The 115,343-nt window shown below is 38.8% G+C and carries 93 protein-coding genes (1 of these 93 cut by a window edge); 72 read left to right on the top strand and 21 right to left on the bottom strand.

Annotated features, from left to right (window positions below; all coding sequences use genetic code 11):
- Positions 1 to 146: 146 nt before the first annotated feature.
- The 4 genes from N0B48_RS07615 to N0B48_RS07630 all read left to right on the top strand — a co-directional run bounded on the left by N0B48_RS07615 (position 147) and on the right by N0B48_RS07630 (position 5,672).
- Positions 147 to 848: a hypothetical protein gene (locus tag N0B48_RS07615; protein ID WP_259837967.1), complete on the top strand. Its 702-nt coding sequence runs from the start codon at positions 147 to 149 to the stop codon at positions 846 to 848.
- Positions 849 to 1,193: 345 nt separating this feature from the next.
- Positions 1,194 to 2,084 (top strand): urea transporter, encoded by an 891-nt coding sequence (locus N0B48_RS07620; RefSeq protein WP_259837968.1) that lies wholly within the window; start codon positions 1,194 to 1,196, stop codon positions 2,082 to 2,084.
- Positions 2,085 to 2,274: 190 nt separating this feature from the next.
- The gene (locus tag N0B48_RS07625; RefSeq protein ID WP_259837969.1) at positions 2,275 to 4,521 is read left to right on the top strand and encodes a TonB-dependent receptor; all 2,247 of its coding nucleotides are present in this window, start codon (positions 2,275 to 2,277) and stop codon (positions 4,519 to 4,521) included.
- Positions 4,522 to 4,790: 269 nt separating this feature from the next.
- The gene (locus tag N0B48_RS07630) at positions 4,791 to 5,672 is read left to right on the top strand and encodes a helix-turn-helix domain-containing protein (protein ID WP_259837971.1); all 882 of its coding nucleotides are present in this window, start codon (positions 4,791 to 4,793) and stop codon (positions 5,670 to 5,672) included.
- Positions 5,673 to 6,164: 492 nt separating this feature from the next.
- Here N0B48_RS07630 and N0B48_RS07635 read toward each other — a convergent pair whose 3' ends face one another.
- The 3 genes from N0B48_RS07635 to N0B48_RS07645 are packed head-to-tail and all read right to left on the bottom strand — an operon-like array spanning position 6,165 to position 7,906.
- A complete protein-coding gene (locus N0B48_RS07635; RefSeq protein ID WP_259837972.1) occupies positions 6,165 to 7,271 on the bottom strand; it encodes a DNA topoisomerase IB in 1,107 nt (368 codons plus the stop codon).
- A gap of 9 nt (positions 7,272 to 7,280) precedes the next feature.
- Positions 7,281 to 7,448 carry a phosphatidate cytidylyltransferase gene (locus N0B48_RS07640; RefSeq protein ID WP_259837973.1) on the bottom strand — a complete coding sequence of 56 codons (168 nt, stop codon included), beginning with the start codon at positions 7,446 to 7,448 and terminating at the stop codon, positions 7,281 to 7,283.
- 20 nt (positions 7,449 to 7,468) lie between these two features.
- Entirely contained in the window at positions 7,469 to 7,906 is a 438-nt protein-coding gene (locus tag N0B48_RS07645; RefSeq protein WP_259837974.1) for a DUF6526 family protein, read from the bottom strand.
- Between the two features lie 669 nt (positions 7,907 to 8,575).
- On the opposite strand from N0B48_RS07645, the gene N0B48_RS07650 reads away from it, so the two are divergent.
- From N0B48_RS07650 to N0B48_RS07700, 11 genes are all read left to right on the top strand, one after another.
- Positions 8,576 to 10,345, top strand: coding sequence for an aminopeptidase P family protein (locus N0B48_RS07650; protein WP_259837975.1), 1,770 nt, complete (start codon positions 8,576 to 8,578; stop codon positions 10,343 to 10,345).
- 841 nt (positions 10,346 to 11,186) lie between these two features.
- Positions 11,187 to 11,753 (top strand): Crp/Fnr family transcriptional regulator, encoded by a 567-nt coding sequence (locus N0B48_RS07655; RefSeq protein WP_259837976.1) that lies wholly within the window; start codon positions 11,187 to 11,189, stop codon positions 11,751 to 11,753.
- Between the two features lie 403 nt (positions 11,754 to 12,156).
- Entirely contained in the window at positions 12,157 to 13,179 is a 1,023-nt protein-coding gene (locus N0B48_RS07660; protein ID WP_259837982.1) for a saccharopine dehydrogenase family protein, read from the top strand.
- On the top strand, positions 13,176 to 13,754 hold the full coding sequence (locus N0B48_RS07665) for an NAD(P)H-dependent oxidoreductase (protein ID WP_259837983.1): 579 nt from the start codon (positions 13,176 to 13,178) through the stop codon (positions 13,752 to 13,754). The genes N0B48_RS07660 and N0B48_RS07665 overlap by 4 nt, the downstream gene beginning before the upstream one ends.
- A gap of 341 nt (positions 13,755 to 14,095) precedes the next feature.
- Positions 14,096 to 15,481, top strand: a complete 1,386-nt coding sequence (mnmE, locus tag N0B48_RS07670) for a tRNA uridine-5-carboxymethylaminomethyl(34) synthesis GTPase MnmE (protein ID WP_259837985.1) — start codon at positions 14,096 to 14,098, stop codon at positions 15,479 to 15,481.
- A gap of 251 nt (positions 15,482 to 15,732) precedes the next feature.
- Positions 15,733 to 16,317 carry a helix-turn-helix domain-containing protein gene (locus tag N0B48_RS07675; RefSeq protein ID WP_259837987.1) on the top strand — a complete coding sequence of 195 codons (585 nt, stop codon included), beginning with the start codon at positions 15,733 to 15,735 and terminating at the stop codon, positions 16,315 to 16,317.
- A gap of 8 nt (positions 16,318 to 16,325) precedes the next feature.
- On the top strand, positions 16,326 to 17,468 hold the full coding sequence (locus N0B48_RS07680) for a site-specific integrase (RefSeq protein ID WP_259837989.1): 1,143 nt from the start codon (positions 16,326 to 16,328) through the stop codon (positions 17,466 to 17,468).
- Between the two features lie 90 nt (positions 17,469 to 17,558).
- On the top strand, positions 17,559 to 17,900 hold the full coding sequence (locus N0B48_RS07685; protein ID WP_259837991.1) for a helix-turn-helix domain-containing protein: 342 nt from the start codon (positions 17,559 to 17,561) through the stop codon (positions 17,898 to 17,900).
- Between the two features lie 625 nt (positions 17,901 to 18,525).
- Positions 18,526 to 19,020: a MarR family winged helix-turn-helix transcriptional regulator gene (locus N0B48_RS07690; protein ID WP_259837993.1), complete on the top strand. Its 495-nt coding sequence runs from the start codon at positions 18,526 to 18,528 to the stop codon at positions 19,018 to 19,020.
- Entirely contained in the window at positions 19,017 to 19,817 is an 801-nt protein-coding gene (dapB, locus tag N0B48_RS07695; RefSeq protein ID WP_259837995.1) for a 4-hydroxy-tetrahydrodipicolinate reductase, read from the top strand. Before N0B48_RS07690 ends, dapB begins: the two co-directional genes overlap by 4 nt.
- 186 nt (positions 19,818 to 20,003) lie before the next feature.
- Positions 20,004 to 20,360, top strand: a complete 357-nt coding sequence (locus N0B48_RS07700; RefSeq protein WP_259837997.1) for a response regulator — start codon at positions 20,004 to 20,006, stop codon at positions 20,358 to 20,360.
- Between the two features lie 177 nt (positions 20,361 to 20,537).
- Here the strand turns inward: N0B48_RS07700 and N0B48_RS07705 are convergent, their stop codons facing one another.
- Positions 20,538 to 21,020 (bottom strand): hypothetical protein, encoded by a 483-nt coding sequence (locus N0B48_RS07705; protein ID WP_259838002.1) that lies wholly within the window; start codon positions 21,018 to 21,020, stop codon positions 20,538 to 20,540.
- 120 nt (positions 21,021 to 21,140) lie between these two features.
- Positions 21,141 to 22,079 (bottom strand): hypothetical protein, encoded by a 939-nt coding sequence (locus N0B48_RS07710; RefSeq protein ID WP_259838004.1) that lies wholly within the window; start codon positions 22,077 to 22,079, stop codon positions 21,141 to 21,143.
- 599 nt (positions 22,080 to 22,678) lie between these two features.
- Here N0B48_RS07710 and N0B48_RS07715 point away from each other — a divergent pair.
- The 6 genes from N0B48_RS07715 to N0B48_RS07740 all read left to right on the top strand — a co-directional run bounded on the left by N0B48_RS07715 (position 22,679) and on the right by N0B48_RS07740 (position 30,099).
- Positions 22,679 to 23,485 (top strand): hypothetical protein, encoded by an 807-nt coding sequence (locus tag N0B48_RS07715; protein ID WP_259838005.1) that lies wholly within the window; start codon positions 22,679 to 22,681, stop codon positions 23,483 to 23,485.
- Positions 23,486 to 23,940: 455 nt separating this feature from the next.
- Positions 23,941 to 24,774 (top strand): RteC domain-containing protein, encoded by an 834-nt coding sequence (locus tag N0B48_RS07720; RefSeq protein ID WP_259838007.1) that lies wholly within the window; start codon positions 23,941 to 23,943, stop codon positions 24,772 to 24,774.
- Positions 24,775 to 25,200: 426 nt separating this feature from the next.
- Positions 25,201 to 25,515 carry a helix-turn-helix domain-containing protein gene (locus tag N0B48_RS07725; RefSeq protein WP_259838679.1) on the top strand — a complete coding sequence of 105 codons (315 nt, stop codon included), beginning with the start codon at positions 25,201 to 25,203 and terminating at the stop codon, positions 25,513 to 25,515.
- 75 nt (positions 25,516 to 25,590) lie between these two features.
- Positions 25,591 to 27,099, top strand: a complete 1,509-nt coding sequence (locus tag N0B48_RS07730; protein ID WP_259838008.1) for a DUF3945 domain-containing protein — start codon at positions 25,591 to 25,593, stop codon at positions 27,097 to 27,099.
- A gap of 97 nt (positions 27,100 to 27,196) precedes the next feature.
- Complete coding sequence (locus tag N0B48_RS07735; RefSeq protein WP_259838009.1) at positions 27,197 to 29,284, top strand: type IA DNA topoisomerase; 2,088 nt, start codon at positions 27,197 to 27,199, stop codon at positions 29,282 to 29,284.
- On the top strand, positions 29,284 to 30,099 hold the full coding sequence (locus N0B48_RS07740; RefSeq protein WP_259838011.1) for a DNA adenine methylase: 816 nt from the start codon (positions 29,284 to 29,286) through the stop codon (positions 30,097 to 30,099). Before N0B48_RS07735 ends, N0B48_RS07740 begins: the two co-directional genes overlap by 1 nt.
- 60 nt (positions 30,100 to 30,159) lie before the next feature.
- On the opposite strand, the gene N0B48_RS07745 is transcribed toward N0B48_RS07740, so the two are convergent.
- Positions 30,160 to 30,336, bottom strand: a complete 177-nt coding sequence (locus N0B48_RS07745; RefSeq protein ID WP_259838012.1) for a BF3379 family histone-like protein — start codon at positions 30,334 to 30,336, stop codon at positions 30,160 to 30,162.
- Between the two features lie 153 nt (positions 30,337 to 30,489).
- Here N0B48_RS07745 and N0B48_RS07750 point away from each other — a divergent pair, with 153 nt between their 5' ends.
- The 3 genes from N0B48_RS07750 to N0B48_RS07760 all read left to right on the top strand — a co-directional run bounded on the left by N0B48_RS07750 (position 30,490) and on the right by N0B48_RS07760 (position 36,958).
- Positions 30,490 to 30,927 (top strand): DUF1896 domain-containing protein, encoded by a 438-nt coding sequence (locus N0B48_RS07750; RefSeq protein WP_259838014.1) that lies wholly within the window; start codon positions 30,490 to 30,492, stop codon positions 30,925 to 30,927.
- The gene (locus N0B48_RS07755; RefSeq protein WP_259838016.1) at positions 30,914 to 36,301 is read left to right on the top strand and encodes a helicase-like domain-containing protein; all 5,388 of its coding nucleotides are present in this window, start codon (positions 30,914 to 30,916) and stop codon (positions 36,299 to 36,301) included. Before N0B48_RS07750 ends, N0B48_RS07755 begins: the two co-directional genes overlap by 14 nt.
- 393 nt (positions 36,302 to 36,694) lie before the next feature.
- Entirely contained in the window at positions 36,695 to 36,958 is a 264-nt protein-coding gene (locus N0B48_RS07760; RefSeq protein ID WP_259838018.1) for a helix-turn-helix domain-containing protein, read from the top strand.
- Between the two features lie 91 nt (positions 36,959 to 37,049).
- Here the strand turns inward: N0B48_RS07760 and N0B48_RS07765 are convergent, their stop codons facing one another.
- The 4 genes from N0B48_RS07765 to mobC form a co-directional block, all read right to left on the bottom strand.
- Positions 37,050 to 37,739: a TetR/AcrR family transcriptional regulator gene (locus N0B48_RS07765; protein ID WP_259838020.1), complete on the bottom strand. Its 690-nt coding sequence runs from the start codon at positions 37,737 to 37,739 to the stop codon at positions 37,050 to 37,052.
- Positions 37,740 to 38,568: 829 nt separating this feature from the next.
- Positions 38,569 to 39,447: a PorP/SprF family type IX secretion system membrane protein gene (locus tag N0B48_RS07770; protein WP_259838022.1), complete on the bottom strand. Its 879-nt coding sequence runs from the start codon at positions 39,445 to 39,447 to the stop codon at positions 38,569 to 38,571.
- A 93-nt stretch (positions 39,448 to 39,540) separates the two neighbouring features.
- Complete coding sequence (locus N0B48_RS07775) at positions 39,541 to 45,450, bottom strand: gliding motility-associated C-terminal domain-containing protein (RefSeq protein WP_259838024.1); 5,910 nt, start codon at positions 45,448 to 45,450, stop codon at positions 39,541 to 39,543.
- 66 nt (positions 45,451 to 45,516) lie between these two features.
- Positions 45,517 to 47,517 carry a conjugal transfer protein MobC gene (gene mobC / locus N0B48_RS07780; protein WP_259838026.1) on the bottom strand — a complete coding sequence of 667 codons (2,001 nt, stop codon included), beginning with the start codon at positions 47,515 to 47,517 and terminating at the stop codon, positions 45,517 to 45,519.
- A 599-nt stretch (positions 47,518 to 48,116) separates the two neighbouring features.
- Here mobC and N0B48_RS07785 point away from each other — a divergent pair.
- From N0B48_RS07785 to N0B48_RS07805, 5 genes are read left to right on the top strand one after another with little or no spacing between them, the layout of a single operon-like run.
- On the top strand, positions 48,117 to 50,159 hold the full coding sequence (locus N0B48_RS07785; RefSeq protein ID WP_259838028.1) for a type VI secretion system Vgr family protein: 2,043 nt from the start codon (positions 48,117 to 48,119) through the stop codon (positions 50,157 to 50,159).
- Positions 50,160 to 50,170: 11 nt separating this feature from the next.
- The gene (locus tag N0B48_RS07790; protein ID WP_259838029.1) at positions 50,171 to 50,998 is read left to right on the top strand and encodes a hypothetical protein; all 828 of its coding nucleotides are present in this window, start codon (positions 50,171 to 50,173) and stop codon (positions 50,996 to 50,998) included.
- On the top strand, positions 50,991 to 52,370 hold the full coding sequence (locus N0B48_RS07795; protein WP_259838031.1) for a hypothetical protein: 1,380 nt from the start codon (positions 50,991 to 50,993) through the stop codon (positions 52,368 to 52,370). The genes N0B48_RS07790 and N0B48_RS07795 overlap by 8 nt, the downstream gene beginning before the upstream one ends.
- A gap of 4 nt (positions 52,371 to 52,374) precedes the next feature.
- Positions 52,375 to 53,274 carry a hypothetical protein gene (locus N0B48_RS07800; RefSeq protein ID WP_259838033.1) on the top strand — a complete coding sequence of 300 codons (900 nt, stop codon included), beginning with the start codon at positions 52,375 to 52,377 and terminating at the stop codon, positions 53,272 to 53,274.
- A gap of 22 nt (positions 53,275 to 53,296) precedes the next feature.
- The gene (locus N0B48_RS07805) at positions 53,297 to 54,211 is read left to right on the top strand and encodes a hypothetical protein (protein ID WP_259838035.1); all 915 of its coding nucleotides are present in this window, start codon (positions 53,297 to 53,299) and stop codon (positions 54,209 to 54,211) included.
- A gap of 134 nt (positions 54,212 to 54,345) precedes the next feature.
- On the opposite strand, the gene mobB is transcribed toward N0B48_RS07805, so the two are convergent.
- Entirely contained in the window at positions 54,346 to 55,629 is a 1,284-nt protein-coding gene (gene mobB, locus N0B48_RS07810) for a conjugal transfer protein MobB (RefSeq protein ID WP_259838036.1), read from the bottom strand.
- 1 nt (position 55,630) lies between these two features.
- Positions 55,631 to 56,068, bottom strand: coding sequence for a conjugal transfer protein MobA (mobA, locus tag N0B48_RS07815; protein ID WP_259838681.1), 438 nt, complete (start codon positions 56,066 to 56,068; stop codon positions 55,631 to 55,633).
- A 790-nt stretch (positions 56,069 to 56,858) separates the two neighbouring features.
- Between mobA and N0B48_RS07820 the strand changes: the two genes are divergently transcribed.
- The 4 genes from N0B48_RS07820 to N0B48_RS07835 are packed head-to-tail and all read left to right on the top strand — an operon-like array spanning position 56,859 to position 59,344.
- Positions 56,859 to 57,626 carry a ParA family protein gene (locus N0B48_RS07820; protein ID WP_259838037.1) on the top strand — a complete coding sequence of 256 codons (768 nt, stop codon included), beginning with the start codon at positions 56,859 to 56,861 and terminating at the stop codon, positions 57,624 to 57,626.
- Between the two features lie 5 nt (positions 57,627 to 57,631).
- The gene (locus tag N0B48_RS07825) at positions 57,632 to 58,048 is read left to right on the top strand and encodes a DUF3408 domain-containing protein (RefSeq protein ID WP_259838039.1); all 417 of its coding nucleotides are present in this window, start codon (positions 57,632 to 57,634) and stop codon (positions 58,046 to 58,048) included.
- A gap of 2 nt (positions 58,049 to 58,050) precedes the next feature.
- Entirely contained in the window at positions 58,051 to 58,683 is a 633-nt protein-coding gene (locus N0B48_RS07830; protein ID WP_259838041.1) for a conjugal transfer protein TraD, read from the top strand.
- A 34-nt stretch (positions 58,684 to 58,717) separates the two neighbouring features.
- Entirely contained in the window at positions 58,718 to 59,344 is a 627-nt protein-coding gene (locus tag N0B48_RS07835) for a hypothetical protein (protein ID WP_259838043.1), read from the top strand.
- Between the two features lie 171 nt (positions 59,345 to 59,515).
- Here the strand turns inward: N0B48_RS07835 and N0B48_RS07840 are convergent, their stop codons facing one another.
- A complete protein-coding gene (locus N0B48_RS07840) occupies positions 59,516 to 60,340 on the bottom strand; it encodes a hypothetical protein (RefSeq protein ID WP_259838046.1) in 825 nt (274 codons plus the stop codon).
- Between the two features lie 525 nt (positions 60,341 to 60,865).
- On the opposite strand from N0B48_RS07840, the gene N0B48_RS07845 reads away from it, so the two are divergent.
- From N0B48_RS07845 to N0B48_RS07995, 31 genes are all read left to right on the top strand, one after another.
- Positions 60,866 to 61,630, top strand: coding sequence for a hypothetical protein (locus N0B48_RS07845; protein WP_259838048.1), 765 nt, complete (start codon positions 60,866 to 60,868; stop codon positions 61,628 to 61,630).
- Positions 61,631 to 61,862: 232 nt separating this feature from the next.
- The gene (locus tag N0B48_RS07850) at positions 61,863 to 62,168 is read left to right on the top strand and encodes a DUF4134 domain-containing protein (RefSeq protein WP_442867480.1); all 306 of its coding nucleotides are present in this window, start codon (positions 61,863 to 61,865) and stop codon (positions 62,166 to 62,168) included.
- An 11-nt stretch (positions 62,169 to 62,179) separates the two neighbouring features.
- Positions 62,180 to 62,512 (top strand): DUF4133 domain-containing protein, encoded by a 333-nt coding sequence (locus tag N0B48_RS07855; protein WP_259838049.1) that lies wholly within the window; start codon positions 62,180 to 62,182, stop codon positions 62,510 to 62,512.
- Positions 62,509 to 65,007, top strand: a complete 2,499-nt coding sequence (locus tag N0B48_RS07860) for a TraG family conjugative transposon ATPase (RefSeq protein WP_259838051.1) — start codon at positions 62,509 to 62,511, stop codon at positions 65,005 to 65,007. Before N0B48_RS07855 ends, N0B48_RS07860 begins: the two co-directional genes overlap by 4 nt.
- A 69-nt stretch (positions 65,008 to 65,076) precedes the next feature.
- Positions 65,077 to 65,706 (top strand): DUF4141 domain-containing protein, encoded by a 630-nt coding sequence (locus tag N0B48_RS07865; RefSeq protein ID WP_259838052.1) that lies wholly within the window; start codon positions 65,077 to 65,079, stop codon positions 65,704 to 65,706.
- A gap of 52 nt (positions 65,707 to 65,758) precedes the next feature.
- Positions 65,759 to 66,760, top strand: a complete 1,002-nt coding sequence (gene traJ, locus N0B48_RS07870) for a conjugative transposon protein TraJ (protein ID WP_259838054.1) — start codon at positions 65,759 to 65,761, stop codon at positions 66,758 to 66,760.
- Positions 66,761 to 66,795: 35 nt separating this feature from the next.
- A complete protein-coding gene (gene traK / locus N0B48_RS07875) occupies positions 66,796 to 67,419 on the top strand; it encodes a conjugative transposon protein TraK (protein ID WP_259838056.1) in 624 nt (207 codons plus the stop codon).
- Between the two features lie 12 nt (positions 67,420 to 67,431).
- Positions 67,432 to 67,725, top strand: a complete 294-nt coding sequence (locus N0B48_RS07880) for a nitrogen regulatory IIA protein (protein ID WP_259838057.1) — start codon at positions 67,432 to 67,434, stop codon at positions 67,723 to 67,725.
- Entirely contained in the window at positions 67,712 to 69,052 is a 1,341-nt protein-coding gene (gene traM / locus N0B48_RS07885) for a conjugative transposon protein TraM (RefSeq protein ID WP_259838059.1), read from the top strand. Before N0B48_RS07880 ends, traM begins: the two co-directional genes overlap by 14 nt.
- Positions 69,053 to 69,076: 24 nt before the next feature.
- Entirely contained in the window at positions 69,077 to 70,000 is a 924-nt protein-coding gene (gene traN, locus N0B48_RS07890; RefSeq protein ID WP_259838060.1) for a conjugative transposon protein TraN, read from the top strand.
- A 44-nt stretch (positions 70,001 to 70,044) separates the two neighbouring features.
- Positions 70,045 to 70,581: a conjugal transfer protein TraO gene (locus N0B48_RS07895; RefSeq protein WP_259838061.1), complete on the top strand. Its 537-nt coding sequence runs from the start codon at positions 70,045 to 70,047 to the stop codon at positions 70,579 to 70,581.
- Positions 70,582 to 70,598: 17 nt separating this feature from the next.
- Positions 70,599 to 71,054, top strand: a complete 456-nt coding sequence (locus tag N0B48_RS07900) for a DUF3872 domain-containing protein (protein WP_259838063.1) — start codon at positions 70,599 to 70,601, stop codon at positions 71,052 to 71,054.
- A 352-nt stretch (positions 71,055 to 71,406) separates the two neighbouring features.
- Positions 71,407 to 72,978: a T9SS type A sorting domain-containing protein gene (locus N0B48_RS07905; RefSeq protein ID WP_259838065.1), complete on the top strand. Its 1,572-nt coding sequence runs from the start codon at positions 71,407 to 71,409 to the stop codon at positions 72,976 to 72,978.
- A gap of 8 nt (positions 72,979 to 72,986) precedes the next feature.
- Positions 72,987 to 76,304 (top strand): hypothetical protein, encoded by a 3,318-nt coding sequence (locus tag N0B48_RS07910; protein ID WP_259838067.1) that lies wholly within the window; start codon positions 72,987 to 72,989, stop codon positions 76,302 to 76,304.
- A gap of 11 nt (positions 76,305 to 76,315) precedes the next feature.
- On the top strand, positions 76,316 to 79,669 hold the full coding sequence (locus N0B48_RS07915) for a DUF6443 domain-containing protein (RefSeq protein ID WP_259838070.1): 3,354 nt from the start codon (positions 76,316 to 76,318) through the stop codon (positions 79,667 to 79,669).
- Positions 79,670 to 79,675: 6 nt separating this feature from the next.
- Entirely contained in the window at positions 79,676 to 80,518 is an 843-nt protein-coding gene (locus N0B48_RS07920; protein ID WP_259838071.1) for a leucine-rich repeat domain-containing protein, read from the top strand.
- Between the two features lie 293 nt (positions 80,519 to 80,811).
- Positions 80,812 to 81,600, top strand: coding sequence for an RHS repeat domain-containing protein (locus tag N0B48_RS07925; protein ID WP_259838684.1), 789 nt, complete (start codon positions 80,812 to 80,814; stop codon positions 81,598 to 81,600).
- Positions 81,601 to 81,626: 26 nt separating this feature from the next.
- Positions 81,627 to 82,403 (top strand): DUF2314 domain-containing protein, encoded by a 777-nt coding sequence (locus N0B48_RS07930; RefSeq protein WP_259838074.1) that lies wholly within the window; start codon positions 81,627 to 81,629, stop codon positions 82,401 to 82,403.
- A 198-nt stretch (positions 82,404 to 82,601) separates the two neighbouring features.
- A complete protein-coding gene (locus N0B48_RS07935; protein ID WP_259838076.1) occupies positions 82,602 to 83,039 on the top strand; it encodes a DUF7832 domain-containing protein in 438 nt (145 codons plus the stop codon).
- Between the two features lie 66 nt (positions 83,040 to 83,105).
- Positions 83,106 to 83,759: a hypothetical protein gene (locus tag N0B48_RS07940; protein ID WP_259838078.1), complete on the top strand. Its 654-nt coding sequence runs from the start codon at positions 83,106 to 83,108 to the stop codon at positions 83,757 to 83,759.
- 41 nt (positions 83,760 to 83,800) lie between these two features.
- Complete coding sequence (locus N0B48_RS07945; RefSeq protein WP_259838080.1) at positions 83,801 to 84,304, top strand: SMI1/KNR4 family protein; 504 nt, start codon at positions 83,801 to 83,803, stop codon at positions 84,302 to 84,304.
- Positions 84,305 to 84,335: 31 nt separating this feature from the next.
- Positions 84,336 to 84,722 (top strand): DUF2750 domain-containing protein, encoded by a 387-nt coding sequence (locus N0B48_RS07950; RefSeq protein ID WP_259838083.1) that lies wholly within the window; start codon positions 84,336 to 84,338, stop codon positions 84,720 to 84,722.
- A complete protein-coding gene (locus tag N0B48_RS07955; RefSeq protein ID WP_259838084.1) occupies positions 84,715 to 85,098 on the top strand; it encodes a DUF2750 domain-containing protein in 384 nt (127 codons plus the stop codon). The genes N0B48_RS07950 and N0B48_RS07955 overlap by 8 nt, the downstream gene beginning before the upstream one ends.
- A 63-nt stretch (positions 85,099 to 85,161) precedes the next feature.
- Complete coding sequence (locus N0B48_RS07960; RefSeq protein WP_259838085.1) at positions 85,162 to 85,752, top strand: suppressor of fused domain protein; 591 nt, start codon at positions 85,162 to 85,164, stop codon at positions 85,750 to 85,752.
- A gap of 171 nt (positions 85,753 to 85,923) precedes the next feature.
- Entirely contained in the window at positions 85,924 to 86,556 is a 633-nt protein-coding gene (locus tag N0B48_RS07965) for an immunity protein Imm33 domain-containing protein (RefSeq protein WP_259838086.1), read from the top strand.
- Positions 86,557 to 86,611: 55 nt separating this feature from the next.
- Positions 86,612 to 86,956 (top strand): hypothetical protein, encoded by a 345-nt coding sequence (locus tag N0B48_RS07970; RefSeq protein ID WP_259838087.1) that lies wholly within the window; start codon positions 86,612 to 86,614, stop codon positions 86,954 to 86,956.
- Between the two features lie 68 nt (positions 86,957 to 87,024).
- Positions 87,025 to 87,345: a hypothetical protein gene (locus N0B48_RS07975; protein WP_259838088.1), complete on the top strand. Its 321-nt coding sequence runs from the start codon at positions 87,025 to 87,027 to the stop codon at positions 87,343 to 87,345.
- A 268-nt stretch (positions 87,346 to 87,613) separates the two neighbouring features.
- Positions 87,614 to 88,372, top strand: a complete 759-nt coding sequence (locus N0B48_RS07980) for a DUF6882 domain-containing protein (RefSeq protein ID WP_259838089.1) — start codon at positions 87,614 to 87,616, stop codon at positions 88,370 to 88,372.
- A 184-nt stretch (positions 88,373 to 88,556) separates the two neighbouring features.
- Positions 88,557 to 89,339: a helix-turn-helix domain-containing protein gene (locus tag N0B48_RS07985; protein ID WP_259838090.1), complete on the top strand. Its 783-nt coding sequence runs from the start codon at positions 88,557 to 88,559 to the stop codon at positions 89,337 to 89,339.
- A 158-nt stretch (positions 89,340 to 89,497) separates the two neighbouring features.
- Positions 89,498 to 91,000, top strand: coding sequence for a MauE/DoxX family redox-associated membrane protein (locus tag N0B48_RS07990; protein ID WP_259838092.1), 1,503 nt, complete (start codon positions 89,498 to 89,500; stop codon positions 90,998 to 91,000).
- A 35-nt stretch (positions 91,001 to 91,035) separates the two neighbouring features.
- The gene (locus tag N0B48_RS07995) at positions 91,036 to 91,293 is read left to right on the top strand and encodes a DUF6520 family protein (protein WP_259838094.1); all 258 of its coding nucleotides are present in this window, start codon (positions 91,036 to 91,038) and stop codon (positions 91,291 to 91,293) included.
- 37 nt (positions 91,294 to 91,330) lie between these two features.
- Here N0B48_RS07995 and N0B48_RS08000 read toward each other — a convergent pair whose 3' ends face one another.
- The 6 genes from N0B48_RS08000 to N0B48_RS08025 form a co-directional block, all read right to left on the bottom strand.
- Positions 91,331 to 93,817, bottom strand: coding sequence for an alpha/beta hydrolase family protein (locus N0B48_RS08000; protein ID WP_259838096.1), 2,487 nt, complete (start codon positions 93,815 to 93,817; stop codon positions 91,331 to 91,333).
- A 2-nt stretch (positions 93,818 to 93,819) separates the two neighbouring features.
- Entirely contained in the window at positions 93,820 to 95,193 is a 1,374-nt protein-coding gene (locus N0B48_RS08005; RefSeq protein WP_259838098.1) for a RagB/SusD family nutrient uptake outer membrane protein, read from the bottom strand.
- An 11-nt stretch (positions 95,194 to 95,204) separates the two neighbouring features.
- The gene (locus N0B48_RS08010) at positions 95,205 to 98,300 is read right to left on the bottom strand and encodes a SusC/RagA family TonB-linked outer membrane protein (RefSeq protein WP_259838100.1); all 3,096 of its coding nucleotides are present in this window, start codon (positions 98,298 to 98,300) and stop codon (positions 95,205 to 95,207) included.
- A gap of 136 nt (positions 98,301 to 98,436) precedes the next feature.
- Positions 98,437 to 99,291: a FecR family protein gene (locus tag N0B48_RS08015; protein ID WP_259838103.1), complete on the bottom strand. Its 855-nt coding sequence runs from the start codon at positions 99,289 to 99,291 to the stop codon at positions 98,437 to 98,439.
- Between the two features lie 91 nt (positions 99,292 to 99,382).
- Entirely contained in the window at positions 99,383 to 99,913 is a 531-nt protein-coding gene (locus N0B48_RS08020; RefSeq protein ID WP_259838105.1) for a sigma-70 family RNA polymerase sigma factor, read from the bottom strand.
- 69 nt (positions 99,914 to 99,982) lie between these two features.
- Entirely contained in the window at positions 99,983 to 100,747 is a 765-nt protein-coding gene (locus N0B48_RS08025) for a LexA family transcriptional regulator (RefSeq protein ID WP_259838107.1), read from the bottom strand.
- A 76-nt stretch (positions 100,748 to 100,823) separates the two neighbouring features.
- Here N0B48_RS08025 and dinB point away from each other — a divergent pair, with 76 nt between their 5' ends.
- The 8 genes from dinB to N0B48_RS08065 all read left to right on the top strand — a co-directional run bounded on the left by dinB (position 100,824) and on the right by N0B48_RS08065 (position 114,008).
- Positions 100,824 to 101,966: a DNA polymerase IV gene (dinB, locus tag N0B48_RS08030; protein ID WP_259838109.1), complete on the top strand. Its 1,143-nt coding sequence runs from the start codon at positions 100,824 to 100,826 to the stop codon at positions 101,964 to 101,966.
- 22 nt (positions 101,967 to 101,988) lie between these two features.
- Positions 101,989 to 105,042, top strand: coding sequence for a DNA polymerase III subunit alpha (locus tag N0B48_RS08035; protein ID WP_259838110.1), 3,054 nt, complete (start codon positions 101,989 to 101,991; stop codon positions 105,040 to 105,042).
- Between the two features lie 325 nt (positions 105,043 to 105,367).
- A complete protein-coding gene (locus tag N0B48_RS08040; RefSeq protein ID WP_259838111.1) occupies positions 105,368 to 105,772 on the top strand; it encodes a hypothetical protein in 405 nt (134 codons plus the stop codon).
- Positions 105,773 to 105,870: 98 nt separating this feature from the next.
- Positions 105,871 to 106,467 (top strand): RNA polymerase sigma factor, encoded by a 597-nt coding sequence (locus tag N0B48_RS08045; RefSeq protein WP_259838112.1) that lies wholly within the window; start codon positions 105,871 to 105,873, stop codon positions 106,465 to 106,467.
- A 63-nt stretch (positions 106,468 to 106,530) separates the two neighbouring features.
- Positions 106,531 to 107,760 (top strand): FecR family protein, encoded by a 1,230-nt coding sequence (locus tag N0B48_RS08050; RefSeq protein WP_259838113.1) that lies wholly within the window; start codon positions 106,531 to 106,533, stop codon positions 107,758 to 107,760.
- A 227-nt stretch (positions 107,761 to 107,987) separates the two neighbouring features.
- Positions 107,988 to 111,332, top strand: coding sequence for a TonB-dependent receptor (locus N0B48_RS08055; protein ID WP_259838115.1), 3,345 nt, complete (start codon positions 107,988 to 107,990; stop codon positions 111,330 to 111,332).
- Between the two features lie 5 nt (positions 111,333 to 111,337).
- A complete protein-coding gene (locus N0B48_RS08060; protein ID WP_259838116.1) occupies positions 111,338 to 112,708 on the top strand; it encodes a RagB/SusD family nutrient uptake outer membrane protein in 1,371 nt (456 codons plus the stop codon).
- A 1-nt stretch (position 112,709) separates the two neighbouring features.
- Positions 112,710 to 114,008 carry a TlpA family protein disulfide reductase gene (locus N0B48_RS08065; protein WP_259838117.1) on the top strand — a complete coding sequence of 433 codons (1,299 nt, stop codon included), beginning with the start codon at positions 112,710 to 112,712 and terminating at the stop codon, positions 114,006 to 114,008.
- A gap of 33 nt (positions 114,009 to 114,041) precedes the next feature.
- On the opposite strand, the gene N0B48_RS08070 is transcribed toward N0B48_RS08065, so the two are convergent.
- The gene (locus N0B48_RS08070) at positions 114,042 to 114,332 is read right to left on the bottom strand and encodes a hypothetical protein (protein WP_259838118.1); all 291 of its coding nucleotides are present in this window, start codon (positions 114,330 to 114,332) and stop codon (positions 114,042 to 114,044) included.
- Between the two features lie 443 nt (positions 114,333 to 114,775).
- Positions 114,776 to 115,343, bottom strand: partial view of a LytTR family DNA-binding domain-containing protein gene (locus tag N0B48_RS08075; RefSeq protein WP_259838120.1) — the 3' portion only. The gene runs 296 nt beyond the window's last position; the window shows 568 of its 864 coding nt (coding positions 297–864); the start codon falls outside the window, past its right edge; the stop codon is at positions 114,776 to 114,778.

Here is a 115,343-nt window from a genome sequence, read left to right on the forward strand (position 1 = left end):
ATTGAAGAGGATCAATTACGAGATTTCAATTAAATCAAAAGACCACATTATTCAATAGGATCGGGCTTTAGCCCGATCAAAAAAATAAGAAACCAAACAGCGGCTTTAGCCAAAACCTAAATAACTGGAAAAAACAAAAACAAAAAATGGACACTACAGTTTGGGCACTTCTCATAAGCGCCATCTCAATAAGTTTTATTCACACCGCCTCAGGTCCGGATCATTATCTGCCCTTCATCGTCATCTCAAAATCTAAGAAATGGAGCGGAATGAAAACCGCAATTCTAACTGTAGTCTGCGGATTCGGACATGTTTTTAGCTCCCTGATCTTAGGCTTCATCGGGGTGTTTCTGGGGTGGCAGCTGAATAAAATCTCATGGTTTCAGGATCTTAGAGGAAATTTTTCAGGATGGGCTTTGCTGATCTTTGGTGGAATTTATTTGATCTATGGATTGATTCAGGCCATCAGAAATAAGCCTCACAAGCATTTCGATGTGATGGGAGACGATGTCTATGTTTATGAGCACAACCATACGGAGATGGTAATGCCACAGAAAAGAATTAAAGTGACACCATTGGTGCTTTTTATGATCTTTGTAATGGGCCCGAGTGAACCTTTAATTCCTTTATTATTCTATTCCGGAGTCAAGCATTCCATGTCCGAGATAGTTGTCTTGGTCATATCATTTACACTGACCACAGTTTTGACAATGTTGGGAATGGTGCTTCTGGGACGCTATGGCTATTCCACCTTATTCAATACAGAAAAACTGGAAAGATATATGGGAGTAGTGAGCGGAGCTGTAGTCACAGTCTGCGGAATCGGAATGGTGTTTTTGGGATGGTGACGAGTTCCGGGGTGCGGGTTCCGGGTTCCGAGTTTCGGGGTTGGAGAGTGAATGAGTTGCTGGTTGGAGAGCAGAAAAGTTATGAGTTATGAGTTTCGGTGAGAGTTATAAGATGTAAGTTTAGAAGCTATGGACAGAGAAATAGTAGACAGAGGACAAATATTGGTGGCTGAGGCTCTCGAAGCTACCAGCAGCACGTCTGAAATCTGGTATATAATATCTAGCATTCACCACTCTTGCGAAGCAAAATTCACCATTCACATTCTTAATCCCAGTTGAAAGTCTGAAATCTGATGTCTAGTGTCTGAAGTCTAAAATCTAGCATCTAAAAACGAATATAAAACTATGAACGAATTTTTCAAAAAACTACCTTTTATCGACCAGGTTTTAAAAGGAATCGGGCAGATCATGCTTCAGGAGAACAGATGGACAGGTCTCCTGTTTCTCATCGGTATTTTTATAGGAAGCTGGCAGGGCGGCGTAGCGGTTTTGCTGTCAACGGCAGCCGGAACCTTTACCGCTATGAAATTAAAGTATGATCCGGCTGAGATCAATGCGGGACTCTATGGATTTAGTGCTGCACTGGTGGGAGTCGCACTCTCCTTTGTCTTTCAGACGACTCTTGTGATTTGGATTCTTATCCTGTTGGGAGGGGCTTTGGCGGCGGTAATCCAGCATTTTTTTATTCAGAAAAAGATTCCGGTATTTACATTTCCGTTTATCATTATTACCTGGGTTGCAGTGTTTGTACTACATCATTTTACGCAGATTCCGGCTTCAGAAATGATCTCAGCTCCTGCTGGTCCTGCAGATTATGATGATTTTCTCACCTGTACCAATGCCTTTGGAGAAGTGATATTTCAGGGTGGCGTCTTTTCAGGGATTATTTTCTTTGTAGCGGTATTTATCAGTTCACCGGCTGCTGCATTGTATGGATTGGCAGGTGCCGTTTTGGGAGCTTATCTGTCTCATATGAACGGAGAACCGATTGATAAAATTCACATGGGACTTTTCGGATTCAATGCAGTGCTTTCTGCTATCGTTTTTTCGGGCTTTAAAAAGATAGACGGGCTTTGGGTACTGCTTGCAGTCATCATTACCGTAGCCATCGACGATCTATTGGTAGACCACAATACATTGAGTGAAGTAGGTGGAGTCCTCACTTTTCCCTTCGTTGCAGGAACATGGACCACCCTTTTAATTCAGAAATTATTTAAAACAAAGAAAATTGAATAAGAGAGTTTAAGAGTCGGAGGGTTTTAGCGTTTTAGAGTGGGAGCGTTTTAGAGTAAAAAACTGGAGTAAAAAAAAATAATAAATATGTCACAATATCTATCCCATTCTCCGATTCATCTTAAAATCCAAAATCCAAAATCCAAAATCTGATGTCTATCATCTTGACTCTCAATAAAAAAAATCAATAAAAATGAAGATAACAAAAATAGCAGCCGTATTTCTGGCATTGGCTTTTAACGGAAAAATATCAGCTCAGGAAACAGAAAAAAAACTGGCTATAAAAGATGCAGATGACCAATTTCCCATCGCGAATGTTCTGGTAAAATACAATCATGGAAACAGTCATACCCATTCGGGAACGGACGGAAGCTTTTCGATTCCTGCTGCCAGTCTTCCCGATACATTGGTGATCAGCCGTCAGGGATATGATGAGGTAAAATGGGTCGTGACCAATGATGAAGACAAAAACAAAGTTATTTTTTTACAGCATAAACCGTATCAGATCTCTGAGGTAGCGATCAATCACAGTTCGTTTTTATCAGCCATTACAAAGGTTGATTTAAATAAATTCCCGGTGAATTCTGCGCAGGATCTGTTGAGAAAAGTTCCCGGATTATTCATTGCACAGCATGCAGGCGGTGGAAAGGCAGAACAGCTTTTCCTGAGAGGATTTGATGCGGACCACGGCACGGATGTCAGCGTGAATGTAGACGGAATGCCTGTCAATATCGTGTCCCATGCTCACGGGCAGGGATATTCGGATCTGCATTTTGTGATTCCTGAAACCGTGAACAATATTGATTTTGGAAAAGGAGCGTATTACATGGACCGCGGAGATTTTAATACGGCAGGCTATGTTGATTTTCAAACCTACAATGGATTAAAAAACAGCATGGTCAAGCTGGAAGGCGGCTCATTCAATTCAAAGAGAGTTCTCGGAATGTTCAATATTCTGCATGATGACACAGGAAGGAAAAATGCCTATATAGCAGCAGAATACAATTATACGGACGGACCTTTTGACGTAAAACAGAATTTCAACAGGGTCAATATTTTCGGGAAATACAATCAGTGGATTACGGATAAAGATTATTTCAACATCCAGTTCTCCACCTTTAATTCTTCATGGAATGCATCAGGACAGATCCCGGAACGTGCCGTAGACGAAGGAATCATTGGCCGATGGGGAAGTATTGATCCTACAGAAGGCGGAAAAACATCCAGAACCAATCTTCAGATGAATTTTAAGCATATCATTTCTGATTCGGAACAGATTGATGCGATGGCATTTTATTCAAAGTATAATTTTAATCTGTATTCTGATTTTACTTTTTATTTAAAAGATCAAGACCATGGTGATGAGATTCAGCAGACAGACGGTAGAAATATTTATGGTGCTGAAGTGAAATACACAAAAAGCTTCACATTGGGCAACAGTTCACTGAACTGGATCTCCGGAATAGGGCTCAGAAATGATGATATCAATACATTACAGCTTAATCACGTCTATCACAGAGATCTCCTATTGGACAGAAAAGCAGATGTAAATGGAACGGAAACCAATCTTCATGCCTATTCCGGATTAATCTGGAAAACTGGAAAATGGACCATTAATCCTGCTTTAAGAGTAGATCATTTTATATTTAATATGCACAATCTGCTGGAACCTGAACAGCTTCCATCCGGACAGTCGAAAGAAGCAACAAGAATAAGCCCAAAACTTAATTTTTCCTATGCCCAAAACGACAATATCATGTGGTTCCTGAAAACCGGAATGGGCTTCCACTCCAATGACCTGAGAGTAGTCGTTCCGAATCCTGATCAGAAAACGCTTCCGTATTCCATCGGCGGAGATTTCGGGGTGAGACTGCATCCGTTCAAATCACTGATCATTACACCTGCTTTATGGTATATGTATCTGCAGCAGGAATTTGTGTATGTCGGAGATGATGCGGTAGTGGAACCATCCAGAAAATCAAGACGTTTCGGAGCGGATCTGGGAGTACGTTTCCAGCCGCTTGAAAATTTTTATCTTAATGCTGATATCAACTATTCCCATGCGAGATTCATCGAAGAAGAAAAAGGAAAAGATTACGTTCCACTGGCTCCGGTTGTAACGAGTACAGGCTCCGTCAACTGGGATTTTCTTCATGGTTTCTCATTGGGACTTCAGTACCGATACCTAGGTTGCAGACCGGCAGTAGAAGACAACAGCATCAAAACAAAAGCCTATTTTGTCAACGATCTGATGCTTTCCTACAACCGACAGAAATGGGGCGCCAATATTCAGGTGAACAATCTTTTCAATGTCAATTGGAACGAAGCCCAGTTTGCTACGGAAACCCAGCTAAAAGGCGAAGCAGAACCAATAACAGATCTTACCTATACGCCCGGAAGTCCTTTTGGGGTGAGAGTGGGAGTGTATTATAAGTTTTAATTTAAAAAGCATAATGTATGGTATACAAAGTAAAGGTAAATGGGGTGTCGCTAATAATATTTAACGACCAGGTATTCCTGGATGGCTTCCTATATATTCAATAGAAGCGGGCTTTAGCCTGCTTTACAAGATATACGAATTGAAGAGGGCTTTAGCCAAATTATTTTTTGCAATATTAAATCAGTATTATATGATTGATTAATATTACTTACCTTAATTTTACATTTTACTTTGTACATCCTACTTTTTATAAAAAAATCCAATCTACCATGGAAGTACTATCCAATTTTCAGTATAAAAAGCTCTTTCTTCCGGAAATTACGGAGAAAATATTGGCCAATAATGCAGACATACAGCTTTACCGCCTCGAAAATTATCTTAAAGGAATTCTGATGCCGGTGATCCCGTACCGTACGACTTTTAATTTCATCATTTTCGTGACCAACGGGCATATCAGGCAGTATCTGGAAAATAAAGAATACTGTGCTGAAAAAGGAGGCGTGATCTTCATTAAACAGGGAACCATCACTGCAACAGTAGAACTTTCGGATGATATTGAAGGATTTTTTCTGGCCTATGAAAACAATATCCTGTCTGAACAGGAACTGCCAAAACACAAAAGCAGTATTTTCTTTATGACTCCTTTCCTGAATCTGGACAGTCTGACCTACGGAACCATTACCCAGCTGCTTCCCATTCTCGAACAGGAACTTTGGCTGAACAATCTGAATATTAATGAAGTAGTAGTCACCATGCTGCACTTGATTCTCGTGAAAATGCTGAGTACAGATTCCAACAGTCACCACAAATCAGCCACACGCCCGATGGAATTGTCACTTCAGTTCCGGGATCTTCTGTTTAAATATCATGTGGTGGAAAAACGCGTGGCTTTTTATGCCGACAAACTTTCAGTGACAGAAAGCTATCTGAATAAATGTGTCAAAAACGTCACTCAAAAATCTCCGAAACAGTGGATCAATGAGATCGATATTAATTACAGCAAAGCACTGCTTCATTCGAGTAAAGACATTGCAGAAATAGCTTACGAACTGAATTTCCATACCGCATCACATTTCACCCAGCTTTTCAAAAAAATTGCTGGAATTACGCCTAAGGATTATCGGACGCAGTTTTTGAATAAGAGGGTTTGAGTCGGAGAGTTTTAGGGTTTCGGGGTACGGGTTCCGTGATTCGGGTTTTAGAGTCAAAAGGTTTTAAAGTTTCAGGATACGAGAATTTCGTGATGCGGGTATGATAGTTAAAATAATGCTGAAAAATTTATAGGATAAGATTGAAAAAATGCAGATTGGAATTACTTTTTTTCCTGGTGATAAGGCTCAACATCTTGATATACTGATAAATATTCCTGGATGGCTTCCTATATATTCAATAGGGGTGGGCTTCAGCCCGCTTACAAGATGTACGGATTGCCAAAGGCTTTAGCCAAAACTTAGATACCACGATTTCCTTTAATTCTTTTTAAAACGACTTCAATATATTTAAAAGCAATTGTTAAATACCTACTGCTCAATAGTAACTTCCATCTTCCTTGTAAATACGACAGATGAATTGAAGGAGATAGATTGATATGCAGGGCTTTCAGCAACTTCCATCTTCACACTCCCATCTTCCATTCCAAATCCCTACATTTTCTCGTTTTCCAGAATTTTCAGCACCAGTTTTTCCTCCTGGGTAAGACTGGCTTTTCCATCATTTTCTTCAATGTGTTCCAGCTCATCCAAGTATTTTTTGATGGTATTATTTTCGTAAAGATTGATTACTAAGGGATGAACATAGTATTTCCGGCAGACCGTACTGGTATTTCCGAGATGTTCGGCGACGATCTCCAACGCTTCTTTTACCTTCTTTTTGTATTGGGAATCATTTTCCGCATACCCGATTTCCTTAAAAGCGATCAGAGCACTTACGGTTCCCGACCAGGTTCTGAAATCTTTGGCGGTAAAATCTTCCCCACTTATTTCCTTGATATAGTCATTCACCATTCCCGAGTCGATAGAATGGCGGTTTCCTTCATCATCAAAATATTGAAAAAGTTCCCTTCCCGGAATATCTTTACACTTCTGGACAAGCCTTGAAAGTCTTTTACTTTTAAGATCGATACTGTGCATGATGCCTTTTTTTCCTTTAAAAGAGAAAGTCATTTTCTGCCCGTTAATTTTTACATGCTTATCTTTCAAAGTAGTTAAACCAAAGGAGCCATACAGCTTTTCATAAGCACTATTACCGATACGGATATTGGTTCGCTGCATCAGACTTACGATGAGCGCCAGTATTTTTCTTTTCTCAAAATTCCTTAAAGCAAGATCCTGCTCCACATGAAGCCGTATATCGGGCAATGCATACCCGAATTGAAGCATTCTGTAAAACTTGGTGTGATTTCTTAAAGCACTCCACAACGGATGATAACGGTATTGTTTTCTTTGTTTTACATCAAAGCCTGTCGCCTGAAGATGCCCGTTGTCCAAAGCGCAGATCCAGACGTTTTCCCAGGCAGGAGGGATGACGAGTTTGTTGATCCTGGTGATTTCCTCTTTGTCTTTCAGTTTTTCACCGTCTTTGTAATACGAATACTTTTTTCCTGTTTTTTTGCGCGTGATCCCGGCCGTTTCCGCATCGGTGGTATATACAAGATGTACCGCCTTTGCGGAGGCTTCGGGATCCTTCATGATTTTGACAATCTTTGAAGGCTTCAGGTGGGAAATAATCTCCAGATCCGTATTCTTCTCCATAAAAAATGGTTAAGAGTTTTTACCCCTCGAAAAAATCAGAAAAAGGATGACTACAACTGCAACGACCAGGATAATTCCCCACCACATTCCAGCTTTGAAAATAGTTTCTATTGCTTCACAACTTGTCAGTGTAAACAATGTTAAAAGCATTACACTGTATAAGGTCAACTTTTTCATGATATAATATTTTAGTGTTATTAGACTCTTTGGTGGTCGGCTCTCCAGTTTTTGATGGACCGCTTGATCTCATCTCCTGAAATATTTTCTTGAAGAGCTCTGTTGAGAAGTTCTTTAAACTCATCATCGTAAGCAAATCTCAATGCAGCGATCTGACTGAATTTTAACTGATCTGTCATTTCATCGGATCTCTTTCCGAAAATTTCAAAATACCGCTGCTTAAATTCCAGCATTACCATACGGTTTTGAAGTCCCAGCGCATAATGCTGCCTGGTCATAAAAGCCAGATAGAAAAGCAGAAAAAATACAATGGAAAATAATATCCAGGTCAGTTGATTTTCGGGATTATCCCAAATCTTATACATTCCAACAATTTCCAGTACAATCAATATCGGAAGATAAATGAAGTGATGGGGTGGATAAAATTTCTTGTGATTTTTATAATTCTGCTCGCTCATACGATGAATAGTAGCAATAATCTTTCCAAAACTTTATATCTTTATTAATATTGATGTTTTTGTGGTACGTAAATGTGTATTTTAATCAATATTGCTAATTATTTTTGGGTAATCATAAAGGTTAAAAGCTTTTGTTAGGTAGGATAAGTCAATGTAAATCACAAAAAATAGATAAGAAAATACCCAATTAGTGATCATTCGTGTTAAATATTAGTATCATTTGTGTTTAAAAAATATTTGTTAGGTTTTCGCAAAGACGCTAAGTTTTCTTGCCAGCTTTATATTGAAAGGCGCTAGGATTTTATCTCCGATAAAATTGATCACACCGTCATTGCGAGGAGCGAAGCGACGAAGCAATCTCACTAATTCCCCTAGCTGAAAATCTTCGATTTTCTCGCGCCTTAAAAACTATTTATAATTAAAAACCTTGCGCTTTTGCTAAGAACCAGCAAACAAAATTTACATCCCAAACCTATAAGGTTTAACAACGCACAGTAAATTATATGGCTTAAAATTTAAACCGCAGCTTTCGAAAAATATTCTCAATCATTAAATAAAAACATCTCTATCCAAAGAAAAAAATAACAAATCATTAACGAAAATAGGCCGCGTATTTCATTTCTAAACCTCAATTTTTTCGTAACTTTCGGTGTTTAAAAAAGAAAAAGAATGACTTCAAAGGAAAAAGTTGTTGCACTTCGTGAAGAAATGCAGAAAAATAATGTTGATGCATTTATAGTATATTCTGCAGACCCGCATATGAGTGAGTATCTGCCCGGAGAATGGCAAGAGAGAGTATGGCTTTCCGGATTTTTGGGCTCTGCCGGTTTTGTGGTAATTACCAAAGATAAAGCTGGACTTTGGACAGACGGAAGATACTTTACACAAGCTGCTCTAGAACTGGATGGATCCGGAATTGATCTTTTTAAAGATGGAATAGAAGGAACTCCCAACTATATCGATTGGATCATTTCTGAAATTCCAGCGAGTGGAAAAGTGGCGGTTAATGCTGTTGCAACTTCAAATGCCAATTGGGAACTGCTTTCTCAAAAACTGCAGTCAAAAAATATAAGTTTAGCGGATCTTCCGTTATTAAAGGAAATCTGGAAAGACAGAGGAACACCTTCGAAAAATCCAATTTTTGTACATCCTGTGGAGAGAGCCGGGAAATCGGTGACTGATAAACTGGGAGCTATTCGTCAGAAAATGGAAGACCAGGAAGCGACTGTACATGTTATTTCAAGTTTGGACGATGTAGCCTGGACCTCGAATTTAAGAGGAAGTGATGTAGAAAGCAATCCTGTATTTTTAGGATACATTGTCATCACTAAAAATGATGCCGTATTATTCACGGATCTTGAAAAACTGGAAGTGCCCGCAAGAAAACAAATGGATGATTCCTTTGTGAAAATGATGCCTTACGAAGAGTTTTACAACTATCTGAGCGCATTCAAAAATGAAAAGATATTGGTTTCTCCGAATAGCAACCAAATGATCTATGAAACGCTAAAAGCTGACAACCAGTTTATAAAAGCGCCGGTTCCGGGTAATCTGATGAAAGCTCAGAAAAATGAAACCGAGCTGGAAGGATTTAGAACGGTTATGGTAAGAGATGGTATAGCAATGGTGAAATTCCTTTACTGGCTTACTCATACTGCCGGAAAAGAAGCCATGAACGAATATTCCATCGGTAAAAAATTGGGCGGTTTCCGTGCAGAAGGTGAAAACTTTGTGGGGGAAAGCTTTGGAAGCATCGTAGGTTATAAAGATAATGGTGCTATTATGCATTATTCAGCAAAAAGTGAAGGAAGTAAAGACGTTACGAATGATGCAACCATCCTGGTAGATTCAGGAGGGCAGTATCTGGAAGGAACAACTGATATTACAAGAACTTTAGCTTTAGGAACGTTTTCTGATGAATTCAAAAGAAATTCTACTTTGGTACTTCAGGGGCTGATCCGTTTATCGATGGTGAAATTCCCGAAAGGAACAAAAGGAGTTCATTTGGATGCGATTGCAAGACTGCCGTTGTGGATGGAAGGAAAAGATTTCAACCACGGAACGGGTCACGGAGTTGGAAGTTTTATGAATGTTCACGAAGGTCCGCAGAGTATCAGAAAAGACCTGAACGCTCAGGATCTTCTTCCGGGAATGGTATGTTCCAATGAACCGGGATATTATCTTGAAGGAAAATACGGAATCCGTCACGAAAACCTGATTGCTGTAAAAGAAGCAGAAAAAACGATTCATGGAACATTCTATGAATTTGAAACCCTGACTTTCTGCCCGTTCTTTAAAGATACCATTGTAAAAGAAATCCTTTCAGAGGAAGAAATTGCATGGTTGAACAGCTATCATAAAACTTGTGAGGAAAAAATAGGCCCTTATCTTGAAGGAGAAGTTAAAGAATGGTTCCTTGAATTGGTGAGCCCGCTTTAATAAAGTGAATGGTGGAAAGGTCAATTGTGAATAGTTAATTGTCAATTTTGATAGGACTAAGAGATTGAGCGTTACCCTTTAACCATCGGATTTAAACTTTGAACATTAATAATTGTTAGATAAATTCTTGAAGCCCTGCGGATTCCTCTGCGGGGCTTTTTCATGAATACAACCGTATTTTCACGGATGTAATTTTAGGGATTCCCCTGACAGAAAGCCATACAGCGTGATCTATCTTTGCATCATTAACAAGACATCATTCATAACTTCATATACACTTAGTAAATTCAAAGCAGATAAAACCATTTCATCCTGAAGTGGTTTTATTTTTTTAGTAAAAACCAGATCAATAAGAATAAAACGCTCACTTAATCGAATAAATTACGTTGATTCTGATGAAGGGGATTATAGGCTCAGTTTCAAAAATTGGATGCTAGGTAAAAAGAAACATTATAAACATTAAGAAATTAAGATCTTAAAAGATAGGGTACTTAAAGAACTTAAAAAAATCAATTTATTGATTTCTTCATTCATAGATAAGCACACTGCTTAAATCCTTAATGTTTAAATTAAGAAATAAACTAAATTTTATTGAGGTTAAGAATATTAAGTTTTTGCTTCGCATTAAGATGTACAAATTAAAAAATTATTTGATTTTTTCTTAACTCACCTTACATTCTTCATTGATCTTAATGTTTCAAAAAGCATGAATTAGATCTGCATTATCAGAGAAATCTACGAGAGCACACCAACACTACTTTTGCGGATCATCTCCGATTTGTTTAATTTCGTTAAAACTTTAGAAAACCAGACCGGATTCTAAGTTCTAATTTTGAAAACCATGGTAGAAGATTTTTTCCGAAGCTTTAATCTATTCTCAGAAGTTGAGATCAAAGATTTCTTACAACTTTTTGAAACCAGAAAAGTGTATAAAAATGACTTTTTTGTACAGGAAGGCGAAAAATGTAAAGAAATAGCATTTATAGTATCGGGAATTTTCCGTTCCTATTATATATCAAACGAAGGAAAAGATATGACCTACTGCTTCCGGTTTCCCAATCAGTTGATGGCGGGCTATTCGTCATTTATTTCAGACTGTCCGAGCAGAGAAAATATGCAGGCCATTACCGATGCCGATCTGATGGTTTTAAAAAAAGATGCCGTAGATGATCTGGTAAAAGATGATCTTAACTGGACAAAATTTCTAAAGATGATCGCCGAACAGGAATATCTGGAACTTGAGAAAAGATTTTTCCAACTCCAGAGAGACACTGCTGCACAGCGGTATGAAGCTCTGTTAGGAAATCAACCGGATTACGTTCAGAAAATCCCGCTGCAGTATTTGGCTTCTTATCTGGGCATTACCCAAAGACATCTTAGCCGGATCAGAAAAGAAGTTACGATCTAAACCAAAATATATTTTCTAAATAAAGGATTTGAGAGAGTTATGGACTATTAGTATTAGTTTCGGGGTGAATTTTGGTTTCTAGTTGCTGGTTTATTAGTTGCTGGTTGGTAGTAGCTACTAAATTATCGTCTGATGTCTGAAATATGACATCTAAAAATCTTGTTTCTTGACTTTTATTTTCCAATCTCCATTCACCAGTCACTTGCGAAGCAAAATTCACGATTGACATTCTTAATCTCTTTGAAAGTCTGATGTCTGATGTCTGAAATCTGATATCTAAAAAAATGTCTTAACCCAAACTCACATTAAATAAAAACCGGAAAAGGTTTAATTCATGGGTCCCGTTTTAGACATTTGTCCTACACAATCATGAAGCGACTCTATACTTTTGTAAAAAAAATAAATGGAGCACAATATTCTGGTTATTGGAGGAAATGGTCTGGTAGGTAAAACCATTATCCGCATTTTGAAATCGAGAAACCCGGAGGTACCTGTTTTCGTGGGTGGGAGAAAAGGAGGGAAAACGGAGCATGATCTTAGGATCGACGTAACTGATCCCCGTACTTTTCAAGTAATTTCTGATAAAAAAATAAGTCTGATTATTCTTTCGGTGAATGATCAGTCGGATCATATTCTCAAGTTCGCTATTGCTAACGGAATCGATTATTTAGACATTACAAAACCTACTCCCGATCTGGTCAAAGCTTATGATCTGGCTAAAGAAAGTACCATAAAAAGCAGAATTGTATTCAGTTCCGGATGGATGGGAGGTATCGTTAACGGTTTGGTGAAAACGCTTGCTGAGACTGCAGATATTCAGGAAGTGAAACTTTTTGTCTATTATTCAGTAAAGGATCTTGCAGGAGAAAGTTCGGCACATTTTATGGCTGAAAACGTGGCAAAACCTTTTATCCGCTATGAGAGCAACCGTCGGGTTCCGATCAAACATTTTTTAGATTCCGAAAACTTTAATTTTTCTTTTGGAATCGGGAAAAGGGAAGCCTATAATTTTGATGTACCGGATCTGTATATTTTAAATCAGATTGAAAAAGTTCCCACCGTCAGTGTGAAAATGACATACAATTCAAAGTTTATAACTTGGCTTTTAGGAGCATTTCAAAAAATAAGACTTTTCAATATTCTGTCATTAAAGGAAAGAAAAATGATTTTCGGATCGAGTGGAAATGGGGATCAGTCTGTATTTGAGATTTTGGTAAAAACAGCGAACGGGAATAAAAAATTAAGCCTTCAGAGTACAAAAGGGCAAGCGGAATTAACGGCTCTTTCTGCTGTACTGCACACGGAAGAATTATTGAAAAATTTCCATGATAATAAGATTTACTTCAGTCACCAGTTGCACCAACCTCTGTCACTGCTTGAGAAATTAAAGTCTTATGAAACCATCAATATACAATCCGAATTATGAAAAAAATAGCCATCATCAACGGACATCCCAATAAAGATTCCTTCAATTTCGGAATTGCAGAAGCTTATCAAGAAGGAGCTTTAAAGGCGGGAGCAGAAGTGAAAGCGATAACAATTGCCGAATTAAATTTTGATCCCATTCTTCATTTTGGATATCAGAAAAGGATGGAGCTGGAGCCGGATCTTCTGAAAGCCTGGGAAATAATCCAGTGGGCAGATCATCTGGTATGGATTCATCCCGTTTGGTGGGGTGGTTTGCCTGCACTAATGAAAGGTTTTCTGGACCGGCTTTTTCTTCCGGGATTTGCCTATCAATACAGAGAAAATTCGGTTTGGTGGGACAAGCTTTTAAAAGGAAAAACGGCACATATTATTACGACATTGGACCAGCCGGGATGGTATTATTGGCTGTTTTACGGAAGACCGAGTGTCAATCAATTGAAAAAATCGACGCTCGAATTCTGTGGGGTGAAGCCTGTAAAAGTGACTTATATTGGGGTTATAAGAAATTCTACTGAAGTGCAGCGGGCTCAATGGATTCTAAAAGTGAAAGAGTTGGGGAAACGGCTTACATAAACCGTCATTGCGAGGAACGAAGTGACGAAGCAATCTCATTTAAAATGTGAGTTTGGTTTCGCGCAGATCTTGCTGATTAAGCAGATTTTAAACGCGAATGGCACAAATGTTTTACACGAATGGGCACTAATCTGAGGTGGCTTTAATAATGACCTGGGATTAAATTTTTATCGAAGATAAAAATCTTTGCGCCTTAAGAAAGCAATATACTACTGAACTTTGCGCCATTGCGATATTCCAACGAAAATCCAAAAAACTCCAAAAAACTCCAATTAAAGCAATAGACAATCTGTATAAAAGACTCCTTCAGAAATTAGCCTGAAAAATCGTAAATTTGCCCCATGAATAACGATACGATTTGCGCACTGGCTACGGCCAATGGAGTAGGAGCTTTAGGCATTATCAGAGTTTCAGGGAACGATGCTTTACCGGTAGTCCAGAAAAGTTTTCCGGGCAAGAAACTGGAAAAGCAGCAGTCTCATACCATTCATTACGGCTATTTTATGGATGGGGAGGAAGCTATTGATGAGGTGATGCTTTCTATTTTCCTGGCTCCGAAAAGTTTTACGACAGAAAATTCTGTAGAGATTGCTTTTCACGGCTCGCCGCACATCGGAAAACGTATTCTGGAAACCCTGATCAACAACGGGGCAAGAATGGCAAAAGCCGGGGAATTTACCCTTCGTGCATTCATCAACGGAAGAATCGATCTTTCGCAGGCAGAAGCCATTGCCGATGTGATTGCGTCTGAAAATGAGGCTTCCCGAAAAGTAGCTATCAATCAGCTGAAAGGAGGAATTACGAATGAAATATCGATATTGAGAACAGATCTGCTGAATTTTGTTTCTCTGATCGAACTTGAACTTGATTTTGCCGAGGAAGATGTAGAATTTGCTGACCGGTCAGCGCTTAATGGACTCTTAGATAAAATTGAAGTGAAACTGGACTCTCTTATCGAAAGTTTCCAATACGGAAATGCTATTAAAAACGGAACTGCGGTGGCCATCATCGGAAAACCCAATGCAGGAAAATCTACCTTGCTGAACGCCCTGTTGAAAGAGGAGAGAGCCATTGTGAGCAATATTGCCGGAACCACCAGAGATACGATAGAGGAAATTCTGCATATTAAAGGTCATGCATTCCGTCTTATTGATACGGCTGGACTTCGTGAAACGGTGGATGAAATTGAAGCCATCGGGGTAAAAAAAGCCAAAGAAAAAGTGGAGAACGCGAATATTCTGGTATACCTCGCAGATGCGGCTACAGAAGACTACTCCGAAGATATTGAAATGATCAGATCTTTACAGAGAGACGATCTGAAACTGATCATTTGTGCCACGAAAATTGACGAAGTACTGCCTCCAAAATATGAAGCGGTAGAAGATTTTTTCAGAACTGCCATCAGCCAGGACTTTGATTTTATCAGAATTTCGGCGGTAGAAAACCAAAATATTCAGGATCTTAAAAACGAACTGTCTTCGTACGTTGAGCAGTTAAAATCTCAGGAAAATAACGTTGTCATCACGAATCAAAGACACTTTGAAGCTCTTCGTAAGTCTCTGGATGCCACCCATAAAGTGAAAGAAGCTATTTCTTTCCAGATCTCTACAGAACTGTTGGCTTATGAACTGAGAAATGCTTTAGAACATCTTGGTGAAATATCCGGTGAAGTGACTAATGATGAGGTGCTGGGGAATATATTTTCGAAGTTTTGTATCGGAAAGTAAAATCACATAATAAAACATAATAAATACAGGTAAATGGTTGATTTGCAGCAAAGTATCGAAAATTGAATTTTCGATACTTTGCTTTTGTTTACTTATTTTTTGATCTTTTTTGTTCCCTATTTGTTCCTCATTTCGTATATTTGTCCATACCGAGTTTTAGTGGGAGAAATTAATGCGCTTAAAGACACTTAAAGATGCTTAAATATATTTAAAAACTCTTAATAACGGGGAATTTATTAAAATTTGAAAAGATGAGCTCTAATATCAGTATTACTAGGATCTGTCAACATTGTGGCAAATCTTTCGAAGCAAAAACCACCGTTACAAAAAATTGTAGTGATGATTGCGCCAAGAGAGCCTATAAATTAAAGGCAAAGCAGGACAAAATTCGAGCAAGTAATGTTGAAACTCAAAAAATACGAGATAAGCCATTGGATGATATTCGTTCCAAGGATTATCTGACGGTTAGGGAAGTTGCATTACTACTGGCTTGCGCACCCAGAACTGTTTATGTAATGATTGAATCTGGGCGGTTACGAGCTGTAAATCTTTCCGAAAGAAAAATACGAATCCATAAAAAAGATGTAGAAGGTATTTTTGAAAATCCCATATTTACTGTTATACCTAAAGTCGAAAAGAAGGATAAAAAAGTAGTGTTGAAAGTTGAAGATTGTTACAGTGTTGGCCAAATTGAAGAGAATTATGAAATAGCTAATAAGACATTATACGAACTTCTGAAGAGAAACAATGTCGAAAAAATTCAAGTGGGAAAATATGTGTATGTATCTAAAGAGATAATACATAATCTGCTTGGTAACTACAAAAAAATCAAATAGTTCAAGCCATGGGAAAAGTAACTATAAGAAAAAAACCAATCAGTAAAGGGCGGCAAACTCTGTACTTAGATTTCTATCCACCTGTCCAGAATCCAGATACAGGTAAGCAGCAACGGAGGTATTATTTAAAAATTTACATATATAGTAAACCTAAAACTGAACTTGAAAAGGAACATAACCGGGAGACACTTAGTCTTGCGGAGCATGTCAGGTCAAAAAGGCAATTAGATGTGCAAAATAAAAGATTTGATTTCTTATCTGATGCTAAGCGGAATGGTAATTTCTTAGACTTTTTTCAGGAGTTAGCAGACAAGAGGTCGGGTACTAATTCCTACAACTGGAAGATGTCAGTAGCCTACTTTATCGCTTTTGCTGGAGAGGTGTTCCCATTTGCTTATTTAAATGAAACCTTTTGTGAAGGCTACTCAGCTTATCTATTATCTTCTCCTAGTGTTGGAAGGGCAAAGAGAAAGATAAAAACCAATACAGCTGTCAGCTACTTTGCGAAATTTAAAACAACGCTAAAAGAAGCTTATAAGAAGGGTTATTTGCCAAAGGATTTGGGACGGATAGTGGATGGTATTACTCCTATTGATACACATCGTGAATTTCTTTTTATGGATGAGCTTCAGAATATGGCTGATGCTGAATGTGAGTCGAAAGTCGTAAAAAGAGCAGGTTTGTTTTCTGCTCTAACCGGTTTTCGTTTCTCAGATATTCAAACATTATTGTGGAGTGAAATACGTGGCGCGAAGGGGAATTATATTATCTTATATGCACAAGAAAAAACTGCTGCTGCGGAATATTTTCCAGTATCTGATCAGGCAGTTGCTTTATTGGGAGTTCCAGGAAGTCCCAATGAGAGAGTTTTTAAGGATTTAGATTATAATCAAGTGGATACTTTGTTACCTGGGTGGTTAATTAACGCAGGAATAAACAGACATTTTACCTTTCACGGATTTAGACATACATTTGCTACGTTACAGATAGCATCTGGAACCTCTATATATACAGTTTCAAAGCTACTGGGGCATAAAAGTGTAAAGACAACTGAGATATATGCAAGAATTGTTGATAGCCTTAAAAAGGAAGCAACAGAGCGGATCAGATTAAATTCACTTACATTGGATGCTATGATTAAAAAAGAGTAGCTGAAGTGCCAACTAAAGCCATATACTTCTAGTAAGAGCCATTTTTTGATATGTAAGAAGAATCCCATTACTATTGAAAAAAGAATAAAAATGGGAAATTACACATTTGAACAGCTACCTGCTGTTCTCGGAAGAATAGAGGCAAAGTTGGATTTAATTGAAAGAGTATTATTGGAAAGTAACACCCCTGTTTTTTTTAGACGAGATGTTTTAACAATTAAGGAAGCTTCAGTACATCTAAATCTAGCGGTTTCTACATTATATAGCAAGGTTAGCCGAAAGGAGATTCCTGTATGCAAAAAAGGGAAAAAGCTGTACTTCTCACAGAATGATTTATCAGAGTGGATTAAGTCAGGAAAGAAGAAAACCAATGAAGAGATTGGAAGGGAAGCAAGTGATATAAGTAAAAAATCTATTAAAAAATACTTTTAGGTAGGTACAGAGTTTATAAAGGAAGCGCTCGATAGATCGAGCGCGCAGATTCATTTCGGATGCAAAGAGCATTTCTTGATAGGAATAGTTACGTGAATAAAAATATCTGTCCTAAGGTTTTGAAAATTTCTCCAGTCGGTCGTGTGAGCATAACAGGATTATCCTCGAACACCTTTATAACTGATTTAATACAATTGGAATGTTTAACTGCTTGATATAATGTTATTGTAGATTAGGTAAGATAAAGTTTTGTATTTCTACTATAAAAGACGAGAAACATAGAGGGTAACCTGTCCTTGAGTATTTAAATAAATAGTTTCGATTGAATCTAATGCAGAAGATATACCTGTAAAGGCATTTTTTATCATTAAAATATTCAGGTAGGTTTTTGAAGAATCTAAGCTGAAGCTCTTGTGCGTATATAAGTTTCTTCAATAAAAGAATTCCTCTAATTTCTTTTTTTTGATCTGTCAATATCCACTCAAAAAAAATAAAAAATAATGTATCTAAGTGAACATCAGGATCATTTTACCTACGTTGATACATTCAAAGGCTAAGAATATAATAATAAGTGCGTAACCGGTTACGTATTTTTTATTATATTTGCAAAATGATTTACGAGAATATGAAGAGTAAAGATTTTTTAAAAGAAGTAAAACTTGCGGGACTGACAAGTCGTTTAAAGAGATTAAGTGATAATATCCTTTATAGCACAAAGGATTTTTATAAATCAGTTGATGCGGATATAGAACCAAATTGGCATCTGATTTTTCTTTTGTTGAAGGAATCAGATTCTCTTACTATTATTGATATATCAGAGCGTTTGCAATTATCGCATCCTGCGGTAGTGAAAATTATTAAGAAAATGAAAGCCGCAGGGTATGTAAAAACAAATCCGCATTCCCAGGATTCCAGAAAACAAATATTGACATTAACCCCAAAAGCTATACAATCCCTTCCCAAATTTGAAAAATATTGGGATGCATGTGTATTGACAATGCTAGAGCTCTTGGAGGGGAACTCAACTTTTTTGGACTCATTGGGTAAAATCGAAGAAAAAATAAATGAAAGTAGTTATAAAGAAAGAACATTGAATAATTTAAAAAACAAAATAAAATGATAAAAGTATTTATTGCCGGAGCTACCGGTTGGGCAGGATCAGCATTAAGCAAAGGAGTTTCTGAAAATAAAGATATGTCACTTGTGGGAGCTCTTTCAAGAAAACACAGTGGAGAAAATCTTGCAGAAATTCTTGGAATTGAAGATGTTAATATTCCCATATTCGATGATATCGAAACGGCACTTGACAAAACTGAATTTGATGTGTTGGTAGATTATACCAGACCTGAAGTTGGTAAAAAGAACATCATTGCATCATTGAAGAGAGGTAAAAAAGTTGTGGTGGGAACTTCTGGTTTGACAAATGAAGACCTAAAGGAGATTGAAGACGTTGCCAATGCTAATAATACCTCTGTACTTGCTGTTGGTAATTTTGCCATAACAGTTGTACTCCTTCAGAAGTTTTCGGAAATGGCAGCTCAATATATTCCTAATTTTGAAATTATGGACTATACACACGAAGACAAGATAGACAGCCCAAGTGGGACAGCAAGAGAATTGGCATATCGTCTTTCTAAGGTTAAGAAACCCAATGTCCATATTTCACCAGATGAACTCGTTGGAGATAAATCTAGTAGGGGAGCCACTGTGGATGATGTACAGGTACATTCAGTAAGATTACCAGGTTTTGTAATTTCAATTGAGTCCATATTTGGACTAAAAGATGAAAAACTTACGATACGCCATGATTCTGGTGCTGGTGCTGAACCCTACCTCAAAGGAGCTTTGTTAGCAATAGAAAAAGTTGGATCTTTTAAAGGGTTGAGACGTGGTCTGGATTCAGTAATGGATTTTTAGTAATAAAAGAAAAATGATACGATATATTTTACTAGTTCTTGTTGGATCTATAAGTTTTGGTGCACGTATTTTTATGGTCATGGAGATGGTTAATAAGTCTTTTTTTCATACGACTACAACTTAATAAGCATAAATTAGCCTCTAGTACGCAATCATTCTTTTTCATACATTTACACAAAATAATTTATGAAAAAGAAGGTTGTCCTTATTCAGGATAATGAAGATATTCTGGATATAATGGATCAGGTATTAAAGGAGGAAGGTTTCGATGTCACCTCATCATTAACAACCGAGCCCGTTAAAAAACTTGACATGATTGAACCTGATATAGTTATTGTAGATGACAACATCAAAGGACAAAAGAAGGGATCAGAGGTTATTGGAGAATTAAAATCTGATCCTTTAACTGAAGATGTATCTGCTGTATTAACTTCAACATCTCCTGACGTGTCTAAGCACGCTAAGGAATGCAAAGCAGATGACTTTATCCAGAAACCATTTGATATCGATCATATGATAGATGTAGTCAAAAAAAATTCCTAGTCTATTTTTCCATATTTATCACAATTCGATTCCTAATTATTAATGAAATACCAGTCATAATTTACATGCGGATCCAAGGGAGGAATGATCTTTTGTACTGAAATGAAATCACTAATTGTTTAAAATTGTCAAAGCTGCTGTTAGCTGTCATATTTATAATTTACAACTGATAGATTTTTATCGTAAAGAGTCAATCGCTACAACAGCATCTGCCTTGAATGTTTGTCTAATACGCATTTGTTCTTCTTTTTCCAGTACGTGCTTAAATGCATTTTGTTTTAAAAACGCTATTGTATGCGTATGATATTCTGCTAGGAATTCAGTTATAGATAGTACATCGCTGTAATAGTCTTGACTTTCAAAGTTAAACTGACAGCTGCTTTCATAAGAAAGAAATATTTCGCCGCCGCCGATTTCATATTCAACCTGAATGGTAAATTTATCAGGGTTATCGGAAGATAGTATTGATTCCCTGGGGATTTCATTATCTATACTGTAAAGAATATCAAATGTAATGATGAGAGTGTTTACAGACTCAACGATCATACTTGTAAAACTAAAGCCAGACTCATAGCTGCCATTTGTAAGACTTTTACCGAAATGCTCTTCATTGACTGTATATTCAGTCAATGTAATAGGCTGTACGTTAAATATTTTCATTAGAAGGTGATTTGTTAATTGGCCATTGGTCAGTTTATAAAATTCAGTTCGGCTTGAGCTCGCTAAATCATGATTTTTTCTCTGGATTTGTTTACAACATAACATTTATTATTTTAAAGTTTAGGGAAGATATGCTGACATAACTCTAGTTGTTGGTGGCACTGGCCTTTGAGTGACTTTACTAACTGGGCTTTGACCAGGTCTGGTCACAGTATGCCTCACTATTTTTGTGGCATTCCAGGTCAATGTAATAGTTGGGAAACCATATGGGCTATGTTCATAAGACTTGTTTGTTAGCGTTGTGTACCAGGTATCTTCTGTTCCATCTGGCAAATAAGTTGTCGAGGAACCGTTTACAACTGTCATAGACATGTCGACAGATTCAACAATTGCCATAGGCGCACCGGATCCCAAGTATGCTGAGCAATGGAGCAATGCTGAACACGTTATTTTGGCGGGATTTTTACTTGAGATGCCTGCAATGTCTAATTCTGATTCGGTTTCTATTATGTCGTTAACAGTAAGATTCTGATTCCATGAAGTAGGGGTGCCAACCCCACCTGGATCACCCGTGCCTCCGCCACCACCAGGTAAGTAAGGATCATCAAGGTCTCCACAGTCGGAAGTTATGAGGTTGGGTACATCTGGCTTCACGGGGGTCCAGGTCATATTATAAAAACTAGCGAACGTCCTAGCTTCATTATCAAAATTATAAGCAGCCGCTCTCGCTTCTACCTGCGTTGCAAATGTTCTATTCACAAGCAAATCTGCCATATTTTGAAGTTGAGTTACTACCATATTGTAGTCTGGGTTCAAACTAGAACCCTCGGCTAGCCCCCCAATGGCGGCTACTGAATATTTACAAGACGGCTTTGCAGTGAGGCTAGTGGCTGACTCTTTTAATAACCGTGTATTCTGTTTTACAGCTTTTGATGTTATTTTTATAGTTTGCTGCTCATTCTCTTCTTTTGTACAAGAGTTTAAAATAAATAAGATTGACAGCACAATGCCAATTTTAAAAGCAATTGTTTTCAGTAGATAAGTTTGTTTTATTTTCACTGGTATAATTTTTTTTTGTTTGATACAAGAGCTCGATGTAGTTATTACATCCTATTTAATATGGTCATTCATTTTTCTTGAAAATTACTCAACAAGAAGTGCGATCACTAAAATTTCCTATCAGGTTTACTATATCTAAAGTATTTAAAATTCAAACACAAGTCACCTGTTTTGGAATAATAATTTCCTCGCTATGATAATATTGAAAAAAGAACGTCATTTTGTTAAATGATAAATGAAGTAGTATTCGAATATTATAAACACAAAAAATTACCACTCGAAAATTAGCGTTCTTTTGTATGGATTTTTCGCTTTGTTATTATTTATCGAATAATAAATGTAGTTTTAAGTTATTCCTAATTTGAATTCTATGCTTACCAATAAAAAATATAAGTCTGATAAAGTAGTACTTCCTTTACTTGTTGTTTTACTAGTGGTACTTTTTTTTATCCCTAAGCTTTATACTGTTTATTCATTAATAATATTTGTTACAATTCTTTTTGGGATTATTATTTTTCGCTATCTCAAAGAAAACAACCGAAAGTGGGCCTTGTACAATGTACTTGCCTTAGTAATAGCTTACTTAATTATCGCTGTATATGAAAACCTGGCACATTAAATCACACAACATTCTATTGTCTGGAGACGGAGAAAATACAAATTCCCTTCAATTCAACGGTTTATGGATAAAGTTTGAGGAGGAGGGGCAAACCCTGAAAGTTCAGGCGCATAAATGTAGCTTTACAGATACCGTTACTGCCAGGGGAGGACAAGGGAAAATTAGAATGGGTGAAACAGTGCGTTCGGATCGTAGAATAGATAAGGTTGGAGGTGTGCTGAAAGTCTCCTCTAACGGCGCAAGTAAACACGAGAGCTTACTTACTCTAGGACGTGTGCAAGGTCTATTTCCTCGGGGGGTAAGTAATTTCAATAATTTAATTTATAATATAAGATCATACAACAAAGCTCATTTTGAAGACGGCGAAAACTATTACAATACTCGAAACAGCTACGGAAGATCCGATTTAGACAGTATTTTTACATTAGGATCTACAGGACCATTATTAGGAAGTACTTTGTCCGCGGCTACGGAATCTTTAAAGATATTTGGTATCCTTGGAACAATAAATGATATTGCCAGCCTAAAATTTGACGTTTCATTTAGCAGTCTCTATGAAAATCTGGTCAGCCAATCTTCAAAAAAACCGGTACTTATCATTGATTTTGATAAAGAAAACGATAGTTTAAAGGACTCTGCTGGGAATGTCGTAAGAGCATTTAGTAAAAATATCATCGAAAGGCGCGATGAGAGCATAACTGAAGATAGCATTCTATCCTCGATGTGGCATAGCGTTTCGGATTATCTGGATGGCTATGTTAAACGAGCTAAAAGTAACATGAGATAATTGCTGCTAGAAATTGAATCTGCCGGTAATAACTTTGAAAAATATCATATACAAAAATAAAGATTTGGTAGGTTGAACTTTATGCCTGATTAACTTCATTGGCTCCGATGACTGATCAGTTTCCACTTGCCACCCAAGGTTCTCACTCTATTGTATTGCATTCATGTCAGTTCCTTTTCCTGATTCTAAATGGTGAATGTGAAACTAAAAAATCCCTCCAAATAACATATAGATGTTAAGATCAAAAATTATCAATTATTTCTCTCTTTTACTATAAAATAATAGCAGAAGTACTCGATAGAAATCCCACTTTTATTACATCTGAGATGTATAAAATTCGTTAAAACTGTGTAAATATTTCTCACAGTAGAGAAATATATAATTAAAAGTATTAAGTTGAGTTAACTAAATCGCCCTCTAGGGGAATATTAATATTCACTTAAAAACCTTTAACCATGGTACAACGAATTTATAGGGATGCTCTATTAAGCATTTCTCAACATGAGCAGAGAGTCAGCCTTGAATCCTCACACATTATTGATGAATCCTACCGCATGACGATTTTTCTCCGGGAACTGCTCTCTCAGATGAAAGATTATGTATTAGCTCACGGATTCTTAAGTAAACATGAAGAGATCGAATTTTTCAGAAAGATTAAACCTCAGATTCTGGGTAAGCTTATCTTTTACAACAAATTGTATAGGATAGAATCATCATGTCCTTTTTCTGGTGGAAAAATGTATCAGAAATATTATTCTGCTGAATTGCAAAGCCTGAAACAGGAGTACACTGAACAAATCTGTAATTCTGATTTTTTCCGATATTACAGATCTGGTCGAACTGATCTTGATCATGAATACTTTGAACTTGGAAAAATCAATTTCAATGGGGGGCTGAATAGCTATGTATTTGAAGTTGATCCCCATTTCTCTACCTATTATGACTACAAGGTTTCGCGTATTATTGCTAATGAACTGCTATACTCTTATCTGCTCTCTAAAATCAGTACTGATGGTTCGGAAGCTCAGGTAAGTGATAAGGATTTTTATTGGACAGATTCCAAGAATGCACTTATTGAACTTATTTATGCCTTATGTGCATCAGAGTGTATTTCTGGAGGAAAAATTGGCATCCGCAAGATGAGTATTGTATTCCAGGTGCTTTTCCGGATACAGCTGGGTGATATCCATCATGCCTTCCACCGGATGAAAGACCGCGCAGGAAGCAGAACCTCTTATCTGGATCATCTTAAAACTTCCTTGGAAGAATATATGGATAAGGACTTATAAATGATTTTCCATATCATTATCATTTTCCCTCTTACAGTTGTATGTGGGAATAATCTCGGCTTTATGTGACAAAGCCTGTTTTCTCTTTTTTCGCCCATGCCTGCCAATTGGCAAAATCGTCCCTTTTTAAATGAATGCCCCCGTAAAATACGTAAGTTTCATATTATTAGGGTGTTGTTGAATTCAATAAAATTTAAAAAACCCTTGTTTTCCATTGGTGGCACTTGGCGGATATTTCCCTGCAGGCTGCTGATTTTTGTACATAACTACTAACCAAAATCTGTACAATGAAAATCACTATGACTAATGAGCCGTTACGGGAGTCTTTGACAAATTCTCGTAACTATAGAATGGTAACGGCGGTGCCCTGTAGCTTACTCAATGGAAAAGATCTGGCAATTGAAGAACCCATTTATACTTAAGATTATGGAAATTGATAAAATGGAATTTAACTTCTGGATGAAAAGGATCATGGAGCGCTTTGATGTGCTCAGTGATCAGATTGGAGTAAAAAATAATCAACAGTTTTCTATTGACGGTGAGGAACTTTTGGATAGCCAGGAGGTTCTGCAGAAGCTTAAAATCAGTCCCCGTTCTTTGCAAAGATATCGCTCGTCGGGTCAATTACCCTATTCAACCATTAGCGGTAAACTCTATTACAAGCTTTCTGATGTCAATCAATTTATACGAGGAAGTTTCTCTAATTCTTTAGAGAAATTAGCGTCCAGGGGCGCCAAATAATGCCTGTGAAGGACAATGATGGGTGTCTCATTTGTGGGGTTTATAATTTTAAAAACAAATCGTAAAGCCAACATCATGAGTGAAGTAGAAACCCAACAACAGCAAACTCCCGATCAGCTCTCGGATATTTTATTGGTTCTGAATAAGATAACAATGAAACTCGAAGCTGTCAAAGGGATAGGGGGGGATGGGGAACTTGAAACCGTTCCCCCGAATAAAAAAAATCAAAGCCAGTTTATGAAAGTGGATAAGCATGGCGATATCTTCTCCAACTTTTTCTCCAATTTCATCAACCAGCTTAAAAACCCCACTAAGTTTTCATTTTTTAAAGTTCCTGAAGCCACGGCTGTCAAGACCGCTTTTGAAATTCAAAAAGCGGTTAATAAACCCTCACCAGAAGGTGAGGCGGTTAAATCAAAATATGAAGTGACGGCCGATCAGCCTGCTAAGCAGCAAAAACCCGAAGATCAGAAAGATGAATCCCAAAAAGAATCACAAAATCAAACACCTATGGAAAATACACAAACCGCAGCCACGGCTCCCGCTGCTACTCCCCAAGGCGGCGAATACCGCTATAAAGTGGAAGACATTGATTGGGAGACGATGTCCAATCTTGGACTCAGTCAGGATAAGTTAGAAAAAATGAAGATTCTTGACCCTTTATTGAAAGGTTATAAGACCAATGAACTGGTCCCCATCAGTTTAAACTTGGGAACTGCAATCACCAGGCTGGATGCAAGATTATCGCTTCAGCAAAACAATGAAGGAAAAGTTGTCATGGCTATCCATGGGATTCGAAAAGAACCCAATTTAAAGTATGAATTTTTTGGGCATGAGTTTACAAAGGAAGATAAGGATAATCTGCTTAAAACGGGAAATATGGGTCGGGTGGTAAATCTGACGCATTCAAAAACCGATGAACAGATTCCCTCCATCATCAGTGTAGACAGGCTAACCAATGAGCTTATAGCACTTCGAGTAGATAAGATCAAAATACCAGATGAAATTAAAGGGGTAAAGCTGGATGAACACCAAAAGCAGACACTTATAGAAGGTAAAGCTCTTCATATCGAGGGTATGGTCTCGAAAAAAGGAGAATCGTTTAATGCTGATGTCCAGTTCAATGCAGACAAGAGGTATGTAGAATTTCTTTTTGACAGAACAAATTCCAACAAAATTTCTAAAAATGAGCAACAAGGAGTAGCACAGGAAGCTCCAACCATCTTTAGAGGTAAAGAGCTTGATCCGGAGCAGTACCAAAAATTCAAAGAAGGGCAGACTATTTATATCAGTGATTTGATTGATAAGAAAGGCGAGAAATACCAGGGGTATATCACGTTTGATAAGGAAACCGGTAAAACGGGTTTTTCATTCAATAATCCGGATAAGCTAAAGGAGAAAATCCAACCGACTGAAACTCATAAAACGCAGACGGCAGTTAATTCAGAAGGAAAAACCAACGAGTCTACTAAGAATAGCAAGGAACCTTTGAAATCTGGCCAGACGAACCCTGACACGAAAAAGCAGCAAAAGGAGCAGGAAATCCCAAAACCACCTGCCAAGTCAAGGCGCAGAAGAATATAGTTAAAATCATTTACCCTTAGTCAATGCCTACTCAGTAGGCATTTTTTGTAAGCAAAAAATATAATTCAAAGAATTACAAACCAAAATATTTACTCATATGAAAGCAGTAATAGCAGAAAAGCCGAGTGTAGCGAGAGAGATTGCAGCACTTTTAGGAGCTACAGAAAAAAAAGAAGGATTTTTCACAGGAAATGGCTACCAGGTGACCTGGGCATTGGGTCATTTGATTGCGTTAGGAATGCCTGAAGATTATGGAATTAAGGGATTTCAAAGAGATAGTCTACCCATACTTCCGGATCCTTTTGTGCTAACGGTGAGGAAAGTTAAAAAAGATAAAGCTTATGTTACCGATACAGGTGCCTTAAAACAGCTAAAGATTATAGAACAGGTTATAGGTCGTTGTGAAAGTATTATTGTTGCGACAGATGCCGGTAGGGAGGGTGAATTAATTTTCCGTTATATCTATGACTACCTTCAATGTAAAAAGCCTTTTGAGCGTTTATGGATCAGTTCCCTAACAGAAAAGGCAATCCGACAAGGATTTGACAACCTGAAGCCAGGTGGTGATTTTGATGGACTGTATGAGGCTGCAAAGGGAAGAAGCCGAGCCGACTGGCTGATGGGGATTAATGCTTCACAGGCACTCAGTATTGCTGCCGGAGCTGGGATCTATTCCCTGGGAAGAGTACAGACCCCAACACTGGCTCTTATTTGTAAACGATACCAGGACAACAAGAACTTTAATGTAAAATACTACTGGCAAATTGAGCTGGAGCATCGAAAAGATTTTCTGGATTTTAAGAGTCTTTCGAAGACCAAGTGGGATGATAAGAAAAAGGCGGAGGAATTAGTAAGATCCATTCAGCGTAGTGGTCGTGCGGCGGTGAGTTCTGTGGAAAGTAAAACTATTTCGGAGCAGCCACCTTTATTATTTGATTTAACAGGCTTGCAGAAAGAGGCCAATAAAAAGCTTAATCTATCTGCTGATCAGACCCTGAATATTGCTCAAAGTCTCTATGAAAACAAATTTATTACGTATCCCCGTACTGGAAGCAAATATATTCCTGAAGATGTATGGCCTGAGATTCCGAAACTGATCAGGGCTTTGGGGGACTCTGAATCATACAAACAGGCAGTTTCAAAATTGAAATGGGGGCATTTCAATAAGCGTATCGTTAACGATTTGAAAGTTACAGATCATCATGGCCTGCTGATCACGGATAAGATTCCTTCGGCACTTGTTGCAAAGGAGAAGACCGTTTATGATATGATTGCCTTTCGTTTATTGGAATCTCTTTCCGGAGTTTGCTCCAAAGAGATCACGGAAGTTGAATTAAATGCTCTTCATTGCGATTTTACTATAAAAGGCGTTAAAGTTCTGGAACCGGGTTGGCGTTCCATCATGGGGAGCTTTTCGGAAGATAACGCCGAAGCGGTGCAGGATTTTCCTAATCTGAAGGTTGGTGACGAACTAAAGATTAAAAATACAGTGGTGCTGGAAAAGAAAACAGCCCCACCTGTTTTATATACGGAGGCAGGATTATTGTCAGCAATGGAAACAGCGGGAAAAGAAATAGAAAATGAAGTTGAGCGTAAAATCCTGCAAAATGTTGGCATTGGAACTCCTGCGACGAGGGCTTCTATTATTGAAATATTATTTAGCAGGGATTATATCAAAAGGGAAAAAAAATCAATTATCCCCACTGCAAAAGGGTTGCAGGTCTATGAACTCGTAAAAGATAAAAAGATCGCCGACGCTGCCATGACCGCTGAGTGGGAGCTGGCTTTGCAAAAGATTGAGAACGGGCAGGCAGATGTAGGAATTTTCCAAAAGGAAATGGAAGCATACTCATGTTCTATTACGCGGGAATTGCTGGATATGATTGTTGCCAGAGAAAACCTGCCAAAACTGATGTGCCCAAAATGCAAAAGCCATTCGCTGCTGATCCGGGATAAGATCGTTAAATGTCCTGATGAAGAATGTAAGTGGGTACAGTTTCGTGTAATAAGTGGAGTCCAGATCAGTATCATTGACATTGAAAAGCTTATTAACAAGGGTAAAACTTCCCTCATCAAAGGCATGAAAAGTAAAGCTGGGAAAAAGTTTGATGCCTATGTCATAATGAACAATAAAGCAGAAACTTCTTTTGAATTTGAGAATACTCAACCAAGAAAAAAGAAATAATGGGCATCAAGACACCATTGACGTACTATGGCGGGAAACAATCTCTTGTTCCTATTCTTCTTCCCTTGATTCCCAGCCATGAAACTTATGTAGAGCCTTTTGTTGGAGGTGGCGCGTTATTTTGGACAAAGGAGCCTTCCAATGTAGAGATAATCAACGATAATAACCGAGAACTGATCAATTTCTATGATATCGTTCAAAATGAGTTTATTGATCTTGAAAAAATGATACGCATCAGCCTTCACAGCAGATCCTTGTATAATGATGCAACGGTCATTTATAATAATCCACATCTATTTAGTCGTATTAAACGTGCATGGGCGGTGTGGATACTGGCTTCGCAATCATTCAGCAGCAAGTTTAATGGTGGCTGGGGATACGAGAAATCAAAAAAAGGGATAACTACTACGATCTATAAAAAGAGAGATGGTTTTACGGACGACTATGCCATAAGACTTCAAACTGTTCAAATAGAATGTACAGATGCACTACGAGTGATCCGAAGCCGTGATCATGGTGGAGCATTTCATTATTGTGATCCTCCCTATTTCAATTCCCACTGTGGACATTACAACGGGTACAATGAAGATGATTTCAGGGCACTTTTAGAGACATTAGAAACGGTGCATGGAAAGTTCTTATTAAGCAGCTATCCAAGTGATCTGCTGACTTGGTATACTAAGAAGAATAGTTGGTACACTAAACACCTGGAAAAAAAAGTGAGTGTTCCAGCAGGATTGGGTGTGACAGGCAAAAGAAAAATTGAGGTCCTTACCGGCAATTACAATCTGAATGACCTGAACTTTGAGCAGTAGAAATATGCACTTTTGCTCGATCATATAAAATAACTCCTGAATAAATTCAGGAGTTTGTTTTTACTTTTTAGTTTCTTCCACAGAGACTTTTCTGAAATCCTTAAACAGCTTACTTAATTCTAGTGCCGATTTACGGGCTCTTGTGCCTGCTGCTTTGTTTCCTTTTTCTACTTGCAGGTTAGCTTCAGTTGTAAATGCTTCAAATTCTGCGTTGATTTTTTCAATCAGTTCTTTCATAGGTTTTTGTATAAAATTAGATTGCAAACATAAACTTTATTTACTAATTACATGTAGAGAAGTGCCAAATAGGGCCACTTAAAGCCTGTAGGTTCCAATACTAAAATCCTATTGTCCTGCTGGACTATTTTCAGAATCCTAAAAAATTATGATATGAATTTAGCCTCAAAAGACCTCTCTTACTTCGAGTTAAGGTTACAGGAATTACTCAATACAAGCTTTCCGGAATTATCGGGAAATAAAACATTTGTTAATCATCGTTCCAGACTTGCCGCAAAAGCCTATGAAGGAGCATTCCTGGCGGGAAACCGCATTGCGGTATGTAGCGAGATCGCTGAATATATTTTATTTGAGAATCTGCACTTCTCTAAATTCGACACTATATTCAGGGTGGTATGTACTGAGTTCGATACCATCATGGCAGAACAGGCATTGCGTCCTTTTGCCCTAATGATGTTACCAGTCTGTAAAGACGTCTTTGAGAATTACCTTCTCACTGATGATTTTGCAGACCGCCCTGAGTTTGACCTGCTGTATAACGAACTAACGGGCACTATTCAAATCTGGATTGAAGAGAATGGGCTTCAATAAGCGCAGGCATCTAGAACAGAATATTGAGGCTTTACGAATCGCATTTACTTTAGAACAGGAAAAACGCCGGGCTACAGAAGCTGAGAGAATGCTATTGATGCTGTATAGTGGATTTGGTGGTCTTAAATTTGTGCTCAATCCTGCTGCTAACCCTATTGATATTAAACGATGGGCCGAATCCGAAAAAGATCTTTTCCTGTTGACTCAGCAGCTCCATCAGCTTCTTCGAGTACATGCTGGTGACGAAAAGCAGTATAACAGGTTTGTAGACAGCATCAGAAATTCTGTGCTTACTGCATTTTACACTCCGCCATTGATCACAGAAACTATTGTGGATGCTTTGAAGGAAAGAGGTATTACCATAGATCGATTTTTGGAACCATCAGCTGGGGCGGGGGCGTTCATAGAAGCTTTTAAAAATGAGCATATCGAAGTAACAGCCTACGAAAAGGAAGTCTTAACGGGTAAGATTTTACAGCATCTCCACCCAGAGAGCAATATCAGAATTTCAGGTTTTGAAGAGATTCCTGATCGTGAAAAAGAAAGTTATGATGTTATTGCCAGTAATATTCCTTTTGGTGACAACTCTGTTTTTGATCTTTCCTATTCAAGAGGGCAGGACGAGGCAAGAAAACAGGCTGCTCGAAGTATTCATAATTATTTTTTTCTGAAAGGAACTAATATGCTCCGTGAAGGAGGTATTCTTGCCTTTATTACATCACAAGGAGTGCTCAATAGTGCAGCAAATGAACCGATTCGCAGGGCACTGATGCAGGATTGTCATTTGATTTCTGCGGTACGGCTTCCTAATAACCTTTTTACGGATCATGCCGGAACTCAGGTTGGAAGCGATCTGATCATCCTTCAAAAAAATAAACTCAAAAAAGACTTAACCCAAGGGGAAGAGCTTTTCTGTAAGAGTGAATTAACCGTTTACAAAACACCTGGTAATGCATTATTCCGCAATAGTGCAAGGATTGTGCATACCAGAGAGACACTGGCTAAGGATCTTTATGGGAGACCTGCATTGGTTTACACTCAGTTTGGAGGCGTCGAGGGTATTGCTGAGGAACTGCATAGAATGCTTTCCGAAGATTTTACAAATCGTTTAAATGTCGGCTTGTATAATGGAGAACGAAGTATGGAAGCTGTAATCCAGGTTCGTGTTACTCCAACACTTGTACTCCCATTTGCAGAAACCATATCTGCGAAGCAAGAATCGAGGGAACTAATTGCTTTGGCGAGTAATACTGCTGTCAAAGAAGTACAGATGAGCCTATTTGATCTGTTAGAAAATGAGATGCAAACAACGGTAATTCCTGCTGCTGCTAAAAATTCCAAAGCCAAAAAGAAAGCCATCCGAAAACAAAAACCGAACAATAGCCAACAAGGAAATTTATTTAGTGCTTCAATCAGGCCTCTTAATATTCCTCCTGTGAGCATCAGTCCTACGGCCTATGATCATAAACAGATTAAAAGCGAGTCACAGGCCACGATTCGTGATCTATTCTCGAATGATGAGGGAAAGGAGAATACTTCCATAATGAGCAGTATTCCTGAACCGGCTGTGTATACGGGAGTTATCCGGTCTTTCCATAGAAATGACTGCTTAGTCACAGATCATGGCTCTGTCGGTTATCTGAAAGGTGTTAATAGCGGCAATAATCAGGCTGTATTCCATCCTTTAACATTACCCACCAGTCAGAAAGAAAGAGTTAAGGCTTATATATCGATAAGGAATACTTACATCGATCTGTATGAAAAAGAAGCTAAGCAGCAATCTGAACATAAGCAGGAAAGAGAAACTCTAAATAGGCTGTACGAAGCTTTTGTAAAAAGATATGGCCACCTAAACTCGGCTGAAAACATCAAGCTCATCAAGACTGACTCTGCGGGAAAGGAAATACCTTATTTGGAACGTGTGGTGGGTAGTGCCGTTCACAAAGCTGATATATTCCATCATCCGGTCAGCTTTTCCACCACTACTCTGGCAACCAATAATCCCGATGAAGCGCTGGCGGCCTGCCTAAACCGGTATGGGAGCGTTAATTTATCGTATATGTCGCAGATCAGCGATATGTCGCCCGACGATCTAAAAGCCTCTTTAGAGGGACGTATCTTCTACAATCCATTGGATGGGGAGTATGAAATTTCTGAAAGATGGATTTCTGGAAATGTAGTGGAGAAAGCCGCTGAGCTGGAAAGCTATCTGCAAACTTATCCTGATGACCCCGCAGCTAAGGAAAGCCTTGCAGCTCTACAAGCAGCAAAACCCCGACCGATTGAATTTGAAGAACTGGATTTTAACCTGGGCGAGCGTTGGATATCTACCGGAATTTACCAGCGTTTCGCTTCCCATATATTTGATACAGAGGTTAAAATCTATTATTCCGAAAACATCGACGACTTTTCTATTAGCTGTGGTCAAAAGAATGCACATATACGAGATAAATATGCCGTTAAATCCGAAAGTCGGACCTATGATGGTATAGCGCTGCTGAAAAATGCACTAGTCAACACCACACCGGAAATTACAAAAAAAATAACAGTGGGTGATCAGGAACTTACGGTTCGGGATATGGAAGCGATTCAATTGGCCAATACCAGGATTGATGAGATCAGAAAGGAATTTACCGACTGGCTGCACGAGCAGAATGAAGAGTTCAAAAAACGGCTGACCTTGACATACAATAATACATTTAACTGTTTTGTACGTCCACAATACAATGGAAGCCATCAGGACTTCCCTGGCCTGGATCGGAAAGCCCTGGGTATTGCAGATCTGTATCCAAGCCAGAAAGATGCGGTCTGGATGATCAAGCTAAACGGCGGTGCCATCTGCGATCACGAGGTAGGTGCAGGAAAAACGCTCATTATGTGTACCGCTGCTCAGGAGATGAAGCGGCTGGGATTGGCTCATAAACCAATGATAATTGGACTCAAGGCTAATGTGCACGAAATAGCAGAAACCTACCGCACTGCGTATCCCTATGCCAAGATCCTTTATCCCGGAAAAGAAGACTTTACACCCCAAAAGAGATTACGGATTTTTGGGGATATCAAGAACAACGATTGGGATTGTATTATCCTTACGCATGACCAGTTCGGCATGATCCCACAATCACCGGAACTGCAAAAGGAGATTTTAGAGACGGAATTGGAGAGTGTGGAGGAAAACCTAAAAACACTCCAAGCTCAGGGTAATGAGATATCGCGGGCTATGCTCAAAGGGGTACTCGTGAGAAAACAAAATCTGGAAGTAAAGCTTAAAACGCTGGAACATGATATTGAACACCGTAAGGATGATGTGGTTGACTTTAAGATGATGGGTATTGACCATTTATTGGTGGATGAGAGCCATCGCTTCAAGAATCTGATGTTTAACACCCGTCATGATCGGGTTGCGGGACTGGGCAATATGCAGGGAAGCCAGAAGGCACTCAATCTTCTTTTTGCGATCAGAACCATTCAGGAAAGAACTGGTAAGGATCTGGGAGCTACTTTTCTCTCAGGCACTACGATTAGTAATTCTTTAACGGAGCTGTACCTGCTTTTCAAATACCTTCGTCCAAAGGCATTGGAAAAACAAGGCATTAATTGTTTTGATGCTTGGGCAGCGATTTATGCCAGGAAAACCACCGATTATGAGTTTTCGGTAGCTAATAATATTGTACAGAAAGAACGTTTCCGATATTTCATTAAGGTACCTGAACTGGCTCAGTTCTATTCTGAAATTACCGACTACCGTACCGCAAAGGATATCGGTATCGATCGTCCGGAAAAAAATGAAATCTTATATAATATTCCACCAACACCTGAGCAGGTTGACTTTATCAAAAAGCTGATGGAGTTTGCGAAAACAGGAAATGCAATTCTATTAGGAAGAGCTCCATTATCCCCAAGCGAAGAGAAAGCAAAAATGCTTATTGCTACGGATTATGCCCGTAAGATGTCTTTGGACATGAGAATGATCAGTTCACAGTATCTGGATCATCCCGACAATAAAGCTTCCCACTGCGCGGCAAATGTAGCCAAGTATTATAAAAAATTTAATGCCCAGAAGGGAACTCAGTTTGTGTTCTCAGATCTGGGTACCTATAAACCGGGAGTATGGAACGTGTATTCGGATATCAAGAGAAAGCTTGTCGAAGATCACGGTATTCCTTCTCATGAAATCCGGTTTATTCAGGAAGCTAAGACTGATAAGCAGCGAAGGGAATTCATTCAGTGGATGAATACAGGAAAGATCCGGGTACTGTTTGGATCAACGGATATGCTCGGGACTGGTGTTAATGCACAGAAAAGAGCGGTTGCTGTCCACCACTTGGATACGCCGTGGCGACCGAGTGATCTTGCGCAAAGGGATGGACGGGCGATTAGAAAAGGCAATGAAATTGCCAAATTCTTTGCTAAAAATGTTGTTGATGTCATTATTTATGCGGTAGAAAAATCCCTGGACAGCTATAAATTCAATTTGCTGTATAACAAACAGTTATTTATTGACCAGCTTAAAAACAATAATCTGGGCAAGCGAACCATAGATGAGGGCAGTATGGATGAGAAGTCAGGGATGAATTTTTCAGAATATGTAGCGATTCTTTCAGGAAATAGCGAACTGTTAGAAAAGGCAAAATTGGAGAAGCAGATTACAGGACTGGAAAGTGAACGCCAGGCATTCAACCGCTCCAAATTTGTTTCCAAGTATAAGCTTGATGACAGCTGCAAAACTATATCAGAGTCTAAGTCCCGCCTCGAAAGGTTTAGAATGGATTGGGACAATCTGCAAAAACGTATCCAAAAAAATCAAGATGGTTCGGTATTGAACCCGGTTCGGCTCGCAGGTCTGCCGCTGGATGCTGATATAAAACTGATTGGAGCTAGATTAGGTGAACTATCGGGTAAATCCCGTACGCAGGGGCTATATGAAGAGATAGGCACTTTGTATGGATTTTCGCTACTGGTAAAAACTGAAGTCTGTGAAAAAGAAGGAGCAGCGACTAAACTCAACCGTTTTTTTGTAATGGGTGAAAGCAATATTAAGTATACGTACAACAATGGGAACATGGCCTTGGATCCTAAGCTGGCAGCGATGAATTTTTTAAATGCTCTGGAAAAAATTCCAGGATTAATTCAGGAGCAGCAGCAAAAAGTTGAGACTCTGGAAAAAGACTTAGTAGTACTTAATGATGTCGTAGGGAGCGTATGGTCAAAAGAGAACAGGCTTTCAGACCTCAAAACGCAGCTCGCTGCAGTGGAAAGGAAAATACAGATCTCAATTACTTGTGAAGAAGAGCAGGGAGTAGCGGTAGTGAATGAAACTGTTCAAGCCCCCGGAATATCAGAGATCCCAAAACCAAGATTAAGGTCTATGTGATGGCTATCTTGATAAAAAAAAGCGGACTCCCGTACCTCACGAAGCCCGCCCGCACATAGTTGTCTATGAGCTCTCCCCCTATAATAGGGTAATTAACGCTCTCAATCCAAATATATGTATAATTCTCACACCTGTATGTAATTATGAAAAAATATGTTTTGCCTGTTTTAGAAGATTTCGTCAGTCCGCATCAATTTTTTGAGAAAAGTCAAAACTTTGTTACCGGGTGTTTATTTTTTTGATAGGACCGTTAATGTATACCAAGATAACTCCGCTACTCATGATTCCATGAATGGTTTATGATTTCCTTTCAATATATGCTTATTTCAAACACATGCATGATAATCACACACCTGTGTGTAATATAGAGTTTGTTTTTTCTATCCATTTGCAATGATGGAAAGTGTGCTAAGTCCAATAGAACAATATGTTGTTGATTACGTCATTAGGCTGAGAATAAAAAATAACCTTACTCAGGCTGACATTGGTGTGATTATTAATACAAAGGGCAGCTTTGTTTCTAATGTTGAAAACATAACGAACAGGGCAAAATACAATCTTGATCACATCAATGCACTTGCTGATCATTTTGATGTGGCACCCAGAGACTTCTTACCGAAAAAAGCTTTTGCAGTAATAGACGATCAAAAGGACTGATAACGGGCAGGTCTTATAAATATTCCTTTCACCGATTAAAAATAAGTTGGGATTAGTAGTATGCTGCAGAATCTGGATCTACTCTGGTTCCTTACTTGTTAATCTTAGCGAGAGAATATGCTGCTTCAATAGTATCTTGAATGGCTTTGGATATACGTTCTTTCCCTTTGACATCATTAATATCAATTCCACAAAAAGTACTGCCATAAGAATTTGCATGAAGAGATAAGCAATAGATACCGGCTAGCTGCAGAGCTAATAAAGCACGAATGTCAATCTTCGAGTTTTCAAAATCTTTATCTAAGATGGTGAGTACTGCTTCACCTATCTCTTCTCTTTGATCTGAAATTTTCCTTAATAATTTATTTTTTTCTCCAAGTCCCCAATGCATGATTTTCTGTAGCGCCTTATCCTTGAGCAGGGTATCAAATTGAGCTTGCAGCAAGGCATTCATTTCAGAGCTTCCTAAATTGTCTGGATCTTGAACTAGACCTTCGATCATTTTTTTTGCTCCAGATTTCCAGAAGTCTTTTTCGCTGATATAAGTTTCAATCAAATTATCCAAACTTCCGAAATAGGTATAGATCAATTTCCTATTTAGTCCAGCTTCTTTAGCAATATTTATGACTGTAAGTCCGGGATAGCTATATTTTTGCAACACCTTACCGACAGCAGCAATCAGCCGCTTCATAGTGCGGGCTTTCTCCCGAAGAGGTCCTGATGTTATTTTTCTCGATTTTGGTTCCTGATTTTTGGATTCCGTTTTCTTAATTTTTGCCATTGCTAAATAATATTGAGGCTTTTGCAATTTGTCAAATTTTAAGGACAAAATCAAAGAATTTCCGAGCATTTGCTATAATGCGCTTTGCGTCAGCATTATTATAAAATCCTCTTAAGATTTACAATGACAAATTACTTAATAATGCAGATGACGAAAAATGTATGAAGCTGAGAAAAGACGCAGTTGATGGTGTAGGTTTTCGGTACTATCTTTATAGTAAATTGGAATGTAGGGATGTTTATTCCCTGTAAAGAATTGAAATAATTAATCAACTTTTAATATAGCACTTAAGTTTATGAAAAGTTAGATTTAAATAAAATGGAAAATGTTGTAGGTAAGCTTTTAGTAACAAAAGAAGTCTTTTTAGGTGACAATCTTAGTACTGCTGCTCATCTTTTAATAAGTATTATACAATATAGAACATTGATCAAGTGTAATTTGTCGTTGGAGTCATATGAAAACTGAAATAAGTCCTGCATTTACAATTATTACCAATATCGTAGCTTTAACATGCTTATATATTGAGACTGAGTTCCATTTCCTTGGCATGAGGAAATTTTCCTTATGGTTTCTACCTTTGCTCATGAATATCAGTCTACTCAGACCTTATATCTTTAAAAAAGTAAAACATAAGGATGGTAGTTCCTGAAATTCGGAACAATAATTTTTAGTAAATAACTAAAAAATTAATAGGGTTGAACTCGCAACATAACAAGCATTGATTTTTCTAGTGTAAAAGTTCTTCAGGCTCAGGGATATGTTCTGGGGAAAGTAAAGGCCGCCCCTTAAAAGGCGGTCTTTCGTTGCATTAAGGGGAGGGACATATCAACTATCTGAAGTGATAGTGTAAAGCTATTTCAAACTCACCGTTACCATATTTTCCCAGATCAGAGGTGTCTGTGGTGTAAAGACACAGTATCCGAAGCTGATTCTGGTAAAATGTACCAACTCCAAAAGTTGCAGCATTGGTACTATGATAGAGGCAGCTTAACATCAATTTATCTTTGTAAAATTTAACTTGCACACCTACATCCACTATTTCTTTATAATTTTCTACTCCCCGATACACTGCTTTTGATTCAATGGTAAGCTCTTGGGTAAAGAATCTATAGCTTACCGATCCCATGTACAAGGGGCGGTCAATTACATTTTGTCGTAAATCTTTGTTCAGCAGTTGTTTTACATTGGACATACCTGCCTGAAGGGTTAGTCGCTGATTTCTATAAGAGATCCCAAAATCTCCTTCGATATATAGTGGACGGGCGTTAAAATGATGCAGGTTTTGATCGCCTGGGTCGCCAACTACTTTATTAAAGTCAATCCATTCATTCATGATACTACTGGAGATTCCGAAATCCAGAAAACTACCTTGATCATTGAGAGGCAAGTGATAGGCGTAGGTTCCTTTTAGGCTGGTTCGGCGAATAACCCCCGCACTTTCGCTGTAAAAATTAAGTCCCAGTCCCACTTTTTTATCGGGTATTCCATAAGTGGCAGTGAGCGCCTGCATAAATGGAGCTCCATCAATACTTGTCCATTGCACTTTGTAGGCGCCACCAATTATCCATCCTTTTTCTATTCCGGCCATCGCAGGGTTAGCCAGATACTCATTTTGAAAATAAGAGCTACCCATCGGATTTAACTGCCCGTAGCTTTTGCCAGCGAGTAATAATGCTATTGTTATGATGATATATTGAATCGTTTTCATGCGTAGTTTGATTAAGTTATATATAATTGAGAATGATATTCGTATAGTACAGTGTCATTGATTTTTTTAATATTTTCAGACGGATCTGAGGGCTTATTGATGCTCCCGGATAATAGAAACTGTTCCCTTGATCGGGCGTACATTATTTCCAGGTTCTATGATATAGATATAGGCGTCTTCATGGAGAAGCTTTCCTTCAATTGTCCCATCCCAATCATTGGAATAGCCGCTTTTGCTATAGAGCAGTCGTCCGGCTCTGTCAAAAATCCGTACGCTGTTATTGGGATAGTATTCTATATTCTTAATGATCCAGGTATCATTTTTACCATCATTACCAGGTGTAATGACATTATTGGGAATAGGGAGTTTCTTATCGATGACCGTGATGGTGAACTCTGTAAGTGAAGTACATCCATTAGTATTGGTCGCAATGACTTTGTAGGTCGTTGTTTGCTGTGGTGTGATTTTTATGGACTCCGTATTGTGTCCGCTTTGAATGCTGGGTCCCACCCATGCGTAGCTAATGCCACCTGAAGCTGTTAGAGTAATTGTCTGTCCCTTTAAGAGCTCTGTTCCCAGACTGCTGCTTATGCTAACTTTAGGCAGGGGATTGACTATTAGCGTTGTGGATACTGTTTTCTGTATTGATCCATCTTGATAGGTATAGATGATCTCATACATACCAGGGATGCTTTCTGAAAGAACAATAGTACCTGCTATTCTGTCGATACTGAGTCCCGCAGGAATTGAAGCATACGAACCATTTTTAGGACCTGTTTGTATACAATGTATAACGCCTACAGCGCAGTAATCACTCAAAGGGTAGGCAATGGCCGCCGGTGTTGGATTAATTTTTATTGCGGTAGTTGTACTGCCTGTGCATCCACCGCCAGAAAATGTATAGGTAATCGTGTAAGACTGATCAGGAGTACTGCTGGAAAGATCTATAGTTCCTGTGATGGGATCAATAATGAGTCCTAAAGGAAAAGAAGAAAAAGTTCCTCCGCTAGTACCGGTTTGTATAGCATCAATTTTTCCTGAAGCTGTAAATTTTGTGGAGCCATAGCTAATGCTTGCTGTTGGAGGTAATGGCAGTGGATCTATAGCAATCAATAGGATATCGCTTATGCAGCCTGCATTATTTTTTGCAGTAATGGTATGCTGGCCAGTGGAAAGCTCATAATAAAGAATCGAGGAGTATGGGCTGCCATCTACACTATAGATTACATCTGGCACTGCGGTAATGGTTAGAGTCCCATTAGCCACAAGACAGGTTGGTTGGGTGAGCTTAATGTGAGCCGCAAGATCAGTAACCGGATCTATGGTAAGGACTATGTCATCAGTTACTTCACAGTTAGGACCGTATACGACTTTGATACGGTAAGTACCACCCGTTGTGACGGTCTGTTTAATTCCGGCGCCAATGACTTTTCCAGTTGTCACATTGGTCCACTCGATCGTAGAATTATCGTTGGGCATCAGTGCTGTACCATCTAAAGTAAAAGGAAGATGAGCGGCGCAAATTTTTATATCCGGGCCTAAAGCTCCAATTCCTTCTCCGGCACTAGGTTGAAAGTTAATATGAGTAGTATTACCACCATTGGTACTCTGTGCTAGAATGGTTAATGGGAGACAGGAAGCATTAATGTCTTTTAGGGATATGTAATTATAGGTTGTATTACCTCCCTGTAAACAGACGTTAGCCTGTGTACCTGGGGTAGTAGACTGCACCTGTACCGTAGAACAGTTATTACCACTCATTTGAAGTTGATTACCAATCGTAACGGTCTTGCCTGCCTGAATTTGGTAGATAGAATTTTTTGAAGAAAAAGTGAGCTTATCTACAGAAATGCTTCCATAAAGACGGTTAGTTGAGTTCTCACCGGCATCAAAAGTGATGGCATGGTATGAGGCTCCGTCCTTGCCTTTAAAATTAGTAGCAGCCTGGATTAATTTAATGTGGCTGGTTCCTGCATCTAAATGAGAGCCGGTATAGCTCCAGCCTTCACCGTCATACGTTAAATAGATCTTGGAGGCACCAAGTTGTAAAGAGAGTGGATGATCTTCAGTTTCAATTCCGGTAAAAGATAGGGCTTTTAGGGTTTTTCCGTTGGTATTTAATGTCCCACGGGTAAACCGAATCTTGGCATTGGTGGTAAAATCATCTATGAGGGTATATGTACCAGTCCCTGAAAACTGAACATCAAATTGAGCACCTACAACAGCGCCATTAGTCGTAATGGTGCTTTCTTCCTCTGAAAGGAATTGTACAGCTCCATAATGAGTTAAGGAAGACTGCAATGTCATAGAACCATAACAGGCTAGTGCCATGCTAATGGTGGGTTTACCATGAACACCGTTCCAGGTCATGTTGTGAAATTCTGCAATTCCGATACCGTTAATAACAGGACTTTCTCCAGAATGCTCATTAAAGAAAACATTGTCAAAACGGGAGGGAAGACACCCGCCAGAGAAGGTGCCATCAGCATTAGTTGTCCAATGGGAAGGATCACTCCAGCTTCCGCTTCCGCCGATCCAATATAGATTCTTAGTTTCTGGGAGAGAAAAATCCCATCCTGAATTATTTCCCTGATCAATTCCTTTAGCAGAGTAATGGGCTCCACCCATGACCTCAATACCGCTCATTCTTACGTGACTCAGTGAGATATCTGAAGTAGATTTAACAGTGGCCCTTAGTGTAGGATCAATGCTATTGAACTCCCATATTTTGCACGAAGAATGGCTGATGAGCCGATTAACAGTTTGCGTGGAACCAGACATTAAGTGAGCATCTTTATTGGTGCCGAGAGTCAGAATATTGAATCGATGAGACCCATCGATGCGTGATTCTCCTGCAAAGCTGACGTTATTAAAGGTGTTTCCGCTGACGGCGTCATACCCTGCGATTTTTCCGGCCAATGCCTCATTTAGAAAATTCAGATCACTATAAACGAGCCCTGCTCGTGATCTAAATTCATTATTACTCACGCCACCTCCTGAAGAATTGGAACCCGACATGGTACCATTCATGTTGATGGTACTTGTGCCGGCGTTAAGGATTTTGATAGAAGCTCCATCCCAATATCCAGCGATATTAATTACCGATGATCCTAAACTTAGGATAGCAGCAAATCCATCAGAAATAGTTTCTGAGCAGTAATTCTCGGCATTCACAGGGTGATTATTGGTGTCAAAAGTTCCGCTTGTGACTCCAAAATTTCTGACGTTGAAAACGTCAGTTAACATCCATGTTCCTTTTGTGCTGTTAAAAAAGACACCTTTGGTTGTTGCATTTGCCGCTGTATAACCCATCACAACGTTATTGGTTGTGATGGTGTTCCCTGCATTTGCTGAAATGAAGTTGGTTCGCTCCACATCATAGTGCATCCCAGCTTGTAAAATAAGTGATCCGCTAATATCTAGCGGATTTGATTGAAGCGCTTTTATTTTGGGCTTACTTCCCTTTACGTCTTCCCAGGTCATATTATTGCAATTGGCGGGAACATCAATATTTACAGTGTAATTTGTCCCAGAAAACTTGTTAAAGAAAACATGATCCATAGCGGTCGGTAGGCAGGGGTTAGTTGAATCTGGGGTTCCATCTGCACGACTTGTCCAATGGTCCAGGTCACTCCAATTCCCGTTTCCTCCAATCCAGTAGAAATTGCGGGATGTATGCGGAATAGTGGTTACATTGAGATTATTACCACCATCAAGGCCACCTGTGACCTTTAAAGGTGATCCGATGGCATTGATGTCACTTATCTTGGCATTCATAAGGGTTGTAGGATGAAGGAGATTCAATCTGGCTCTTGTGCCTGGTGAGTTAGAACCCAATTCCAGAAGACCGCTACAGGTAGGACCATCAACTGTGAAGTTGGAGACCTTTATCTCCATATTGGTGCCCAAAATGTATTTCTTGGAAGCGGCAAGGCTTAGATGGGTGATGGCGAGTGGGGTGGGATGACCACCCGCATTAATAAAGCCACTACTGGCAAAGGTTAGTTTATTAAAGGTGCAGGGAGTGGCCAGGCTGTATAAGGTTGAAGATAGTGAAGATGTACCTGTGGTACTGGTAAAGGTTAGATTGTGATAGGTAAGTCCGGAATTATAGTAGAAATAAGCATTGTTTGATGCCATATTGATCTGACTACTTCCGGCATCAAGGTGAATAGGTGATCCACCGAAATTAATATATCCCCAATCACCGTTAACTGTGATTACGGAATTTCCCAGAGTTAGGGTCCGGACACCGAGTCCGGACGTTGTTGAACCGAAATTCTTTACGATAACAGCTTGACTATTTGTATTTAAGTGACCATTTCTAAAGACTATATCATTTTCCGGGCTTGAAAACGTATCCTTAAAAGTCCACTGCCCACCTGTTAAAAAGTAGGTGTCCCCTTGAATTTTGACTTCATTTGATGTGAGGGTATTTCCGGTATCTATGCTCATATAATGAGTCGTAGCAATCTGATAAATCAAGCCTTTTTGCCATGTGCAAGAACCAAAAATACCAAGCATATTTTTTGGAGTAGCTGTTTTAAAGACGGGGCTGCCCGGGACATCATTCCAGGAAATATTCTTACACTCGGCATCGGAAGAATTAATGATAACAGGATTCTCGGAAGATATTTTACCCGAAAAGCGATTGAAAAACACATTGTCATAGCGCGTAGGTTGGCAGCCCCCTGAAGGCGTACCATCATTATGGGTTGTCCAGTGCGTCGGATCATTCCAGTTACCACCACCACCGATCCAATAAAAATCTTTAGGACGACTCACAAAAACCCATCCTGAATTTTGTCCACCATCAACCCCATTATTGACAGAAAATAATTCGGAGCCTACCGCTTTAAGGTAGTTGAGTCTAACATTTTGTAGATTCAGTGGATGGCTACTTTTTATTGTCGCCTGGGTATTTCCAAATCCACTTAAGGTCCATAGCGGTTCACAATTGGCTGTAGGATTTTGGATTGTTCCAATCTGCTGTGTCCCGTATATATAATACGTTCTGGACCTACCTAGCTTTAGGGTGTCTATAGTACAGTTGGATGCTATAAGTCCTGAGCCTGCAAAGGAGAGCTTTTTGAATGTGCTGTTTCCTCCTGCAACCTGGTACCAGGCGGAAGGGGAAGGATTGAGTGGGTTTACGGTACTCGTAAAATTGACATGGTTGTAGGCATGTCCATTCTTTCCCATAAAAGACACTCCATATCCATCATCTGCACTTTTGCTAAGATTAATTTGGGAGTTTCCTGTAATGAGGGTATTTCCGGTATACTTCCATGATGGGGACTGGCTGTTTGACTGCGAATTTCTTCCGGTTAGGGTGAAAATGGACGAACCCAGGTTTAATGATCGAGGCTCTACTGGTGGTGCTGGTACGGTGCCACAGCAACCACCTTCATCAAAGAAGCTCGTGGTGATAACGCTTGATCCAAAATCCAGTGATCCTCTTAAAAAATACATTCTCCCGTTACTTTTCAGACTACCACTGATCAGGTATGATCCGGAACCGAGAAAGTATATGGCTGCATAACCACTTACTCCCGAATTAAAATCTACCGTGTCGGAGTCACGAGATTTGAGATACATAGTATTGTTTAGAATAGTTCCCGTCTGAAAATCGGCACTTCCATAGATATTGAGGATATGACCTTCAAATATGAGGGCCTCCGAAACGCCTGTAACCGTAAAATCGTGACATGAAGATTCCTGGTTGATGTTTACTGTCTTACTGCCCGGCGTAAATCCTGAGTTAAGGTCAAAGATGACATGGTCTCCTGACTGGGGAATACTCGGGGATAGTTGACCTCCTGAATTTCCTGAGCTCAGGGACCAATGATTGATATCGCTCCACTTGCCGCTGCCTCCGATCCAGTAAAGATCAGCTCCCTTTGTAACTACCGAAGATAACAGGAGAATAAAAATAAAAGCAGGTATTTTCATGGAAATACCTGCTGGTGACAATTGCTTGTCTTTGATACATTGAAGTAGCATAAGATTGAAATTAATAATGGTGAAAAAATGAAATATGAATTTGATTGGGGGTGGGTTAAAATTTTTTTATTCCTGAGTAAGGAGGTGTTGGAGGTCTGGATCATTTGCGATGCGTTCAAGTTCATCGGTTACAATTTTTAAGATATCGGTTTTGATCTGCCGATAGTTGGCTTCAATTTCCTGTTTCATGTTGTCCTGACCATTTTCGTCTACGAATGATGCGATCTGAGGAATCTTTTGATAGGCTTTGGTTTCCTGAGCTACTTTCTCATTGTCAACCACGATCTCAGCATGGAAAATCTTTTGATTGATGCGTTCCTCAAAATTGTCGGATACAGCGCCAACAAATATGCCCTGGGTAAGTGTTGATATTTTAGAAGCCGGAATGAGACTGTCCAGTTGGGTTGAAATTGAAGTCGATTTGTCGGTTCTGTTGATGCTCAGGCTTTGGCGCTTTTGAAGGACTTTTCCAAAACGTTCCGAAAGGCTTTTGGCTGTTTCTCCAACGACCTGTCCGCTGAAAATATTTCCTACGGTGTTTTGAATGACTTTACTTTCCTTATCGCCGTAATCACGGGTCAGCTGCGAATAATCCTGAAAACCCAGACAGACGGCAACCTTATTACTACGGGCGGTAGCAATTAAGTTATCCAGTCCCCTGAAATAGATGGTCGGAAGCTCATCGATAATGACCGAACTTTTAAGTTGCCCCTTTTTATTGATGAGTTTTACAATTCTGGAATTATATAAACCCAGTGCTGCTGAATAAATATTCTGGCGGTCCGGATTATTACCTACACATAGGATCTTGGGTTCTTTTGGGTTATTGATATCGAGTGAAAAGTCATCACCTGTCATTACCCAATAGAGTTGTGGTGAGATCATTCGTGATAAAGGAATCTTGGCAGAGGCGATTTGTCCCTGTAGCTGATCCTGCGCACCGCCTTGCCAGGCATCCATGAAAGGGGAGAGGTAATTTTCCAGATCCGGGTAGGTGGTCAAAATGGTAAAAACCTCAGAATATTTTTTATTCAAAAGTTCAATAGCATGAGGGAATGTGCAGTACTTTCCGTTATCATAAATTTTTAGAAACCAAATGATGGCAGCCAGTAATATAATTGGTGATTCCACGAAAAAATCTCCTTGCTTCTGGATCCAGCTGCGATTTAGGTTAAGCATGATCGTGTACGCCGATTCGTAAGCATCTGATATATCCGTCATAAAATCAGGATTGATGGGATTGCAACGGTGACTTCTTCTTGGATCATCAAAATTGATGACATAGAATTTTGGTTTTACCGTGTATTTATCGGTGTGTTTGAGCAGGTGATTATAGGCAATGGTAGAAAGATCATCGAACTTGAAATCATAGATGTACATGGAAAAACCCTTCTCGATCTGCTGTTTGATGTAGTTGTTCACTATAGCATAGGATTTCCCGGAACCTGGGGTTCCCAGTACGATGGTTGCCCTAAATGGGTTGACAATGTTGATCCATCCGTCGTGCTGCTTTTTATTATACCAGAATTTTGTGGGTAGGTTAATGGAGTATTCATTTTCCATGAGCCTCAACTCCTGCATGAAACTTTCATTTTCCGTATTGAAAACATCATCCATTAGGTTGTTTTTGAGTAGTCGGCTCATCCATACCCCTGCCATGAGTAAGGAAATATATCCCAAGCTCATGGTCAGCAGGTAAAAGAAAGTTCCAGGTTTTAAGGGAAGTTGGAGTAATGGGGTATTGAGAAAAAATAATACAAAGCCTACTCCGAGCGCAGTGTAGATCTTAGTCCAGGTAATTTTTTCATTCTTTACGCCTTTGGTTCCCAGGCAGCTTAAAGCGAGAAGGACCAGAGTGAAAATCTTCGTATATAAAGGATGTGAAAACAGTCCTGCCGTTCGATCAAAATTACTGAGTATTTTATTAATAATTTCCAGTGTCCAGCCTTGCTGCTGAAAGAAACCGTAACAGAACCAATAACAGTGCATGAGTACCAAAAGGATACTTACAGCGCGCATAAACTCCATGATCTTTGCCAGACCTCTTAAATCATCTTCTCCTTGCATTTTGTAGATTTTAAATGTTAGAAAAGTGAATCTAAAGGCGCTGTCGAGAGGTTATTGTGATGTGGCATTCATTGGCACTGGAAGGTATTAATTGGCGCTATCAAGTTGCGAATGAAAGAGCGAACTCGAATAGATTACTTTCTGATTGTAGCTCACGACATTGCTTAGTGGCAACTATAAGTAGATATATATATGTGCTAATAGGGTGGGATAGTACATATCTACATTATCCATGAGCGAATAATCGTACAAGTGTGGTTTTACAGCGGACTTTTTTACAAGCATTATTCACCTGTCGTAGAATTACTACAATTTTGAAAAAAGGCATTCCAATGTTTGGTCATGAACTTTTATAGTAATAAATTGTATCGCCAAGTCAGTGAATATGAATCAATTAAAACCGATATCGAACCTGCTGTCTAAAGTGTAAATCACATGTTTTAGAGATATTTTATTATAATATTCTCTACGAATAGTGTTAGGTCGAATTTTTATGTAAATAATTTTGACCTCATCAAATAGTTTACAATAGTCTAATCAAGAATCCTTGCCCAAAGGAGTATTAAGTTTATTAAACACAACCGAAAAAAATTATTATCATGTTTCAAAAAGACAAGGATTTTTCCAAAAGCGGAAAGTATTCAGATAAGAATGATGACCCGAACCAAATCAAAGAAAACAGTAATATTCAAGATATAACTGGGTTAGCGTCACAGGCTAACAATGTAGTAAGTACAGGGAAACAATTATTTAATCAGCCTCTATTACCGAATGAAGTGGAAATTTCAAAAGAAAAGATATGGACTGAGCAACCAACCTCAAAAATTTATAATGCTAAGGCAATTCCAGAAAATGTGATCGCAGGAATAAACAGGGTTGTAAAACTCGATATTCATGTGGAAGGTAAGCAGATAAAGCATTTCAAACATTTCAAGCTTAGTCAAAGTGCTTCCAAGCACCATGAATTTGAACTGATTTTGGCTCATGATACTTTAGGAAGCCCTGAGAACCATAATTTGGAAGAAGCACAAAGTTTTCTGGGAAAAAGAATTACTGTTGTCTTCAAGTATAAGGATGTTGATGCCAGTCCCGAACGTAATTTTGTGGGTGTTATTACAGAAGTAGGATTTAGTCAGGAAAAAGGAAATCTGGGTAATCTCGTATTATCAGGTTTCAGTCCAACTATTTTATTAGATGCTGCACCCCATATTCAAAGCTTTGGAGGAGCGCAGTCTATCAGTTTGAACAGTATCGCAACAGAAGTAATAAAAGAAGGATTGGGACAGGGCAAGTTTGATTTTAGAGTTGACGCAAGATATGGTAGTGTATCCTATAGTTGTCAATATGAAGAAACACATTATAATTACTTAGCCAGAATAGCTGAAGCTTTTGGTGAGCAGTTCTTTTATGACGGTGAAGTATTGCATTTTGGGCAATTGCCACCGCAGGAGAAGCCGGTAATACTAACCTATGGAAGCAATTTAACTGACATTCGCATCAAAATGAAGGCGCAGCATATTAATCCAACTTTCTATGGGTATAATAGTAGTAAAAATGAAAAGTTAAAGGGGATTAAATCAAAAATTAGCCATACTTCTGACATTGCCAAACGTGCTTATGAAATTTCAGAACGAACTTTTCAGACCCCATCATTAAGAGTAGCTCCAATAAAAGCAACCTCTTTTATGGATATTGACGCATCACAGAAAGGTGCTGCTGGAAGCAATGCCTCTGAGGTCTTTGTTACCTCAGGAAATACGACCGTCCCTTTTTTGTATCCGGGATGCATAGTAGATGTCGAGATGCGTAAGACAGACAGTAACGAAACATCGTTTTTTACGAAATTAATGTTAATTGAAGTGACTCATGAAGTAGATGCACGTGGATACTATGATGCTTCTTTCAATGCAATAGCTTCAGATACAGGATTTATACCACGCCCCGAATTTACTATTCCTGTTGCCGAACCGCAGTTTGGAAAAGTAACATCCAATACAGATCCGCTTAATCAGGGACGTGTGCAGGTTCAGTTTGATTGGCAAGGTGGTAAGGATACCACAGAATTTATCCGGGTCATGTCACCCGATGCAGGAAGCAGTGATAAGGTGGGTAAAAACCGTGGATTCATGTCTATTCCTGAAGTCGGAGATCAGGTCATTGTCAATTTTGTACATCTTCATCCTGATAGACCATTTGTTATGGGCGGGATGTACCATGGCGGAATTGGTGCAGGAGGGGGCGAAGGAAATAATATCAAAAGTCTGAGCAGTCGTAGTGGAAACAAACTAGAGTTGAACGATGGAGAAGGGTCAGTTTTTCTAACTGATCAAGGGGGTGCAAATATGAAGTTTGATGGTGCAGGTAATGCAAATACTAATGCCAATAAGAATAAGTCGGTCACTGTTGGCGAAAAGAATACTGTGACTGTTGGAGATACACATAAAACTGATGTCGGAAAAGGTCAAAGTGTGCTGACTATGGGAAAAGATGGTGTAATTGATCTGAGCTCCCTGGATAAATTAACACTTAAGGTTGGTGATAACAGCATCGAAATTTCTACTGCTGGTATAAAGGTAAATGGAGCAAAAATAGAAATTACCGGAGAAGGTTCTTGGAGTGGTGGTAACGTTTTTATTAATTAAGAGATCTGTAAATGGAACATACTTTTAAATCACATGCTACAAGAAAATATCTGGTAAAAATTACGAGCAGCATGAATCTCAATGGTTTTACAAGCGATAATGAGGTTGAAATAAGATGGATGCTTAGTTTAAAAGAAATTGGAGCGCAGCATTACACTTTTGAGCTAATTACCCTTGATCACGCAATGGTCAAGGCAGATAATACGGGATATATAGAAATACACAAAGTCGTTACCCAAATGCAGAAAGCGCTCAACGATATTAAATTTACAGTTGATAAACAAGGTAATCTTCTTCGTGTTGATAATTTGGAACAGATAAAAACCCGCTGGGAAACAGTCAAGTCCGAAGTAATAGAATATAATAGAAGCAATACATCACTAGTTGAATTATTTAAAATACAGGATGAAGCTTTTGAGAAAAAGGGCGGTGTTGAAGCAATGGTTAGAGCAACGGAATTTTTTGATATATATTTAAATAGCCTTTATGGCAGGGATTTATTTAGCAGAGTAAAAAAGTCAATTCCTAACCTATTTAGATCGGGTGTTATTCCATTCGTTCTCAAATACGACAGCAATAAGAATCAGGAAAATGGAAATGTGTATAATATACAGATAGAGGGTTATCCTAATATTTTGGTTGAAAACCATGTCAAGGACCTTTATGGAGGATTCCCTATTACTGATTTTAAGGTATTGAAGCCAGTTTACACGTATAATGCCAATTATAACATTGATATAGTAACGGGCTTTATTCAAGATGGGGAAATAAGTTTTACTGAGACTATCAATGAGAAGTTTGGTGGTGAAGTTCATTATAAAATACAACAATATGAGTGAAACAGGAGAAAGCGGATATGTTGCTTTGACCAGTGATATGTATTTTACATGCTCCTCCGGTCTTGCTCCCGCAAAAATGTATCCAACACAACAGAATCACGGGACAAAAGATAAATTCTACTACTTGGTAAAAGATGACACTGCAACACAACAAATGGGGGATTTTTGTTGTCGTTGGACCTTGGTACTAGCTGCGGCAATTGCTGCCGCTGGTATTGTAACTGGGGGAGCCGCTTTAGTGGTACTGGCTGCCTTAGCTGTTGCTGCTAGTGCTGCATTATGCGGCGGATTAGCTGCCCCTTTCCGAAAATGGGTAGGATATTCTACTTTGAACGCTTATGGTCGTAGGGATGCATACTCCCTTACTTCAAAATGTCAGATGACCTGCCCCATTGGCGGGACGATTACATACGCTGAGGGGATCACAAGCACATGGCAGGCTATGATCTATACGGCACGTAATACAGGATGGGCTTGTTTAGAAGGTGCAATGTTGGGAAAACTGGGGTCAGCAGGTTTTGGTGCTTTTGCTGGTACTGCAACACCTACGATGTCCACTGCCCTGATCAATTTTGCATTCCTAAATGTATCTGCCAGGGGACTTGCCGCGGCGGATCAGGTTGTTTTTGAGGGGGTATTACGCAATGGGAAAGACTTAAATGAAACAGGAGATGAAGCGATAAGTGGTTTGACCATATTTGAGCAACCTTTCATCCAGATTTGGAAGAAGGCAACGGGAGAAGATCCTCAACATTTAAACTGGCAAGACTTTTACTATGCTGGATTGTCACTTGTTGGAAGTCGGGCAATGTATGAAAGTGCCAGGACAAATCCGAATATTGCTGCAGGGATTTACAAACAAGGGGCTCAATTAGGTAATGCTTTAAAAAATGGTAAACTTTTTGAGCGTGTTACTTTAGAGGGAAGATTTAGACTACAATCAATTAATGATAATCCTGTCTGGCGAGCATTATGGGAACAAGCTAAAGAAAATAAAAGGAATACTGGTCAGGACAATGCATTTACCAAGTATGAGAGAAATATGAGTAATAATAGGGAAATGTCAAATGCTGAATTAAGAAGTGCCTTCCAAACAGTAGAGCGGGAGTTTAAAAAATTGGCATCTTCACAAGGAGTAGAGTTACCTGAGGGACCTATTCACCATAATAATTGGCCCCTACAAAGATATCCAGACCATGCGACTGATCCTAAAAATCTATATCCGACTGGAAGTACTGATCAGCATTTAAATCAAATACATCCAGCCACAACACAAGGACCTCACCCAACTAGAGATCCTGTAAGTCCAAAGCATGAGAAACCTTTGTACGATTATAATCCTAGACCGATTGATGATAACGATTTAGATTAAAAACATGGAAGAGTTATTAAACGAATTGAACTTGAGCAATGAACTTAAGTTATTATATAAAGGTAGTATTCCGATTATTGACGAATATAGTATGTTTAAGTTTTATATTGATGAAAAGAAGACAGATTCTTTTCCCCATCCACCTTTTCTTATTCCTTTTTCGTATAGTTATGATGCAGATCATTACCACATGGGAATTGTTAAACATTGGTTCACAAAAAGAACAATTAGTTATGGAGATATGACAGATGGATGTTCATTTCAAACTACCGAAATCGCAAGAAGTGAAAAGCAATTATTTTCGAGATTATTATTTGATGAGTTTGTGAATAATGAGGATTGTATAGTTACAGAAAGGCTTCAAAAATGTGTTGAACTAATGGGATTAAAAGATTTTGACTTTGCTGAATTTGAAAATCTAAATATGAGTTATGCTGAGAATGCTGAATGTAAGATAGATTTACTTCTCGAAGATTCTCCTTTATCCTGTATAGCTGAGAGATCAAAATATAACGGTGATTTTCCATCCAATGATAGGATAATCATTCCTTCGAAAATACAGACTTCATGTTATTTTGAAATTTTTCATAAGGAGTGGATTGGTTATAATGCAGAAAAAAAAGGTTTCTCTCTTTTCCGAAAAGAACCTAAATATAAACCATTAGAAGATATACCTGAATGGCTCTTGCCAGACTTTAGCAAAAAGGAACTGTTTGAGAAGTATATGGAAAAGGAAGAATTTGATAAAGCATGGCTTACAATAAATGGCCCTGGCTTTACCCCTTCGGAAGTAGGCGACAGATTACAGAGGCTAAAGGAAGTGACAAATGAAAAAGCATATCATTTGTGGGTAGACTTCTGGTGTGAAAAATATGGACATCACGAGAGTTTTATTTTCATATAATAAATATGGGAAAATAGAACGGATGAAAGAAATACTTGAACTATTAGGTGTAGATAAAAGAGTCCAGGATATAAGTCTGGGGAATATTCACCTTTTCAGAGAATATAGTGGGTGGGAATCTTATGGTTCGGATGAAGTGAATTCAAAAAGGAACCATCCACATCCACCACTTTTTATTCCAATAATTATAGATTATGATGCCACTCCGATATCGTTTGGTATTACAAAACATTGGTTTACGGATAGAGAAATGTGTTACAGCTATATGGATTTTGCAGCACAGTTTGAAAATGCAGAAATAGCAAGAACATCAGATCAATTAATTGACCGCTTGATTTTCGAGTATTTTGTAGATGTAATAGAAGGCGATGAGATTGATGTTAATTCAAAATTAACTGTATTGAAGAAATTAGCAGCGGAATATAGTTTTGAAGATATAAAAAGAATATCACGTTTAAATTCAACTGAGCAGGTACAAATCCTTGCTTCTTTTAAAGAAAAAGAACCTTTGTGGTTATACAGCAACTCTAATATCAATGAATATACAGGATCTTTCCCTTCCACTGTAGATCTTATTAATGTAAATGGTCTTTCTTCAGGGGCTTATTTTGAAATATCACATAAAGAATGGATCGGATATTTTTCCGAAAAAAAAGGTTTTTCCTTCTTCCGCAAGCAGCAAAAATATAAGCCATTGGAAAATATACCTCAATGGCTAAGGCCCAATAGTGATAAGAGCGAATTATTTGAGGAGTATATGGGAAAAAGGGAGTTTAACAAAGCCTGGCTTATAATTAACGGTCCGGGTTTTAATCCTATTGAGGTCGGAGAAAGATTACAACGTCTAAAAAAAGTTTCGCAAGACAAGGCATACCATTTATGGGCCGATTTGTGGTGTGCAAAATATGGGCGTATGGACAGTTTTATTTTCATTTAATATTTACAAATATTAGTAAAGTCTGAGAACAAATATTAAATGATTAAACCTCAATGGCCGGCTCATATTATTTTATAAAGGTGATTTAGATTATTGATCTATTTGTATTGAGAGTAAGGCTTTATTAGTGGTGATTAATCTTTTTTGCGTTTTCTTTTTTTCTTCATTTGATTTTCAAAAGCAAGTTCTTCATAATCTTCGCCTAAAACTTGTGGCAGTAATCCTCCAAAACCTTCAATGAAGACTGACTCATTTTTATTGTCACCAAGAAAATCAAATAAACTATGTTGCATTTGCTCTTGATTTACATCCGGGGATATGAAAGGTGTATGACCTGTTTTTTTCGATTCTGTTGTACTGATCTCAGGTTTTTGATCACGGGTCCACCAGTCATTAAAAATATTTGCTGAAAACTTCTTACCTAATCTTGACCCATTCCATACTGTTTTGGAGTTGTGGTCGATAAAGGTGATCCCGTATAGTCGTCCTTCAGAATTTCGTCGTATTACAGTATTAATCCCCTGCTGCTGCAATTGCTTTTTAAAACTGATCTCATCAGTTGCGGTATGCATGGCAACCTCAATGGAATTTTCCCATAGTACCTTTGCAGGTTCCTGTTTAAATGATTCCTTAGATGTCAGAAAATGCTCCTGAAGCATTTTATAACCTGCATTTTTTCCGAACAAAGATGCTTTAAAAGGATTACCGATCTTTTCACCATTTTCATTGAGGGCAGAGTAAATGAGCCCTTGTTTCTGAACTCCATGCAGTTCTCCTTTGACTTCTTCAGCAGTAATATTGAAGAGAGATAAGAGCGCGTTATATTCACCCAGGCTTTGAAATCTATAATAGGTTGGAAGATACCGGACCACCGAGGCAATCTGACTTTTGATATCACCTTTCTTATAATCTACAGGGCGGAATATATTATCTTTTTGAGAATTTTCCTTTTCTATTGTTGGAATCAGCCCATATTTCTGTTCTAAGGCTCTGGTAATATTTACTGAACGTCTTTTATCAAACGTGTCGGATATCTTTCTGCCTTCTTCATCCACACAGACGGATACAATATGTATATGGGTTCTACTGGTATCGGTATGTTTGAATACGACAAAGGGCTGATTTCCGTAGCCCATTTGCTCCATATAATCCTGGGCAATAGCCTGAAATTTCTCATCACTGACGTTATCTTTTGGATTGGGATTGAGAGAAATATGCAATATGGGCTTCTCTGTTTTGTTATTGGCCAGTAGATAAGGCTCAAAAGAGCGGGCTAACTGAGCTACAGAATAACTTCCATCAGGCGTTTCCACCATCTTGTGAGTGTATAAAATTTGTCCATTTTCCTTATCTACTTTCAACTGATTATAGGCAAGGGCACCAAATAAATTCTCACCTCTTCCAATATTTGCGATCATTTTATTCTTCTTTTTTTAGATGTTTTGTCTCAAATTCCTGAGTCAAACGAATCATTTCCTGGCATAGTTTTGCCATTTCTGCGGTCTGTTTTTCCAGTTTGAAGAGATAAGCAGATGCTTTTTTCTCCGAAAAATTCCGATATAAAAGCTTTACGATTTGATTATAATTAACTCCAACAGCCCGAAATTGACCATATAAAGTGGTGAGCCGCATATAATAATCCATGGCTGATTTGTCAATTTTTACCGTTTTAATGGTTCTCTGAAAGAGACATGCGGTAATAAAATGAGCCATTATTTTCATGCCTGACTGCTCAAAAAGAGAAAGAAACCGGGCATTTTCTTCAGCATTGAGGCTGATAGAATATCTAAAGACGGCTGGATCCTTTTTAGGGTTACGCCCGGCTTTTTTGGGTGGGTGCTTATTATTTTCTTCCATACTAATCCATATTAAATTTTTCATAAAACTTCGACTTTGGAGAAGTTTTTCCGCTCCCGGCCAGGGCAAGGGTTTTGAGCTGCGGAATTCATTTCAAGCAGCTCAGAACACACCTTGCTGTGTTCCGGTGAACACTAAAATCCGTCCTTCGGAGCGGATTATTGATAGCGGGGAAAACAGCTTCAAGCTGTTCCACATAATCCTTGATTTACCAGAAAACTTATCCATACAATTCATTTTGAAATCTTTTTGACAAAGTTCGGGAGGAGTAAAGAAAGGTTTGCAATGGAAATAAGCGCCAAATGAAGCCAATGAATGTCAATGAGTGCCAGCTTACCGAAAGGTGGTACCGATCTGCATTTATTTGTTTAAGCAAACGGATACAGTTGCGTGAACAAGTAAATATTTCGAGATGCCTGTAGCTGCGTTGGGACAGCGACTTGTACCGATGGAAACACATGGCAATATAGAATGGTATGAAACTCTGATCAAATTGATATAGGTACTTGTAGAGATTCACCAATCCTTACAGACAGACTGAAAGGTGCAATCAGGTATATGCATAAAACACTGTGGACACATAGATGCACAAAGCGTTCAACATTAATAAGTATTTGCAGCTGTAAAAAAAGTGTAAGCTACGGATATACAGCAATCGATGTTGATTTATTCCTGGCTACACCATTGGAAGTAAATATGAAAGCATTTAGCTGTACGTGCAAATATGGACATAAGAAAGTACGGAAGTGCATACATGAAACTATAGTAATCCTTAAAAATAATAATACATATGGACACAACACACAAACCTCTATTTATTGCTTTTGCCTCTCAAAAAGGAGGGGTTGGTAAAAGCACTTTTTCTGCACTTGCGGCCAGTATTCTGCATTATCGATTAGGCTATCAGGTGGCAGTATTTGACTGTGACTTTCCACAATACAGTCTAAAAAAAATGCGGGACAGGGATTTAAAAATTATTATGGAAAATGAAGCCTTTAAGCGGATGGCTCAAAAACAGTTTATGACCCTTAATAAAAAGGCATATCAGATCATCAATTGCAAGGTGGAAACTGCCCTGAATGAAGCAGAACGATTCATGGAGTCCTTAATAGTTCCTCCTGACGTGGTTTTCTTTGATCTTCCGGGGACGGTGAACACGCCTGGAATACTGAAAACCCTGATGGGAATGCACTATATTTTTTCACCCATTACTGCTGACCGGGTGGTCGTGGAAAGTACGCTGAGCTTTACTCAGGCACTAAACGATATCATTATGAAAAATGAAGAATGCAGCATCAAAAGTATCCAACTCTTCTGGAATCAGGTGGACAGACGTGAGAAATCCCCGCTCTATGATTTTTACAGCAATTTTATTGAAAGTCTGGGATTCTCCTTAATGAAAAGTCAAGTTAAAGACAGTAAAAGATTCAGAAAAGAAGGCGAAGCGAATGAAAGCAGTCCATTCCGGTCAACTTTACTTCCTGCAGATCAACGGCTCATGAAAGCCTGTCACCTGGATATGTTTATCGAGGAATTTTTGAAAACTATCAAATTATAATGAGTATGGAAGACAGAGATAAAAAGAAAGATATCCCTGAACTCAATGAAGAGTTCATCATGAATGAAATGCAGCGTGGTGTCCGCAAAGAAGGGATGCTGCCAGTCGAACCTGAGCCTCATCAGGAGAAAGAGAGCAAGCCGGCTGCACCGATAGCAAAAGAAAAAAGCAGAACAAAAAAAATAAACGAGTTACCCTATGAAGATATCTTCTTTAGGAGTCCTGATACCAGCGCCCGTCATGGAAAATCGGTGTACATCAGTCCGGAATTTCATGAACGGCTTTCACGTATCGTGCAGGTGATTGGTGAAGATAAGCTGACAATTTATGCTTATTTGAATAATGTACTGGCTTATCATTTTCAAGAATTTGGAGAGGATATAACAAAGAGCTTTAATGATAAATACAAACCTATTTTATAGCTATGGAAACACTTATTTTAATATTCCTTCTGCTGGTCATTGTTCTACTGCTACAGGATAAGATTGTCATCAAAAAAGCTTCTAAAAATGATAACAGCAAAGCAAAACCTTTAATCAGGCTACCCGATATCATGGGCGTACCAAAGCCATCAGTAAGACTTTCGCAGCCAAATACTGCCACTGAGCGCCAAACTAAAAAGCAGGAAGTAGATTCCGATAATTTTGACCATGAGATCGAAAAGAAAGATTTTGATCAACAAATTCCGCAGGAAGAGCTGGATGAAGTTTTTGGTGAATTACCTGATCTGAGAGAAGAGGAAGAAGAATGGAGCGGGTATGGAGTTTCTGATGTTGGAGTCGGTTTTGCCACAGGGGTTACCTTTGAAGAACTGGGTACCGTGGAGATGGTGCTTCGAGAAGAGATTTCGGAGCCTTCTTTACAAAAACAAGCGGTAGCCATCGTTCACAAAATACAGGGAACCGAACTTTTCAGCCTATTGGAAAACTCCATGGAAGGGGCTTCAAGAAAAATAGCCGAGCTATTGGACAGGAGTCTTTCCTTAGAAATGGATTCTGGTTCTTCCATTATGCGGAATGATAAGTCTGATGATTTTGATATAGAAGCCTTTATATAAAAGGCTTCTTATTTCATTTTAAAAAGTGTAGCGCATGAAAATAGAACTTAAAAACATTCACTTTAGCGAGCAGCTCAGTGAAGAGACTAATGCATTCTCAGCCAATGTGTATATAGAAGGCATAAAAGTGGGAGAGGCGTCCAACCGGGGACGTGGTAGTTCCACTGTATGTCGGGCTGATAATGAGAGGGGTGGAAAACTAATTGCTGAGGCCGAGGTATATTGCAGTTCACTTCCCTCGGAGAAATTTAGTTTAGGAGGTGGGCAGCACGAATTGAAGATCGATCTAGGACAATATTTGGATAACCTATTGGATAAATATCTTCAGGAAAAAGAAAACCAAAAATTCCAAAAGAAACTTGAAAAAGCTGTGGAAAGAGGTATTGTGGCAGGCATTCCGGGAAAGTCATTTGACGTGTGGGAGTTTACACAGCCTATAGGAATATTACTTCAGCACCCGAAAGGATCTTATATGATTAAAAGGGCTATTGGGGAAAATATTCTTCCGGAATTAACGGGAGGGAAAATAATTATGAATACCAATATTCCTCAAAAACTGTTAGAAGAAGCCGGATTGAAAAAGAATCAATATTCTGAGGTATCTTCCAGTGAAGCTTTGAATAAGAAAAATAAGCTACGACGAAAAGGTCCCAGGCTGTAAGTTGAGATATCTTGGTAAGAATTACAAAAGCTAAGTCGCGATACAAGTCTATCCGCAGCCTATCTTCTGACGAAGGTTTCAATTACAGTGATACCGAACATGTTTTTATTAAAATCCCACATTGCAGTAAAACCATCATATTGGTGGTTTTTGCATTTAATGCGTTGGGTACTAATTTCGAGTATGGCCATTTTTAAGCTTACTTAATCTATTCTTCTGATTCATAAGATATATAGTCTTTCTCAGAATAGGATCAAGTTTATACAGATCATGCTCATCATTAATCTGTGATATTTTTTCATTGGAAAAATATACTTTAAGAGAATTTTTAATACCCTTCACTGGAGAGGATTTAAGTTCGTCATATCTACCAACAAGATATTTAACAAATTCTTTTTTAATATAGGTGGTATCTTTTGCTGTATCCAATCCAATGAAATCAAAATTCAAATTTGATTCATAATATTTAAAGAGCAGTTCTAACTCTTGTAGTTTTGGTAGATAACGGTTGAGTGTCATTTCCCGCTTAAATAAATCTCTGTTTAAAACGTATTTGTGCACTGAAACCTTCACCTGACCGACTTCGAGAAACTTTGCCAGGCAAAGACGATGTTGCCCGCTCGTGGTAAAATAATGATCTCCGTATTGCTTCACAACTTTAGGGTCGTTATCCTTGTGGATATGGGCCAACACCTCTGCTTTGGTTTTAAAGTTATCAATCACCCTATCTAAACGTCTCAAATAATGGATCATTTCGATCCATTCCATTCTCCATTCTTTTGACTTATATGCAGGGCAATTATAACCCCATGCGTATTCCAATCCACAAATCTTGCTTGGAGAAATATATTCGCTGACGATTTCCTTTCTTGTGAAAAAGTCTGAATGTATGATATGACATGGATGCAATACCGGATCATGATGGAAAAGCTGCTTATTAAAATCGGGATGAATTGATTCCAGCCAATTTTCCCTTTCTGTGGTGTTATATTTCAAAATTACTTATTTGATTTGATGATGAATTTAGGAAAAAAATCGATACAGAAACTTACGAACAGTAGGCAAATATAAATCGATTACAATATCCTTTGAAATATTATGTAAGTATTTTGAATCCAAATCTGTAGAATATATATTCAAGAAAAGCTTAGTAAGGTGGATTGCTGTATAACAGTAATTAGATATGGACTAAAAATGAATATAATATTTTAATATTATATGGTTTAGTGAATACTTTTCATTGTAGGGAGTTGTTCGTGTGCTATAAAACGAATCTAGTTTGTGTTGTTTTCCTTATAATGCCACTAAGTGCCAAATTGTTCCTAAGAGAGCCATCTCATTCCCAAGGCTTTATTTCGCAGATACATTTGTTTCCAAGCCTGCATACCGTAGGAGTTACAAAACCAAATAAACCGGTTTTATCGTAAAATGCAGAGTAGAGTTCCTGCTTCTGCCGATTGTCAGTGTAGGATATATTTGATAAAGGAAACGGTAAAACCGGTGATAAAAAGCAAAAATAATATGGAACGAGATTTACCAATCATTAATCTGGAAGGAATAGACTTTATTGTTGATGTAAGCAAATTCGAACTTCGAGAGAAAGAAGATCCGGGTAATATCATAACCCTGGAGGATATGCGTGATGTGGGCGATGGATATGTTTTTGATCAATGGGAGATCCCGGAGTTTGTCAAGATGGACCCCGAGGGGATGGCCACTAAATACAAAATAGACGATATCACGGGTAAAACTGATTTTGATTTGATGGTAGACCAGGAAGCTTTTGATAAGCGGGTTAATCAGGGAATACTTCCCATACTTGATATTTCCGGACATCCATTTTATGTTGACCTTCGGATGGATATGCTGCGACCGCATGACGATTTCCTGTCCAAAGGAATTGTCTTTGATGAGATTGATAACTACTTCTCAGAAGAAGTGAATGCTTATATTATTCCCTACAATCCCAAGACGCACGAGTTTCAGGAATTGGATTATGAAAATATTACCGGGTTTCCCAAAGATCTGATCGCGGTGCAGTTTCCTTTTCAAAAAGAGCTTGACCCTGTAGGCTGGAACAGAGCCGGGGGCTGGGATATTAAAGATGATTTAAAACTCGTTGGCGTGAAAAGTCATTTTGAGGCCAAAACTGTTCCCTGGGAGAAAACCTGGCTTCCCTATGTTATCAAAGACAATCTTAAAAGGCAAAAACAAGAAGAAAAGAAAAAGCCGACAGTAAAACCGGTGCAGCCCAAGGACCAAAATAGGAAAGGAAGAAAAATGTAAAGCCGGACCCATTTTAAGGAATGGGAGAGTGTAATGACCAAGATATATTAAGGTGTCGAATCTGCAGAGATTTGATGCCTTTTTTTATATCCCTAGACCCAAGATTTACGCCACTAAAAGCCAAACAATTCCACAGAGCGCCAATCTATAAATCCGGCTCTATTGCCCCGATAGATTTGTTTCCAAGCCTGCAAAAAGCAGGAAATCACTAACCAATTAATGTGTTTTAATCATGGAAAAACAAAGAAAAAAGCTTCTGCTTACGGGCATGGTATTGCTGGGAGTTTCGGGGGTCTATGCCCAGGGAAATGGTACCGCCGGTATCAATGAAGCCACCCAGATGGTGACCTCTTATTTTGATCCTGCCACCAAGCTGATCTACGCGATCGGGGCGGTCGTGGGGCTTATAGGCGGGGTCAAGGTATACAACAAGTTCAGCAGCGGCGATCCCGATACCTCAAAGACCGCAGCCAGTTGGTTTGGGGCGTGTATCTTTTTGATTGTAGCGGCTACGATCCTTCGTTCATTCTTCCTTTAACCCTAAGCCTTATGAACAATTACAATATCAATAAAGGCATTGGGCGCAGTGTGGAGTTTAAGGGCCTAAAGGCGCAGTACCTCTTCATTTTCGTGGGCGGGCTGCTGGGCACTCTCGTTCTGGTGATGATTCTCTATATGGCAGGGCTGAATTCATACCTCTGCCTATTCATAGGTGGTGGTGCGGCTTCGTTGATCGTATGGCAAACTTTTAAGCTCAACAAAAAATACGGCGAGCATGGCCTCATGAAAGTGGGCGCTGTAAAAAGCCATCCTAAATACATCATCTGTCGCAAAAGAATCCATCGCTATCTGAAAACTACTCCTAAAACCACTGCCGTATGAGAAACATAAGCAAAGCCAGTACGCTGGAAAGTAAGTTTCCACTTTTGGCAGTAGAGGAGAACTGCATCATTTCTAAGGAAGCCGATATTACCGCCTGCTTTAGGGTGCATCTTCCGGAACTATTCACTGTGGCTGCCCCTGAGTATGAAGCGATCCATTCAGCGTGGCATAAGGCCGTAAAAACATTGCCTGACTATACCGTAATCCACAAGCAGGATTGGTATATCAAGGAAAACTATGCTCCCGACATCAATAAAGAAGGATTAAGTTTCCTGGCAAAATCCTACCAGCAGCATTTCAATGAGCGTCCGTTTTTGAATCATTACTGCTATGTGTTCATTACCAAAACCTCGAAAGAAAGAATGCGGATGCAGAGCAACTTTTCATCCCTCTGCAAAGGGGTACTCGTTCCCAAGGAGATCAGGGATAAGGAAGCGGTTTCGCGGTTTATGGAATCGGTCAGCCAGTTTGAAAGGATCGTTAATGATTCTGGATTGGTCAAATTGGAGCGCCTGAGTGAAGAAGATATTATCGGATCAGAAGGTAAACAGGGATTACTGGAACAGTACTTTACCCTGTCAAGACAAGCGGGAACAGCCCTTCAAGATATTGCTCTGGGAGCCGAAGAAATGAGAATTGGCAACAACAGATTGTGCCTGCATACATTATCTGATACTGATGATCTGCCGGGCAGCGTTTCTACGGATCTCCGATATGAGAAGCTTTCTACGGACAGAAGCGACTGTCGTTTATCGTTTGCTGCACCGGTAGGTTTGCTGCTCAATTGCAATCATATCTACAATCAGTATCTATTTCTGGATAACAGTGAAGACAATCTGAAGAAATTTGAAAAGTCTGCCAGAAATATGCATTCCCTTGGAAGATACAGCCGAAGTAACCAGATCAATAAAGAATGGATAGAAAAGTATTTGAATGAAGCCCATTCCTTTGGTCTTTCCTCCATAAGAGCCCATTTTAATGTGATGGCATGGTCTGATGATGCGCACGAGCTGAAGCAGCTGAAAAATGATACCGGCAGTGCCCTGGCACTCATGGAATGCAAACCCAGGCATAATACGACGGATGTGGGGACCCTATTTTGGGCTGGAATCCCAGGTAATGCAGGGGACTTTCCGAGTGAAGAGAGTTTTTATACGTTTATCGAACCGGCACTCTGTTTCTTCACAGAAGAAACCAATTATCAAAATTCACTCTCCCCATTCGGGATTAAAATGGCAGACCGATTGACCGGAAACCCTATTCATCTGGATATTTCAGATCTGCCCATGAAAAAGGGCATCATTACCAATCGGAACAAATTTATTTTGGGTCCATCCGGAAGTGGAAAATCTTTTTTCACCAATCACATGGTTAGACAGTATTACGAGCAGGGTGCCCATGTATTGCTGGTAGATACCGGAAACTCTTATCAGGGGTTGTGCGAGCTGATCAAAGGAAAAACAAAAGGAGAGGATGGGGTTTACTTCACGTATACTGAAGATAATCCGATAGCCTTTAATCCTTTCTATACCGACGATGGAGTATTCGACATTGAAAAAAGGGAAAGTATTAAAACCTTGATACTCACCCTCTGGAAAAGGGATGATGAACCTCCGACCCGAGCTGAGGAAGTTGCCCTGTCTAATGCTGTAAGCGGGTACATTGAAAAAATCAAAAGACAAGATGAATATCCGTCTTTTAATGGCTTCTATGAGTATGTAAAAGGGGGCTATCGCAAGATTCTGGAAGAAAAACAGGTTCGGGAGAAAGATTTTGATATTGCCAATTTCCTCAATGTTCTTGAACCTTATTACAAAGACGGTGAATATGATTATCTGCTCAACTCCGATAAACAGCTGGATCTGCTCAGTAAACGCTTTATTGTCTTCGAAATTGATGCCATAAAGGACCACAAAATTTTATTTCCGGTGGTTACCATCATCATTATGGAGGTTTTTATCAATAAAATGCGCAGGCTCAAAGGGATCCGAAAGCTCATACTCATTGAAGAAGCGTGGAAGGCGATAGCTAAAGAGGGTATGGCAGAATACTTACGCTATCTTTTCAAAACTGTTCGTAAATTTTTTGGTGAAGCCATCGTCGTGACCCAGGAGGTTGATGACATTATTAGATCACCGATTGTCAAGGAAAGTATCATCAATAATTCCGACTGTAAAATCCTGCTGGACCAACGCAAGTACATGAATAAGTTCGATGATATCCAGGCTATGCTGGGATTGACCGATAAAGAAAAAGCACAGGTCCTTTCTATTAATATGAATAACGATCCCTCACGATTTTATAAAGAAGTATGGATAGGACTGGGGGGAACCCACTCTGCCGTATACGCCACAGAGGTGTCCGCGCAAGAATATCTCGCCTACACAACGGAAGAAACCGAAAAGCTCGAAGTGATGCAGCTCGCTCAGGAGCTCCATGGTAATGTGGAGCTGGCCATTAAAAGGATCGCTGCCGACAAAAAGGAAAACCCATAATACTTCGGGGAAACTCCTGAAAATTCACTGATTTAACAACGAATTCATAACCAATTAAAATCCAAAACAATGAAAAAATTCATGGTATTGGTGAGTACAGCTTTATTACTGGCTTTCTCACCGACAAAAGCGCAATGGGTTGTTACTGACCCTACCAATCTGGCACAAGGTATTGTCAACTCTGCCCAGCAGATCGTACAAACTTCCAGTACGGTGAGCAATACCCTAAAAAGCTTTCAGGAAGTAAAGAAAGTCTATGATCAGGGCAAGGAATATTACGACAAGCTCAAAGCTGTCAATAATCTGGTTAAAGACGCCCGGAAGGTGCAGCAAACCGTACTGATGGTAGGTGATATCTCAGAATTGTATGTGAACAGTTTTGGGAAAATGATGAATGATCCTAATTTTTCTGCTCAGGAACTGACGGCTATTGCCTTTGGGTACTCCAAGCTTCTCAGTGAAAGTGGAGACCTCTTGAAAGATCTCAAACAGATCATCAATACTTCGACATTGTCCCTGAACGATAAGGAGCGCATGGAAATTATTGACAGGGTGTACAAAGAAGTCAGTGACTATCATAAACTCGTTCGCTATTACACCAATAAAAATATTTCAGTAAGCTATCTGAGGGCTAAAAAGAAGAATGATGCGCAGCGTGTCCTTCAACTCTACGGAACGGCGAATCAGAAATATTGGTAGATCCCTTTATCCATCAACTCTTTAATAAATACATCCTTTAAACCTTATCATTATGGACTTTAACAATCTTCATGAGATCCTGCGCTCGTTATACGACGAGATGCTTCCACTGTCCGCCACTATGGCGGCAGTGGCCAAAGGCGTGGCCGGATTGGGCGCCTTGTTTTACGTCGCTCTGAAGGTGTGGCAGGCATTAAGCCGCGCTGAGCCTATCGATATGTTTCCTCTGCTCAGACCCTTTGCCCTGGGGATCTGCATTATGTTTTTTCCTACCATCGTCCTTGGAACCATCAATGGGGTATTGAGCCCTGTGGTTAAAGGAACCCACGGCATGCTCGAAAATCAGGTGCTTGATCTCAATAAATTACAGGCACAAAAAGACCAGCTGGAACGCGAAGCGATGCTTCGAAATCCTGAGCAGGCCTATCTGATCTCAGATGAGGAGTTTGATAAAAAACTCGACGAGCTGGGCTGGTCGCCTTCCGATCTGGGAACGATGGCCGGAATGTATATGGAAAGGCAGAGTTATGAATTTGAGCAGACGATAAAAAACTGGCTGCGGGATCTCTTAGAAATTCTGTTTCAGGCGGCCGCACTGGTGATTGACACCATCCGAACCTTCTTTCTGATCGTTCTGTCTATTCTGGGACCTATTGCTTTTGCTATATCGGTATGGGACGGTTTCCAATCCACGTTAACGCAGTGGATCTCGCGGTATGTCAGTGTTTACCTATGGCTTCCCGTTGCTGATATCTTCAGCGCTATGCTCGCTAAGCTGCAATCTTTGATGCTTGAAAAAGATATTCAAAGCTTATCGGATCCCAATTTCATTCCTGATGGATCAAGTACGATGTACACCATCTTTATGATCATCGGGATAGTGGGATATTTCACCGTTCCAACCGTAACAGGTTGGGTGATTCAAGCCGGTGGCGCTGGTAATTTCATGCGTAATGTTACCCAAACCGCTCAAAAAGCAGGAAATATTGCCGGAGCGGGCGCTGGCGCTGCAGCTGGAAATATCGGGGGTCAGCTTTTGAAAAATAAATCATAACGATCTGAACTCATTAGGTCATAAATAGTAAAACAATGGAATTTAAAACCCTCAGAAATATTGAAAACAGTTTCAGGCAGATCAGGCTCTATGCGATCGTATTTGCCGTACTGTGTATCTCAGTGGTAGGCTATGCTATCTGGCAGTCTTACCAATTTGCAGAAGAGCAAAGACAAAAAATCTACGTGCTTGATAATGGCAAATCACTTATGCTGGCACTGTCTCAGGATGCTGCCATCAACCGACCGGTAGAAGCCCGGGAACATGTTCGGCGTTTTCATGAGCTCTTCTTTACCCTGGCACCTGATAAGAATGCCATTGAAAGTAATATGAAAAGAGCGTTCAATCTTGCCGATAAAAGTGCCTTCAATTATTACAAAGACCTCTCGGAAAAAGGCTATTATAACCGGATTATCTCGGGCAATATCCAGCAGCGTATTGAAGTGGACAGTGTGCAGTGCAATTTTGATACCTATCCATATTCTGTTAAAACCTTTGCCCGGCAGTTTATTATCCGTTCCAGTAATCTGACAGAAAGGAGCCTGGTGACTTCCTGTTACCTCCTTAATTCTGTCCGCTCAGATACGAACCCACAGGGATTTAATATTGAAAAGTTCAGCGTGCTTGAGAATAAAGATCTGCAGGTTATAGACCGATAAAAAACAAGTGCCATGAAAAAGCTAAGAATATTTCTTCATACCTGTGAGACCAGGTTGGAGCAGCGCTGGCAGAAGCTCTCTGCCAGAAGGCAAAGGAAATTTGTGATCCTGTTTTTTGCGGGATACCTGCTGGTGACAGGATGTGTCGTCTTAAAGGTTTGGTACGATGCTAAAACCGAGGCTTTAAAGCCAAGACCAATCAGGGAGCAGATTCGCAATCCGATTCTGGAGGATAAAAATCCAGAATTAGAATTAAAAGATTCATCATCAACTCAACAAAAAAAAGAAGGTTATGAAAGAAAATGAAAACAATAAAACAACCGTAAAGCTTACTGAGGTGGGCCAAAAAGCAGTCCCTGATGAAGAAACGCCTTCGTCAGATAAAATGCAAAAACTCAAGAAACCGCTTATTTTCGTTTTAATGGGGTTTGTATTTATCGGATGTATGTATCTCATATTTGCACCCTCCTCAGATCCGAAAGAACAGAAACAGGCCGGACTTAATGAAGTCGTTCCACAGGCCACAGAGGCAGGAATGCAGGCTGATAAGGGAAAAGCGTATGAGTCTGATCTGCTGGAACAGAAGGAACTCGAAAAAAAGCGGTCACTCAGCGCTTTATCGGACTATTGGAATACGGATAGTGCCGGGTCTGAGGCTAGGACTTCAACTTCAGGAAATCCTGTAATTCACAAAGGGAGCTCTTCTTCCAACAGCCAGCATGAAGCACTTAGCAGTTACCGGGGCATCCAAAGCACACTGGGGAATTTTTATGAGGACAGAGGGCAAAATTCTCAGCTTCAAAATGAGGTGCAGTCCCTAAAAGCTCAGTTAGCGCAAAAAGAAACAGCTCCTTCCAATCCTGTAGAAAATCAACTGGCACTGATGGAGAAATCTTATCAGATGGCAGCCAAATATTTTCCGACAACCGGTAAAGCTTCTGGAACAGTGGAAAAGGCAGAGCAAAATAGAGGTAAAGGTGCAGGCGATACCACTAAGCAACCCAAACAAAAAGTTTCTTTTGCTGGTTTGTATCCAACGCATAAAAATATAGTGTCCTCATTGTACAGGGAACCTTCAGATTCCGCCTTTCTTGCAGAGCTCGCCCAAGTAAAAAACAGAAACTTTTATACTGCGGGAACGCTCAATGAATCATCTCAGTCCGCTAATAGCATTCGGGCCTGTATTCATGAAACGCAGAGTGTAACGAGTGAGAATACGGTTCGTATCAGACTCTTAGATGGAGTCCGGCTTTCAAAGCTCGTCATCCCAAAAGGAACTGTACTCACCGCTATTGCAAAGTTTCAGGGAATCAGGCTTCAGCTTTTGATACAATCTATAGAGTTTGAAGGAAATATCATTCCTGTAGAGATAGCAGCCTATGACGCAGATGGACAGATGGGACTGGCGGTTCCGTATTCTCCTGAGAGAAGCGCCCTTACGGAGATGGCTGCCAATATGGGCAATACCGGAGGAACGAGCATCTCTCTGAGTTCTTCTGCTGGGCAACAGATCACTTCGGATTTAAGTAAAAGCCTTGTGCAGGGTATTTCCGGGTACTTCTCAAAAAAGATACGAATGCCTATGATCACTCTTAAAGCCGGACATAAGGTCTTTCTGGTTGCCAAAAAATAATGTTTAATCCAAACCCTCAAAATTATGAATCAACTCATTAAAAAACTGCTTGTGATAACGTTTCTAATAAGCTTTGCCTTACAACTCAGCGCCCAGAAACAGGATAGCCTACAACCGAGTGATACACTGAAAATAGAATCGAGGCTTAAGATAGGAAAAATAGAACCCTATTGGCTCACGGTAACCTATGATAAGACCACCCATATCATCTTCCCCTCTAAAATTAGATACGTAGATATGGGAAGTGAAAATCTGGCCGCTGGAAAAGCAGATGAAGCTGAAAATGTACTTCGTATCAAAGCAGCAGTGCGGAATTTTGAAGCCGAAACTAATTTTTCAGTGATTACTGAGGACGGACGTTTCTACAATTTTGATGTGCTCTACAGCTGTTGTCCCACTACTTTAAACTACGATGTACAAAAAATGCTGCAGACTCAGGAAAAGGAAAAAGTGAATAATGTGCTATTTGAGGATCTTGGTGGTACTCAGCCCTCTCTAACTGAGGCCGCTCTGAAAGCTATTTATACAAAGAATAAAAAGCTGATCAGGCATATTGGTTCGTACAGCTTCGGAATTCGTTTCCTGCTTAAAGGTATATATATTTATAATGGGAAATACTACTTCCATACGGAACTCAAAAACGGCACGAGTGTGCCTTTTCCTATTGATTTTATGACCTTCAAGATCGCAGATAAGAGAACTTCGAAACGAACGGCTATCCAGGAGAATGAGCTTGTTCCACTAAGAACTTATCTGCCCTTAACCGATGTAAAAGACAACCGTACAGAACGTAATGTATTTCTACTGGATCAGTTTACCCTAGCGGATGATAAAATTCTGGTCATTGAAATATTCGAGAAAAACGGTGGTAGACATCAAAAACTGGAAGTTGAAAATATGGATCTGATCCATGCAAAACCGGTAACAGACCTGAAACTGATCTTTTAACCCTTAAACTCATCGAAATGAATAAATATATTATCACCAGCATAATGGTTATAGTTAGCACTACGGGCATCTATGCTCAAAGGATGCTTAAAGGACAGAAAGGTTTTGAAGCTACGATCGGACTGATCCCTAATAAAAAGTCATTACATGACGAATTTTACGTGCAGGCAGGAATGACCATCAATGGAAAAAAAGGAAGCTATCAGTTATGGGCTGTCGAATACTCCCATAAGAAACATGAGTTTGAAAATTATGTCATTCCAGTTGAAACTTATTCAATGGAAGGAGGATACAGTTTTGTGCTGCTCGGAGACTGGTCAAAGAATATTTCTTTGAATATGGGGGTTACAGCAGTTGCGGCTTATGAAGTGATTAATCGCGGTGAGCCTTTACTGCCTAATGGTGCTGTCATCCGAAATAAAGATAGTTTTATCTATGGTGGTGGACTACGACTTTCTCTCGAAACCTATTTGGGTGATCATTTGGTAATGCTGGTGCAAGGCAGGGGCAAAGCTGTTTGGGGAACTTCTGTTGAAAATTTCAGGCCATCAGCAGGAGTAGGGCTCCGTTATATTTTCTAATTTTTAAATCTTTATCTATGAAATATTTTAATCAAAAAAGGATATCATTTGCAGGTGAATGGCGATGTATATTCACTTCATTGCCAATCCTGCTACTATTATTTTCACTCTCTTCCTGCGATAAGGAACTGGATGTAAAGACTGATTTTCCATTTGAATTGCAGGTAATGCCTGTTCCTAAGAGTATAGGCAAAGGGGAAACTATAACCATAAGATGCAGCTTAAAAACCCAGGGAAATTATAAGGGTACGGAGTATTTTATCCGGTATTTTCAGTTTGATGGAAAGGGAAAGCTACTCTTAGGGGATTACAAGGCTTTAAAGCCTAATAATTTATATACTCTGACTCAGCAGCAATTCAGACTGCATTATGTATCAGAATCCTCAGTAACGCAGGCTTTTGATATCTGGGTATCCAATAATCATGGCCACGAACAGAAAATGAGCTTTCAGTTTAATGTGGCTGATAAATAACATCGATATAATATCATTTAAATAGTGGGGGTCTGTGCTGCAAAAGCGCAGACCCTTTTTAATGGAAATAATTCGGAAAGTTTCTTTTAAGCAGATCTTTTTTGGGAGACTTTGTTTAAGGTAATCCTTTCTGCACTAAGGATTAGAAAAATCTTTATAGCCTCAAAATAACACGACACTTTCTGTCGCAATGCTGATTTAAATTTGCTTTAACAAAAAGTTAATTAGCAGTCAATTACGGAAATATTATTTTTAACCGTAAAAGCAACAGACAAAATATGGGGAAAACCACAGTGTGGTGAAATAATATTTTGTTTAAGTTTAATGCTTAAAAAAATAAATACAAATGCCTATGAAAAAAACTTACTTAAGTGCACTTATCGTGTGCACGATTTCTACAATCTATGGCCAAGAAACTCTCTGGCAGAAGGACATAAAGTCCAATACTCAAAATTTCCTCAGTCAGGTAAATATGACTATTGATCAGCAGTATCTAATTAGCGGAAGCTCTATTCATCCTTCGACAGGCTCAGGAACCAGCCCTGGGACAAGCTTAGGTGGCCCAAACGGGAAGCAAAATAAGGGCTACGATTTCCATTTAATCAAATTGAACCAGCAGGGAGAACAAGTCTGGGAAAAATATTTCTCAGGACAGAACCACGATTACCTTTCAGCTTCGGTGACTACTCAGGATGGGGGAAGTCTTAATGCAGGAACTTCTTATTCTGGTAAAGGCTTAGATAAGAAAGATGATTCCAAAGGTGGATCAGACATTTGGCTGATCCGACTGAATGAATTTGGAGATGAATTGTGGCAGAGGACAATAGGATCGGCATCTGATGAAGAGGCAAGATCAGTCATTCAGAGTACAGATCTCGGATTTTTTGTAGCCGGAAATGTTCAAAACTCATCTAAAGGTTATGGCTCTAAAGATGTTCTGATTATTAAGCTGGATAAGAACGGAAAAGAATTGTCACAATCTATTTTAGGCGGAAAGGGACTCGATGAAGTAGAAAAAATGATCCCAACGCGTGACGGAGGTGTATTGGTTGGGATATACTCAAGAAGTGGTATCGGAGGATTGAAGAAAACCGAAAATTTGGGAGAAGGAGATTATTGGATCATTAAGCTTGATAAAGCGGGAAAAGTTGAATGGGAAAAGAACTTTGGCGGAAAGGAAGATGATCATTTAAGAACACTGGCCTTAACCTCTTCCGGATATGTAATCGGTGGAGAATCCAGATCTGAGAGGTCAGGAAATAAAACTGTTGGAATTGAAGAAGGAACTGACCTTTGGTTGATCTCTCTTAATGAAAGAGGGGAAGAGATCTGGCAGAAATCTTTCAATTTCGGGAACCGTGACATTCTGATGGGTATGAGCGTGCTTCATTCAGCAGATGACAAAACGTCAAAAGGAATTCTTCTAGGCGGCTATACGCAGGCAGAAGGACGTATTGAAACCGATGACGAAACTTTCTGGATGCTGTACTTAGATGGGGACGGAAATGAGCAGTGGAGAAAATACGTAAAAGGTGAAGCCAGAAAACGTGAAGAAAGACTCTCTGATATTAAACTGAACAAAGATGGCAGTATTATCCTTGCAGGAACCAGCGCCGAAGAACTGGGAAAAGAAAACTGGAAGATTGTGAAATTGGGAGACAAGCAAATTGATCAGCTCATTGAAAAAAAGGACATCAAAATCTATCCAAACCCTGTTTCAGATTATGCTTATGTAGAAATTGGCTTTGAATTCAAAGAAGCGGATATTATTCTCTACGACATGGGAGGAAGACAGCTTCAGAGTTTGAAGACAAAGAATAAGGTGACTAAGATCAATACTCAGAATTTAATCCAGGGGGCTTACCTGGTGACCATAAAGACGGATAACAATAAAACGGCGAATGCCAAACTCATAAAGAAATAAAAAACCAAATGAAAAGAATATTAATTCCGGCTGCACTACTGATTATAAGCAGTATTCAGGCACAGCAGCCCAATAGTAAAGCATCTTTACCCAATATAATCCCCCCATCACCGACCGCTTATGCACTAGGAAATTACGGAAATGTACCTGTGGGACTTTTTACGGGATCTCCCAATATTTCTGTTCCTCTTCTTTCCTTTAAAACAGGAAATATAGACCTGCCCATTGCTCTTTCCTATTCTTCAAACGGGGTGAAAGTAGATGAAATTTCCACCAATGTAGGATTAGGATGGAATTTAAATTTTGGAGGTGTCATTACCCGTATGGTAAGAGACAGAGCTGACGAAGCATCAACTCATATTGCTCTACCTGAAACATTAGACGGAGCGTATACGAATCCGGTAAGTAACAATTTTCTATTTGCCATAGGAGATGCCTCTGATGCGCTGGATACAGAAGCAGATCAGTATTCCTTTAATTTCAACGGCTACTCAGGGAAATTTTTCTATGATCAGAATAACCAGCCTCATATTGTAGACCAGCAGGCGGTCAAAATTGAAAGAACAGGAAACAGCAATGGAGACGGTCAGGATTTTCTGTTGACCGTAGCCAACGGTGAAAAATACTATTTTACAGAAAAGGAAACTACTATGTACAGAAGTGTTGGGAGTGGACATTCTACACCCTCTGGAGCAGTAACTGCGTGGTATTTGACCAAGATTGCACACCCAAGCGGAGATGAAGTGTATTTCAATTATGAGGCGAATGAAATTTCTCAGTATACGACATCTCAGTCACAGATCTTAAAGATGTCTGTAGGTTATCCAGTGACGCAGCCTATGTGTCATGGATCAGGATATTCGCTGGCGCCTTCTGCGGGACCAATAGTTAGCAATACCATGCAAGTTTCAGGAAAAAGAATCCTTTCGATCAGCAGTAATAATACTGTTGATGGTTCCCTTACCTTTGAATATGACACGGATCCTGCTTCTCTTGATATAGTTGGAAACAAAAAAGTAAAAACCATCCGTCTGCTTGATAAAAACGGATCCGTCATTGAGAGCACCTCCCTTTCTTATCTTAATACGGCCAACAAAAGAAATTTTCTAAGCAATATTATATTTAAAGACCCACAGAAAACATATGGTTTTGAGTATGATAACCCGACACAATTTCCTGAAAGACTTTCCATGGCTCAGGACCAGTGGGGATATTATAACGGAGGAGTGAGTAATAATTCTCTTATTCCTGCGAATATTTCTGATTATGGGCTGTCAAAATTTAACTATGGCGGAGCGAATAAAGATCCCAATCCCAGCTTTTCGAAGATTGGAATGCTCAAAAAGATTATTTATCCTACAAAGGGTTATACTGAGCTTGAATATGAAGGAAACACCTATTGGGGTGAAAAAACAATTATGCCGAGCCTTTATACTAAAGATCTTGATGTGGAGACCGATACTGGAACCAATAGCAGATCAGTTGAATACACAATAATATCACCGATTAATCAGGCCATCAGTGTTAGAGCTAATCTTTCCTCCAATTCACTACCTGAATGTGAAAGTTTTGCTAATTCAGGCCATTATTCCGGTTCAATACGGATTGGGCAGGGAACGATCTATCCTCTTACCCGTGATAGAATATCTCAGCAAATCTCCTTCAATGTAACAGCCGGACAAGCCTATACCGTTATAGCACGTGCCAATTTTATGTGCAGTGTTGTCAATACTTCAATCTCCTATTATCAATCGGCTCCACAGACTTTTTTCACCAATCTGGATACGGGAGGAGTAAGGGTAAAGTCCACAAAAGATGTTGATCCTGTTTCAAATGTACCTGTTTACAAAAGGTATCATTACGCCCATAAAGATGATATTTCCAAATCTTCCGGTCTTAAGGGGAATAAAACATTCTATACAGAGATGGAAAAATGGGAAACAGCCTGTCACGATGATAACTCCGGAACTCCCACAAGTTGTGGCGGTATCATAGAAAATACTAATGTTGTTCTTTCTTCAAGCAGCCTGATGCCATTATATGATACCGGAACCATGAGCTGCCTTTATCCTTTTGTAACCATCAGTGAAGGAGGGGATAATTTTGAGAATGGCGGGGAAATGAAAGAATTTACAGTCCGAAGAGATGATCCCGGATCCAATATATGGGGTCCCGGAGGAATAAACAGTGGTCCCTGGACCAACATGGGTTGGGATAATGGGACAGAAATAAAATCATTTGTTCTTAGAAAAAATTCAGGTTCTTCTACTCTGGATATTATTCAGGAGAAGGAAAATATTTATGAAAAAAATGATTCGGCCACTTTTGAGTTTAAGAATTTTTCAGGTAAAAAATTATTCGATCCGGCATGTGGAACTCCCCAGCACCACTATAATTGTACATCCGCTGACGTAGCCAAACCTAATAATAAATGTACTGGGCTAAATGCCGGAGTCCAAGTCAATCTTGCTCATTTAGATAATCTCAGTGTTAACGAATACAGAAGTGTTTCCTATTGGCATTACTTGAAATCTCAAAAGGCCACAGATTATTTAGACGGAATTCCGGTAAAGACCGAAACCGAATATTTCTATAACAATCCGGCGCACTATCAGCTGAGCCGTCAGAAGTCAACCTCCTCGGATGGCAGAATTAATGAAATAGCATACAGCTATGCTCATGAAAAAGGGAACCAGCTGATGATCTCTAAGAATATGGTTGGAATTCCTTTGGAAACGGTAACAAGCCAGACGATAGGTACTGTTTCAAAGTTATTGTCAAAAACAGAAACTCTTTATCCTGTATCATTACCTGCTGTGGAAACAGGAAATCTTATCCTGCCCCAGTCTGTTAGGCTTTATGATACTCCAAATAGTACGGTAAGCTCTGAAATAAAATATGACAAATATGATGCAAGCGGAAATATCCTTCAGTACACAGAAAAGACAGGAACACCCGTAGCATTTGTTTGGGGATATGGCAGCACCCAGCCCATTGCCCAGATAGAAGGGATATCCTATGACCAGCTGACTGGATTAGGGCTCATTTCTTCTATTGTAAGTGCTTCTGATCAAGATGCTTCCAATCCGGATTCAGAAACGGCCCTGATCACTGCTCTTGATGCCTTTAGGACCCACTCCTCTCTGAAGGGCTATAAGATCACCACTTTTACCTATGATCTTTTGAAAGGAGTTACCAGTGTGACGCCTCCATCAGGAATAAGAGAAGTTTATACCTATGATGTATATGGAAGGCTGAAAGAGGTCAGAGAAAACGATAAAAACGGAAACATACTGAAGGAATATCAATACAACTTCAAACCATAAAAAACACACCTATGAAAAAATACATAATAACAAAAATACTACTGCTTTACAGCCTCTTTGCTGTATCAGAGCTATTATATGCCCAGACAACAGGGACTGAAAATTATGTACAGTCCATAAGCTATCTGGACTCCACAAAAGTATCCGACCCATCTAAAAGGAGGACAGAAACCGTCCAGTATTTTGATGGATTGGGAAGAGCCAGACAGATGGTTAACGTCAAAGCAACACCGCTCGGAAAGGATCTTGTGACCCCTTTCACTTATGACGGACTCGGGAGACAGGCTCGGGAATATTTTCCGGTTCCGCAGAATGGAACAACGGGCGGAGCCATTTATCCGCAAACTTCCGGGCAGCTTCCTTATCCGGTAGCTGATGCAGGGAACATCTATAACGGAGAAAAGATTTTCTCTGAGAAGCAGTTTGAAAACTCTCCTCTCAGCAGAGTTAAGCAAATGACCCAACCGGGAACGGCATGGAGTACAAAACCTCTTGGGTACACCGAGAGTGCCAATAAGCAGGAAGATTATGTAAAGAAGTACGAAACCGTTACTTTATGGCATGCTGCGAACAAGCTATATACTTCTACCATTTCTCAATCTTCCTTTTATACCCAAGGTCAGTTGTATAAAAATACAACCACCGATGAGGATGAAAACAAAACCATAGAATTTAAAAATTCACAAGGGCAGACTGTACTGGTACGAAAGGTTCTGAGTGATACAGAAAATGCTGACACCTATTATGTGTATAACGAGTACGACCAGCTTGCCTATATTATCCCACCATCAGCAGCAATTGTTGGTATGGATGATAAGGTACTGGATAATCTTTGCTACCAGTACAAATATGATAGCAGATACCGTCAGGTAGAAAGAAAGCTTCCCGGAAAAGGCTGGGAATATATGGTGTATGATAAGCAGGACAGATTGATCCTTACTCAGGATGCTGTTTTAAGAACAACGACCAATAATTTCGGTGCAAAAGGCTGGCTCTTTACAAAATATGATCAGTTTGACAGGATTGTTTATACAGGATTTTTTAGCAATTCGGGAACAAGAGTGACATTACAAACCGCGGTCAATAATATGAATGTTAATGCAGGCAATAATGAGACCAGGGCTGACACTTCTCCATTTACCTCTAATAACCTACCTGTATTTTACACCAAAAATGCATTTCCTACAGGAAGCATGGCTGCTCTTACCGTCAATTATTATGATTCCTATCCACCCGGTATGGTTGCGGAAATCCCTACTTCCATTCTGGGACAGAAAGTTTTACGACAGCCGGGAGATGGGGTAATAAAAAATACCACTGGACTTGCTCTTTCATCATATCTGAAAAATATAGAAGATGTAGGATGGGCAATGAATTACAGCTGGTATGATACAAAGGGAAGAGTGATTGGAACCTATTCCATGAATTATCTGGCCGGGTATACCATCACAGAAACAGAGTACGACTTTGGCGGTGTTGTAAAGCAAAAAATTACCAAGCATAAAAGATCAAGAACTGATACGGAATTTCAGATTAAGGAAAGATTTGTTTATGATGGACAAAACAGGTTACTGAAACATTATCACCAAGTAAACACTAATACAGAAGAACTTCTTGCCGATAATACCTACAATGAGATTGGGCAGCTGATCAATAAGAAAACCGGGAATACGTCGGGAACTCCATTGCAGTCTATCGATTATGCCTACAATATCAGGGGGTGGGTTACCAAAGTTAATAATCCGGCTAATCTGGGCGGAAAACTCTTTGGGTATGAGCTTAAATATGAGAATCCGGTAGATGGCTCTGCAGCTCCTGCAAAATTTAACGGCAATATTTCTGAATTTGACTGGAGAACTGGCAGTAATGACTTTCTGAGAAGATATGCCTACCGATATGACAGATTAAACAGACTGAAAGATGCTTCCTATCGTGAGCCTACTGCCACTGCTCCTGTAAATGACGGATATAGTGAGAATCTTACCTATGATCTTAACGGAAATATCCAGACCCTGAAAAGATACCAGCCTTTAGCTAATGTACCTATACTGATAGATGATCTGAAATATCAGGTATATGAAGGCAATAGGCTAAAAAAAGTAACAGATGACAACACCAATCCATCCGGCTATCCAACAGGCGGGAACACCATTGGCTATGATGTGAACGGGAATATGACCGATCATATTGACAAGGGTATAACTTCTATCTCGTATAATTTTTTAAATTTGCCTAAAGAGGTAAAGTTTGCTCAGGACAATAATAACCTTCAGTTTCTGTACAGGGCGGATGGTATTAAGCTAAAGAAAGCATTCACCTATTTTTCGTTTAAAAGTGGTCTTATGGTCACCAATAATACTGACTACCTTGACGGGTTTCAGTATGAAAAGGAAGGCGGAGGACCTGTAGCTCTGCAATTTTTTCCTACAAGTGAAGGTTATTATGACTACCAGAAAAATAGGTATGTCTACAATTATGAAGACCATGTAGGAAACATCAGGCTATCCTATTACCGGGGAGGCAATAATGAAGCAGTAATAGACAGGGAAACCAACTACTACCCTTTTGGGATGGAATATGAAGGATTTCAGGGTACAAATACTCAGCTACCCAGCTACAGATATGGTTTTCAGGGACAGGAAAAGCAAACGGAAACAGGATGGAGTTCTTTTAAATGGAGAAACAGCATACCGGAACTAGGAAGGTTCTTTAATATAGACCCGCTTTCTGAAAAGTATGCATACCAATCGCATTACAACTTCTCCGAGAACAGAGTTGTTGACGGTAGAGAGTTGGAAGGTTTAGAGTGGGTTTCTGCGTTTGCCATACCGATTGTACCTGCAACACCAGGCGCTGGAACAACGGCTGGAAGATCAGGAGTTTATGAAGCAGCAAAGAGTAATGCCATTAATAATTACAATGGGATTATAAGACTACTAGGGAATAATATTAAAATCCTTACAACTCTTTCAGGTACGGGATTAACAATTACAAATCGGGTTCTCAATAGTGAAGGAGATAGTAAAGCTGAAAACAAAAAAAAGGAGAAAGAACAAACAGGCTCTTATACAAACAATCATAAAAGTGGTAAAAAATACCATGGAAAAGGAGGAGAGAAAAGAGCAGGAGAATCAGCTAAAGAAAAGGCTGCTAAACATGACGATCCACATGAAAGCACAGATTGGACACCTGCTGAAAATGATAGAGAAGCATTCAAACAAGAATCTGAACGAATGGAAACGGATGCCGATAAAGACAAAGGGACTCCGGGACATAAAAGTGAAAACAATTATAATAAGAGAAGGTCTCCAGGAGATAAATACAGAGAAGAAGATGCAAAAAAGATTAATAATACTAATAAGTAACTAATTATGATTAAAAATGGATATGCTATCGCAAAAGATGGCAGGACCTTAGCAATAGGAAGAGGCGAGCGAAGTCTATCAGAAGAGATAGAATATATTAAAACGAATAAAGTTCTATCAATTTCTATTAATTCAGATACAATTAAAGACTTGTCTTTCTTGGAAGATATAAATTTTATTGAAGAAATTTATTTGAATCAATTTGATATTGATTATTCTGGGTTATATTATTTGAAAAATTTGAAAGAAATAACGATAAATATTCATAATCCTAAACCAAGACCCAATATTGATTATTCCCGATTTGAGAAATTAGAATATCTTTCGTTAGATTGGTATGATGAGGCTTTAGCCCTATCTTCTAACTTGAAATTGAAAACTCTATATATTTGGAAATTTAAACCAAAAAACAAATCTTTTTCATTGGTAAGTTTACCCGATTCTCTTGAAAAAATACACATTACAGAATCTAATATTCAAAATTTTGAAGGATTGAAATTGCCAAACTTAAAAAGTTTTGAAGGGTACTATTGCAGTCAACTAAATTCTTTAGAGGGATTGAAAAATACATGTGAAAAATTAGAAATTCTAATATTGGATTACTGTAGAAAGTTGACTCAATACGAAGATTTGAAGTATTCAGTAAATTTAAAAAAACTAATTTTAGGTGACTGTGGAGATATTCAAGATTTAAATTGGTTAGTATCACTTAAAAAACTTAAGCATTTTTCTTTTTACAATACCAGATTAGTTGACGGAAATGTTAATCCTTGCTTTGATATTAAATATGTTAGTTTTAAAAATAGCAAACATTACAATCATAAAATTGAAGAGTTTAAGAGTAAATAAGGCAATGGTAATGTTCCAAAGTTAGTGATAGACCAATTTCAATATTTAATTTATTGAAAATCAATATGTATTAAATTTTAAAATTAAAATAGCAAGGGTAGGTTATCCTACTCTTGCTTATTTAAGCCGTTAAAAATGGTCTTAAATAATTGAAGATCATTCCTTATGTATCAAAGTTAGGGATGTTTGATTTTTAAATTGATTATCAGAAGAAAAGATATGTCTACAATTATGAAGACCATGTAGGAAACATCAGGCTAGCCTATTACCGTGGAAGCAACAATGAAGCTGTAATAGACAAGGAAACCAACTACTATCCTTTTGGGATGGAGTATGAAGGGTTCCAGGGTACAAATACCCAACTACCAACCTACAGATATGGCTTTCAGGGGCAGGAAAAGCAGACAGAAACCGGATGGAGTTCTTTTAAATGGCGAAACAGCATACCAGAGCTGGGAAGGTTTTTTAACGTAGATCCTCTAAGTGAAAAATATGCTTACCAGTCACACTATAACTTCTCAGAAAACAGAGTTGTTGATGGAAGAGAACTAGAAGGTCTGGAGTGGGTTTCAGCACTTATCAGGGCTGTCCCTTTACTGGAAAATTCTTCTGTAAAGCCAAGTCCAATCGTTGAAACAGTCACTAAAACTACCGAGACAACTGGTAAAGTAACAAATGAACATCACTTAATACCAAGGCAACATAAAAATCATGAAATTGTAAGACAAGCAAGAGAAGAAGGTTATAAATTTGAAGGTAAAGAAAATAAATTAACTGTTGAGAAATTTAATAAGACTACAGGTGAGGGAAGACACGCAAATCATCCTAAACTTAATGAACAAGTAAAACAATTGTTAGATAAAATACCCAAATCTGAAGCGTTGAATGGGGTAAGAAACTTAAGGGATAAGGCAAAAGATGCTATTAATAATAATCCTGATACGAAATTAAATGATTTAAAATTAAAAACGGCTCCTCCTGTTGAAACAGATAATCTTAGGGTTACTCCAGCTCCAGCCCCTAAAATCATGCCTGTTCCAAAACCAAAAGATCCATGTAATGGAATACCTGGTTGTGCATAATAAAAATAAAAAAATATATCTAGAAAATGAATAATAGTGCTAACATCGAGGTCGATAAAATTTATCAGTATAACCTATATAAAGCGAAAAATACTTTATGGTATTTTAATGATTTTATTAAAAATGAATCTTCAGAGTATAATTCTGTGAAATTTAAAAATGAGAAAGATGTTTTTGTATGGTTGGAGAATGTTAAAATTGAGAATAAGTATTACTTAGGAAAACTCGCTGAAAATGGAAATTTAAAAAAGGTTCTGGTAGAAGATGTGATAGATTGGATGATTATTAAAGAGGGACGATTGCTTGGGGGCTATACTATTCGCCATTATAGAGATACTCTTGATGAAGAAGCAAAACTAAATTTTGATATAGATTTTGGAGTTAAGATAGATGATGGAAATGACTTTTTCATGCCTGATTCATCAACTCCAGAGGGAGCAATTATTAAAATCGAAAATTTTTATTCTGACGAAAATCTAGATGGAGTATTGTCCTGTAAAAGCTTTATAACGGAAGCCGAAAATTTGTTGAAAGAAAGAGAATTGAATAACACCGAGGAAATAAAATCTGAATTGGCTGAAGTTTTAAAATTATCCTTAATTGAAGATTTAAAGTTAAACGGATTTCCTTCTTTTAGAGATATAGAGAGAAATTTTACACTTATAGAGAAAAAGCAAAATCAGCAGCTTATTGAGGAAAAAATAATCTATGAAAATGGAACTGTTACATTCAACAATCTATGGGTGGGATATATAAATGGAGAATGGAAAGTATTGAATCTTATTGAAGATCCAAATGAATAGTTAATATATCAAATTTGTTGGGAATAATTTAGGGTATTGAATTTCAATACCCTAGTTTTTAAAATCGGAATAAAACGATGAAAGTAAATGAAATAGTACAGCAAATTAGTGAGGGAATTTTAGAAAGTTTCAAAAACAGGATTTATATATATAAAAACACAAAGGAAGTTTAGTGTTAATTTTAAAAAATAAAATATTATGTCATACGATAAAATAGAATGGCACTCAGAAGGAGAAGACTTTCCTAAAGATGCCAAACCTGAAGATGGAGGTACACATATAGGTATGTTTTTAACTTGGATTATTCAAAATAATTTAATTGGGAAACTTTATAAAGAAATATCGCAGGAATCAATAAATAAGGTTAAGAGACAAGAAATGACAGGTAGAGACTTTTTAATTGAGGAATGTGATAGCAAATTCTATGATGAAGTCTTAAATGATGAAGGAAATGAATTTGTAGATTATTATTACGAAGATGACGGGGACGAAAATTACTTTGGTGATTATGCAAGAGTCTTTAGTGAATATGATAATGTATATGAAGTAGAAAATTCATCGAAAAATTACGATAAAATAAAACCAGTCATTGAAATGCGCTATCAAGAGTGGAAAAATAATAACCGTAAATCGTAAATTAGTAGTCTTGTGCTAAGATGATGAAAGTGAATGAAATAGCACAGCAAATAAGTGATGACGTTTATGGGTAGGAAATTTTATTCATTTACAATATTAACAGTTTTAGTTTTTTTTGGAACTATGTGTACAAGAAACAAAAGTCGGCAAGAAAAATTTTGGGAGTGGTTTTCAAAAAATGAAAAACATATTTATGAGAATGTTGAAAGTGAAAAGTTACAAAAGCAAATTTTTAATGATATAAGCAGTCAATTAGCAAAGATTGATCAGAATCTAGTTTTTGAATTTAGTCCTATCCGTAAAAATAATATCAGAGAGTTTTCAATCTCAGCAGACGGAATAAAAGAATCCTTTCCAAGTGTAGAAAATCTAATAAAATCAAGCCCAAAATTGACTAATTGGAAATTCTCCGCTTTTAGACAAAGAGTACCTAATGATAATTATGAAATTCAATATAAAGAATACAACATAGGCTATGATGATATTTTTTATAGGTATTCTACTTCAAATAATGAATTTGGCATTGAATTAAACATCAAAAATTATGATGGTAGTGCGGGAATGCAAGATGCAATTTATGTCCTGCTTGATGGACTCTTGGGAGAATATGATGTAGTAATGAATATTAATTGGATTGATTGGAAAAAACTAGATGAAAATGAAAGTAATAAACTTCATAATCTTATAGAATTGAGAGCATTGATTGATTCACGGAAGTAGGTAATGGGAAAAGAGAGTATCCTCACGGAAAAAAAATTAATATGGAAATAATAGAAAAATGTAACCAAACACTTGGAGAACTATATAAATTTCCCCCTGAAATCTTACACTTAGGCGAAAATATCGTAGACACTCGTTTAGAAGATTTAGAGAAAGAAATAGGATATAAACTTCCTGAGGACTTTAAATACATTATGAAAAAACATAATGGAATTACACTTGTAGGGACTCAGGTTTATGGATTATCAGCTGAGCTAAAAGAAGGTTCTCTGGATAAAATCTATGTATTCGAACATTCTGAGGTAGAAAATCCAATGCCTAAAAACTTTCTCCCTTTTTCTCCCGATGGGCGAGGAAATCATTATTGTTTGGATTTATCGAAACTAGAGGCTAATGTATGTCCTGTTATGTTTTGGCAGTGGGATTTTGAATATGATAATTTAGAAGATGTAGAAGTCTCTAATGATAATTTTTCTGAATGGGTAAATGAAGTTATGATAGAATGGACTCTACAAATCTATAATTTCGATGGTACAGAGAAATAGGGATATTCCACATGTGTCAAAATAATAATAAATGGAAGGAACGAACTGGAAGATTGAGAACATTTTAAAAATGTCAGAAGACGAAAGATATAATTATTTCGTTAGAAAAGTTGCAGATTTTGAACAAATCTGGGGCTTGAGTGATAATGGCTGGGCTCTGCTTGGTGATGATATTGGGAACCAAATTCTCCCATTGTGGCCGGAAAAAGAATTTGCTGAACTCTGTGCTGTTGACCAATGGAAAGAGCATAAAGCAGAACCCATAGAATTAGATAATTTTATAGAAAAATGGGTTCCAGGTATGACAAAAGACAAAATATTGATCAATATTTTTCTTACACCCAAAGCAAAAGGAACTGTAATTTCTCCTGCTGATTTATATTCAGATTTACAAGATGAACTGGAACAATATGAATAGTAAAGAAATTGAAAATGTCATAAAATTAGAACCACATGAGAGATACAAGTATTTCATTAAAAAGGTTGCTGATTGGGAGATCTTTTTTACAATGGTTGATAAAGAAGGAAATTATGTAACTTCAGAATTAGACAGTCAGAAACTATTTCCCTTATGGAGTGCTAAGGAGCTTGCTGAACTATGTAAAACAAGTGGTTGGGAAGAGTTTACAATTAAGCAGATAGATCTTGATGTTTTAGAAAATGAAATTATCGATTATATCGCTGATTCAGGTTGCCTAATTAATGTCTTTCCGGTTTATGATCGAACGGGCTTTGTTGTGAACTTGCAAGAGTTCACTAGAGATTTAAGTGAAGAGTTGAAAAACTATTCATAGAAAAAGAGACTATATTCCAAATTTGACCCTTATTCTAGTTTATATTCAGTAAAATTAAATTTTATGTCTGGACAAGCTTCTGAAGAAAATAAAAAACTTTTAAATTATATAATAAATACTGTTGGTATTAAAAAAATTATTGACCGTTATTATGACGAAGATAAAAAGAATTTTATCGATGTCTTCACATGTGATGATCCTCTTTACCCAAGAATAAAAATTTGTGGTACTATAGGCGTGTCTGATTACCCCAATAAAATTGAAATGAATGACAATAGCTTTAAAGACATCTCAATAGAGCTTGTAATTGCCGGATATACAGAGTTCAGCATGTTGGCTAGTATTCTCTCCACATCAGGGTTTTATATTACTAATAAGGGTTGGGAATGTCAACCAGGTTCAGTGTTTATGAGAATAGTTGAAATGTACTGTGAAACTTCTGATATGAAACATATTATGTTTGTATCACCCTTTTTATGGGATAAATTAGGACCATTGCAACTTGAAACGAAAACTGTACATTGGCTTTTGTGCATTCCAATTTCTGATAAAGAACTCGATTACAAAATGGAAAATGGCGCATCAGCATTAGAAGGCATATTTCAGGAAAAAGATATTGATATATTTGATATTAACAGAAAATCGGCTATCTAATAACTAAATTCTCATAACAAAATCATTGAGCAATAATTGATCTTGAAGAGTTTAATAGAGATTTTGATGAAAGATTAGATAAGATTGAATAAATCGATTATTTAAATAATTTTAAGCCATTTCGATTAAACTATAAAACGGCTTTTTATATATAATTAGGCACAATTAATAATGATAAATTATAAAGAAATTATTATATGTTCGGATAATAAATCTATTTACACTAAAGGCTTATATTCTTATATAACTAAAGAGATTAGAGTTGCCATCGGTAATAATCAACCAGAAAACTATATAGAGGTTATTAAATACATTATAGATTATATTGTAGATAGTAACCCTATTATTTCTGAAAACCAAAATATTGGCTATTATTCATGGCTTTTACAATTTAGGCTAGATGAAGATAAACACTATGATCTTTATGAAGCAAATTCTGATGGCAGCGGCTTTAATAAAGGTTGCGATACAGCCATTTCAGTTGTTAGGAAACAAGGCGAATTATGTTGGCAACAAAATCTTATTCCTCTTTTTCCAAACTTCAATCAGTCAGTTGTTATATCGGGTGGCGTCTATGAAGGAAAAGATATCGAAGGAATTAGATATGATTCACCTGAGGACGAAAGTGGTTGGTATCTTATCACAAATGATTATAATGACGATATCAAGTCGTTAAAAATGGTACATTTTTATCATGTCGCTTTTGCTCGTCCTGATATTTTGAAATATTTAGCTATACCTTTCAGATACAGATTCCTAATGAAAGAAGGAAATGTGGAAGTGTCTCAGGATAATGATTCGTGATTAGAAAATGATAAAAACAATTTAAATTATTAATTATAATATTGATGTTTTTAATATGACACCAGAACAACTAGTAGCAATTCTCAAAAGAGATGTTATTGACGGAAACATAGAATTGTATAAAAACTTATTGAATACAACAAATGAAGCTCAAAATCCAATATGGAAAAGCATCTTACTGATGTATATTGAGCTATCAAAGGAAGACAAAGAAGTTTTTTTAAATTTTTTACGGATTGTTGAAATTAATACCTTATCACATGTATTGGGGATATTAGATGGAAGTACCTATGTCGATGAAATAAATGACGAATTTATCCTAACTACAGAAAGTAGTAACGAAAAAATTAACGAAGATTTGCAAGATTTATTTTTAGAATTAATTGAAGAAAATAAATAATATTTTTTCAAGTGTACTTATGATAAAATAGGATATTGAAAATCAATATCCTATTAATAAATAGAAACATGAAATTAACAGATTTAGTCGGAGAAATCGAGCAAGGAAAAACCGCACAGTATCTATTAAATAATGCAATTGATATTGAATATGATTTAATTGAGATTTATGCCAAAGAAAAATTGAATCTTAATTCTGAAATCGAGTTTTTAAATGCTGATGAAATTCCAAATGATATTTTGATTAATATAAAAGGGATCGAGTATGAAAATATTTGTCCTTTAAATATGTTAGAAGATATGGTCAATGATTTTATGATTCAGAATCCTCAAATAGATACATTTGAATTAACAAATCAGATATTAAATTATCTACAAAATGATGCATAAAATTTGTAATGAAATTCAGTATTATAAAAGTACAGATGCTATTGTTGTTATTTTATACCTGAAGTAGTAAGCGGACTAGGGTGCAAAACTGAAATGGATAATTATTTATTTCCTCCATTACTAAAAAATCAAAATTATGAATTTGATGGCTGCTTAGGAGATGATGAATTGAACACCGGAAACTCTATTTAAAACGGTCTGAAAAACGGAAAGAACATGATAAATTTTAATCGATTAGAATTAAGTAACTTTTAAAAAAACAATTAGAATGAGCTATAATGAATTCAGTCAGGAGAAGCTGGATAAACTAATTCAAATTCAGGATTTATTCAAAAAGAAGTTTGATATCGATGCCTATGAAAATTGGTTTTATGATAGTGAATCCGAACTTTTAAGATTATACAACTCGGACGAAGATGAAATATATTTCAAATATATCCCTGTAGGAAGCTACTCGCGAGAAAAGAAAACATGGATGTGGAGCTGGTTTAATAAAAGCTCGATTGAAAAGAGTAAAGAAAAAGTGTTAATCATTAAAGAATTTGGTGCAAAAAACCATTACGAAAAATTACAGGAAGGAACTTTCCCCAGCGATGAATTCGATGCTTGGGAATTTACATCAATCTGTCTGGATTTCTTAAATGGAATAGGTGCATATAAAGTTGATTCTAATGGTTTGGATAAATTCATGGTTATTATGGCTGTCGAAGATATCGATTCCAAGACTGTTCAACAGTTTAAACAAAAAAAGGTGGAATGTGCTGAGCATGGACCTTCACGACCTGCATTTGTCTGCCAGCATCTGGATTGCAGCACTGTCAGAGGTTTTCATGAAGCCTTTGACACCTCCAAAGGAATGGAGCTAGAAGAAGATGACGACTTCCAGGCGTGGTGTGATGAGTGTGAAAAAGTAAGATCTGAGCATGGTGGGTGGAATGAAGAATCTGAGCGCTTTGCACAAATTAAATTAGTTTGTGAGAACTGCTATTTTGAATTAAAGGAATTTAATCAAATTTCTAATAATTAAATATTACTTCATCCGAGTTATAGCTGTTTTTACAGCATTTTTTACCAAAGACTCAAATTTTATTTTTTATTAAGAGCTGATAAAATATTTCTCTTTAATGAGATTTATTTTGATATTCTGAATGTAAAAGTGTACATTACCTTTTAATGGTTTAGTTTTTCTCTCAGACTAAAATAACGCGCTCATGAATACCTTCTTACTGTCTTTGATTGACAAAAGAATTGAAGGGGCGATGATCAGGTTTTCACAACTTCCGATAAGATCATCTTTACTAAGTTCTACCCACCATGAACTCCTGGAGAAACTAACCAAAAAGGTTATAGATACTTATATTAGTTTTTTTCAGAGTGTCGATATGGCTCCTAAAGAATATTATTATGGTGAGAGTACCCTAATAAAAATATTTAATCTTTCGGATCTTAATCGGAAAAAGCTTAAAAATTTTGAAAAAAAACTCATTAACCTTGTTACAGACCCTATAAGCCCCTCAGTGATCCCTGTTTATTTGCCTCTGCATAAATCTGCGCAGATATTTCTGTACACAGGAATAGGTATTTTGGACAGCCCCTGTCACTGCGTTATTTTTTTTCTTTATGAACTTTCCATTCCGAGATCTTTAATAGGCTATAGTCTTAGTACCCTACACTACCTGGAAACAGCCCTCGATCAAGTTAGTAATGATGAATTCTCGAAATCTAAGCCCTTAAGAAAACTGGCTGCCGATTATGGTAAGAATTACAATCAGTTTCAAAAGGATTGTAAGGATTACTTTGGTGATACCTTCCATCAGTTTCATAATAAAATGAAAATGCTTAATGTACTGGACGATATCCTGTTTACCGGATATAGTTTTAAGGAGATTGCTTATCGAAATGATTTTTCAAACTATAACAGTATGTATTTTCTATTCAGCAGAAAATATGGATTTCCGATACATTCCATTCCCCGATTATTGACTGAAATCTAGAAAAATATTCTCACTTGAAATCTTCTGTACTATTTTCAATGTGCCGGGTACTTTCTTCAATGTTTTTTATACTTTTTCGCATGTTTTAAGTACTATTTGATATTTAATTCTATTTTTTAATAGGGAGCTTTACTTCTGTAAACCAAACAATTAACCCTATGAAAAAGAGCTTCTATATATTCCCTGATATTATTGCGTACTTTTTCGTATTGCTATTCTGCTATGCGGCCTCAAGTAAAGTGTTTGATTTTGAGAATTTTCAGGTACAGCTGGCGCAGTCTCCACTACTAAGTGCCTATGCAGGGGCAATTTCTTATGCTGTTATTATAGTAGAACTGATCATTGTATTATTACTCTGTATTAAAAGCACCAGACTAACAGGTCTTTATCTTTCACTAGGTATCATGATCAGCTTTACGGTATATATTTATCTCATTTTAAATTACAGCGATTTTGTGCCGTGTTCCTGCGGTGGAATTTTGGAGAAGCTAGGCTGGACTGAGCATATGATCTTTAATATAGTCTGTGTTTTGATGGCTTTTAGCGCTGTTTGTATTGTAGAACGACAAGAAAAAAGGAAGCTAAGCAGAACAATGGTCAGTACTGGAGGAGTAATCCTTGCTTCTGCGGCAATGGTTATCGTTTTATTTTTATCCTCGGAGAATATCATTAAAAAGGAAAATAACTTTACCCGGCGCTTTTTGCTTCACCCGGTCATTGAGGATAAAGTTTTAGATCTGGGAATCAATTCCTATTACTTTGCGGGAGTGGATGATGGTAAGATCTATCTTGGAAATAGTACGGCACCATTACTACTGACATCGGTTGATACATCATTGACGGCAAATTCTTCAATGAAAATAAGCCTTGACAAATCAGATCATAAATTCAGAAACCTACAGGTTCAGGTCTGCGACTCTTTCTACTTTCTGTATGACGGGAGTGTTCCAGTAATCTACAGAGGTGTTTTGGGAGATTCACTGACGCGAACCATCAGCTACCGGGATGCTTATTTTACTCAATTGGTGGTTCTGGATTCTTCAAGATTTGCCATCAGAACGCAAAGCCGCCAAAATCGGCAATACACGCTGGCTAGTCTAAACCTTAGCACAAATCCAAAACTGAAACTGCGCCCTTCTATTCTTGAGAAGCAAATAGATGGGGTGTTCGATTCGGATGGAACGTTGATTGGAAGTAGGGGAAAGGGATCTCTCATTTATACCTATTCGTACCGAAATCAATTTGTAGTGATGGATCAAGATCTGAGTGTACTCAGGAGGTTAAACACGATCGATACGACAAGCCGGGCTAAGATAGAAACCCGGCAGCTTTCAGACGGTAATCATAAAATGACAGCTCCGCCACTTGTAGTCAACAAGATAATGACAGGTAATGGCCAGTTACTGTTCATTCAGTCTAATTTAATGGGAAAACATGAATCATCCAAGGCGTGGAAGAATGCGGCTGTGGTTGATATATACCATACTGACAGGCAGGAATATGTAGGAAGCTTTTACATACAGAATCGAAAAGAAAATACAATATCACAGATGCTGGCAACTGACAAATACCTATATGTGTTGATCGGAAACGAGCTCATCAGGTACCAATTCAGAACAGCGTTACAAGATCCTAAACCAGGGGAAGCCGAAAACCTTTAAAAGAGTAGGCACAAATCAATCCTAAATTTTTTATTATGAAAAAGTTTATTTTTCCTGTTGCCGTTATTCTAATGGGTGCAGGAGCTGCTTTTGCGACAAAAGTAACCACAAGTAACCGTGCTTTTGTAACTGCGTACCGTATTGATGCAGTATCAGGACAATGTATCGATGCCAAACAAGAGTGTAGTACACAAACTGGGGAAACCTGTTTCTGGTCAGCGGACAATGTTACTCCGTTACATGAACTATCTGGAACCATGTGTGGAGAAGAGTTGTTTAAACCTATCAATTAACACCAAGCTAGGCTGTCCGAATAGGACAGCCTAGCTTTTATTGATTATTAATCCAAGGGACGTTTTTTTTGTCTTTTAAAAAATAATCCCACCATTCCAGTACTTTTTGGTGCAGATCTTTTTTCTCTTCTGAACCCGCTCCAAGAGCATGTCTACCATTAGGGTAGAATAGGGCTACAACTTTTTTATTATGCCTTCGGAGCCCCATGAAAAACTCCATCGTCTGATCCCAGGGAACGTTTTCATCCTGTTGTCCGGTCCAAAGCAGGATAGGGGCATTCACCTTTTCCATATTAAAGATGGGATTGTTACTGAAATACAATTCCTTATTTTCAAGAAAGGATATGTTCATCCTATACTGCCCGGTCTCGTATTGCCAGAAATAAGGGCCGGGAAAATGGTAGTTATAAGAAAAATAAGAACGAATAATGTCGCTGAGCCCTGCTCCGGATATATAAGCTGCAAATCGATCGGAATGGGTGGCAATGAAATTTGTTTCATACCCTCCAAAGGAATGGCCAATCAGTCCCACTTTATGCATATCAATGCCAGGATTAGTACTGACTGCATCCAAGGCTTTATGTACGCAATCCAATGCTGATAATCCCGGGCCTAAGTCTCCCACAACGGTATCGGGTAAAAGGACAAAATACCCCTTTTCCAATAGAGTTCTTATATCCAGCTCATCTCTATTGTGATAGCCGGGTGTAATATATTGGTTTGACATCCTATTTTGAATCTGATAGATATGCACGATCATAGGATACTTTTTTGCTGGGTTAAAGTTCACCGGATAATATAAGAGTCCTTTCAGGGCTAGGCCATCCTTAGTGGTGTAGTGGATGATATCCTGCTTTAGAGTCTTACTACTTTTATCAGTCTCACTTGCAGCAGGGATTAATATTCTCTTTTGCTCGCCATCCCCAATGAAGGATAGGGTTGGAGGTTTATTGAAATTCTCTTCCAATACGTAAAAATGGGTTAATTCATCATCATAGGTGAAATTTCTAACATAATTTTCTGTTGATGATACAGTTTCTTTTTGCTTGCCCCGTTTCCAGGTAAGATAGGAGGTGGTGGTACTCGGTTGATCCAAGGCCTGTATTAGAAGAGGCCGGTTGAGATCAATGGTCTGGAGTGAAAAATTCCATTTTTCGGATATCTTTAAGATTTTTCGATTGATAATCTTAGTTTGTTTTCCTGTTGCTATTTTAAGCGCGGTCAATTTTTTTGTTTTGATTTCGTAGCGCCAGAGATCGTTGGAACTTTCAAAGAAAATGTAGCGGCCATCCATTGTAAACACAGGGTTTTGAAGGTTGGGCTGGGAAATGACACTTTTTGTCATGGGTTCTAATTCAAAAAGTGACCATCTTTTTCCATCCTCACTTCCTAAGAGGTATTTTCCGTTATAGGAACAGAAAATTTCAGATGAACCGTAAGTGATACCCTTGAGATCGTCCAATCTTCGGTAGCTGTTTGACTGTACATCATAGATTTGTACATCCTTTAACTGGGGTTCATAGTTCAGATAATCATGACCTTTTGTGGGATGAAAAGCTAAGAAATAGCGATCACTATTGATGGCTGAGATCACCGGATATGTGTCGGTGGGAAGCTCCTGTATCTTGTTGTTATTGGACTGCCATAGCCAGTACCTATTTTTTGTGACCCCTGTTTTTTTTGTTTTTAGATTTTCATCATTTCCATACCAGATGTCTACCAGCTTATTTTGAGGTTTTTCGGGGCTGTGGAGGCTAATAAATAAAGCCTTTCCTTCTTGAATTTCCGTAAACCTGTAATAATCATTTTTTTCGGTAGAGACGGTAGGAAGTGAATCTGTTTTTCCGCTCAGGGTATTGATCAATACGATCAGACTTTTATTTGACTCCTTTTCAATCTCCTGTACTATAATATATTTTCCTGAAAGGGACAATTCTACTTTTTTTATCGTATTGAGGGTTGTTCTGAGCACTTTTGATTCATTTCCCAAAAGATCAAGGATTTCATAATGATCGGCATTCTGCTTGAATACGTATAGTTTTTTCTTATTATCTGTGACAGGAAATTCCTGTACTCCTGTGATATACTGTAATCTTTCGTTGTCAGTGTTGTAGACGCTCAGATTAGTCTCTTTGTCCAATATGGCGTATTTACCCGTTACAGTAAGTGGGTAGGCTATTTTTACCTGATTATAATTTTTCTTTTCTCCGGTTTTTAGATTCTGGAACTTTGCTTTTCCTTGTCCAAAAACAAGGAGTCCATCACCTTTTATAAAGGTTGCTTCTCCGCCCAGGGCTATTGTGCCTATGGGAACATCGGGTTTTTGGGTATCTACTACGAGAAGCGTATCTTGGGTAAGATCATAGCGCTTTCTTACCGCTACCCACCTTCCGTCGTCGGAAGATATGGGATTGACCAATCGTGAGAATCCTGAGATCCAGCTTTGCAGGGTATCTTTTGTACTTTGCGCGGAATACCAACTACTGCTAAATAGCAGTAACAATAACCAAATTATTCTTTTCATGATTAGTATCCGGTATTTTGTGGGTTTAAATTTGAGTTGAGTAAGAGTTCCTGCTGTGGCACCGGCCATAGATCATGATAAGATTTCCAGTTCGGCTTTATCGTAATCAGGCTATTCAGGCGGTTTGTACGTTTCAGGTCCAGAAAACGGTGTCCCATTTCGGTAAAGAATTCCTTTCTGTTTTCCAGTAGTATTTCATCCAGTAATGCAGATTGTGTGGTTGGACCAGTAAAAGCACCGAGACCTGCTCTTTGTCTTGTGGCATTGATATAAGGTAGTGCCTGCGGTAATTTATTTTGCTGTACCATCGTTTCAGCAAGCAGGAGGTAGACTTCTTCCAAACGAAATACAATAGAATATTCAGTGGTATTTTGGGTTCGGTTTTTATATTTATCAGCGCGATACCATGTGTTTCCATTAAAAGTTACCGTGGCCATCCAGTTCTGTTTTCTCAGGTCTCCATTTGAAAAAGAGTCAATCAGTTCTTGGGACAATGCATAATTGGTTGGAGCTGCACCGGTAAAATAATAGTTCATAGCTTCCTTGGTTGGATCTCCAGCGTTTTTGGGTTTCAACTGCCATAAAATATGGGTTCCTGATTTTTGAAATACCTTGGTGGTATTATTTTCAAACTGATAAAGGGGGCTTTGTACAATATTTTTTAAAAGGAACTCAGCATCATTCCATCGGTGTTGCAGCATGTATATTTTAGCCAGCATCAGCTGCGCTGTCTTTTTATTGGGATAGATCCGCTCTGTATTGCGGTATTCATCGGTTAACAAATTGGTTACCTGACTAAGACCGTTTTCCAGTTGGGTCAATACCTCGGAAGAGGATGTTTTGGATAAGGATTGGTTAAGCTTATAATCGGTGGTAATAGGATAGGGGATATCCCCGAAGGATTGCTGCAGGTAGAAAAATACAATTGATCTCATAAGAAGGGCTTCACCCGTGATCCGCCTTTTTTCAGTTGCAGGTAATGCCGATGAATTTTCTACACCTTCTAGTATAGCATTGGCTATATAAATGTTTTGGTAAGCACCAGACCAATATGAATAAATAGTAGGATTGGCTCCAATCTGCTGATTCCGATAAATATCAAGCACGCCATTAACAGAAGTGGTAGCATAGCAATCCAGATCATCGGTATACATTCCAAAAAGTTTACCAGCTTCGTCTCCTGCAATTGGCGAATTATCTCGCATCCCGGCATACAACCCGGCAAGGGCGGCATTAGCCGTCTGCACGTCTTCAAATACTTGGCCCGTCGTGATTTGGTTATTGGGAATTTCAACTTCTACCAGCTTTTCACATGAGATGGTAACTTTTAGCAAGAAAAGTATGATAATTATAAATACAATTTTAAATGTTTTCATGAGTAATAATTTTAAAGATTAAACTGAGCGCCAAAAGAATAAGTTCTTAAAGGAGGTAGAAAGCCCATAAACGTAAATTCAGGATCGATTCCAAAATACCGGGTCCAGGTAACAAGGTTCTGGCCCTGAAAAAAGATCTTTACGTCCCTAATAACAGAATTCTTCAAAGGAATTCGATATCCTAGCTGTAGGTTTTTGATGCGTATGAAAGACGCATCCGACGCAGAAGCAGTGCTGTTTTGCAGTAGATTATGAGCGGTATTGCCTCCAGGTTTGTAGGGCATATATACGCCTGCCGGATTCTCAACTGACCATACATTGAGAACTTCTAACGGCTGATTGGTCATACCGCCCGGTACAGGCATAATGCTGTTATAATTGCGGTTTCTCTGTTTGACAAATTGAAAAAGGATGGATAGATCCCAGTTTTTGTAACGAAGGGTGTTGTTCCAGCCCCCGAAATATTGTACGCCTATTTTTTCGATGACTTTGTTATCATCGGGGGACGATATTTTTCCATCCCCATTAAAATCGGTAAACTGATAAAGTCCCGTCTGTGGATTAATTCCTTCCAATTGGTAGACTTTTATAATTGAGGTTGGTTGTCCTATGACATACTGATTGGCATAGGTAGATCCTTCTAGTCCGGGGAACGCCAGTAATTTATTTTTTGGAAAACTGATATTGATTCCTGTTTCCCATTGAATATTACTTGATTTTAAAGGACGTGCATTAAGCTCGAGTTCAAATCCAGTGTTTTCAACAGTCGCTGCCAGATTAGCCAATACCGAAGGAAAACCTGCTATGGAAGGTAGCTGAATTCCTACCAACTGGTTAGAAGAACGGTTTTTGTACCAAGCTGTGGTGAGGTTGAGTCGATTTTTAAAAAATCCCAGTTCCAGAGCTGTTTCCAGTTTCGTGGTCTTTTCCCAACTGTAATCCGGATTGTATAAACGGGAAGGCAGTAGACCGGTCACGGCATTGTATGTGGATGGAGAAACGGTATAAGTATCCAAATACTGATAATCCCCAATTTGATCACTTCCGGCAGAGCCATAACTGCCCCGGAGTTTCCCAAAGCTTAGCCATTGGCTATCTTTCAAAATATTTTCCTTTGAAAAAAGCCACGCAGCACCGACTGCTCCAAAATTGGCAAACCTTTTACTGGGTCCAAAACGGCTGCTTCCATCTCTTCTTCCTGTAATGTTCAGGATATATTTGTTTTTGAACTGATAATTGAGTCTTCCAAATACGGCTGCATAGCGGTACTCTGTGCGGATCTGATCGGAGATCGTTTTGGTCTGTGCAGCGCCTATATTTTCTATAAACACATTGCTCTCAAAGCCGACGCCTGTCATCGTGCCCTGGTTGTTCACTTCCCGTTGAAATGTCCCTCCAAAAAGCACATCAAATTCATGATTGCCATTTTTGTAAATCCAGTTAACCTGTGGTTCTACAATAAAAGAAAAACGATCCTGTTTATTTTTTGAGGCTCTGGAAGTTGCGCTCGATTGTCCCAATGCAAATGATGGGTTATACATAGTATGAGGCTGAAGCGCCACTTCATCAAAGATTTGGTAATTGATCCCTGAGTTTAATTTAATTTTAATGCGGGGAAACAGCTCGTACTCTGTATTGATGTTGGTCATGAACTGCTTGCTTTCATTGGAATAGGTGCTGTTGTAGGCTGCCACGGGATTGGCAAAGGTATTGTTCTCCCAGTTCAGGTTTCCGTCCTGATGATAAAGATCGGGCGCATTGGGAGAGAGCCAGTAGGCTTGCCTTGTGATGTCAGATCTCAGTACATTATTTTTCTGAATGGAAAAGAGATTGGAGAGATTGAGCTGGAATTTCTTATCTAATGAGCGGTGAGAAATGTTACTGGTGATATTGTTACTGATATACTTAAAACCTTCCCCAAAGGCGGTGGTCTGCTCGCTATGTCCTAAGCTCAATAGAAAAGTAGTGGTCTGGCTACCTCCGCTGAGTGAAAGCTGAGAATTGGAAGAAGTAGCTGTATTTCCAATAAGATCTTTGTTCCAATCTGTATAACGATTCTGATCCCATGTGCCGTTGATATCGTAAGCAGTAGCGGGATAATTCGTGATCCCATCGTTAGCAAATGCCTGTCTGCGCATATGGAGATATTGCTCTGTACTCAACATTTTCATCTTCGATGCCACCTGACTGAATCCATAGGTAGTGGTGAAATTGAGCCCAAGCTTTCCTGATTTACCTTTTTTGGTGGTGATCAGGACCACTCCGTTAGCTCCCCTTGATCCATAAATGGCGGTAGCATCGGCATCTTTGAGTATTTCTAAATTTTCAATATCATTTGGATTGATGCTGTTTAACGGATTAATACTGGCTCCCGGTAATACGACTCCCGAATAGGGAGATGTCATTTCACCTCCCATTGGTACGCCGTCAATAATGTAAAGAGGGGTATTACCACCTGTTCTCAAACTGTTTTTTCCTCTGATCTGAATATCAAACCCACCTCCCGGAACGCCAGAGTTCTGAGTGATATTGACCCCCGACATACGTCCCTGTATAGTGGACAGCACATTGGTTACAGGCTGGTTTTCGATGTCTTTGGCTGTTACTTTTGAAATGCTTCCTGTACGCTCTTTATCCTTTACCGCATAATAACCTGCATTGATGACAATCTCCTTGATTTGATTGGGGCTAATGGTATCTTTTGGACTTTGAATTTCTGCTTTTGCAAGAGTTTTATCTTGCATGGTAGCTTCTGTGCTGTCCGTTTTGGAAATGCTTATCGGTGGGCTTTTTGGTTTTATCTCCTTAATAATAACCGAATTGAATTTAATCAGCACTTCAAAAGGCAGGTCTTTAAGGATTTTCTTCATACAGTTTAGTACACTTTCATTGGTGCACTTTACGCCCTGTATGGTATGTTTCTTCAGCTCTTCTTCGGAATAGACATATTCCAGCTGATTGGTGGTTAGAAAATCATTCACTGCCTGTGCAGCCGATATTTTCCCTCTCTGAAAATTTACTCTTTTATCGGCAATGTGCTGCTGCGCATATAGAGCCGACAAATTGAGAAAAAGCAGTATTGCTACATAGCAAACAACATTTTTCATATTTTTGTAGTGTTAAATTAGTAACGCGACGAATAATTGTTATTAGTTTTCCTGACCGACAGTTCCCGCTGTCGGTCTTTTATTGAGTGGAGATCACGTATCAGAGATCAGGTGCATGGCAAGGAATTGCCATATTCTATTTTTCCAGTCTGTATGTTGTATCATAAATGTTGAGCTTTAGATCTAGATGTGCGGATATAGTACCAAGAATAGCTGCCGGTGAGACATTTACATTATCAAGAGAAATTTTACGATCAGCGTATTGTGCAGGATATTCAACTTTAACATGATAGGTCTTTTCAACGACCTCAATGGCATTCTTTATACTACATTCACTGAAAGATAGCCTGATCATAGAATCATGGGCTTTGTATGGATCCATGGTGACTGTATGTTCTTTTAGTGGTGTAATGGCGGCTACATCCGGTTTACCGTAATTGTTAAAAGTCTTATTAGGGGTAAGAAAATATTCCTCTTTGGTATTTGCTTTCTTTATGGCCACTTGGCCGTCAAACAGATCCACTTTAAAAGTGCTGCCATCCTGCATCACTTTAAAGACAGTGCCCAGTACTTTAGTTTCGTAATTCAGACCGTGAACAATAAAGGGATGCTCTTTTGATTTTGCCACCTCAAACAGGGCATCACCCTGGAGCTGTACTTCTCTGGTATCACTCGGAAAGGATTTTTCGACCGTCAATCTGGCTCCCTTAAAAAGGGTTACCATGGTGCCGTCAGAGAGTTTGATCGACGAATTTGATTGCTCGGCAAGGTAGATGTCAGGTTTAAAAAAGGTGTGGTAGCCGACAAGGCTTCCGATCATTAGGATGACAGCAGCTGAGGCAGCGATGCTGTATTTAAAGATTTTTTTTCGTCTTTTTTCTCTCTCGTGAATTCTTATTCTGGAAATCACATTTTCCCATGCCTGATCAACTTCTTTCGATGTAGGGGGGACAAGATTTTCAATTGGGTTATGATTGTCATTTTCGTTCATAATACAAGGGTCTATATTATGTAATAGGACGAAAAGGAAAAAAAGGACCAGTATTTTAATAAACTTTAACGAATTAAAGCTAATTTTAACTTTATTTAAGATTTTTGTAGTGGTTTTTGAGGAACATCATGGCCTCAGCAATATGTCGTTTAACTGTACTTTTGGGAATGTCCAATAACACAGCAATTTGCTGCTGGGTAACCCCTTCTAATTTATTCATCTTAAATATTTTCCTGCGAAGAGGGGGGATGATGAGCTCAATACTTTTTTCAAGTTCAACAAGGCGGTTTTCTTTTTTCAGCTTGAATATTAATTGTTCGTCAGAATCGTCAGCATAGTCTGTTTCGGTTGTAGAGGAGCTGAGAGGCTGCTTTTCGACACCTTTCAGAAATTTGGAAATCTCCTGATTGCAAGAGTTGAAAATAATAGCTTCAGGATTTTGCAGCATAAGGTCTTTTCGGTATTTCCACAAATGAACGAACACATTTTGTGCTATATCTCTTACATTCTCTTTTCCGCTGACTCTGCGTGCTGTATGCAGGTAGACACGATAATAGTAGCTATAAAATAAATCTTTATACCTGTCTTCTTCAATGCTTATATGTCGTGAGAAAAATTTCACGGTTTAGTTTTTGAGAGAACAAATTTATATTTTTTTTATCATACGAAATCAGCCACGGGCCTGTGAGCTTTAGCGTACTAAGTATTTTTCCAGTCGGTTAATGTCTTGTTTAAGGGATAGGAACATTCCTTTAACGTCATTATTGGCAAAATCTAAAAGGTCATAATCTCTCAGGATGCTGCATTCATATTCCCAGGCTTCGAGCATTTCATGGAGTGGGATGTCATAGGGTTCAAAAAAAGTGTTATCCGACTGAACCCGGATTGAATGGTCCTCAATGCCTGCCAGCCTTTTATAGACAAATCCGCTACGGGTCACCAGGAGATAGGTTTTGCCAACCTTCATATCCTGTATCTTTTCCACGTATTTCCCAACTATATAGGTCCCATCTTTAAAGGGAGGCATTGAATCGCCCTCTGCCGGAAAAGCCCTGTATTTTCCGTTCCTTAGAAAGGGCAATGAAATATGCTGGAGGCTTTCAATGTACTGCGGATCATTGTACCCATTCAAATATCCCATAGAGGCCTTATTGGGAATAATCTCTATGGCATTTTCACCTGTATGATCCACCAGAACAGGCAGCAAGATCCTGTTATCAGGGAGCTGTAACAATTCATCCAGTGGAAATCTCCTTAAATCAACTGATACCAACAGATCGATGCTCACATGGAAATACCTTGAGATCTTGAGTAGGAGCTCCAGAGGCGGTTCCGACTCGTTCTCCTCATACTTTGCATAACGCCCTCTGGTAATGATAAGATCGTCCGCAATCTTTTGTTGTGAAGATTTTAATTGTGCCCTCAGATACCGCAGATTTTCAGATAAAATTGACATTGCTATAATTTATAGCATCAAAGTTAAAACAAAATACTAAATATATTAGCAATTTTGTGAAATAAAATAGGATCAGATGGAAAGAGCGATTGTGCATATGGACTTGGATACATTTTTTGTTTCGTGTGAACGGAAAAATAATTCAGCACTCAATGGGAGGCCAATCATCATTGGCGGGGGTGATCGTGGAGTAGTGGCATCGTGTTCTTACGAAAGCCGCTATTTCGGAGTGCGTTCTGCGATGCCCATCAAAATGGCGTTAAAACTTTGTCCCGAAGCTAAAGTAATCCGCGGGGATATGGATTTCTATTCTAAAATGTCTCATGAGGTCACAGAGATTATCGAAGAAAAAGTGCCCCTGATGGAAAAAGCGAGTATTGATGAGTTTTACCTTGATCTTTCGGGAATGGACCGCTTTTTTGGCTGCTATCAATGGACTCAGGAGCTGGCCTCCAGAGTCATGAAAAATACAGGCTTACCCATTAGCTTTGCCCTTTCAAATAATAAAACGGTTTCTAAAATTGGCACGGGAGAGGCTAAACCTATTGGGCATATGGAGATAAAAGAGTCTATGATCAGACCGTTCCTCAATCCGCTGTCCATCAAAAAAATACCCATGGTGGGTGATGTTACTTTTCAGCTGCTTTCCAGAGTAGGGATCAGAACGATTCACACGCTTTCTGAAATGCCTCCTGAAATGCTTCAGAATCTTCTAGGAAAGAATGGACAGGAACTTTGGAAAAAGGCCAACGGTATTGATAATACACCTGTGGTGCCCTTTACGGAAAGAAAGTCCATTTCATCTGAACACACTTTTGAAATAGACTCCATTGATATCGCGGGAATAAAAACATTGATCACCGGAATGGCGGAGCAGCTGGCTCATCAGTTAAGACAGGAAAAGTGGCTAACATCAACCATTGTGGTAAAGATCCGATACTCCAATTTTGATACTGAGACTAAGCAATGCCGTGTGAGCTATACCTCTGCCGATCATACCATCAGCAGATGCGCATTAGAGCTTTTCGATAAGATCTACACCCGAAGAATGAGAATCCGTCTGGTCGGCTTAAAACTCACGGGCTTGGTTCATGGAGAATATCAAATGAATCTCTTTGAAGATACCCAGGAGATGATCAGCCTCTACCAGGCGATGGATCATATTAAAATCCGTTTTGGAAAACAGGCGGTCAGACGTGCCTCCGGGTTTGATTTTTAACAATAATTAAAAATAAACGAATATGTATCTCAACTGCCATACCTATCACAGTCTGCGCTATGGAACACTTTCTATAGAAGAGCTGGTACAATCCGCTTCGGTTTTGGGTATTGAAACTTTATGCCTTACCGATATTAATGCAGTAACAGCGATCTATGAGTTTTTTAAGTTGTGTAAAGATGCAGGGATAAAGCCTGTTGTTGGCATGGAAATCAGGCAAAACGATGAGCTTCTGTATATTGCGCTCGCTAAAGATGCAAGTGGTATAGCAGAGATCAACCAAATGTTGACTGCTTTTAACTGTGAAAATATCCCATTGCCTAAAGTAAATCCGGCCTTTGAAAAGGTGATCACCATTTACCCGGTTGAAAATATTCCTGAAAATTTTTCAGAAAATGATTATATCGGGATCAGACCTACGCAGCTCAACCTTTTATTTCGGAAAGAATGGAAAAAACTCATTCCTAAAATGGTGATACTCCAACCCATTACTTTTATCACGAAGAGGGACTATAATCTGCATCGTATATTAAGAGCTATTGAGAACAATACGCTGATTTCAAAATTAGAAACTCACCAATACTGCCAGCCAGATGAAGTACTAAAGCCACCTGTTGAATTGCTGGAATTATACCGGAATTATCCCCTGATCATTGAGAATACGCAGAGAGTTTTGGAGCAGTGCGGGTTTGATTTTGAATTTTCTACCCCAAGAAACAAAAAGCATTATACCGGTAGTAAGGAAACGGATCTGGAACTTTTGACCGAACTAGCTTATAAAGGATTGCAGGAAAAATATGATCCTGATGACCAGACAGCCAGAAAAAGGGTAGAAAAGGAATTGAAAGTGATTGATGAACTGAATTTCAGTGGTTATTTCCTCATTACCTGGGATATTGTTCAGTATAGCAATAGCATGGGTTTTATGCATATAGGAAGAGGAAGTGGTGCCAATAGTATTATTAGTTATTGTTTAGGGATCACCAATATCTGCCCTATTGAACTGGATCTTTATTTTGAGAGGTTTCTGAATCTAAATCGTAAAACACCGCCTGATTTTGATATTGACTGGAGCTGGCAGGACCGTGATACGATTCTCACCTATATTTTTAATAAATATGGCAAAGATCACGTTGCATTTTGCGGAACCAATGTGGAATTTAAGTACAAATCTATCTTTAGAGAGGTGGGAAAGGTATTTGGTTTACCCAAGGAAGAACTGGATGTTTTGGCTTCGCAGTCTGCCGCTATGCACGAGAGTAACTCTGTAGTGCAGCAGGTTCAGAAATACGGGAAAATGATGGAGAAATTCCCTAACCAAAGGAGTATGCACGCCTGTGGAATACTCATCTCTGAAGAGCCTATTACGAATTATTCAGCATTAGAGATGCCACCAAAGGGTTTTCCTATTGTTCAGTTTGATATGCATACGGCAGAAGAGATTGGCCTTGAAAAATTTGATATCCTTTCTCAGAGAGGTATTGGAACGATCAATGATGCCGTGAATCTCATCAGGGAAAATAAGGGAATTGATGTGAATATACGTGACAACCGTCTATCTAAAGATGAGGGGAGGTGCAATGAATTTTTAAGCCGTGGGAAAACGATTGGTTGCTTTTATATCGAGAGTCCTGCCATGCGTGGGCTGCTGCGTCGGTTGAAATGTGACAATTATAAGGTATTGGTGGCAGCATCATCTATCATCAGACCCGGTGTTGCGCAAAGCGGAATGATGAAGGAATATATTTTTAGACATAATAACCCCGATCAGTTTGAATATTTTCACCCTGTGTTCCAGCAGCAGCTTGGAGAAACCTATGGAATTATGGTCTATCAGGAAGATGTGATAAAAATTGCCCTTTATTTCGGGGGGCTTCATGCCACCGATGGGGATGTGCTGCGACGTGCCATGAGTGGAAAAGGTCGCTCACTCTCCGCTTTGCAGAAGGTTAAAGATCATTTTTTTTCGTCCTGTGCAAAGCTGGGTCATCCTGAAAATTTGACCACCGAGGTGTATCGCCAGATTGAATCTTTTGCAGGGTATTCATTCTGTAAGGCACACTCTGCTTCTTATGCTGTGGAGAGTTATCAGAGTCTTTACCTGAAGGTTTACTATCCGGTAGAATTTATGGTGGCTGCCATTAATAATGGAGGTGGATTTTACCGAACTGAGGTATATGTTCATGAAGCAAAGATGTCGGGAGCGGACATTCTGACGCCCTGTGTCAACAAGAGCGAATATCACACAATGGTATATGGAACTGAAGTATACCTGGGATTTATGCATGTGCAGTCACTGGAACAAAGAACGGTTGAGCTTCTGGTGGATGAGCGAAAAAGAAATGGTGATTTTAAATCCCTGGAGGATTTTATCAGACGAGTTCCCATTGGAATTGCGGGGCTCCAGATTCTTATTTTTATCGGGGCTTTCCGCTTTACGGGCTTTCCAAAAAATGAACTGCTCTTAAAAGCCAGAATGCTGCTGGGTGATTTTAAACCGGAACAGAGATTTCAGGCTTTGTTTGATGAGCCTGTAAAACAGTACAGTCTTCCTGTATTGAAAAGAGATGTATTTGAAGATGCCTTTGATGAAATTGAACTGTTGGGTTTTCCTGTTTCTTGCAGTCCGTTTGAGCTGCTGAAAACCAAATACCGCGGAGATATTATGGCTAAGGATTTATTAAAGTTCAACAAAAAACAGGTCAGAATGCTGGCTTATCTTATCTCACGTAAGCATGTTCCTACCAAAAGAGGCACCATGTTCTTCGGTACGTGGATCGATGTGGAGGGTGAATATTTTGATACGGCTCATTTTTCGGATTCTTTAGAACTCTATCCCTTTCAGGGGGGCGGATGTTACCTTTTACTTGGGATAGTAGCGGTAGATTTTCACTTTCCAACTGTGACCATCACTAAAATGGCCAAGATGCCTTTTATTCCAGATCCCAGATATGCGTATGATGAAGAGAAACGTTATGAAGCTCATCAGCGGATAAAAGAAGATGTGAGTATGACCCAGAGGAAGCCATATCCCCAGGAACATGAAATTGGGCTTCCAAGAAGAATGTTGAAATAATAGGGGGTGGTTTCGAAAAAAAATGCAGTAAAAACCAGTATGACCACCCAGCTGCGCTACTTAAGAAATCATTTGTTTTTTTCTGAAGGGATTGACGGAGGTCTATGGGACAGTCCTGATATATTTCCGGACAAACAAAGAAATAAAGGTAATCCTATAATATCTCTCTTTAGTGAGATATATTATAGGATTTAAATTTTTTGTACTACTTTTACATAATGCTAGTTTTCAGTAGTTTGTATTGGTGTTATATGCTAAGCCATTTTCCAAAAATCATACACTTGAAATTCTCATATTTTACATATACTTCTTAATATCGATCTCCATGACCAGTCACAGATTTGCGGCTTTTGCTATTTTAGTTTCAGTTTTTTTCAGTTGTAAGAACAAAGAGCCCTTTGTTCCGGACCATGAAATTGGAACAGGAATCATTATAGGTATGGAAAACTGTAAAAATGATCCTTCCAAAAACGCCTGGTTAATTAGTTTCACGGGACCTAATGCCTTTAACAGGACTTATGGTGATGCCATTGTCTATGAAGGCGCTAACTTTACTCATGTTGTGAAAGCTTTTTCTCTGCCGGATTCCGCTAAGGTTCCAGGTAAGAAATATTCATTGGAGTTTTATCCTGAAGAAAGAGTGCCAGGTGTGGCCTGTGATGCTTCAGATCCCATTAGTTTTAATCTTACAAAAATAAGAATAAGAAATCTGGTGAGGAGCGCAAATTAGCCTGTCAATTGTGGAAGATTTTTTTTTCAATATTTGAATCAACAATTTCTGAATGCATAAACATTTCTATAACTTTAACTTTACATCAGCTTAATCTAATGAACTCCCAACCTTCCATCAACGAAAAGGATCTGCTGCTCAGGCTTCGAGATGGGGATGAGTATGCTTTTGAAAGTCTTTACCGTACCTATAGCAGACGTATTTTAATAGGGGTTGTCAGATTTGTAAAGGATGAAGATCAGGCGCAGGAGATCTTACAGGATGTTTTTATCAGGATATGGAATCACCGAAAAAATATAGATCCCGATAAGTCTTTTCAGTCCTATCTTTTTTCTATTGCTAATAATCTAGTCCGGGATTTTTTCCGAAAAGCAGCTCATGACCGAAAGTTGCAGGCTTCGCTTATTGCAAGAGGCACAGAGCTATACGATCACATTGAGACCGCCTTATACCATAAGGAAACTACGGCTATCCTTCACTCGGCTATAGAAACTCTTCCCTTGCAGCGTAAAACCATTTTTACCTTATGCAGGCTGGAAGGTAAAAGCTACGATGAAGTAGCTTCTATTATGGGCATTACAGTTTCAACCGTGGGGAATCAGCTGGTCAAAGCCACTCGCAGTGTAAAGAGGTATTTTTATGCTTCGCAGAATTACATTGCCTTCATCACAGCTTGGCTGATTGGAACCATTTAAAAATTATTTATCAATCCGATAGTAGGATTGTTCTTGTCAAACGTACTACCAATAAAGAACGTTTTGGAAAATCAAGAGCAGTTGCAGGATTTACTGGAAAAATATCGGAATCATCGATGTTCGCCTCAAGAGGTGAAACAGCTTCTTGGGTATTTTCAAAAAGACAGTATCGAGCAGGACCAGCTCATGGAATTGGTACTGGATCATCTGAAAGCATTACCTGCTGTTGAGCAGCTCGGTAACATAAGTCTGAGCAGCAGACTTGATCAGGCATTTCTTAATATCAGGGAGGAAATCGATAAATCCCAGACAAAATCCAGATCCACCAGGCTACTATGGAAGAAAATACTGGCTGCCGCTACCGTAACCATTATCGTTGGGGTCTCGTCCCTATATTACATCAACAAAACCAAATCAAGCACTGATCACAGCTTGCAGGCCCATGATATTCTTCCAGGTGGTCATAAGGCAAGACTGACATTGGCAGATGGCAAAACCATTGAGTTAGATAATACGCAGTCAGGAATTGTCATTGGTGAAAACAGCATTTCTTATAACGATGGAACAGCAATTTCAGCTAAAAAAAATAATGAAACGATATCCATCAGTACGCCTAAAGGGGGTGAATATAAAGTCGTCTTATCTGACGGCTCCAAAGTTTGGCTTAACGCCGCTACCACTTTACAGTATTCTGCCAACTTGAGAGCGCGAGGAAAGCGGAGGGTAATGCTGGTAGATGGCGAAGCCTACTTTGAAGTAGCGAAAGACAAAAACCGTCCTTTTGTTGTACTCACCAAAACACAGGAGGTCGAAGTACTCGGCACTCACTTTAATGTAAGCAGCTATGCTGATCAGAGGCGTACTGTGACTACCCTTGAAGAAGGTTCGGTAAAGGTTTCATCAATATCGGATGGAACCAAAAATAACAAAGATTTAGCTTTAAAAGCTCCCCATTTGCGGAATGAGGTGGTCTTAAAACCCGGTCAGCAGTCTCTTTCTTCTGATGGAAAACTTAGAGTTCAAGAGGCCGATATGCAGAGTGCCCTGGCATGGAAAGAAGGAATGATCTATTTCAGGGATGCACCGATTCAGGAGGTATTAAGACAGATCAGCCTATGGTACAACATTGAGATAGAATATGAAGGTGTACCTACCAAAGAGGTCTTTAATGGCGGAGTGAAACGTACGTCAGATCTTTCGGCAGTATTGCGCATCCTTGAATTGAGCAACGTTCATTGCAGGGTACAAAAAAAGAATAACAAAAAGATCCTGACCATCCTGCAGAAAAAATAAAAGTCCAATGTATCACCTATAAACCACAGAGCCTATGAAGTAATCGTTTTTTCTTAATTTTTAGATTTAGTTAATCAAACCCACACTATAAAAAACCGGAGCATTGTTCGAGGATGCTCCGGGGATTGTGGGCTTTGTGAACGATCAGTATGAACCAATTTATCAACTTATTGCAGGAGGACCTTCAAAACTAAATTTCCATTGCAATACCAAACCTATCCAAACTTATGAATTTTCTATCAAAACTAGGCTATCTCTGGCGGGGTAGTCCTTCTTTCTATACCAGAAACAGATGGCTTAACAGCTTTCTGAAAAAAATACCCCTCAGTTTCCATTTAGCGGTATTGATGCTCTTTACCTTCTTCGTTGCTGCTATTGGTGTAAAAGCTCAAAATATAAGCATCGATGCCAAAGCTGTCCTTATGCATCGGGTGTTCAAACAGATCGAAAAGCAAACCGACTATCTATTTTGGTATAAGGGAAAGCTGCAAGATAAAAATGTGCCCATTACTGTGAGTTTTAGCAATATGCCAGTAAAAGCCGCCTTAGATAAGCTTTTTGAGCAGCTACCTTTTACCTATGAAATTGTAGATAAAACCATTGTGGTCACAGAAAAACCAGCTGTTAAAAACAACTCTAAATACAGAGAGAAACAGAGAACGAGGCCCATGTCCGGAACTGTTAGCGACGAAAATGGCAGACCGCTCTCTGGCGCTACGGTTGCAGTAAAAGGAACTAACCAAACTACAGCCACCAATAGTGAGGGAAATTATATCCTCCAAAATGTCGCTGATGATGCGGTTCTGAGCGTTACTTATATCGGTTATATAACGCAGGAAGTCAGCATAGAAAATGCTGAAAAGATTTTCCTAAGTAAATCAGAATCTAAGCTGGATGAAGTCCAGATCATCGCCTATGGTACCACCACCAAACGCTTGAATACAGGATCTGTGGGAAGCATTTCCAGTGCTGATATAGCCAAACAGCCTGTCAGTAACCCACTAGGGGCGCTTTCAGGCCGTATACCCGGTCTTGTGGTGAGCCAGTCTACGGGTGTGCCTGGCTCCTCATTCAATATTCAAATTCGTGGCAGAAACTCTATGGCACAAGGTTCTGAGCCTTTGATTCTTATTGATGGAATTCCTTTTTCATCGGGTAATCAGGGTATTTCTTCTTTGCCTTCAGCGTTAACAAATGGTGTAACAGGAACCTCACTAAGTCCTTTTAACAGCATTAACCCCAGTGATATTGAAAGCATTGAGATTTTAAAGGACGCTGATGCCACGGCGATTTACGGATCGCGTGGTGCCAATGGGGTGGTGCTGATTACTACGCGAAAAGGGAAGGCAGGTAAAATACAGATAACAGCCAATATCAATCAGGGATTTACAGAGGTCGGAAAAACAATGAAATTGATGAACACACCACAGTACCTTGAAATGCGCAGGGAGGCTTTTGTGAATTCTAATATATCACCAACGATCGCTGATGCTCCCGATCTGATGGCATGGGACCAAAACCGTTATACGGATTACAAAAAAGAACTGATTGGCGGAAACGGAAAACTGACCAATGCGCAGCTTTCAGTCTCTGGTGGTTCCTCAGAAATACAATATCTGGTAAGTGGATCATTTTACCGCGAAACCTCGGTTTTCCCTAGTGCAATGCCTAATACCAGAGGAAGTGTAAATATGAATCTTAACCACAGCTCGAAAGACGATCTTTTTACCATGAACCTTTCAGGGAGCTTTACGGCAGGGGAGAATAAAACTGCAGGAACTGATTTAACCTACTATACTTTTTTAAGTCCCAATACGCCTGATTTTTTTACCCCTGATCGGAAATTGAAATGGATAGAGAATGGGGCATCCTATGAAAATCCTTACCGTTACCTTTTTGAAACATACAAAGCCACAACAACAAATCTGGTCAGTAGCTTAAACACTTCCTATAAAATCATTCCCGGTTTGACCGTGAAAATGGCTATGGGATATAATAGGATGGGGGGAAAAGAGATAAAGCTCATGCCCATGAGTTCTTTATCTCCTGACCAGACTCAGCTCAGCTCTTCACAGTTCGCTTGGAATGAGTACAGCAGCTGGAACATTGAGCCGCAATTGCAATACGTAGGAACTTTGGGACTGGGAAAGCTTGACGTTTTAACGGGTGCTACTTTTCATCAAAAGGATAATTCAGGAAATTATATTTCCGTCAGTGGATTTACCACTGATGCTCTGATGGAGTCTATTGGAGCTGCAAGCACGATCAATGCTGCTTCTAATTCTAAAAGTCAGTATCGGTATCAGGCTGTATTTGCACGAATCAACTATAATATAGGTAATAAATATATTATCAACCTGACCGCGAGACGTGACGGGTCGAGCCGCTTTGGGGCTGGGAAGCAATTTGCGAATTTCGGAGCAGTAGGAGGGGCATGGATTTTCACTGAGGAAAAGTGGCTAAAGGATCAATTTTCCTCCCTAAGCTTTGGTAAACTGAGGGGAAGCTATGGTATTACGGGGAATGATCAGATTGGAGATTATCAGTTTCTGGACAGCTGGCAGTCCGGTTCACAGACCTACCAGGGAATAGGAACTCTCCGTCCTTCAGCGCTGGCAAACCCCAATTATAGCTGGGAAGAGAATAAAAAACTGGAAGCTGCTGTAGATCTTGGTTTTTTAAATGACAGATTCCTTTTTTCTGCGAATTATTACCGCAATAGAAGTTCCAATCAACTGGTCGCTTACCGACTGCCTTATCTGACAGGATTTGCATCGATCATCAGGAATTTTCCTGCGGTGGTTCAGAATGAAGGCTGGGAGCTTTCCTTCAGTGCAGATGTGATAAGCAGAAGCTCTTTGAGCTGGACACTTGCTGTCAATGCAAGCCTTCCTAAAAATAAATTACTGGAATTTCCCGGAATTGAAACCTCCAGCTATGCTTCACTTTATAAAGTGGGTAGATCTCTTAATAGCCTTTACAATTATCATTATGAAGGTATAGACCGCGAAACAGGACTGTACCGATTGACAGATGTGGATGGAAACGGAAGCTACAGTGCTGGTGATTTAATGATTAATGGATCACTTGATGCGAAAATTTATGGTGGGGTCAATAATACATTTCGGTATAAGGGAATCGAATTGAGTGTGTTTTTTGACTATCGGAAACAGAGCGGAAAAAACTTCCTGTATTCTCTTTACAACCTTGCCCGTATTCCAGGTATGATGCTGAACCAGCCGATTGTTCTTGCGGATCGATGGCAGAATTCGGGGAGCGATGCTCAATATGAAAAGTATAGCGCATTAGCAGGAGCAGCCGTAGCTAATATCGGATATTCTGACCGGGTATACAGCGATGCTTCATTTGTGCGATTACGGAATGTCTCTTTGAGCTATTCCCTTCCAAAAGATCTGATATCCAAACTTTCTTTTGGATCTGCAAGGGTGTATTTTCAGGGGCAGAATCTTTTCACTTGGAGTAAGGTTAAAGGTTTTGATCCGGAAACGCAGAATCTTTATTCACTACCCCCATTAAAAGTTTATACAATTGGTTTACAGCTTAATCTATAATAAAGATGAGATCATTATATTTTTTAGTCCTGTTTGCATTTTTTTGCTCGTGTAAAAAATTTGTAGAGATTGATGCGCCGATTACTAAGATCAGTGCATTTACGGTATTCCAGGATGATGCTACGGCGACATCTGCCATATTGGGGATGTACGCCCGTTTGGTGGTCAGCAGTCCTGCCTTTTCGAATGGCGCTGCTACCATCTATCTGAGCACTGCTTCCGATGAGCTTGTGTACAGTGGAACTAATGCTGATATGTCTGGATTTTATACCAATACCCTAAATAGTGGAAATTCTATTGTATACCGAGATTTCTGGCGTTATCCTTATGAAACCATTTATCAGGCCAATGCCTGTATTGAAGGCTTAGAGAAATCCACAGGAGTTACCCCAAGTCTAAAGATGCAGCTTTTAGGAGAAGCCTATTTTATACGGGCATTTTGTTATTACTATCTTGTGAATCTCTTTGGCGATGTACCGCTTATAAAGACGACTGACTTTGAGATCAATGCAAAAGCTTTGAGAAGTAGAAGCTTAGAGATTACTAATTCAATGATTGACGATTTGCAGCAGGCAAGAGATAGATTATCCAAATCTTATCCTTCTGCCGGAAGATTGCGTGTCAATTTTTATACAGCCACCGTACTGCTTAACCGAATCTACCTCCAACAACAAAACTGGGAACTTGTTGAGAAGACGGCAAACGAAATTTTAAGTTCCAATCAATATTCCCTTGAAACGGATCTTTCGAAAACATTTCTGATGACAAGCACTGAGGCTTTTTGGGAGTTGGCGTTTCCCGATGCAAGTACTTTCAATACCATTGAGGGGAGTCGCTTTATTCCACTGGCAACGGCAAATGTGGTGCCTGCTTTTAACCTCACCAGTAGCCTTTTCAATTCTTTTGAATCGGGAGACCTAAGAAAGACCCATTGGATCGGATCAAAGTCAGTAAGTGGGACCACTTATTATTATCCGTATAAGTACAAAGTACGGGGAGCTGCTGTAAAGACGGAGCATTGTATTGTTTTCAGACTTCCGGAGATCTATTTTAATAGGGCAGAAGCGCGCGTTTATTTAAATAATTTATCGGGGGCATTAAGTGATTTGAATACCATAAGGCAGCGTGCTAATCCGTCGTGGACTTCTTTCAGCAGTTCAGAACCTGTCGTGATTCAAGCTGCTATTCAGAAAGAAAGACGCATAGAATATTTTGCAGAATGGGGACATCGCTGGTTTGATCTTAAGAGAACAGGCCACCTTAATGATATTCTGATGCCTTTGAAAACAACATGGAAAGCAACAGCCAATGTATTTCCGATTCCTTCTGCTGAAATTCTAACCAATCAAAACTTAACTCAAAATCCTGGATACTAAAATGAAAAATAGAATCAAAACATTGAGTATACTATGCCTAATGGCATGCTTACTTCTCATAAATCCTGTTTATTCTCAGGAAATTAAACCGCTGACCGTTGGTGACACCATGCCCGATGTGATATTAAAATCGGTCCTAAATTATAGTAAAAGAAGTGCGCAGCTTTCTGATTTTGCAGGTAAAGCCATGATACTTGATTTCTGGTTTATCAGATGTGGTTCCTGCAGAGCAGCGATGCCGCACCTGGACAGTTTACAGAAAGCTTTTAAAAATGATCTTCAGCTGCTTCTCGTCACCTGGGAAGATAAAAAGAAGGTAGAAGAATTTTTCACCACGGATTTGGATGCCAAACACCTGAAATTTGTTAATGTTGTTAATGACAGTTTACTGCGAAAAATTTTTCCAGCAAGAGGGTTTCCACATCAGGTGTGGATTGATAAAAATAATAGAATAACTGCTATTACTGATGGAACCAATACTTCTGTTGAAAATATTCAAAAACTAATTAGTGCAAAGAAGATCGACCTTCCTGTTAAAGTGGACGAGATGGATTCCAAACTTCATCAGGGAACAGATCCGTTAATGACCTATCGGTACGGCACCACCAAAGATAAAATACTCAAATACTCCTATCTCAGTAAAAGGAGATTAGAATTTCGGGGTGGGAGCAGCTTGGAGGTAGATACTTTGAATCAAATAGCTCGTGCCAGTTTTACCAATATAGATTTTTTACAGCTTTACGACAATGCCTATACTTCAAGTTTAGGATCTGGTGACCTGCACAGGCCCAGTAGACTAATAAGAAAAGACACCAGCTCTGTTAAAACTGAGGCAGATTATAAAACCTTTACCAATGTTTTCTGCTATGATTTGATGTACAAAGATACCACAACACGGGGCTTTGGAAAATATATGATCAGGGATCTCGATGAATACTTTGGTCTCAAAAGTCGTCTGGAAACAAAAAAAATAAAATGCCTGGTCATCAAAGAAAAAGGAGTAGGGAAAGGATATCGCCAACCCTTGAATGGAAATGACAAAAGATTTTTGGATTGCAAAATGATTGTTGGTAAAAAAAATAAGGCAAACAAAGCTTGGCAAGGTTTCGTATTGGAAGAACTTAACCGCAACAGCTACATGCCTATCATAATTGATCTGGATATTAATCAGCCTATATCCTTTGAATTTACCTGGACACCAAATGATATAAAAGCGATGTCTAAGGAATTGGAGAAATTCGGACTTGAAATGGTTGTTGAGAAAAGACCGAGAAAAGTCATCATTCTTGAAAATAACTAGATAAAGGGCTGGTCATTGACCAGCCCTTCGTTATTATTGTTTTCTAGCCTGATCGACCTGAGCTCCTACCGGAACCTCGTTACCTGGAGTACCGGAAATTGCAGAATAAGCTCGTGCGCAGGGTTGCAGACCTTCAGGTCCACAATGGTCATCCTGTATATTTGCTTTTGTATCCTGACCGAGATAATTATTACTTCCTACTTCGAACCAATAATACACAGTGGCTTCTGTTTTTGTTTCTGTTTTAGCAGGGCTGAATGCAAATGCTGCTAGGGTACCGCCAGCAATAAGGATTGCTGCAACGGCTGTTTTTAATTTGTTCATGATTTTTATTATTAGTGGTTTAATATTGGGCAATAACCTCATGGGTTAATGCTTAAGTCATTGCCGTGAATAGAGGCAAAAGGCATAGGCAAGGGTAACTGCCTATGTGTTACTTTTACGATCTGAAAAGGGTTAAATTAATGTACCGTAATTACTCCCTGAAGGATTCATTGCTTCGGCATGATTGGCTATCTGCCGTTACCTCTTTAAGTTTTTTTACTACTGTGGTGATACTACTGTTTAGTTGCCGAGTAACTTTATGGTAAATGTATTGAGGTTCAGGTGTATAAAACAATAGGAGTTGCGAAATGGGGTGCGAAAAAACATCGGAAAAGCCATGTAATTCCCTTTAATAGGAGATATTGTTTTTTCGCGCCGGGTGCGTAATGTACATCTCAAGGGTGCGAAACATACAAAAAAGGATGTGAAATAACATGAAATTTCTATGGATTGCTACCCAATTTCTTCTTGATTTTGGAAATATGCTCTTTTGTAACGACAAATTGATTCATACCCTGCTGTTCCAGAAGATTTTTAAATTTATCTTTAAATACAAGTTCGAGTGTGTGCCTCTTCTCACCTTCCGTGAATTCTCTGACAGCTGTAAGGTTGAGAATTACCGAGCGGTTGATGGGTAAGAAATCAGTGTCTTTGAACTGCTCTATCAGAGATCCCAGCGTTTCATCCATCGGATATTCTTCTCCATAAAATGTGATGAGACGAACATACTTTCCCTGACGGCAGAAATAAAAGATATCCTCAGCAGCATTGAACCTTAAAAAGCGTCCGTTGTGGTCAACAGTGAGTAGGGTTGGTGCTGACTTTTTATCATTGAGATGCTGAATATCTTGATCATGTTGTAGTACACTTACTTTGGGTTCTGTTAATAATAGATAATGAATAAGATAATAAAGATTCATCAGAGTGATGAAGAAAAAAATAACGGGAAAATCTATAAGTAAAAAGCCATTGTCTATAATATTCTGCCCGATTGCATGAAAATAGATTGAA

Source organism: Chryseobacterium herbae, assembly GCF_025154075.1.
GTDB lineage: Bacteria > Bacteroidota > Bacteroidia > Flavobacteriales > Weeksellaceae > Chryseobacterium > Chryseobacterium herbae.

Excerpts from the sequence above, each read along its gene's own strand:
- N0B48_RS07935 (WP_259838076.1), top strand. The coding sequence starts at position 82,602 with ATGTCATACGATAAAATAGAATGGCACTCAGAAGGAGAAGACTTTCCT.
- N0B48_RS07740 (WP_259838011.1), top strand. The coding sequence starts at position 29,284 with ATGGGCATCAAGACACCATTGACGTACTATGGCGGGAAACAATCTCTT.
- N0B48_RS07745 (WP_259838012.1), bottom strand. The coding sequence starts at position 30,336 with ATGAAAGAACTGATTGAAAAAATCAACGCAGAATTTGAAGCATTTACA.
- traJ (WP_259838054.1), top strand. The coding sequence starts at position 65,759 with ATGGACTTTAACAATCTTCATGAGATCCTGCGCTCGTTATACGACGAG.
- N0B48_RS07800 (WP_259838033.1), top strand. The coding sequence starts at position 52,375 with ATGGAAGAGTTATTAAACGAATTGAACTTGAGCAATGAACTTAAGTTA.
- N0B48_RS07690 (WP_259837993.1), top strand. The coding sequence starts at position 18,526 with ATGAAGAGTAAAGATTTTTTAAAAGAAGTAAAACTTGCGGGACTGACA.
- N0B48_RS07615 (WP_259837967.1), top strand. The coding sequence starts at position 147 with ATGGACACTACAGTTTGGGCACTTCTCATAAGCGCCATCTCAATAAGT.
- N0B48_RS07950 (WP_259838083.1), top strand. The coding sequence starts at position 84,336 with ATGGAAGGAACGAACTGGAAGATTGAGAACATTTTAAAAATGTCAGAA.
- N0B48_RS07715 (WP_259838005.1), top strand. The coding sequence starts at position 22,679 with ATGAAAACCTGGCACATTAAATCACACAACATTCTATTGTCTGGAGAC.
- N0B48_RS07895 (WP_259838061.1), top strand. The coding sequence starts at position 70,045 with ATGGTTATAGTTAGCACTACGGGCATCTATGCTCAAAGGATGCTTAAA.
- N0B48_RS07860 (WP_259838051.1), top strand. The coding sequence starts at position 62,509 with ATGAGAAACATAAGCAAAGCCAGTACGCTGGAAAGTAAGTTTCCACTT.
- N0B48_RS07685 (WP_259837991.1), top strand. The coding sequence starts at position 17,559 with ATGGGAAATTACACATTTGAACAGCTACCTGCTGTTCTCGGAAGAATA.
- N0B48_RS07905 (WP_259838065.1), top strand. The coding sequence starts at position 71,407 with ATGAAAAAAACTTACTTAAGTGCACTTATCGTGTGCACGATTTCTACA.
- mobB (WP_259838036.1), bottom strand. The coding sequence starts at position 55,629 with ATGATCGCAAATATTGGAAGAGGTGAGAATTTATTTGGTGCCCTTGCC.
- N0B48_RS07720 (WP_259838007.1), top strand. The coding sequence starts at position 23,941 with ATGGTACAACGAATTTATAGGGATGCTCTATTAAGCATTTCTCAACAT.
- N0B48_RS07770 (WP_259838022.1), bottom strand. The coding sequence starts at position 39,447 with ATGAAAACGATTCAATATATCATCATAACAATAGCATTATTACTCGCT.
- N0B48_RS08045 (WP_259838112.1), top strand. The coding sequence starts at position 105,871 with ATGAACTCCCAACCTTCCATCAACGAAAAGGATCTGCTGCTCAGGCTT.
- N0B48_RS07655 (WP_259837976.1), top strand. The coding sequence starts at position 11,187 with ATGGTAGAAGATTTTTTCCGAAGCTTTAATCTATTCTCAGAAGTTGAG.
- N0B48_RS07640 (WP_259837973.1), bottom strand. The coding sequence starts at position 7,448 with ATGAAAAAGTTGACCTTATACAGTGTAATGCTTTTAACATTGTTTACA.
- N0B48_RS07805 (WP_259838035.1), top strand. The coding sequence starts at position 53,297 with ATGAAAGAAATACTTGAACTATTAGGTGTAGATAAAAGAGTCCAGGAT.
- mobC (WP_259838026.1), bottom strand. The coding sequence starts at position 47,517 with ATGCAAGGAGAAGATGATTTAAGAGGTCTGGCAAAGATCATGGAGTTT.
- N0B48_RS07915 (WP_259838070.1), top strand. The coding sequence starts at position 76,316 with ATGAAAAAATACATAATAACAAAAATACTACTGCTTTACAGCCTCTTT.
- N0B48_RS07700 (WP_259837997.1), top strand. The coding sequence starts at position 20,004 with ATGAAAAAGAAGGTTGTCCTTATTCAGGATAATGAAGATATTCTGGAT.
- N0B48_RS07985 (WP_259838090.1), top strand. The coding sequence starts at position 88,557 with ATGAATACCTTCTTACTGTCTTTGATTGACAAAAGAATTGAAGGGGCG.
- N0B48_RS07850 (WP_442867480.1), top strand. The coding sequence starts at position 61,863 with ATGGAAAAACAAAGAAAAAAGCTTCTGCTTACGGGCATGGTATTGCTG.
- N0B48_RS07830 (WP_259838041.1), top strand. The coding sequence starts at position 58,051 with ATGGAAACACTTATTTTAATATTCCTTCTGCTGGTCATTGTTCTACTG.
- N0B48_RS07910 (WP_259838067.1), top strand. The coding sequence starts at position 72,987 with ATGAAAAGAATATTAATTCCGGCTGCACTACTGATTATAAGCAGTATT.
- N0B48_RS07825 (WP_259838039.1), top strand. The coding sequence starts at position 57,632 with ATGGAAGACAGAGATAAAAAGAAAGATATCCCTGAACTCAATGAAGAG.
- mnmE (WP_259837985.1), top strand. The coding sequence starts at position 14,096 with ATGAATAACGATACGATTTGCGCACTGGCTACGGCCAATGGAGTAGGA.
- N0B48_RS07940 (WP_259838078.1), top strand. The coding sequence starts at position 83,106 with ATGGGTAGGAAATTTTATTCATTTACAATATTAACAGTTTTAGTTTTT.
- N0B48_RS07975 (WP_259838088.1), top strand. The coding sequence starts at position 87,025 with ATGAAATTAACAGATTTAGTCGGAGAAATCGAGCAAGGAAAAACCGCA.
- mobA (WP_259838681.1), bottom strand. The coding sequence starts at position 56,068 with ATGGAAGAAAATAATAAGCACCCACCCAAAAAAGCCGGGCGTAACCCT.
- N0B48_RS08035 (WP_259838110.1), top strand. The coding sequence starts at position 101,989 with ATGTATCTCAACTGCCATACCTATCACAGTCTGCGCTATGGAACACTT.
- N0B48_RS07755 (WP_259838016.1), top strand. The coding sequence starts at position 30,914 with ATGGGCTTCAATAAGCGCAGGCATCTAGAACAGAATATTGAGGCTTTA.
- N0B48_RS07675 (WP_259837987.1), top strand. The coding sequence starts at position 15,733 with ATGAGCTCTAATATCAGTATTACTAGGATCTGTCAACATTGTGGCAAA.
- N0B48_RS08040 (WP_259838111.1), top strand. The coding sequence starts at position 105,368 with ATGACCAGTCACAGATTTGCGGCTTTTGCTATTTTAGTTTCAGTTTTT.
- N0B48_RS07835 (WP_259838043.1), top strand. The coding sequence starts at position 58,718 with ATGAAAATAGAACTTAAAAACATTCACTTTAGCGAGCAGCTCAGTGAA.
- dapB (WP_259837995.1), top strand. The coding sequence starts at position 19,017 with ATGATAAAAGTATTTATTGCCGGAGCTACCGGTTGGGCAGGATCAGCA.
- N0B48_RS08070 (WP_259838118.1), bottom strand. The coding sequence starts at position 114,332 with ATGAACAAATTAAAAACAGCCGTTGCAGCAATCCTTATTGCTGGCGGT.
- N0B48_RS07995 (WP_259838094.1), top strand. The coding sequence starts at position 91,036 with ATGAAAAAGTTTATTTTTCCTGTTGCCGTTATTCTAATGGGTGCAGGA.
- N0B48_RS08065 (WP_259838117.1), top strand. The coding sequence starts at position 112,710 with ATGAAAAATAGAATCAAAACATTGAGTATACTATGCCTAATGGCATGC.
- N0B48_RS07625 (WP_259837969.1), top strand. The coding sequence starts at position 2,275 with ATGAAGATAACAAAAATAGCAGCCGTATTTCTGGCATTGGCTTTTAAC.
- N0B48_RS07960 (WP_259838085.1), top strand. The coding sequence starts at position 85,162 with ATGTCTGGACAAGCTTCTGAAGAAAATAAAAAACTTTTAAATTATATA.
- N0B48_RS07955 (WP_259838084.1), top strand. The coding sequence starts at position 84,715 with ATGAATAGTAAAGAAATTGAAAATGTCATAAAATTAGAACCACATGAG.
- N0B48_RS07765 (WP_259838020.1), bottom strand. The coding sequence starts at position 37,739 with ATGGCAAAAATTAAGAAAACGGAATCCAAAAATCAGGAACCAAAATCG.
- N0B48_RS08060 (WP_259838116.1), top strand. The coding sequence starts at position 111,338 with ATGAGATCATTATATTTTTTAGTCCTGTTTGCATTTTTTTGCTCGTGT.
- N0B48_RS07945 (WP_259838080.1), top strand. The coding sequence starts at position 83,801 with ATGGAAATAATAGAAAAATGTAACCAAACACTTGGAGAACTATATAAA.
- N0B48_RS07725 (WP_259838679.1), top strand. The coding sequence starts at position 25,201 with ATGGAAATTGATAAAATGGAATTTAACTTCTGGATGAAAAGGATCATG.
- N0B48_RS07990 (WP_259838092.1), top strand. The coding sequence starts at position 89,498 with ATGAAAAAGAGCTTCTATATATTCCCTGATATTATTGCGTACTTTTTC.
- N0B48_RS08005 (WP_259838098.1), bottom strand. The coding sequence starts at position 95,193 with ATGAAAACATTTAAAATTGTATTTATAATTATCATACTTTTCTTGCTA.
- N0B48_RS07855 (WP_259838049.1), top strand. The coding sequence starts at position 62,180 with ATGAACAATTACAATATCAATAAAGGCATTGGGCGCAGTGTGGAGTTT.
- N0B48_RS07665 (WP_259837983.1), top strand. The coding sequence starts at position 13,176 with ATGAAAAAAATAGCCATCATCAACGGACATCCCAATAAAGATTCCTTC.
- N0B48_RS07785 (WP_259838028.1), top strand. The coding sequence starts at position 48,117 with ATGTTTCAAAAAGACAAGGATTTTTCCAAAAGCGGAAAGTATTCAGAT.
- N0B48_RS07660 (WP_259837982.1), top strand. The coding sequence starts at position 12,157 with ATGGAGCACAATATTCTGGTTATTGGAGGAAATGGTCTGGTAGGTAAA.
- N0B48_RS07735 (WP_259838009.1), top strand. The coding sequence starts at position 27,197 with ATGAAAGCAGTAATAGCAGAAAAGCCGAGTGTAGCGAGAGAGATTGCA.
- N0B48_RS07930 (WP_259838074.1), top strand. The coding sequence starts at position 81,627 with ATGAATAATAGTGCTAACATCGAGGTCGATAAAATTTATCAGTATAAC.
- N0B48_RS07680 (WP_259837989.1), top strand. The coding sequence starts at position 16,326 with ATGGGAAAAGTAACTATAAGAAAAAAACCAATCAGTAAAGGGCGGCAA.
- N0B48_RS07705 (WP_259838002.1), bottom strand. The coding sequence starts at position 21,020 with ATGAAAATATTTAACGTACAGCCTATTACATTGACTGAATATACAGTC.
- traN (WP_259838060.1), top strand. The coding sequence starts at position 69,077 with ATGAATCAACTCATTAAAAAACTGCTTGTGATAACGTTTCTAATAAGC.
- N0B48_RS07775 (WP_259838024.1), bottom strand. The coding sequence starts at position 45,450 with ATGCTACTTCAATGTATCAAAGACAAGCAATTGTCACCAGCAGGTATT.
- traM (WP_259838059.1), top strand. The coding sequence starts at position 67,712 with ATGAAAGAAAATGAAAACAATAAAACAACCGTAAAGCTTACTGAGGTG.
- N0B48_RS07880 (WP_259838057.1), top strand. The coding sequence starts at position 67,432 with ATGAAAAAGCTAAGAATATTTCTTCATACCTGTGAGACCAGGTTGGAG.
- N0B48_RS07900 (WP_259838063.1), top strand. The coding sequence starts at position 70,599 with ATGAAATATTTTAATCAAAAAAGGATATCATTTGCAGGTGAATGGCGA.
- N0B48_RS07845 (WP_259838048.1), top strand. The coding sequence starts at position 60,866 with ATGGAACGAGATTTACCAATCATTAATCTGGAAGGAATAGACTTTATT.
- N0B48_RS07965 (WP_259838086.1), top strand. The coding sequence starts at position 85,924 with ATGATAAATTATAAAGAAATTATTATATGTTCGGATAATAAATCTATT.
- N0B48_RS07980 (WP_259838089.1), top strand. The coding sequence starts at position 87,614 with ATGAGCTATAATGAATTCAGTCAGGAGAAGCTGGATAAACTAATTCAA.
- N0B48_RS07790 (WP_259838029.1), top strand. The coding sequence starts at position 50,171 with ATGGAACATACTTTTAAATCACATGCTACAAGAAAATATCTGGTAAAA.
- traK (WP_259838056.1), top strand. The coding sequence starts at position 66,796 with ATGGAATTTAAAACCCTCAGAAATATTGAAAACAGTTTCAGGCAGATC.
- N0B48_RS07730 (WP_259838008.1), top strand. The coding sequence starts at position 25,591 with ATGAGTGAAGTAGAAACCCAACAACAGCAAACTCCCGATCAGCTCTCG.
- N0B48_RS08000 (WP_259838096.1), bottom strand. The coding sequence starts at position 93,817 with ATGAAAAGAATAATTTGGTTATTGTTACTGCTATTTAGCAGTAGTTGG.
- N0B48_RS07630 (WP_259837971.1), top strand. The coding sequence starts at position 4,791 with ATGGAAGTACTATCCAATTTTCAGTATAAAAAGCTCTTTCTTCCGGAA.
- N0B48_RS07650 (WP_259837975.1), top strand. The coding sequence starts at position 8,576 with ATGACTTCAAAGGAAAAAGTTGTTGCACTTCGTGAAGAAATGCAGAAA.
- N0B48_RS07750 (WP_259838014.1), top strand. The coding sequence starts at position 30,490 with ATGAATTTAGCCTCAAAAGACCTCTCTTACTTCGAGTTAAGGTTACAG.
- N0B48_RS07920 (WP_259838071.1), top strand. The coding sequence starts at position 79,676 with ATGATTAAAAATGGATATGCTATCGCAAAAGATGGCAGGACCTTAGCA.
- N0B48_RS07820 (WP_259838037.1), top strand. The coding sequence starts at position 56,859 with ATGGACACAACACACAAACCTCTATTTATTGCTTTTGCCTCTCAAAAA.
- N0B48_RS07795 (WP_259838031.1), top strand. The coding sequence starts at position 50,991 with ATGAGTGAAACAGGAGAAAGCGGATATGTTGCTTTGACCAGTGATATG.
- N0B48_RS07760 (WP_259838018.1), top strand. The coding sequence starts at position 36,695 with ATGATGGAAAGTGTGCTAAGTCCAATAGAACAATATGTTGTTGATTAC.
- N0B48_RS08025 (WP_259838107.1), bottom strand. The coding sequence starts at position 100,747 with ATGTCAATTTTATCTGAAAATCTGCGGTATCTGAGGGCACAATTAAAA.
- dinB (WP_259838109.1), top strand. The coding sequence starts at position 100,824 with ATGGAAAGAGCGATTGTGCATATGGACTTGGATACATTTTTTGTTTCG.
- N0B48_RS07620 (WP_259837968.1), top strand. The coding sequence starts at position 1,194 with ATGAACGAATTTTTCAAAAAACTACCTTTTATCGACCAGGTTTTAAAA.
- N0B48_RS07635 (WP_259837972.1), bottom strand. The coding sequence starts at position 7,271 with ATGGAGAAGAATACGGATCTGGAGATTATTTCCCACCTGAAGCCTTCA.
- N0B48_RS07970 (WP_259838087.1), top strand. The coding sequence starts at position 86,612 with ATGACACCAGAACAACTAGTAGCAATTCTCAAAAGAGATGTTATTGAC.
- N0B48_RS08015 (WP_259838103.1), bottom strand. The coding sequence starts at position 99,291 with ATGAACGAAAATGACAATCATAACCCAATTGAAAATCTTGTCCCCCCT.
- N0B48_RS07865 (WP_259838052.1), top strand. The coding sequence starts at position 65,077 with ATGAAAAAATTCATGGTATTGGTGAGTACAGCTTTATTACTGGCTTTC.
- N0B48_RS07645 (WP_259837974.1), bottom strand. The coding sequence starts at position 7,906 with ATGAGCGAGCAGAATTATAAAAATCACAAGAAATTTTATCCACCCCAT.
- N0B48_RS08055 (WP_259838115.1), top strand. The coding sequence starts at position 107,988 with ATGAATTTTCTATCAAAACTAGGCTATCTCTGGCGGGGTAGTCCTTCT.
- N0B48_RS08010 (WP_259838100.1), bottom strand. The coding sequence starts at position 98,300 with ATGAAAAATGTTGTTTGCTATGTAGCAATACTGCTTTTTCTCAATTTG.